At 64.6% G+C, this 112,851-nt stretch carries 98 protein-coding genes and 6 pseudogenes (2 of these 104 only partly in view); 40 read left to right on the forward strand and 64 right to left on the reverse strand.

What is annotated here, in order from left to right:
* From ACSQ9A_RS34415 to ACSQ9A_RS34430, 4 genes and pseudogenes are all read left to right on the forward strand, one after another.
* Positions 1-1,419 carry the 3' end of a BTAD domain-containing putative transcriptional regulator gene (locus ACSQ9A_RS34415; RefSeq protein ID WP_436307249.1) on the forward strand. It extends 2,397 nt beyond the left edge of the window, so the window shows 1,419 of its 3,816 coding nt (coding positions 2,398-3,816); the start codon falls outside the window, past its left edge; the stop codon is at positions 1,417-1,419.
* Between the two features lie 142 nt (positions 1,420-1,561).
* A pseudogene (locus ACSQ9A_RS34420) lies at positions 1,562-1,711 on the forward strand (IS30 family transposase); the annotation flags it as partial.
* A gap of 352 nt (positions 1,712-2,063) precedes the next feature.
* Positions 2,064-2,711: a DUF4272 domain-containing protein gene (locus ACSQ9A_RS34425; RefSeq protein WP_436307250.1), complete on the forward strand. Its 648-nt coding sequence runs from the start codon at positions 2,064-2,066 to the stop codon at positions 2,709-2,711.
* Between the two features lie 65 nt (positions 2,712-2,776).
* A complete protein-coding gene (locus ACSQ9A_RS34430) occupies positions 2,777-3,199 on the forward strand; it encodes a hypothetical protein (protein ID WP_436307251.1) in 423 nt (140 codons plus the stop codon).
* A gap of 300 nt (positions 3,200-3,499) precedes the next feature.
* Here ACSQ9A_RS34430 and ACSQ9A_RS34435 read toward each other — a convergent pair whose 3' ends face one another.
* Complete coding sequence (locus ACSQ9A_RS34435; protein WP_436290834.1) at positions 3,500-3,826, reverse strand: hypothetical protein; 327 nt, start codon at positions 3,824-3,826, stop codon at positions 3,500-3,502.
* A 126-nt stretch (positions 3,827-3,952) separates the two neighbouring features.
* On the opposite strand from ACSQ9A_RS34435, the gene ACSQ9A_RS34440 reads away from it, so the two are divergent.
* On the forward strand, positions 3,953-5,719 hold the full coding sequence (locus ACSQ9A_RS34440) for a winged helix-turn-helix domain-containing tetratricopeptide repeat protein (protein WP_436307252.1): 1,767 nt from the start codon (positions 3,953-3,955) through the stop codon (positions 5,717-5,719).
* A gap of 622 nt (positions 5,720-6,341) precedes the next feature.
* Here the strand turns inward: ACSQ9A_RS34440 and ACSQ9A_RS34445 are convergent.
* The 4 genes from ACSQ9A_RS34445 to ACSQ9A_RS34460 all read right to left on the reverse strand — a co-directional run bounded on the left by ACSQ9A_RS34445 (position 6,342) and on the right by ACSQ9A_RS34460 (position 10,762).
* Complete coding sequence (locus ACSQ9A_RS34445; protein ID WP_436307253.1) at positions 6,342-6,683, reverse strand: hypothetical protein; 342 nt, start codon at positions 6,681-6,683, stop codon at positions 6,342-6,344.
* 1,264 nt (positions 6,684-7,947) lie between these two features.
* Entirely contained in the window at positions 7,948-8,622 is a 675-nt protein-coding gene (locus ACSQ9A_RS34450) for an RraA family protein (RefSeq protein ID WP_436307254.1), read from the reverse strand.
* 46 nt (positions 8,623-8,668) lie between these two features.
* Entirely contained in the window at positions 8,669-9,877 is a 1,209-nt protein-coding gene (locus tag ACSQ9A_RS34455; protein WP_436307255.1) for an alpha-hydroxy acid oxidase, read from the reverse strand.
* A gap of 84 nt (positions 9,878-9,961) precedes the next feature.
* Positions 9,962-10,762 (reverse strand): IclR family transcriptional regulator, encoded by an 801-nt coding sequence (locus ACSQ9A_RS34460; RefSeq protein WP_436293121.1) that lies wholly within the window; start codon positions 10,760-10,762, stop codon positions 9,962-9,964.
* 122 nt (positions 10,763-10,884) lie between these two features.
* On the opposite strand from ACSQ9A_RS34460, the gene ACSQ9A_RS34465 reads away from it, so the two are divergent.
* The gene (locus ACSQ9A_RS34465; protein ID WP_436307256.1) at positions 10,885-11,856 is read left to right on the forward strand and encodes a Bug family tripartite tricarboxylate transporter substrate binding protein; all 972 of its coding nucleotides are present in this window, start codon (positions 10,885-10,887) and stop codon (positions 11,854-11,856) included.
* A gap of 547 nt (positions 11,857-12,403) precedes the next feature.
* Here the strand turns inward: ACSQ9A_RS34465 and ACSQ9A_RS34470 are convergent.
* The 3 genes from ACSQ9A_RS34470 to ACSQ9A_RS34480 all read right to left on the reverse strand — a co-directional run bounded on the left by ACSQ9A_RS34470 (position 12,404) and on the right by ACSQ9A_RS34480 (position 15,457).
* Positions 12,404-13,474, reverse strand: coding sequence for a hypothetical protein (locus tag ACSQ9A_RS34470; protein WP_436307257.1), 1,071 nt, complete (start codon positions 13,472-13,474; stop codon positions 12,404-12,406).
* Positions 13,475-14,415: 941 nt separating this feature from the next.
* The gene (locus ACSQ9A_RS34475) at positions 14,416-14,844 is read right to left on the reverse strand and encodes a VOC family protein (protein WP_436307757.1); all 429 of its coding nucleotides are present in this window, start codon (positions 14,842-14,844) and stop codon (positions 14,416-14,418) included.
* Between the two features lie 127 nt (positions 14,845-14,971).
* The gene (locus ACSQ9A_RS34480) at positions 14,972-15,457 is read right to left on the reverse strand and encodes a hypothetical protein (RefSeq protein ID WP_436307258.1); all 486 of its coding nucleotides are present in this window, start codon (positions 15,455-15,457) and stop codon (positions 14,972-14,974) included.
* A gap of 356 nt (positions 15,458-15,813) precedes the next feature.
* Between ACSQ9A_RS34480 and ACSQ9A_RS34485 the strand changes: the two genes are divergently transcribed.
* Positions 15,814-16,299 carry a hypothetical protein gene (locus tag ACSQ9A_RS34485; RefSeq protein ID WP_436307259.1) on the forward strand — a complete coding sequence of 162 codons (486 nt, stop codon included), beginning with the start codon at positions 15,814-15,816 and terminating at the stop codon, positions 16,297-16,299.
* A 181-nt stretch (positions 16,300-16,480) separates the two neighbouring features.
* Positions 16,481-17,506, forward strand: a complete 1,026-nt coding sequence (locus ACSQ9A_RS34490) for a lysyl oxidase family protein (RefSeq protein WP_436307260.1) — start codon at positions 16,481-16,483, stop codon at positions 17,504-17,506.
* A gap of 62 nt (positions 17,507-17,568) precedes the next feature.
* Here ACSQ9A_RS34490 and ACSQ9A_RS34495 read toward each other — a convergent pair whose 3' ends face one another.
* Complete coding sequence (locus ACSQ9A_RS34495; RefSeq protein ID WP_436307261.1) at positions 17,569-18,051, reverse strand: response regulator transcription factor; 483 nt, start codon at positions 18,049-18,051, stop codon at positions 17,569-17,571.
* 1,140 nt (positions 18,052-19,191) lie between these two features.
* On the opposite strand from ACSQ9A_RS34495, the gene ACSQ9A_RS34500 reads away from it, so the two are divergent.
* From ACSQ9A_RS34500 to ACSQ9A_RS34510, 3 genes and pseudogenes are all read left to right on the forward strand, one after another.
* Entirely contained in the window at positions 19,192-20,163 is a 972-nt protein-coding gene (locus ACSQ9A_RS34500) for a JmjC domain-containing protein (protein WP_436307758.1), read from the forward strand.
* Positions 20,164-20,231: 68 nt separating this feature from the next.
* A pseudogene (locus tag ACSQ9A_RS34505) lies at positions 20,232-20,558 on the forward strand (IS21 family transposase); the annotation flags it as partial.
* Positions 20,559-20,728: 170 nt separating this feature from the next.
* The gene (locus tag ACSQ9A_RS34510; protein WP_436307262.1) at positions 20,729-21,568 is read left to right on the forward strand and encodes a phosphate ABC transporter substrate-binding protein; all 840 of its coding nucleotides are present in this window, start codon (positions 20,729-20,731) and stop codon (positions 21,566-21,568) included.
* Between the two features lie 138 nt (positions 21,569-21,706).
* Here the strand turns inward: ACSQ9A_RS34510 and ACSQ9A_RS34515 are convergent, their stop codons facing one another.
* From ACSQ9A_RS34515 to ACSQ9A_RS34555, 9 genes are all read right to left on the reverse strand, one after another.
* Positions 21,707-21,919, reverse strand: coding sequence for a helix-turn-helix domain-containing protein (locus ACSQ9A_RS34515; protein WP_436307263.1), 213 nt, complete (start codon positions 21,917-21,919; stop codon positions 21,707-21,709).
* Positions 21,920-21,994: 75 nt separating this feature from the next.
* Positions 21,995-22,759: an IS21-like element helper ATPase IstB gene (gene istB / locus ACSQ9A_RS34520; RefSeq protein ID WP_436303544.1), complete on the reverse strand. Its 765-nt coding sequence runs from the start codon at positions 22,757-22,759 to the stop codon at positions 21,995-21,997.
* Positions 22,756-24,363, reverse strand: a complete 1,608-nt coding sequence (gene istA / locus ACSQ9A_RS34525; protein WP_436303543.1) for an IS21 family transposase — start codon at positions 24,361-24,363, stop codon at positions 22,756-22,758. The genes istB and istA overlap by 4 nt, the downstream gene beginning before the upstream one ends.
* A 668-nt stretch (positions 24,364-25,031) precedes the next feature.
* Positions 25,032-25,547 carry a cupredoxin domain-containing protein gene (locus ACSQ9A_RS34530; RefSeq protein WP_436307264.1) on the reverse strand — a complete coding sequence of 172 codons (516 nt, stop codon included), beginning with the start codon at positions 25,545-25,547 and terminating at the stop codon, positions 25,032-25,034.
* Positions 25,548-25,685: 138 nt separating this feature from the next.
* Positions 25,686-26,375, reverse strand: a complete 690-nt coding sequence (locus ACSQ9A_RS34535; RefSeq protein ID WP_436307265.1) for an amino acid ABC transporter permease — start codon at positions 26,373-26,375, stop codon at positions 25,686-25,688.
* Complete coding sequence (locus ACSQ9A_RS34540) at positions 26,375-27,112, reverse strand: amino acid ABC transporter permease (protein ID WP_436307266.1); 738 nt, start codon at positions 27,110-27,112, stop codon at positions 26,375-26,377. Before ACSQ9A_RS34540 ends, ACSQ9A_RS34535 begins: the two co-directional genes overlap by 1 nt.
* Before the next feature lie 37 nt (positions 27,113-27,149).
* The gene (locus ACSQ9A_RS34545) at positions 27,150-28,037 is read right to left on the reverse strand and encodes a transporter substrate-binding domain-containing protein (RefSeq protein ID WP_436307759.1); all 888 of its coding nucleotides are present in this window, start codon (positions 28,035-28,037) and stop codon (positions 27,150-27,152) included.
* A 37-nt stretch (positions 28,038-28,074) separates the two neighbouring features.
* Positions 28,075-29,229: a trans-sulfuration enzyme family protein gene (locus ACSQ9A_RS34550; protein WP_436307267.1), complete on the reverse strand. Its 1,155-nt coding sequence runs from the start codon at positions 29,227-29,229 to the stop codon at positions 28,075-28,077.
* Between the two features lie 105 nt (positions 29,230-29,334).
* Positions 29,335-29,787 carry a hypothetical protein gene (locus tag ACSQ9A_RS34555; RefSeq protein WP_093110930.1) on the reverse strand — a complete coding sequence of 151 codons (453 nt, stop codon included), beginning with the start codon at positions 29,785-29,787 and terminating at the stop codon, positions 29,335-29,337.
* 97 nt (positions 29,788-29,884) lie between these two features.
* On the opposite strand from ACSQ9A_RS34555, the gene ACSQ9A_RS34560 reads away from it, so the two are divergent.
* Entirely contained in the window at positions 29,885-30,823 is a 939-nt protein-coding gene (locus tag ACSQ9A_RS34560; RefSeq protein WP_093110928.1) for a LysR substrate-binding domain-containing protein, read from the forward strand.
* A gap of 283 nt (positions 30,824-31,106) precedes the next feature.
* On the opposite strand, the gene ACSQ9A_RS34565 is transcribed toward ACSQ9A_RS34560, so the two are convergent.
* Together ACSQ9A_RS34565 and ACSQ9A_RS34570 are read right to left on the reverse strand one after the other, a co-directional pair.
* Positions 31,107-32,291, reverse strand: a complete 1,185-nt coding sequence (locus ACSQ9A_RS34565) for an acetyl-CoA C-acyltransferase (RefSeq protein WP_436307268.1) — start codon at positions 32,289-32,291, stop codon at positions 31,107-31,109.
* A gap of 414 nt (positions 32,292-32,705) precedes the next feature.
* Positions 32,706-33,269 (reverse strand): TetR/AcrR family transcriptional regulator, encoded by a 564-nt coding sequence (locus tag ACSQ9A_RS34570; RefSeq protein ID WP_436307269.1) that lies wholly within the window; start codon positions 33,267-33,269, stop codon positions 32,706-32,708.
* A gap of 190 nt (positions 33,270-33,459) precedes the next feature.
* On the opposite strand from ACSQ9A_RS34570, the gene ACSQ9A_RS34575 reads away from it, so the two are divergent.
* From ACSQ9A_RS34575 to ACSQ9A_RS34585, 3 genes and pseudogenes are all read left to right on the forward strand, one after another.
* Positions 33,460-33,963, forward strand: a complete 504-nt coding sequence (locus ACSQ9A_RS34575) for a DinB family protein (protein ID WP_436307270.1) — start codon at positions 33,460-33,462, stop codon at positions 33,961-33,963.
* Positions 33,964-34,332: 369 nt separating this feature from the next.
* Positions 34,333-34,864: pseudogene (locus ACSQ9A_RS34580) on the forward strand (AAA family ATPase).
* Complete coding sequence (locus ACSQ9A_RS34585) at positions 34,861-36,363, forward strand: acyl-CoA thioesterase/bile acid-CoA:amino acid N-acyltransferase family protein (protein WP_436307271.1); 1,503 nt, start codon at positions 34,861-34,863, stop codon at positions 36,361-36,363. The pseudogene ACSQ9A_RS34580 and the gene ACSQ9A_RS34585 overlap by 4 nt, the downstream one beginning before the upstream one ends.
* A 45-nt stretch (positions 36,364-36,408) precedes the next feature.
* Here the strand turns inward: ACSQ9A_RS34585 and ACSQ9A_RS34590 are convergent, their stop codons facing one another.
* Positions 36,409-37,356, reverse strand: a complete 948-nt coding sequence (locus ACSQ9A_RS34590) for a LysR family transcriptional regulator (protein ID WP_436307272.1) — start codon at positions 37,354-37,356, stop codon at positions 36,409-36,411.
* A gap of 154 nt (positions 37,357-37,510) precedes the next feature.
* On the opposite strand from ACSQ9A_RS34590, the gene ACSQ9A_RS34595 reads away from it, so the two are divergent.
* The 9 genes and pseudogenes from ACSQ9A_RS34595 (at position 37,511) to ACSQ9A_RS34635 (ending at position 48,237) form a co-directional block, all read left to right on the forward strand.
* On the forward strand, positions 37,511-38,362 hold the full coding sequence (locus tag ACSQ9A_RS34595) for a fumarylacetoacetate hydrolase family protein (RefSeq protein WP_436307273.1): 852 nt from the start codon (positions 37,511-37,513) through the stop codon (positions 38,360-38,362).
* A gap of 15 nt (positions 38,363-38,377) precedes the next feature.
* Positions 38,378-40,462, forward strand: a complete 2,085-nt coding sequence (locus ACSQ9A_RS34600; RefSeq protein WP_436307274.1) for a hydantoinase/oxoprolinase family protein — start codon at positions 38,378-38,380, stop codon at positions 40,460-40,462.
* Positions 40,459-42,252, forward strand: a complete 1,794-nt coding sequence (locus tag ACSQ9A_RS34605; RefSeq protein ID WP_436307275.1) for a hydantoinase B/oxoprolinase family protein — start codon at positions 40,459-40,461, stop codon at positions 42,250-42,252. The genes ACSQ9A_RS34600 and ACSQ9A_RS34605 overlap by 4 nt, the downstream gene beginning before the upstream one ends.
* Before the next feature lie 8 nt (positions 42,253-42,260).
* On the forward strand, positions 42,261-42,635 hold the full coding sequence (locus tag ACSQ9A_RS34610) for a hypothetical protein (protein ID WP_436307276.1): 375 nt from the start codon (positions 42,261-42,263) through the stop codon (positions 42,633-42,635).
* Complete coding sequence (locus ACSQ9A_RS34615) at positions 42,632-43,741, forward strand: CobW family GTP-binding protein (protein ID WP_436307277.1); 1,110 nt, start codon at positions 42,632-42,634, stop codon at positions 43,739-43,741. The genes ACSQ9A_RS34610 and ACSQ9A_RS34615 overlap by 4 nt, the downstream gene beginning before the upstream one ends.
* Complete coding sequence (locus ACSQ9A_RS34620) at positions 43,738-44,703, forward strand: Bug family tripartite tricarboxylate transporter substrate binding protein (protein WP_436307278.1); 966 nt, start codon at positions 43,738-43,740, stop codon at positions 44,701-44,703. Before ACSQ9A_RS34615 ends, ACSQ9A_RS34620 begins: the two co-directional genes overlap by 4 nt.
* Before the next feature lie 41 nt (positions 44,704-44,744).
* Complete coding sequence (locus ACSQ9A_RS34625) at positions 44,745-46,025, forward strand: porin (RefSeq protein WP_436307279.1); 1,281 nt, start codon at positions 44,745-44,747, stop codon at positions 46,023-46,025.
* Positions 46,026-46,159: 134 nt separating this feature from the next.
* Positions 46,160-46,523 (forward strand): annotated as a pseudogene (locus ACSQ9A_RS34630) (IS256 family transposase); the annotation flags it as partial.
* 562 nt (positions 46,524-47,085) lie between these two features.
* A complete protein-coding gene (locus ACSQ9A_RS34635) occupies positions 47,086-48,237 on the forward strand; it encodes a fatty acid desaturase (protein ID WP_436307280.1) in 1,152 nt (383 codons plus the stop codon).
* 418 nt (positions 48,238-48,655) lie between these two features.
* Here ACSQ9A_RS34635 and ACSQ9A_RS34640 read toward each other — a convergent pair whose 3' ends face one another.
* The 3 genes and pseudogenes from ACSQ9A_RS34640 to ACSQ9A_RS34650 form a co-directional block, all read right to left on the reverse strand.
* Complete coding sequence (locus ACSQ9A_RS34640) at positions 48,656-48,874, reverse strand: hypothetical protein (protein WP_436307281.1); 219 nt, start codon at positions 48,872-48,874, stop codon at positions 48,656-48,658.
* A 247-nt stretch (positions 48,875-49,121) separates the two neighbouring features.
* On the reverse strand, positions 49,122-49,268 hold the full coding sequence (locus ACSQ9A_RS34645) for a hypothetical protein (protein ID WP_436307282.1): 147 nt from the start codon (positions 49,266-49,268) through the stop codon (positions 49,122-49,124).
* A gap of 30 nt (positions 49,269-49,298) precedes the next feature.
* Positions 49,299-50,517 (reverse strand): annotated as a pseudogene (locus ACSQ9A_RS34650) (IS110 family transposase).
* 530 nt (positions 50,518-51,047) lie between these two features.
* On the opposite strand from ACSQ9A_RS34650, the gene ACSQ9A_RS34655 reads away from it, so the two are divergent.
* Together ACSQ9A_RS34655 and ACSQ9A_RS34660 are read left to right on the forward strand one after the other, a co-directional pair.
* Positions 51,048-51,755 carry an alpha/beta hydrolase gene (locus ACSQ9A_RS34655; RefSeq protein WP_436307283.1) on the forward strand — a complete coding sequence of 236 codons (708 nt, stop codon included), beginning with the start codon at positions 51,048-51,050 and terminating at the stop codon, positions 51,753-51,755.
* 100 nt (positions 51,756-51,855) lie between these two features.
* Complete coding sequence (locus ACSQ9A_RS34660; RefSeq protein WP_436307284.1) at positions 51,856-52,338, forward strand: MarR family winged helix-turn-helix transcriptional regulator; 483 nt, start codon at positions 51,856-51,858, stop codon at positions 52,336-52,338.
* Between the two features lie 143 nt (positions 52,339-52,481).
* Here ACSQ9A_RS34660 and ACSQ9A_RS34665 read toward each other — a convergent pair whose 3' ends face one another.
* Entirely contained in the window at positions 52,482-53,636 is a 1,155-nt protein-coding gene (locus tag ACSQ9A_RS34665) for an ABC transporter substrate-binding protein (protein ID WP_436307285.1), read from the reverse strand.
* Positions 53,637-53,874: 238 nt separating this feature from the next.
* On the opposite strand from ACSQ9A_RS34665, the gene ACSQ9A_RS34670 reads away from it, so the two are divergent.
* A complete protein-coding gene (locus tag ACSQ9A_RS34670) occupies positions 53,875-55,269 on the forward strand; it encodes an esterase-like activity of phytase family protein (RefSeq protein WP_436307286.1) in 1,395 nt (464 codons plus the stop codon).
* Positions 55,270-55,573: 304 nt separating this feature from the next.
* Here the strand turns inward: ACSQ9A_RS34670 and ACSQ9A_RS34675 are convergent, their stop codons facing one another.
* From ACSQ9A_RS34675 to ACSQ9A_RS34700, 6 genes are all read right to left on the reverse strand, one after another.
* Positions 55,574-56,524, reverse strand: coding sequence for a HupE/UreJ family protein (locus tag ACSQ9A_RS34675; protein WP_436307287.1), 951 nt, complete (start codon positions 56,522-56,524; stop codon positions 55,574-55,576).
* Positions 56,521-57,381, reverse strand: coding sequence for a peptidyl-prolyl cis-trans isomerase (locus tag ACSQ9A_RS34680; RefSeq protein ID WP_436307288.1), 861 nt, complete (start codon positions 57,379-57,381; stop codon positions 56,521-56,523). Before ACSQ9A_RS34680 ends, ACSQ9A_RS34675 begins: the two co-directional genes overlap by 4 nt.
* Before the next feature lie 107 nt (positions 57,382-57,488).
* Positions 57,489-59,696, reverse strand: coding sequence for a hypothetical protein (locus tag ACSQ9A_RS34685; RefSeq protein WP_436307289.1), 2,208 nt, complete (start codon positions 59,694-59,696; stop codon positions 57,489-57,491).
* A 60-nt stretch (positions 59,697-59,756) separates the two neighbouring features.
* Positions 59,757-60,203: a copper chaperone PCu(A)C gene (locus tag ACSQ9A_RS34690; RefSeq protein ID WP_436307290.1), complete on the reverse strand. Its 447-nt coding sequence runs from the start codon at positions 60,201-60,203 to the stop codon at positions 59,757-59,759.
* Positions 60,204-60,340: 137 nt separating this feature from the next.
* Complete coding sequence (locus tag ACSQ9A_RS34695; RefSeq protein WP_436307291.1) at positions 60,341-62,956, reverse strand: fused MFS/spermidine synthase; 2,616 nt, start codon at positions 62,954-62,956, stop codon at positions 60,341-60,343.
* A gap of 47 nt (positions 62,957-63,003) precedes the next feature.
* Positions 63,004-63,627, reverse strand: coding sequence for a TIGR02466 family protein (locus ACSQ9A_RS34700; RefSeq protein ID WP_436307292.1), 624 nt, complete (start codon positions 63,625-63,627; stop codon positions 63,004-63,006).
* Positions 63,628-63,726: 99 nt separating this feature from the next.
* Here ACSQ9A_RS34700 and ACSQ9A_RS34705 point away from each other — a divergent pair, with 99 nt between their 5' ends.
* Positions 63,727-64,092 carry a hypothetical protein gene (locus ACSQ9A_RS34705; RefSeq protein WP_436307293.1) on the forward strand — a complete coding sequence of 122 codons (366 nt, stop codon included), beginning with the start codon at positions 63,727-63,729 and terminating at the stop codon, positions 64,090-64,092.
* A 186-nt stretch (positions 64,093-64,278) separates the two neighbouring features.
* Here the strand turns inward: ACSQ9A_RS34705 and ACSQ9A_RS34710 are convergent, their stop codons facing one another.
* Both ACSQ9A_RS34710 and ACSQ9A_RS34715 read right to left on the reverse strand, forming a co-directional pair.
* Positions 64,279-65,181, reverse strand: coding sequence for a hypothetical protein (locus tag ACSQ9A_RS34710; RefSeq protein ID WP_436307294.1), 903 nt, complete (start codon positions 65,179-65,181; stop codon positions 64,279-64,281).
* Positions 65,182-65,396: 215 nt separating this feature from the next.
* Entirely contained in the window at positions 65,397-66,524 is a 1,128-nt protein-coding gene (locus ACSQ9A_RS34715) for an AlbA family DNA-binding domain-containing protein (RefSeq protein ID WP_436307295.1), read from the reverse strand.
* A gap of 239 nt (positions 66,525-66,763) precedes the next feature.
* Between ACSQ9A_RS34715 and ACSQ9A_RS34720 the strand changes: the two are divergent.
* Positions 66,764-66,871, forward strand: a pseudogene (locus ACSQ9A_RS34720) (FAD-dependent oxidoreductase); the annotation flags it as partial.
* 651 nt (positions 66,872-67,522) lie between these two features.
* Here the strand turns inward: ACSQ9A_RS34720 and ACSQ9A_RS34725 are convergent.
* The 11 genes from ACSQ9A_RS34725 to ACSQ9A_RS34775 form a co-directional block, all read right to left on the reverse strand.
* Entirely contained in the window at positions 67,523-68,617 is a 1,095-nt protein-coding gene (locus ACSQ9A_RS34725) for an SMP-30/gluconolactonase/LRE family protein (protein ID WP_436307296.1), read from the reverse strand.
* 59 nt (positions 68,618-68,676) lie between these two features.
* Positions 68,677-69,837, reverse strand: coding sequence for an acyl-CoA dehydrogenase family protein (locus tag ACSQ9A_RS34730; protein ID WP_436307297.1), 1,161 nt, complete (start codon positions 69,835-69,837; stop codon positions 68,677-68,679).
* Positions 69,834-71,642, reverse strand: a complete 1,809-nt coding sequence (locus ACSQ9A_RS34735) for an acyclic terpene utilization AtuA family protein (RefSeq protein ID WP_436307298.1) — start codon at positions 71,640-71,642, stop codon at positions 69,834-69,836. Before ACSQ9A_RS34735 ends, ACSQ9A_RS34730 begins: the two co-directional genes overlap by 4 nt.
* The gene (locus ACSQ9A_RS34740; RefSeq protein ID WP_436307299.1) at positions 71,627-72,391 is read right to left on the reverse strand and encodes an enoyl-CoA hydratase-related protein; all 765 of its coding nucleotides are present in this window, start codon (positions 72,389-72,391) and stop codon (positions 71,627-71,629) included. The genes ACSQ9A_RS34735 and ACSQ9A_RS34740 overlap by 16 nt, the downstream gene beginning before the upstream one ends.
* A complete protein-coding gene (locus ACSQ9A_RS34745; RefSeq protein ID WP_436307300.1) occupies positions 72,388-73,635 on the reverse strand; it encodes a CaiB/BaiF CoA transferase family protein in 1,248 nt (415 codons plus the stop codon). The genes ACSQ9A_RS34740 and ACSQ9A_RS34745 overlap by 4 nt, the downstream gene beginning before the upstream one ends.
* 23 nt (positions 73,636-73,658) lie before the next feature.
* The gene (locus ACSQ9A_RS34750) at positions 73,659-74,213 is read right to left on the reverse strand and encodes a 2,4'-dihydroxyacetophenone dioxygenase family protein (RefSeq protein ID WP_436307301.1); all 555 of its coding nucleotides are present in this window, start codon (positions 74,211-74,213) and stop codon (positions 73,659-73,661) included.
* A 10-nt stretch (positions 74,214-74,223) separates the two neighbouring features.
* Positions 74,224-74,967, reverse strand: coding sequence for a cupin domain-containing protein (locus ACSQ9A_RS34755; protein ID WP_436307302.1), 744 nt, complete (start codon positions 74,965-74,967; stop codon positions 74,224-74,226).
* The gene (locus ACSQ9A_RS34760; RefSeq protein ID WP_436307303.1) at positions 74,964-75,920 is read right to left on the reverse strand and encodes a Bug family tripartite tricarboxylate transporter substrate binding protein; all 957 of its coding nucleotides are present in this window, start codon (positions 75,918-75,920) and stop codon (positions 74,964-74,966) included. The genes ACSQ9A_RS34755 and ACSQ9A_RS34760 overlap by 4 nt, the downstream gene beginning before the upstream one ends.
* A 90-nt stretch (positions 75,921-76,010) precedes the next feature.
* Complete coding sequence (locus ACSQ9A_RS34765) at positions 76,011-76,835, reverse strand: GntR family transcriptional regulator (RefSeq protein ID WP_436307304.1); 825 nt, start codon at positions 76,833-76,835, stop codon at positions 76,011-76,013.
* 104 nt (positions 76,836-76,939) lie between these two features.
* A complete protein-coding gene (locus ACSQ9A_RS34770; protein WP_436307305.1) occupies positions 76,940-77,656 on the reverse strand; it encodes a TetR/AcrR family transcriptional regulator in 717 nt (238 codons plus the stop codon).
* Positions 77,657-77,700: 44 nt separating this feature from the next.
* Entirely contained in the window at positions 77,701-79,677 is a 1,977-nt protein-coding gene (locus ACSQ9A_RS34775) for an acyl-CoA synthetase (protein WP_436307306.1), read from the reverse strand.
* A 198-nt stretch (positions 79,678-79,875) separates the two neighbouring features.
* Here ACSQ9A_RS34775 and ACSQ9A_RS34780 point away from each other — a divergent pair, with 198 nt between their 5' ends.
* The 3 genes from ACSQ9A_RS34780 to ACSQ9A_RS34790 are packed head-to-tail and all read left to right on the forward strand — an operon-like array spanning position 79,876 to position 83,079.
* Positions 79,876-80,979: a VOC family protein gene (locus ACSQ9A_RS34780; protein ID WP_436307307.1), complete on the forward strand. Its 1,104-nt coding sequence runs from the start codon at positions 79,876-79,878 to the stop codon at positions 80,977-80,979.
* A 28-nt stretch (positions 80,980-81,007) separates the two neighbouring features.
* Entirely contained in the window at positions 81,008-82,048 is a 1,041-nt protein-coding gene (locus ACSQ9A_RS34785) for a fumarylacetoacetate hydrolase family protein (RefSeq protein ID WP_436307308.1), read from the forward strand.
* Positions 82,045-83,079 (forward strand): alcohol dehydrogenase catalytic domain-containing protein, encoded by a 1,035-nt coding sequence (locus ACSQ9A_RS34790; protein ID WP_436307309.1) that lies wholly within the window; start codon positions 82,045-82,047, stop codon positions 83,077-83,079. Before ACSQ9A_RS34785 ends, ACSQ9A_RS34790 begins: the two co-directional genes overlap by 4 nt.
* 149 nt (positions 83,080-83,228) lie before the next feature.
* Here the strand turns inward: ACSQ9A_RS34790 and ACSQ9A_RS34795 are convergent, their stop codons facing one another.
* Positions 83,229-83,441, reverse strand: a complete 213-nt coding sequence (locus ACSQ9A_RS34795) for a winged helix-turn-helix domain-containing protein (RefSeq protein WP_436307310.1) — start codon at positions 83,439-83,441, stop codon at positions 83,229-83,231.
* An 82-nt stretch (positions 83,442-83,523) separates the two neighbouring features.
* Here ACSQ9A_RS34795 and ACSQ9A_RS34800 point away from each other — a divergent pair, with 82 nt between their 5' ends.
* Genes ACSQ9A_RS34800 through ACSQ9A_RS34825 form a run of 6 tightly spaced genes read left to right on the forward strand, consistent with a single transcriptional unit; the run spans position 83,524 to position 91,482 of the window.
* Entirely contained in the window at positions 83,524-83,727 is a 204-nt protein-coding gene (locus ACSQ9A_RS34800) for a hypothetical protein (RefSeq protein ID WP_436307311.1), read from the forward strand.
* Positions 83,728-83,744: 17 nt separating this feature from the next.
* Positions 83,745-84,833, forward strand: a complete 1,089-nt coding sequence (locus ACSQ9A_RS34805) for an efflux RND transporter periplasmic adaptor subunit (protein ID WP_436307312.1) — start codon at positions 83,745-83,747, stop codon at positions 84,831-84,833.
* Positions 84,830-87,907, forward strand: a complete 3,078-nt coding sequence (locus tag ACSQ9A_RS34810) for an efflux RND transporter permease subunit (RefSeq protein ID WP_436307313.1) — start codon at positions 84,830-84,832, stop codon at positions 87,905-87,907. Before ACSQ9A_RS34805 ends, ACSQ9A_RS34810 begins: the two co-directional genes overlap by 4 nt.
* 2 nt (positions 87,908-87,909) lie before the next feature.
* Positions 87,910-89,268 carry a TolC family outer membrane protein gene (locus tag ACSQ9A_RS34815; RefSeq protein ID WP_436307314.1) on the forward strand — a complete coding sequence of 453 codons (1,359 nt, stop codon included), beginning with the start codon at positions 87,910-87,912 and terminating at the stop codon, positions 89,266-89,268.
* A 46-nt stretch (positions 89,269-89,314) separates the two neighbouring features.
* Positions 89,315-90,730 (forward strand): patatin-like phospholipase family protein, encoded by a 1,416-nt coding sequence (locus tag ACSQ9A_RS34820; protein WP_436307315.1) that lies wholly within the window; start codon positions 89,315-89,317, stop codon positions 90,728-90,730.
* A 29-nt stretch (positions 90,731-90,759) separates the two neighbouring features.
* Entirely contained in the window at positions 90,760-91,482 is a 723-nt protein-coding gene (locus ACSQ9A_RS34825) for an MgtC/SapB family protein (RefSeq protein WP_436307316.1), read from the forward strand.
* A 20-nt stretch (positions 91,483-91,502) separates the two neighbouring features.
* Here ACSQ9A_RS34825 and ACSQ9A_RS34830 read toward each other — a convergent pair whose 3' ends face one another.
* Together ACSQ9A_RS34830 and ACSQ9A_RS34835 are read right to left on the reverse strand one after the other, a co-directional pair.
* Positions 91,503-91,727 carry a hypothetical protein gene (locus ACSQ9A_RS34830; RefSeq protein WP_436307317.1) on the reverse strand — a complete coding sequence of 75 codons (225 nt, stop codon included), beginning with the start codon at positions 91,725-91,727 and terminating at the stop codon, positions 91,503-91,505.
* Entirely contained in the window at positions 91,724-92,185 is a 462-nt protein-coding gene (locus tag ACSQ9A_RS34835) for a response regulator (protein WP_436307318.1), read from the reverse strand. The genes ACSQ9A_RS34830 and ACSQ9A_RS34835 overlap by 4 nt, the downstream gene beginning before the upstream one ends.
* A 363-nt stretch (positions 92,186-92,548) precedes the next feature.
* On the opposite strand from ACSQ9A_RS34835, the gene ACSQ9A_RS34840 reads away from it, so the two are divergent.
* Both ACSQ9A_RS34840 and ACSQ9A_RS34845 read left to right on the forward strand, forming a co-directional pair.
* Positions 92,549-95,416, forward strand: coding sequence for an AAA family ATPase (locus tag ACSQ9A_RS34840; RefSeq protein WP_436307319.1), 2,868 nt, complete (start codon positions 92,549-92,551; stop codon positions 95,414-95,416).
* A gap of 251 nt (positions 95,417-95,667) precedes the next feature.
* Positions 95,668-95,880, forward strand: coding sequence for a hypothetical protein (locus ACSQ9A_RS34845; protein WP_436307320.1), 213 nt, complete (start codon positions 95,668-95,670; stop codon positions 95,878-95,880).
* A 314-nt stretch (positions 95,881-96,194) separates the two neighbouring features.
* On the opposite strand, the gene ACSQ9A_RS34850 is transcribed toward ACSQ9A_RS34845, so the two are convergent.
* The 17 genes from ACSQ9A_RS34850 to ACSQ9A_RS34930 all read right to left on the reverse strand — a co-directional run.
* The gene (locus tag ACSQ9A_RS34850) at positions 96,195-96,824 is read right to left on the reverse strand and encodes an EthD domain-containing protein (protein WP_436307321.1); all 630 of its coding nucleotides are present in this window, start codon (positions 96,822-96,824) and stop codon (positions 96,195-96,197) included.
* A 28-nt stretch (positions 96,825-96,852) separates the two neighbouring features.
* Positions 96,853-97,548 (reverse strand): EthD family reductase, encoded by a 696-nt coding sequence (locus ACSQ9A_RS34855; protein WP_436295130.1) that lies wholly within the window; start codon positions 97,546-97,548, stop codon positions 96,853-96,855.
* A 5-nt stretch (positions 97,549-97,553) separates the two neighbouring features.
* On the reverse strand, positions 97,554-98,735 hold the full coding sequence (locus ACSQ9A_RS34860; protein ID WP_436307322.1) for an NADH:flavin oxidoreductase/NADH oxidase: 1,182 nt from the start codon (positions 98,733-98,735) through the stop codon (positions 97,554-97,556).
* A gap of 15 nt (positions 98,736-98,750) precedes the next feature.
* Positions 98,751-99,671, reverse strand: a complete 921-nt coding sequence (locus ACSQ9A_RS34865) for a DMT family transporter (protein ID WP_436307323.1) — start codon at positions 99,669-99,671, stop codon at positions 98,751-98,753.
* Positions 99,672-99,674: 3 nt separating this feature from the next.
* Positions 99,675-100,859, reverse strand: coding sequence for an MFS transporter (locus tag ACSQ9A_RS34870; RefSeq protein ID WP_436307324.1), 1,185 nt, complete (start codon positions 100,857-100,859; stop codon positions 99,675-99,677).
* 29 nt (positions 100,860-100,888) lie between these two features.
* Positions 100,889-101,530 carry a 3-oxoacid CoA-transferase subunit B gene (locus tag ACSQ9A_RS34875; protein WP_436307325.1) on the reverse strand — a complete coding sequence of 214 codons (642 nt, stop codon included), beginning with the start codon at positions 101,528-101,530 and terminating at the stop codon, positions 100,889-100,891.
* Positions 101,527-102,186 carry a CoA transferase subunit A gene (locus ACSQ9A_RS34880; protein WP_436307326.1) on the reverse strand — a complete coding sequence of 220 codons (660 nt, stop codon included), beginning with the start codon at positions 102,184-102,186 and terminating at the stop codon, positions 101,527-101,529. Before ACSQ9A_RS34880 ends, ACSQ9A_RS34875 begins: the two co-directional genes overlap by 4 nt.
* Positions 102,183-103,457, reverse strand: coding sequence for a fumarylacetoacetase (fahA, locus tag ACSQ9A_RS34885; RefSeq protein ID WP_436307327.1), 1,275 nt, complete (start codon positions 103,455-103,457; stop codon positions 102,183-102,185). Before fahA ends, ACSQ9A_RS34880 begins: the two co-directional genes overlap by 4 nt.
* The gene (gene hmgA, locus ACSQ9A_RS34890) at positions 103,454-104,767 is read right to left on the reverse strand and encodes a homogentisate 1,2-dioxygenase (protein WP_436307328.1); all 1,314 of its coding nucleotides are present in this window, start codon (positions 104,765-104,767) and stop codon (positions 103,454-103,456) included. The genes fahA and hmgA overlap by 4 nt, the downstream gene beginning before the upstream one ends.
* Positions 104,764-104,994 (reverse strand): DUF2783 domain-containing protein, encoded by a 231-nt coding sequence (locus ACSQ9A_RS34895; RefSeq protein ID WP_436295138.1) that lies wholly within the window; start codon positions 104,992-104,994, stop codon positions 104,764-104,766. Before ACSQ9A_RS34895 ends, hmgA begins: the two co-directional genes overlap by 4 nt.
* Positions 104,995-105,006: 12 nt before the next feature.
* Positions 105,007-106,665 (reverse strand): FAD-dependent oxidoreductase, encoded by a 1,659-nt coding sequence (locus ACSQ9A_RS34900; protein WP_436307329.1) that lies wholly within the window; start codon positions 106,663-106,665, stop codon positions 105,007-105,009.
* A gap of 37 nt (positions 106,666-106,702) precedes the next feature.
* Positions 106,703-107,662, reverse strand: a complete 960-nt coding sequence (locus ACSQ9A_RS34905) for an MBL fold metallo-hydrolase (protein ID WP_436307330.1) — start codon at positions 107,660-107,662, stop codon at positions 106,703-106,705.
* A gap of 32 nt (positions 107,663-107,694) precedes the next feature.
* A complete protein-coding gene (locus ACSQ9A_RS34910; RefSeq protein WP_436307331.1) occupies positions 107,695-108,405 on the reverse strand; it encodes an ABC transporter ATP-binding protein in 711 nt (236 codons plus the stop codon).
* 15 nt (positions 108,406-108,420) lie between these two features.
* Entirely contained in the window at positions 108,421-110,199 is a 1,779-nt protein-coding gene (locus ACSQ9A_RS34915; protein ID WP_436307332.1) for a branched-chain amino acid ABC transporter ATP-binding protein/permease, read from the reverse strand.
* Complete coding sequence (locus ACSQ9A_RS34920) at positions 110,196-111,119, reverse strand: branched-chain amino acid ABC transporter permease (RefSeq protein ID WP_436307333.1); 924 nt, start codon at positions 111,117-111,119, stop codon at positions 110,196-110,198. The genes ACSQ9A_RS34915 and ACSQ9A_RS34920 overlap by 4 nt, the downstream gene beginning before the upstream one ends.
* Positions 111,120-111,177: 58 nt before the next feature.
* On the reverse strand, positions 111,178-112,374 hold the full coding sequence (locus tag ACSQ9A_RS34925; RefSeq protein WP_436307334.1) for an ABC transporter substrate-binding protein: 1,197 nt from the start codon (positions 112,372-112,374) through the stop codon (positions 111,178-111,180).
* 62 nt (positions 112,375-112,436) lie between these two features.
* On the reverse strand, positions 112,437-112,851 hold the 3' portion of the coding sequence (locus ACSQ9A_RS34930; RefSeq protein ID WP_436307335.1) for an SDR family NAD(P)-dependent oxidoreductase. The gene runs 362 nt beyond the window's last position; only the last 415 of its 777 coding nucleotides appear in the window; the start codon falls outside the window, past its right edge; it ends in the stop codon at positions 112,437-112,439.

Here is a 112,851-nt window from a genome sequence, read left to right on the forward strand (position 1 = left end):
GCCTATCAATCGCAGACCCGGGCCGATCGGCAGGCGACTCATCGTCAGATCGCGCAGGTCCTGCAAAGCAATTTCCCCGACAGCGTCACGGCCCAGCCGGAACTCCTGGCACAGCACCTGTCCTCCGCCGGAGAAATTCGGCAGTCCGTCGAATACTGGATCAAGGCAGGGCAACGAGCGATCTCCGGCTCGGCCAACCAGGAAGCGATCGCACATTTCAATCGCGGGCTGCGATCGCTGATGACGCTGCCCGCGGCGCCAGAAAGGGATCAGACCGAATTCTCGATCCTCGTCGGCCTCTGCCCTGCGCTGCACGCGACGCATGGCTACGGGTCCGAGGATGCCACCCGGGTCACTGCGCGAATTTCTGCCTTGCGCGGGCTGGTGGCGGACAGTCCGGAATTTTTTCTGGCGGAATGGACGCGCTTGAGAAACACCGTTGCGACCATCGGTCCCCGCGGCGTACCGCAAGCCGCCTTGCGGCTCTTGGACCTGGCGCGCGATGACCCGATCGGAAAACAAGCGGCACACTATGTGGCCGCCGTTGCATCTTTCTGGCTGGGTGAGTTCGAAGCCTCGAGCACGCACGCCGCGAACGCTATTGCACTCCATCGTCCGGACCAACACCACCTGATGCTGGAATTGTTCGGCGAGGACCTGTCCGTATCGTTTGCCGGGCATTTGTCATGGGCGCTTTTTTTTCTCGGTTTCGCGGATCAGGCGCGCGAGGTGTGTGAGCGGATGCTCGAGCAAGCACGAGCGATGGATCATCCAAAGACGCTTGCGATGGCGCTTCTCTTCGCGACCATGTTGCATCGCTGGTTGAACAAGCACACGGAGACCCTGAGCTTGTCGGCCGAGACCATTGCCCTCACGCGACAACATGGCATGTCGCATTGGATGGCGACGGGTGAAGCGCTGCACGGCAGGGCCCAGATCATGCATGAAGGCAGGCGGGACCTCTCCGAACTCAAATCGCTCGTTGTCCGTTTGAGCGCGGCGGCGCCTTCGTACTCGGCGCAGCGTTTGTCCGACATGGCTGAGGTTCATATGCACTTGAAGCTGTACGACGAGGCGCTCGGCTTGCTTGCGCAGGCGAAGGCGGATGAGAAAAGCACGGGGAGTTGCCAGTTTGCGGCCGAGCGTCATCGCCTCGAGGGGGTGTGCCTGCTGGCTCTTTCACCGCCCGATACCATGGCCGCCGAAGCTTCTTTCGACCAGGCGCTTACCATCAGCCGTCGGCAAGGGGCGAAAACGCTGGAACTGCGGGCTGCCATGAGCATGGCGCAGCTGTGGCGGCAGCAGGGCAAAAAGGAGCAAGCGCGCCGCATGCTGGCGAAAGTTCACGATCGGTTCACCGAGGGTTTCGATACCCCGGATCTTGTGGAAGCGGCGAACCTATTGCGTGCCCCGATTTAAATATGACCCCGTCAGGTTTCGAGTTCGATTACAGCGCTGACTTGCCATTCATCGAAGCGTACAACGCGCGGAAGTCTGACGATGCGCGCACTCGCTTGCGCACGGAGATTCCGTCTATGCCCTACGAGGGCGCATTGGCGCGACCATCTACCGCAGTCTCTTCATTCAAGCCCGCGGCGCCCTGAAGAAGGAACTGCTGCAGCATCTGAGGCGCAGGCGAGGCATGCGCCGCTCGCGCCATCACACGCAGAAGACAGACATCCACGGGAGAATCATTGACGCGGTGTCGATTTGCCGGCCGTGATGAGGGCAGAGGGCGACCAACAGAACGCCCGAGAGTGGCTTCCGAAGCGCGTGCGCACTGACCGCACGGCGGTCAACAATTGGCCAGGACCGGACCTTCCGGCATCCCTTCCACCTCACACAAAACTGGAGCATCTTCATGGCTGGTCCCGGCATGAGCAAAGAGCGGTATGAGGCCATGCCCAAGGCCCAACGGTGGGCGTACTGGACGCTCATCGTCGTCGTCGGGAGCTTCATCGCGTACATGTGGTTCCTGCACTAGCCGACGGGCAGAATGCGGCCAACAGCGGACGCTTGAGCCCCGGCCAGAATTCGCCCTGAAGCAGACATAGGACGTCGAGATGCACGAGATTGATTGCGAACTCATCAAGCGGGAGAACGAGGCATTGATTCGCGCGTACGGCGGCGAAATATGCGACTGGCTGCCAACTCCCGACCAAGATACCCCAGCACGAGATGCTCAAGCCGCTGCGCGTCGCGCTCTGGTCCTGAATGCGATGCTGCAGATTGCGTTCAAGGCGCCCATCTCCGTCGTCAGGCAGTGGATTGATAGCAATGGCTTGGACGGGGAGCTATCAAGTTCTGAGCGAGCTATTCTCGAAAAGGACGACGGCGACCTCACCGAGCAGGACCGCACCAACCTCTACTGGTACATCGAGGCGCTATGGGCGCTCGCGTGGGCAGCCGGAAAAGTCGAGGACCTTGCCTTCAACAAGCCTGTCGGTCGTGAACTTGCGTCGCTTATGCCGAATCTGCGAGAGAACGAGAGTGGCGAAGCCTTCATGAGTCGAGCGAAGCTTCGGCCTCGGCTGGAATTGTTCAGGATGACCGACCTCTACTACAGGCTCCATTGGTGGACGAGGACGGCCCAGTTGCATGCGGAACCATCAGGCGACGTGAGCTTGGACATCGTGATGGAGCGACGCAAAGCTCTCGAATGGCTATTGAACGACAACGGAAGCTGGGATGACGTGGAGCTCAGCACCTAGAGGCGGATGCCCGCCAGAAGCCGACGCTCTAGGCGCACATCCATTGACCAACTTAGCCCGCCTACATGAAGACGCCCCACATCATCAACGAATGGCTCGTTGAAAAGGTCGAGCAACATCCATGGGCGAGCGTGCATGAGAGGCGCACCGTCGCTCACGAATGGCGAAGGCAGCTCGGCGGACGGAGCATGAGCGCCGCGTTGACCGCTGCCATCACACCTGCTGATGACTTTTCCATCTCCGTCCGCGCGGATGGAATCCTTGATGAATACGTGGCAGCCGCGAAGAACGGCGTACTGACGACTCTGCTCGCGCAGAGCTACGTATCGGTTCTCGGATGCAACATCGAGCTCTCTGGCTTTCGCGATGACGGCCAAGACTCTTCGTATGCTGCATTTTTCATGGTTGCCAAGGAGGCGACCGAACGGCTGCTCGGGGTTGTCCCGGGCTTTGAACACAATATCGCTTGGGGTGGCCGACAGCCGTAGACGGCCAGAAGCAGCCGGTCGCCAGCGACGGCAATGTAGCAACGCAAAGATGGCCTCGGATCGCTGACACTGGCCAGCTCCGCCCGCGCATGCGCGGGCAAAAGGAACTTCAATCGCCCTCCGCAAATCCCGAGACCGGCCGGGTGCCTGGGATACCTCGATCTGGGGCGTCTCGACCGCTGCGCGGCGCTCGGTTGACCTAGCCTGGTGCGTTCTCAGGCCGCACTATCGGTCTTGAACTCGGGGTCGGCTCTGCCGAAGCGGTGACGGCGCAGTGCGGGCGCGGCCGGCCCTCCTGCTTCAAGGCGTGGCGATGCGTTCGCCGCGCGCCTCGGCGACGCGTTCGGCGTGCCACCAGGCGAGCAGACGCTTGAAGTCGCCGCCGAAGCCGACCCTGAGCAGCTCTTCGTAGATGACCGAGCAGTTCGCCGCTTCGCCCATGTCGAGCAGGCGCTCGGTCGCGGCCCGGTCGCAGCGCAGGTAGGCCGCCTTCAGGCTGCGCACTTCGCGGTCGACGGCCGCGTGGGTGCCGTTGGGCGGCTGCGCGCGCGGGTTCGAAGCAAGGGTCGCGAGCAGAAGCGAGGCAGCGATGGTGGCTGCGATGGACAGAGTACGATGGTGGGTCATGGGGCCTCCGATGGCGGGTGAGGGTGCCGCTGCCATTGCGCTCCACAGCTCGCGCGCCGTCATGAAGGAACCGGCGCGCGTGGTGAAAAAGGCTGAAAATTCCTCCCTACAGGCCGGGGAGACCAGATGCAGGTTCGAGCCGCCAACCGGTTGCGCTTCGAAGAGTTCGATCTCGACGTCGGCTGCCGCACGCTGCGCCGGGCCGGTCGGAGGCTCGACCTTCGCCCGCGCAGCTTCGACGTGCTGGTCTACCTCGCCGAGGCCGCAGGCCGGCCGGTGGGCAAGGACGAGATCCTGGCCGCCGTCTGGCCCGATGTCGTTGTCGGCGAGGAGTCGCTGACGCGCTGTGTCTCCGACATCCGGCAGGTTCTCGGCGAGCACGGGCAGCACATTATTAAGACGCTGCCACGGCGCGGGTATCTCTTCGCGGCTCCGGTCGAGCCTGTGCCGGCCTCACGCGCCGTCGATGCGGGGCCGGCCACACCCGCTGGCGAAGCGGCAGTGCCGTCCTCGTCGGCTCGGGCGGCGATTGGCACGGTCGCGGGTGAGGCCGCCGCGCCGGTGAGGCGAGGCGCTGCTGCCGTCGCGCTCTGGAGCGGCCTCGCGGCTGCCATCGTCGCTGTGGCAGCGTTGGCTTGGTGGTGGCAGCAGCGCAGCGCACCGGTGGTGCCACCCGCACCACCTCGCCTGTCGATCGTCGTGCTACCCCTTGCAAGTGATGGCGGCGACCCGGCGCAGGACCGGCTGGCCGCCGTGCTCACCGACGAGATCACGGTCGACCTGTCGCGCATCCCCGAGAGCTTCGTGATCGCACGGGCGACCGCGGACAGCTACCGCGGCCGCAGCGTCGACGCGCGTCGCGTGGGCCGCGAGCTCGGCGTGCGCTATGTACTCGACGGCGGACTGGTGCGCCTGGGCGACACGGTGCGACTGACCCTGCAGCTCGTCGACGGCGAGAGCGGGCGCGCCCTGTGGGCAGACCGTATCGATGGCGAGCTACCCGACCTTCCTGCGCTGTACCGCCGAGTCACCGGGACGGTGGCGAGGTCGCTGGACCTGACGCTGCAGGAGGTGGAAACCGCACGTGCTCGAGCGCGGCCCGGTGCCGACTCGCAGGAGCTGTTGCTGCAGGCGCGGTGGCTGCTGCAGTTCAACCGGACTACGCCGGACTCCCTGCAGCAGGCGCGCCGGCTGCTCGAGCAGGTGAGCGCGCGCGACCCGGGGTCGGGGCTCGCCTTCGCGCTGCTAGCACAGACCTATAACTACGACGTGTCGCAGCGCTGGCTGAGCCTGCGCGGCGCGACGCGCGAGCAGTGGCTTCAACAGGCCGACAGACTCTCGGCGCAGGCCTTCCAACTGGATCCCGCCGATGCACGCGTCGTCGGCGTGCGCGGTACGACGCTCGCGCTGGCCGGCCGCTCCGAGCAGGCGGTGGAGTTGCTCGGGCGCCAGATCGGGCTCAATCGCAACGATGCAAGCGCCTGGTTCTGGCTCGGTTATGCCCGTTGCACGCTCGGCCGGCAGGATGAAGCGATCGCCGCCCTCGAGCAGGCACGGCGGCTCAGCCCGCGCGATCCGAATCTCAACGGCATCTTCGTCGTCACCGCGGCGGCGCATCTGTACCTGGGCCGCGACCGCGAGGCGCTCGAATGGGCGCGGCGCTCGGTGCTCGAGCGGCCGCAGCACGCGGTGGCTCATTCGTGGGTCGCCGCGGCGGCAGCGAACTTGGGCGAGACGGAAACCGCGCGCGCGGCGCTGGCGGAGTTCAGACGGCGGCTGCCCTCCTACACGATTTCGTCGTTCCGCGACGAGCGGCTGTGCGCGAACGACCTCTGCCGCGCCCAGCGCGAGCGTTACTACGCGGGGCTGGAGAAGGCTGGGCTGCCCGAATAGGTTGATTCCGCGCTGCGGGCCTTCTTCGGGTGGCTGCGCATGGGTCAGAGCGGCTGAGCGAGCGGCGGACTTGTGGCGACGAGCTCAAGACTACGGAAGTCGCTGATGGGTCGACAAGAGCAGTTCGTGTCTTCAGCCAGCTGGCGCGAGAGCTGTCATCAACTTTGAGGATGCCGATTCCTCACGTTGGTTGTATGCGCGATCGGCCAGAACCTGCCGTTGAATCGAGGAGCCTGAGGTTTCAGCTCCGGTGGCAAGGGCCTTTCTTCTCAAGAGGTTAACTGGCAGCTTGACGCCTTCTGCGTCAACTGCCCCGACCCCGTGTCCGCGCTGGACCTCGTTCTCGAAGCACCTGCGGGCTCGGTGCCAGCGCAGGTCGTTGACCAAGCGCCGGCGATGCCTGCTCGGGCAGTTGACGGGTGGTCTCACGAAGAGCTTGCGCCAGCGCATCCCCTGCGCCTTTTGAGGCTAGACGATTAGCGCCGGAGCGTCAGCTTTGGAGAAATCTGTACAGCCGGTATGGGCCCAAGGACTAAACCGCTCGCGCGGTAGCCCGCCGCGGCGTCGGCGGCGGGCTACCGCGCGAGCGGTTTAGTCCATTGGCCGCATTCTGCCAGTCGCGTCATGCGTTGCTCGGCTGGGCGAACGTCTTTGGCTCGGAACCATTCCTGTCGCGGTAGGCGGAGATGGCCTCTTCAGCTCGAACGAGTTCGCCAGCAGCCATCCTTTGCACGAAGGGCACGAGCCAGCCGGCGTCTGCGCTCACGAAGTGCTGGGCCCATGATGGGCCGAGAGCTTCGGCGGCGGTGAGGAACGCAGCCGCCGCCCCGTGTCCGACTCCCTCCGCGACTCCAACCGGATGTGGCGTTGCCTCGAACGCTAATGAAACCTCATAGGGCCACTGGAAATCCCCAGACGTTGGAAGCGGCTTGGTCGATGAGGCGAGGACGTAGTAGAGAGCCATGTCTTCATTTGTAGCGTATTGGAGGGTACTGCTGGATGTCTGGTCCTGGCCGATTGTTGCTCGCGGCGTGGTCAGTGCGCACGCGCTTCGGATGCCGTGCGAAAACGTCCGCTTCCGGACGTCATTCGTCCATCTGCATAGCAGAACTGTTCTCAGGGGGCTAGGTGCCATACCGCGTCGATGGCGCCTGGAGCACCCTGGTCCGGGTACAGTGTCCACCATGAGGCAAGCCAGCATAGATGCCAGCGACCAGCAAGCAATCGCCGCTAGTTCGGACAGGCTGAACTTCGCCCCGTTGGTTTTTGCGGCAATAGGACCGCCAATTGGGCTCTTCATTGTGATTGCAGGGGAAAGTAGAGTTAATCTCGCAGTTCTGTTCTTTGCCCTCATCGCTTCGTATGGCATCGGTGTAATGCCGGCTCTGGCTTCAGGCTGTCTTCACTCTTTGCTCGGATTTCTCTGTCTTCGGGTACTCGGGGTGAGCCGCATTGGCCTCCTTCTCGGGAGCGCGCTGGGGGCCGTCAGCGGACTAGCGAGCATGATGGCGTGGAGCCTTCTGAAGTTTGGCAGCCTACTCCCTCAGTCGAACGGCCTTACACAACTGCTTCTTGTCGGAACGGGAGCAGGAGCTGTATGCGGCGCCGTGGTTTCCTTATGGAGCAATGCCTCCGCGGCTGCGCAAAAATCCGAGGAGGAAGCGCGCGAGTTCGCCAAGCTCTCTCCGGATGGTGACTTGATTGGCCCTCACGGTCGCTGCCCCAACTGCGAGGCTCTAGTTGCGTTGGATGCTCTCGCATGCCCGCGCTGCCATGCGGAGTTTGGTGAGAATGCTGTGTGGCGACCGACTCCGCTTGTGCGATAGAACGTCGGGTCCGGGGCCCGGGGCGACTGTAGCCAAGACGGCAGCGCTTACAGGGCGGAGCCGGAGGAAACTGGAGGGTGGCAACGAACGTCCGGTTGTGGCCGATAACGGCTGTCGACCAATCCTAGCGGTACGGCGGCACGCAATCCCGCGCGCGGTGGGCATCCGTCGTTGGCCGCAGGTTCCGCGGCTCCAACTGGTCGACGCATCGAGCCGACGTGTGTGGTCGGCAATCACTGCTGGCGACGTTGGTCAAGGCCAAGCTTAATGACGCACAGGGCCAACTCGATGCTGAAAGTCACCGGAATTAGCCTTGGTACTGACCCCGTACGCGCTCTGGCTAGGCGTTGTTGTACATGCTGGCAGGTTGCGACCCGCCCCTGGGAGTTTGCGAGTCCACTCTCAATCCTTCAGCATTCCGGCGGCACGCAAGGCGGCGGGCAGCCACTTCGATTCGGTTTTGCCGGCGTGGATGTCTTTTAGGCGCTTGGCCTCGTCGGCCATCTTCCCGGCAGCCAGGTCCATCATGGCCGGCGCCTTGGCCCGCTCGATCACCACGACGCCGTCGGCATCGCCCACTATTAGATCGCCCGGGTTCACCACGCAGCCGCCAGCCGATATGGGGTGGTTAATGCGGCCCGGCACTAGCTTGGTGGGGCCGGCGGGATTGAAGCCTACGCTCCACACTGGCATACCCAGCTCCAGCAATTCCAGCCGGTCACGTATGGCGCCGTCCACCACGACGCCGGTCAGGCCAATCTTCTTGCAGACGCTCAGCATCAGCATTCCCATGAGCGCGGCTGTCTGGTCGCCCTTGCCGTCCACCACCAGGACATCGCCCGGCCGGGCTAGCGCCATGGCGGCATGGATGGCCAGGTTGTCGCCCGGGCGCACCTCTACCGTAACCGCGGGACCGGCGCAGGACATGCGTGCGTCCACTGCCGCCACGCGGCCATGCAGCGTCCCGCGGCGGCCCGCTACGTCGGCCAAAATAGCGGCCTGGAAAGTCGCGGCCCGTGCTACTACGTCGGGAGCGACGCGAGTGATTTCGCGGACGATGTCGGGGAGCGTGGTCATGTCGGTTCTTTTGTATAAAGCAGAAGACGAGAAAGGAAAGAAGAACCTATACCTGCACCAGTCGTGCGGGCCCCAGGTCGTTTAGACGGTTCACGCCCAGCAGTGCCATGTCACGGTGCACCTCGTCGCGCAGCAGCGTGATGGCATGGGCCACCCCGGCGCGGCCCGCCAGCGCCGCGGCATAGGCCATGGGTCGGCCCACGAACACGTGATCTGCCCCCAGCGCAAGGGCCTTCAGCACATCGGTGCCGCGGCGCACACCGCTGTCCAGCATCAGCGCCATGCCGCCTTTGGCGCGGGCCGCCTCGGGCAGGGCCAGCAGGGGCGGCATAGTTCCGTCCAGCTGGCGGCCGCCGTGGTTGGAAAGAATCACCCCATCAGCCCCGGCCTGCTCAGCGCGCCGCACATCGTCGGCCGCGCTCAGGCCCTTCACCACCAGCTTGCCGGGCCAAGACCTGCGTATCAGCGCCAGGTGCTCCCACGAGAGGTGGTCGCGCAGGCCGAACTGCCGCACCACGCCGCTGGAGATGATGGGCACACCCCGCTGCGCGCTGGCGTTCTCGAAGTGCGGCATGCCCCGCTGAAGCAGTGTCTTCGCCAGCGTGCCTATCAGCCAGCGTGGGCGCGTCAGCCCGTCCCACGCCAGGCGCACGCTGGGCCGCAGGGGGGTGGAGAAACCCACGCGCACATTGTTCTCGCGATTGGCCAGCGTGGCGGTATCCACTGTCACTACCAGAGTCTTGAAGCCCGCGGCCTTCACCCGCTCGAGCAGGCCCTCGATATGCGCCGGATCGCCCGGTATGTAGGCCTGGAACCAGCCGCATGTGGGCGCCGCTTGCGCCACCTCCTCCATGCGCGTCAGCGACGCGCCGCTCAACACATACGGTATGCCGGCAGCCTCCGCAGCCTCCGCCATGACCACGTCTCCTTTGAAGGCAAACAGCGCGCACAGCCCCATGGGCGCGATGCCGAAAGGCGCTTGGTATTCCATACCCATCAACCGGGTGCGCTGCTGCCGGTCCGACACGTTCACCAGCACGTTGGTGCGAAACATCCAGCGGCGGAAGGCGGCCAGGTTGGCATCCAGACTCACGTTGTCCTCTACCCCGCCCGAGAGGTAGCCGAACAGCGGGCGCGGCAGGCGGCTTCGGGCCGCAGGCTCCAGATCGCCCAGGCTGAGGATGGGCCGCAGGCTGGCCGGCAAGTGGCGCCGGGCATTGGGGGCGGGCCCAGACTGCTGTCTTGGTGAGTTCATGGCTCGCATTGGACAACCCGCCGCGCCCGCACCTCAATCCGTTACGTCTAGCGAAACGCAGGCCGGGGTGTGGGAAGGCTCCGCTCAGGGGTGCCAGGAAGCCCGAAGCGCGGTCGCCGGCATGGCGCCCAGCGCCTCTCCCAGCATTCGCGCGGCCATAAGGGTCGGAGCCGCGTAGCGCCGCAGGCGTGGCGCCGTCATACGCTCCATTGGGCCCGAGCTGCTGACAGAGCCCAGCACTGCCCCGTGCCGCCCCCGCACTGCCACCGACACGCTGGCGATGCTGGAGCGTCCCTCCCCCCGCGTCAGGTGGAAGCCCTGGCGGCGTATGCCCTCGTACAGGTCCCCCGGTTCCCCCAGTGCCGCAAGGATCACCCGGCCCGCTGAGCCTCGGTCCAGCGGAAAAACCTCGCCGGTGCGGATGTGGTGCTGTATTCCCTTCGGCCCCTCGCAGCGCATCAGGCAACTGCGCAGGTTGCCCTCGAAAATGAAGAAGGAGGCCGTCTCTCCCGTGAGCGCACTCAGCTGTCGCAGCATCGGCTCTATCGCCGAATCCAGATCGAACTGCGCCTGGTAGCGCGAACCTATCCAGCCTGCTGCCGGGCCCAGGCGCCAGGCCCCGTCCTCGCGCCACACCAGGAAGCGTGCGGTAGCCAGGCTGCGCGCGAGCCGCAGCGTTGTAGGCTTGTGCATGCCGGTGCGGCGCGCCAGCTCGTTCAGCGGCAAGTACACCTCGTCCCCATCGAAGGCCGTGAGGATGGACATCGCCCGCACCACTGCCTTCACCGTCTCCTGCCCGGGCACGGACACGGGTTTGTCCAGCAGCAATTGCTTGAGCAGGGCCGCCGTGCGCACAGGTACTTCCTGGGTTTTCTTGCTTGGCATATCGATCTCCACGCTGCGGGCTATGGTAGCAAGCTTGCCAATCTGTTACGCCATACGAAACGCATTGTCGGATGCGGAGCCCCTCTACATGATGCGGCTTTCAGCCACCAAAGATCTTTGCCATGACTCGCAACCTGCCACGTCGCACCTTCCTCACTTCGGCTGCAGCCCTCGCAGCGTTTGGTGCGCGGGCACAGGGGGCCTACCCCAACCGGCCGATCCGCATGGTCATCCCGTTTGCCGCGGGTGGCGCCACCGACGTGCTGGGCCGCGACCTTGCCCAGGCCATGACGGCCACGCTCGGCCAGTCCTTCGTGGTGGAAAACATGGGCGGAGGCGCCGGCGTGCCCGCCCTCAACACGGTGGCACGCTCGCCCGCCGATGGGTACACCACGTTCTTCTGTGCGTCGGGCAATATCACCGCGCAGCCTTTATTGGCCAAGAACCGCGTGGACATCCTCAGCCAATTGACGCCCGTCGGGATGGTCGCCACTGCGCCGCACGTGCTGGTGGTCAGCGCCAAGCTGCCGGTGCACACGGTGGGTGAACTCGTGGCCTATGCAAAGTCGCACCCTGGCACTCTGAACTTCGGCTCGGCGGGCGTGGGCGGCCTTGCCCACCTGGGAACCGAACTGTTCGCCCGCGCGGCCGGCATCAGCATCACCCACGTGCCCTACAAGGGCGCGGCCCAGGCCATGACTGATCTCGTTTCAGGCCAGGTGCAAGGGATGTTCGGCACCATGCCTTCGTTCACCGGCATGATCGAGAAAGGCGCTATACGCGCCTTGGGCATTACCGCCCCCAGCGGCGCCACGCCCTTGAAAAATCTGCCACTGATTGCCAGGACAGTGCCCGGTTTCCAGTACAGCAGCTGGAACGGAATCTTTGTGCCCGTCGGCACACCGGCACCGCTCATCGAGCAACTCTACATCGCCATGGCCAAGGCCTCAACCGACAAGGGCTTGGCGAAGCGGTTTGATGATCAGGGCGTAGACATCGCCTTGGCCAACTCGGCCCAGCTCGCCGCCGCCGTGCACAAGGAAATCGCCGTGTGGGACAAGGTGATCCGCGACGCGAAGATCGAACTGAACTAGTTGGTGAAACGAAAGGTCAACTGGAGTGACTTTTCCGCACCCTATGGGCTGACGTCAGGTTGGGGTGACACGCCGCCTACGCTAAAGCTGCGCGGGCTCCGACTGATGTCCGTCCGCTTCTGGCCGAACTACGACCTCGGACGTGGGAGCGTGATGAGTGCGAGGATGCCATCGCGGAACTCGCAGTTCACCCACGAACAGCTGGCCTATGGGGCGAACCCCGAAAAGCGAAAGAACAACCGGTTGATGAGACTTTGCACAAACCACCATTGGCCTACCAGCAAGCCTGTGATTACTCCTGCCATAGGCCAGACCTTCCTGCCGGTCTGAAAGAGAAGTCGCGCCGCGAGCAAAACACTCGCGACCCCCAGCAAAGACAGGTACGTGTAGTACGAACTGGTACTCCAAAGAGTCTTAGAAGCCAGGATGGTGAGGCAAGACGCACAGGCGAACGGCCGCCAAAGTTTGACTTGTTGAAAGGTCATAGAGCTGATTCTCGAGGCTGGGGCGAACTTCCGCTAGTGGCCGAATGGAGCCGGTCAAACCATCAACTTCTTCCCAGCAGATCGCGGCAGCCGAGGTCCTCGACGGCTAGGTGAACACGCTCGAAATTGTTCCACCAGATCACCGATGGAATCCCGTTCGCATGCTGCCAGACAGGCGTCGCGATCAGCCAGAGCACGGACAGCCGATAGTCGTCCTGCAAAGCGCGCCGGTCATAGCCCTGCACGCCGCACACCGTCAATTCTTCATGGAAGCTGTCCAGCAGATGCGTCTCGAAGCGCTTCCGCAAATCGGGATACCACTGCAGGGCCATCATGCATGCCAAGTCATCCGATCCCATGTCGACGCGCCAGGCATCCCAGTCAAACAATCTGCAGCCATCCTTTGCGCCATCGCGCGGCAGGAAGCAGTTCCAGGCATGCGCGTCGCCCTGGACGATTGTCATGTGGCGATGAGTTTGGTAGCGTGCGGCCAAGCGCGGCGCGGCTTCGAACAAGTGCTCGTAAAGCGCACGTCGATCATCGGAAAGCCGATCGCCCATTTCCTCGGCAAAGCGCGCAAACTGCGCCATCAGATTCTTCGTCGCTTCGTCGGCAGCGCTAGCATCCTGCCAGGAGCCGACCGTCACGCCGAGTCGCGAGTCGTCCCACCACGCCGCTTGGGATCGAGCTCGCGTGCGGACGATGGCCTCGCATTGCGCAAAGGTGGGAGGCAAGGGCCAGCGCGTCGCAACGGCGTGCGAGTCCGTGAGGTCTTCAAGCAATATATGCCAGGTGCCCGTGCCTTCATCCCATTGGGCGTCGAAGCAGCGCGGCGCGATGCCCACGGGCATCACGGGCACGAGGTCCCGGTAAAACGCGACCTCGTGCCGGCCACCAAGCCATGGTCCGCCGGGGCGGTCCTTCAAGCCGGCTTTCAAAATGAGCGTTGCCGGCGCACCGGCTGCCGCGCTCGCATAAACGAGGCGCAACCTGAAGATGTGTGAAAGCACGGTCGCGAACGATGCCTCGATCGACACGTCTGTCACACGACCCCCGTCGAGTGCCCCTGACTTGAGAAGCGCCTCGGTGAGGTATGCAGGCTCGGCGGCTCTCGGCGGTAAAGGATTCGTCATGCCGAATTGTGATCTGCGCCAGTACGGTTATGCCATCTTAGGCATCCGGCTGCACGCACCCGTTCCATGTCTTCGCTCCTTCTTCCATTGGGCGTCGGGATTGGATGTCTGGTGCTGGCCGATTCGCGCCGCTCGTCAAGCTCACAGCGAGCCAAAGGCAGTCAACCGAGGCCAAGTCCGAAGGTGCAAACCTGTTCAAGGTTCGTCACGGGCGGCATGGCCCGCTTTGCGCGGAGAGGTCCGCATGATGGACCGGCCAGGGGATTCACCTCGCATGATGCCGACCAAGAGCAGCACAAATGAAGCTAGCCAGAACCAGACCCCTGGCAAGGTAAAAAGGTCGGGCACCAGCGCCCGATAGCTGGGGGTTCCAACAATCGAAAAACAAGCAATCAGGTTGATGAGAAGTGCGACTGCGATTGGGGCGGGCGTTGGCGCTTTGGAGTGAGGTCGACCTGCTCGCGCCAACCTTCCAACTTGAAGCAGGAAGACGACGTTCGTGAACGAGGATAGAACAAAGATGGTTGGCGCAAGCAGCCAAGCCCAGGGTGAGATGAACTGAAGCGCAACCTCGACGCCGATGACTGTTCTCGACTCTGCTTGGAGCGTCGGAAGGAAAAGGCTCAGTAGCCATATGGCGGCAGCCAACCGTGAGCAATACGGGCGCGCCGGTCGCGCGTCTCCCCGTCCATGCTGCGCGTCCTCATGTGCTGACGCTGCTCCGATGACTGTGGATTCGCTGACTGAGCTATGTGGCGAATCTGGCATGAGGCGTGTCCAAAATGAAGGGCCACCACGAAGGTCTGGTATTGGCCGGTCACGGCTGTTCGCCGCCCCAAGCTATGTTGCGGTCGAACAAGCGGGCTGGTCGGTCGCAGGGCAGTAGTTCGCGCCGCAGGATCCGCCTTTGCACTTGCATAGCCCGCGTGCCATGCGCAGGATCAGAACGTTACCTTGACCGAGGGCGCGCTACGCCGGGCCTCGCCGTGGAACACGGCCTCGATGTTGTTGCCGTCGGGGTCGAGCACGAAGCAGGCGTAGTAGCCGGGGTGATACTGCCGCTCGCCGGGTGCTCCGTTGTCCGTGCCGCCATGCGCGAGCGCGGCCTTGTAGAACGCATCGACCATCGCTTTGTCCTGGGACTGGAAAGCCAGGTGGTGGCGCCCGGTCAACTGGCCCTGAGCGGCTTTGCTGTCGGCGGTCGACACGAAAAGCTCATCGGCCCAGAAATAGTCCTCGCCAGCACCACCCATCGGAATCTTCAGCACCTCGAAGACAGCCTTGTAGAAAGCTTGACTCGCGGCAAGATCGCTCACCACGAGCTGGATGTGATCGATCAGGCGCCCGCGGTGCAACTCCTGTGTTTCCATGCATACGCTCCTTTGACTTTGCGCCAGTTTGCACGCGGCGTGTCCGGCGGGCGTGAGAACGTCGAGACGTTTCACGTAGGACCCCCATGGTGAATGTCGGCCCCTGGCCGACTGTAGCCGCTCTCGGTCACCCTTCGATGTTGGGTACGAAGTAGGTGACGACGCGAGTTTGCCCGTCGTCCGAGTAGGAAACATGGAGCTTTCGCCCGTCCAACTGCCATCGGTCTGTCAAGACTGACCCGTCGAGCCATCGCGACCATTCGGGCTCGCCCAGCCGACGTCTCAATGATGAAGGGCGGTCAGAAAAGTCTAGGCCGCCAGGTAGCTCATGGCCGTACTGTGAATAGCCGTCCACTCCTTCCGCATAGAAGAAGATGCCGGTAAAGAAGAGAGCCCCGGTTCCGATGGCCTGCTCGCCCTTGCCCAAGAGCATGGCTTCGTCGGTAAACACAAATGAGACACCGGCGGAAGGGCGCTCCACGTAGGCAATGTAGTCACCGTCTGGCAGTGACCCCTCTTCGGATGGCTCGATGCTCAGTTCCCGCAACGCTTCCAGCAAAGGGACGGAATTCAAGGTGCTTCCGAAGTTCGGCATCAAGCTAGCGACGTTCATTTGGGGTGGGCGCCGGTGGTCATTGGGGGCGTGTCGGATGGGGTGAACTGGAAGGCGACCTCAGAGGTTCGGCTTTGGCCGACAGCTCCAGTTCGGGGTCCGGGTTCGAAGGTCCGCTCCTGCTGCAGCCGGATCTGACAGTGTCGAAGGAAGCTTTGGCGAGTCAGTCAGGCTGAGGCGCCCGGCGTGGCCTGCCCCAACTTCATCTGGCAGCGACGAACTTTCAGATGCTGACAGCCATCGCCCGGGGTTGCACGCTGTTCCCCTTTCGTGGAATGGCGCCTAGTACTAAAAGCTGACATCGTGACGATGCCAACTGCAGATTCGCATACAGGATCTGCTGAGGGCGACCTTTGGTGACCACGCGTGACAGCCGCACCAGCTGTCGATTGTTCCGTCATGGCGTCATCGTCCCGCTCAGGCGCGGCAAATCGAAGGTGGCCGAGATGACGGAAGTCCACGAGGAGACAAGCATGAAGAAGCGGTATTGGCTGAGGCCGGTCGTAGTGGCTCTGGGTGTTTACGCCGGAACGGCCCTGGCTGCGCAACTCGAAAACCTGAGCGGGCAGTCTTGCGGGGACTCCACGGGCACCTGGCACTTCGTCAACAACCAGACGGGAGGCGCCGGCGCCGGCACGCTCAGCGCGACCTGGTCATCGGGGAATTCCTGCAGCGTCAGTCCCTCGAAGGTGCTCCAGAGCACCCAGCATTTCAACTGCACGGGTGCTGGCACGCTGCTCAGTGCCTCGACGAACCTGCCTGGCAGGCTGGTGCTGTCCGACTTCAGCTGCGAGACCAAAGAGCCGCCCCCGTGCGACCCGAAGAAGGAGATCTGCAAGTAGCCGATTTCGATCTCGCGCGCGCTCGGAGGGAGGGGGAAATCCCTCCGATTCGCGCGGTTGCCCGCCATCCGCGCCGCACGCTGCGTCGGAGACTGGCGTGTCGAGTGCATGACGAATGGCTCGACTTGCGGGTCCGAGCCCCAACGAAGACTTGTCTCTCATAACCTGGAAAGCCGCGCCGATGAGCACGAACCCTTCCCACTTTCGGTCGGTCGCCTTTGGCTCGCTGGCGGCTTGTGTTGTGGCGCTTGCCAGCAGCGCGATGGCTCAGACGGTGGTTGACCGGCCGCCCAACCTGAAACCTCTGCCCGCTTCGAGCCTCTCGCTCGTAGCCGACGCGTCCGCTAGCTCCATTTTGCGCTTCAGCACGACGAGTTGGAACAACGGAACCGGGCCGCTTCAACTCGAGGCAGGATCCGTCGACACAGGGTCGGGTAAGCAGCAAGTGTTTCAGCGCGTCTTCCTGAGCGATGGCACATCGTTTCTCCGTCTCGCAGGCTACTTCGAGTGGCACCCCGCCCACAGCCACTTCCACTTCGACGACTATGCGCTGTACACGCTGCAACCCGTCAACGCTCCGGGCGGCTCAGTGCGAACCGGAAGCAAGATGACCTTCTGCGTGATGGACACCACCAAGATGGACACGACGTTGCCCGGGGCGCCCGGGCAAGCGGTTTACAACACCTGCGGCCGGTCTATTCAAGGCATGTCCGTCGGCTGGGGCGACACCTACGGAAGCCATCTCGCCGGTCAAGAGATCGACTTCACGGACAACGCGGATGGCATCTATCAGCTGAAGATCGAGATCGATCCGAAGAAGGTCATCATCGAATCCGAAGAGAACGACAACGTCTCCTGTGTTCTCTTGGATATCAAGAAGCCGAGCACGGCCACCGTGCTGGACAGCAGCGGAAGCTGTTCAACGGCGGTGTCGATCACTCCGAACACGGCACAGGCCGGAACGTCCGTTCAGGTCACCATCACGGGCTATGGATTCAGCGACGGCATGACGGTGACCTTCGAGGGCGGCAATGGTCCGCGACCGATCGCGAGCAATGTCCGCTTGGCCAGCGATACCTCGACGCTCGACATGATCACCGCCACGGTGACGGTGCCGTTCAAGAAACGTGGTGGCCGCAACCCGGTATGGGATGTTCGTGTCGGTCCGGGTGGAGTGCTGCCCAAGGCATTTACTGTGACGGAATAAGGAATGGCAACAAGAGGTGCGCAGGACGGATCTGCGCACGAGGCGTCCCGGTCATTGCATCCTCAGTTGCAGCTCGAGGCCGCGGGATGCGGACGCAGCGCTACCAGGGCGCGTCGGCGCACCCCGAGCTTGCGAAACACGCTTTGCAAGTGCTTCTTGACCGTGTCTTCCATGACCCCCAGCTGGTTGGCGATTTCCTTGTTGGTGCACCCGCAGCGCAGCAGGTCGACGATCTGTTGCTCGCGGTGCGTGAGCGTGGTGCTGCTGCGTGCCGAATGGATTGGCTTGGCTGCGACGATGCAGGGGGAGGCCGACAGCAGGTCCGCAATTGCGTTCGCCAGCGCGCGTATCGTTTGAATGGACTCACCATCCAGGCGGTCTAGCATGGCCTTGTCGAGCAGCAGGACAGCTGGCGACTTCTGCTCAATGCTGTAGCCCAGGCGCGCTGGGTCAGTGAGCGACTCGGCGTGCAATTCGATTCCCGGCTCGTGCATCAGCCTCGCCATCTTTGCCAGAAGCAACGCTTGGCGGTCTGACGCGATCATGACCGTGATTGGACGCGGCAACTGAGGCGTGCTGCTTTCTCTCCGTTCATCGTGCCCCTCTCTCGGTAAAAGCATGCCAGTCCTTCAAAATGTTCAGTGGTTCCTTCGTTCGTCGCAAAACCTCGACCCCGATGAACACGCGGGATCCATATCATGGAGACGAGGCTACGCCGCAAGTCCCCGTCGCTCCATAGGCGCTTTGTCATGAAGGCGCATGGGTGCTGTGTACTAGCGCCATTGAAGGCATCAAGGGGCGAGTTCGAGCGCGACCCGAGGTAGCGGCCCCTCGAGTGCGGAAGCAACCCGCAAGAGCTACACGTGGTCCCGGGTCGACATGTGGCCGAGACCGTGAGTTGAGGATGCGGCTGCGAAGGGCCACAGCGATCGAGGGCGACGGTCCGCGCTTACCCACCGGTTGCACGTGTTCCTCTTTTGTGGAATGGCGCCCAAAACCAAAAACTGACATCGTGACGATACCAACTGCAGCAAGGACGCCGTCGTGGTGCTTAGACAACGTGGAGCCCGCCTAGCGCTTGCAGGTATTTGCCTGGTAGCCCTGTCGGCAACCGCGGGTGCACCGCTGTTCGCAGCCGAAGCTCAAAAGCCGTCCTCCGTCGACGTCGTCCCGATCGAACAATCAGTCGGCGTCGATCTCCAGGCCGACGAGTCTGGCTTGGTAAGCCGTGGCGGCGCGCTCTACAGCCCGTTCAGCACCGCTTTTGACACGGCCGCGTCAACACCTCACGCCTACGCCACGTCGACAAGACAGAACGCGGACGACAGATCGCCCGACCTCGTGACGACGGCGGTCACCGCCCTCGTTGCTGTTGGGTTCCTCGTCGTTCTTGTTCGCGTCCTCATTGCGAGTTAGGGGCGCCTACGTCTTGACTCAAAGGCAAACGTCTGCAGATGAGCGGTTGCACGCAACGGTGGCGCGGCGAATCGTGATGGGCAGTACCGTGCTCGACCACGAGCGAAGGAAGCTGACCCACGCAAGGAAGGGCCGGCACGGATGAAGCCATCGCGATTGACGAGGCGTCCGGGCGAGACGAGGCCCCGACCTTCAAACACCCAGGGTATCGCGGACCTGTTGCGGGCACCATCAACTTGTACGACACAACAGTAAGTGCGTTCGTGGACATGAACAACAGCAACAGCAGTTTGAGTGGGGAGCAGACCAAGAGTTGCCGCGTGTGGACGGACGACTCCGATCGCTTTTCTGTGAACAAGATCGCGGCGTTGCGTCACAATTTCCACGAACACCCGCTCTTTCAAGTGGCTGAACTCGCACAGCTGGCAAAGGAGCTCGTCCCCTTCAAAAAGTGCCGGTTCATCCGGCCAGGCATCTCGCAGGCTTCCAGTTTCACGCACGACAGCGAGCATCCTGACGGCCGTGGCATCGACGAAGTGTTTCGACACAGCGAGGAGCCTGGCTCTTGGGTCGCCCTCTACAACATCGAGGTCATTCCTCGCTACGCGGACTTGCTCGCAAGCATCGTCGACACCATGCGGCCCTATGTCGAGCGCGAGCAGCCTGGCATCTTCAATGTCAATGGCTTCGTATTCATTTCGGCGCCGCCTTCGGTGACCCCTTTCCACATCGACCGCGAGAACAATTTCTGGCTTCAGTTGCATGGCCGCAAGACCATGAACGTATGGGACCACACGGATCGGGTCGTGGTGCCGGCCGAAGCCGTGGAGGATTTCATCGTCGGCCATTCGCTGAGAAAAGTCCGCTTCAAGGAAGAGTTTCGCCAGCGCAGCCACCAGTTCGAGACCCAGCCGGGCGACGGCGTCTATTTCCCGAGCACCTCACCGCACATGACAAGTTCCGGCCCTGGCTGGGCGCGGCCTGGGGACGGCGTCTCGATCTCGATCGGAGTTACCTTCTACACCTCGGTGACGCGCAGGATGGCGTGTGTCCATCAGGTCAACAGGCTCATGCGGAAGATGCAGATGTCACCCGCATTCCCTGGCGAATCGGCCGCCGCGGACGCGCTCAAGGCGCCAGTGGGCATGTTCGTTGGCATGGCCCGTTCTTCGCTGTCACGGATGATCGCCCCGTTGCGCGGCGTCAAGCTCCAAGCAAAGGCGCCGCCAGACTCCTTCTAGGATCGGCTTCGGCAAGGCGGTGTCGAGCTCAACCATCAGCGCCCAGTTGGCGGTGAAGCGTGAAAACCGACTGGAGCGAGGACTGGGCCGTGATCGCCGGCGAGCGCACCAAGCTACAGGTGGCGCACTTCAAGCTCGGCCGCAGCCGCGCGTTCGTCGTGCGTGCCTACCCGCTGCAGACCCACGAGATGCTGTTCGATGTGCACAACCGCGCCTTCGAGGTGCTCGGCGGCGTGCCCCGGCGCGGCATCCACGACAACATGAAGACGGCCGTGGACCGTGTGCGTCGCGGCAAGGAGCGCGACGTCAACGCGCGTTTCAGCGCCCTCGTGAGCCACTACCTGTTCGAGGCCGAGTTCTGCAACCCGGCTTCAGGCTGGGAGAAGAGCCAGGTCGCTCCAAAGCCACACCACCTTCTCCGATCCCCCCGCTACCTTCGCAGTTCGCTGCGGAGCGGGCAAGGTGTGACAATGGCTCTGAACCCGCTCGGTCGAGCGAGCAGCTCGCGTCAAGCCGTGTGCTCACATTCATGTTGAATGCGGTTCACACCGAACCGGAGAAGATCATGTCAACCATCGGATCTGTGTTGTGGTCCAAGGCACTTGCCTTGGCCATAGTTGTTCCGCTTGCACTCGTGCTGCTGCCGGCGCGGGCGCAGGAAAAGATCATTCTTGATGGTTCGACTGGAATGCTCCCGCTCGCGAAGGCCCTTGCGAGCGCTTACCGCCAGCAGGTCCCAGACGCGCAGATCGAAGTCGGGATAGGGCTCGGCACAGGCGCACGTCTCAAAGCGCTGGCAGAAGGGAAGATTCAGATTGCCCTCGCTAGCCACGGCATCAAGCCCGAGGATGTGCGCGCGGGCGATCTGAGAGTCTTTGAGGCCGCAAAGGGCGCGGTTGTCTTCGCAGTCAACGAGACTGTCCCGATCGCCAACGTCAGCGAGATCCAAGCCTGCGAAGTCTATGGCGGCAAGATCGACAATTGGCGTCCTTTGGGTGGCAGCGATAGTCTCGTCGCAGTGCTGACGCGCCCCCCAGCAGAAGTGGACCCTGAAGTGATTCGAGCAAAGATCGATTGCTTCAAGGACCTGAAGGAGGTTGCGACAGCAAAGGTGATGCCTCGCGGAGGCGACATGGCGAAGGCACTTGCGGAGACTCCACACGCGCTGGGCATGACCAGCATGACCGTAGTGGAACAAAGCGGGGGCAAGGTCAAAGCCCTTTCACTCAATGGCGTGGCACCGACGATCGCAAACGTGAAGAGCGGCCGCTATTTTCTGACCCGCGATTTTCTGTTTGTCGTCAAGGGCGAGCCAGTTGGCTCGACGAGGAAGTTCCTCGACTTCTTGCTCAGCCCGGACGGAGATCGCGTCATCCTCGCCAACGGTGCCGTCCCTTTGCGTTAAAGGCAAGCAAGCGCTGACAACTGGGCCAGCTTCAAACACTGAACAGGAGGGCGCTTGACGGGCTGACGGCATTGTCGACGTAGCGAAATGTCGGCTTGTGGCCGGCGACGGACATCAGCCATCGTTTATCGACAAGACTCAAACGGATGCGAGCCGATCCACCGTATCAGGGAAGCGCTGGACAAGACGGATCAAAAGTGCAGCCTGCGCATTCGGCCTGGCGCGGCCCTGTTCCCAGTTCTCCAGCGTCCTCGGATTGGTTCGCAAGTAGCGGGCGAATACACGACGGGACAAATGGAGGCTCTCGCGCAGGGCGATCAACTCGCTCGCCGGGATCGCTGGCGCCGGCATGTCCTGAACCCCCGATGGCCACCCCAAACTGCTCCACTTATGGCCGGTCAAACTGCTCCAGGCAGGACGGTCGGATTATGACGATTCGGGTGTGATGGCGATGCGCGCGGCGGCCTCCTTCAGACGGTAGCTCTTGCCCTCGAACTCCAGCATTGCGCAGCGGTGCATGAGCCGGTCCAGGATGGTGGTGGCCATGGTGGCGTCGGCGAGGTACTTGCCCCAGTCCTGCACCACCCGGTTGGAGGTGATGACGATGGCGCGGCGCAGCTTGTAGCGCTGGTGCACGATGGCCTGCAGCAGTTCGGCGCTCACGTCGGCAATGCGCCGGGCCAGGAACATGTCATCAAGGACCAACAGGTCTGGCTCGATCCAGCCCTTGAGCTGTTCGGCCTGTTCCGCCGTGCTGGCCAGCCCGTAGCGGGCGAACTCGGAGTCGGCCTCCACGTAGCGCACGTCATAGCCCTGCAACGTGGCCTGGTAGGCCACCGCCTTGGCCACGTGGCTCTTTCCGGTGCCGGGCTTGCCGACGATCAATGCGTTGGCCCCCTCGCCGATGAACTTCAGGGTGTGCAGCTCGAAGCAGGCGTTGCGCGGCAGCTTGGGATTGAAGCGCCAGTCGAAGTCCGCCAGCGTCAGGCGCTCGGCCAGGCCTGAGCGCTTGAAGCGGCGCTCCATCAATCGTGAGCGGCGCCGGTCGAGCTCGTCTTGCAGCATGGCGGCCAACGTCTCCAGGAAGGGCTGCTGGGCGGCCTGGGCCTGCATCACGCGGGTGGACAGGGTGTCGGCGATGCCGGACAGGCGCAGCTCGCGCAGGGCGCGTTCGATCTCGGTCATGTTCATGGCTGGGCGATCTCAGTGGGGTGGGAGGTTGTGCCGCCCGAGGTGGCGGTGGCGGCGTGGGCGAACAGATCGCCGTATTCGTCGGCGCTGCGAATGAGCTCGTGCTGCTGGGTGAGCGTTGACGCCGACTGTGTCGGCGTGCCGGCCTGCAGGGCGGCCAGCGCGTCGGCCACCAGCCGCTCGGTGAGTGCCTTGACGTGGCGGTAGCTGTGTACGCCTTGCTCCATGGCGGCAGCGCAGGCCGCGTCGATGAAGTGATTGGGGTAGCGCTTGGCCAGATTGACGATGCCCCAGAGCTTGCGCTGGCCCACGCGCCCCTCGATGGCGAACAGCATCTGGCACAGCCGAGAGGCCTGCGGCCCGATGGCTCGGGCCTGGGCCAGGATGAAGCGCGTCTCGCGAGAGGGGTTGAACACCCGCTCGGCCATGGGCAACACCACGGTGCCGGGGCGATCAACCCGGGCGTGGGTGCGCAGCAAGGCCTGGGTGCGCAGCTCGCGGATCTCGATGCGCCGCTCGAACAGCCGCACCAGCACCTTGGTGCCAATCGGGGCCGGGCGCGCGGCGTAGCTGCTGTGGTCGATGCGCACGCAGCTGTCGTCGCAGACCGTGCGCTGCACCTCGGTGAAGTACTGCATGCGCGTGGCTGGCAGCGGCTGCAGGTGGGCGCGCTCCTCCTCGAACATGGCCTGCACCTGACGCCGCTCGGCGCCGTGGATGCGCGAGGCGGCCCACTTGGACTCCCAGTGTTCCAGGAAGGCGTTCTGCTCTTCGATGGTCTCGAAGCGCCGCCCCTTGAGCGCGGTGGACTGGGTATGTTGGATCGCGTTCTCGACCGTCCCCTTGCGATTCGGATCCCGGACCCGAGCCGGGTCGGCCACCACCTCGTAGTGGGCCAGTGTGGCGGCGTAGACCGGATTGAGCGCAGGCTCGTACAGGTCGGGCTTCAAGACGCCCTCCTTCAAATTGTCCAGCACGACGTAGTGGGTCGACCCGCCAAAGTAGGCCCAGGCCTGCTCGTGCAACTCAGCCCAGACTTGCTGGCTGGACTTCCAGATCACGCGGCGGAAGCTGCGCCGCGAGTAGCGCAGCGTGGCCACGAACAGGCGGGGTTTGCGCCAGCGCTCGGTGCTCGGCACCCGGGTGGGGGCGCCTTCACCGTAGTCGACCTGCATCTCCTCGCCGGGCGCAAAGCTCAGACGATCGAACTGCTCGGGCTCCTTGTGGCGAAGCTGGGCGCAGAAGCGCTTGACGGAGTTGTAGGCGCCGTCAAAGCCATGTTGGTCGACCAGGTCCTGGTAGATGGCCGTGGCGTTGCGGCCCAGGCGCAACTGGGCGTCGATGAAAGCGCGGTGGGGTTCGCACTTGGAGGTGGCCAGCGGCGGCGCTACCGACCTGGAAGTCGGTGGCCAGGGTGGAGCAGTTTGACCACCGGAGTCGGTGGCCACCCCGGGGCAGTTTGCCGGATCGGCGGCGAAGCGCTGCTGATACGCCCGGATGGTGTGGCGCGAGATGCCGGTGATTCGCGCGATCTCGCGCTGGGTGGCGCCGCCCTTGAGCAGCGTCCAGATGGTGGTTTGCAGATGTGGCTTCAAGACGTTCACTCCGTTGTTCCCCTCGCTCAGAGGGGGTGGAAAGTAACGTCCTGCCTGTCGAGCTTCGCGGCGCCCGACGCACCGTGTTCAATGCGTCAGATCACCGTGGCCAGGGTGGAGCAGTTTGGGTGGCCATAAGTGGGGCACTTTGGGTGGCCGCCGGGGGAACTTCATGCGTGCGCAGCGTGCGCTTGCCGCCGCGATGCTCTGCGAGGGCCTCGAAGCCCTCAGAAATCTCGGCAAGAGGTTTCGCTTCGTCATTTTCTGGACTCCAGTTCGCGTTTCAGCATGCTCTTGAGCGCCTTCTTTTCGTCGGGCCTCAAGTCGGTCGCCTCATCCTTTGTCATAGAGGGTGAACAGCCAGAATTGCGAGCCGCCATCCCACCAGTAGTAGATGACCCGCAGGCCGCCGCTCTTTCCCTTGCCCCGCCGGGCATCGCCGTGTCGCAGCTTGCGCAGACCACCAGTGCCTTCGATAACGTCCCCCGCTTCCGGGTTCTGAAGACGTTCCGTCTGGACGCATCAGCGCCGGGAGATCGTTGGACCACATCGGTGAGTCGCGTGCCGCTCTGTGAGCGGGGCATGCCCAGTCGCAGAACAAGTCGAGCTCGGCCGTCGGCCAGGCCCTCGTCGCGACGTCGTCGCATTTTTCGAGAGGTCTAACGTGAGGGCAAAGCTTAGGGCGGACTCGGTTTGGCACTGGAGGAAGCCACAACCTTGACCTTACCGACCATGCCGGCTTCATAGTGGTCCGCCACGAGGCAGGCGAAGTCGAAATCGCCGGCCCGGTTGAAGGTCCAGACGATCTCGCCCGTCTTGCCGGGAGCAACGTGTGCCATATAGGGCTCGTCGTGCGCCATGCTGGGAAACTTCACCATGAGCGCTGCGTGCTCGTCGAGTTCCTTTTTCGTACCCAAGACGAACTCGTGCATCAACTTCCCATCGTTCTTGATGGAAATCCTGACCGTCTCGCCCTGCTTCACCTGGATGCGGTCAGGGGTGAAATGCATGTCGTCCGTCATCTTGAATGTCAGAGTTCGCTTCGCCGCTCGAGCGTCTCCCGCGATTCCCCAATCCTTCTGCTCCTTTCTGATCGGACCGGACGGCTCGCTGTGGTCTTCATCACCATGCGCAAATGCAACGCCAGAGAGCGCCAGCGTGCTGGCCAGCATCAATGCCTTGATCGATTTCATGTGGTTCCTTGGGTTGAAACAGTGCAGCGAACTTAGGCCATCAATTCAATGCTGCGAGATTTTGGAGAGGAAGTCCTGCAGCACCGGAAACTAGCCGTACCACTTCGAGACGTCGTTGATTTCGATCATGAAGTTCATTCAAAGCGCCGGCGCGGCCTTGCGCCGTTGCAGCCAGGTAACCCACCAGGCACCTGCCGTGCACAGTGCCAAGTAGACGACGGCAACGAGGATATAGACCTCGACAACGCGCCCGTCGCGCTGTCCCACCTTGGTCGCCGCCCCGAGAAAGTCGTTCAGGCTGATCACGTAGACGAGCGAGGTGTCCTTGAGCAGGGCAATGGTCTGATTGATCAGCGAGGGCGTCATGTTGCGAAACGCCTGGGGCAGGATGACGTGGCGCAAGGTCTGCCAGGGCGTCATGCCCAGCGACTGGGCCGCCTGCATCTGCCCCGCGCGGACGCTGCCGATGCCAGCGCGGATGATCTCGCAGTAGTAAGCGGACTCCGCGAGTACGAACGCCACCAGCGCCGCATAGATCGGTCCAACAGTAAGGTTTGGATCGCCTGTGGCGATTCTGAGCACCACGGGCATCAGGAAGTAGATCCACAGGATCGTGAGAATGAGCGGAATCGAGCGGAACAGGTTCACATAGCCGGTAACGGCGGTCGCGATCGGACGCGGCGCGAAAATGCGGGTGATTGCCAGCAGGGTTCCGACGCCGATGCCCGCTGCCATGGCGACCACCACGAGGAAGGCGGTCATCTGCAGGCCCTGCATCAAGTACGGCCAGGCGCGTTGCAAGGACGCCCAGTCGAAGTCGTAACCCATCAGGCGCCTCCCAGTAGGCCCGGCACGCGCACCCGAATCTCGATACGGCGCATCAGCACGATCACGCCGTAAGTGATCGCCATGTAGATGACCGTCGCGGCGATGAAGGCCTCGAAAGGATGGGCGCTGAACTCACTGAGCTGGCGCGTCTGCCCGGTCAACTCCATAAGCCCGATGGTGAGCGCCACGGCCGAGTTCTTGAACACGTTCAGAAAGTCCGAGGTCAGCGGCGGGATGACGATGCGCAGTGCCTGCGGCAGGATCACATGCCGGTAGGCTGCTGTGGTCCCCAGCCCGAGCGCCATGGCCGCTTGCTTCTGGCTTGGTGGCACCGATTCGATGCCTGCGCGCAGCTGCTCGGCCGCCTTCGCGGCCGTGTAGAGCGTCAGTCCGACCAGTACCGTGAGGAACTGGTTGGTCGTCGGATTCATCTGCTTGACCGCATTGCCCCATTCGATGGGCAACAGTTCCGGCACGACGAAGTACCAGAGAAACAGCTGGACCAGCAGTGGCGTGTTGCGGAAGCAGTGGATGTACACCGTGGACAGGTAGCGCGCGGGACGATTGGGCAGCGTCCTCGCCACGCCGGCGGCCAGGCCGAGACCTAGCGCAAGCGTCCAGGCCATCAACGACAGGAGCACCGTCCACAACAATCCACGCACAAGCATCAGGCCGTACAGGCCCTCCCCGGTGACCGAGGGCTTGAAGAAGATCAGCCAATCCCAGGCGTAGTGCATCGTGTGAGGCAGTTCATGAGATTTCGTCGCCGGGCGATCACAACGGCTGGTCGTTCGGGTTGCGAATGAGTTGCTGCATCTCCGGCGACATCGGGAAGTTGACGGTGACGCTTCCCTTGACGGCGATCGGCCTAAGGAAGTATTTGTCGTACAGCGACGTGAACTCTCCCGAGCGCATCATCCCCACGATCACGTTGTCGACGAGCTTCTTGAAGGCGACATCGCCCTTTCGCAGCATGCAGCCATAGGCCTCCTTCTGTTGGGGCACGCCCACCACTTCCCAGTCCGCCGGATTCCTGGCGCGAGCGATGTTGCTGAAGAGAATGATGTCGTCCTGCGTGGCCGCCACTGCCCGTCCGGTTTCAACCGTCAGGAAGTTCTCGTTGATGTCCTTGGCCAGGATGATGTTGATGCCCCACTTGTTCTGCTCGTTGAGGCGGCGCAGCATGCGCTCGGCGGTTGTTCCTGCGCTGACGACGACATTCTTGCCGACGAGATCGGACCAGTGTTTGATGCCGGAGTTCTTGCGCACGAGCAGGCGCGCTCCGACGACGAAGAAGGTGGTCGAGAACGAAACCTGGTTCTGTCGCTCGACGTTGTTGGTGGTGGAACTGCACTCCAGGTCGACAGTCTGGTTGGCCACCAGAGGAATGCGCGTCTGCGGAGTGACCTCCAGGGTCTTGACCTCCAGCCTCGCGAGTTTCAGATCTTTCTTCACCTGCTCGACCACGCGCTGCGAGATGTCCCAGGCGAAGCCCGTCTGCTTGTTGTTGTCGTCCAGGTAATTGAACGGAATGGATGCACCGCGAGTCGCCACAGTGATGGTTCCGGTGTCCTTGATTTTCTTGAGCGTGCCATCCAGCGACTGCGCGGCCACGCCAGCGCACAGCGCGAGGCCGGCCGCGGCAATAAGGGTTTTGATCATCGGCTTGAAAGTCATCGCGGGCTCCAAATGTCTTGGACTAACGTTTGAAACTGGTTTCGAAGGCGTTCAGGGCGCCCAGCAGCTCGTCGAGCAGCTCGTGCGGATCCTGCAAGCCGACGGACAGGCGAATCACCGGGCCGCGCACGTCACTGAAATTGCGTTCGGCCAGCTCTTCCGCCGGGTAGAAGGCCGCGATGCTGCGCACGCCACCCCAGCTCGCGCCGATGGAGAATAGTTTCAGCTCCCGGAATAGCGTGCGGTAGGCCTCATAAGGCGAGTCCACAAGCTGCAGCGACATCAGGCATCCCGACAACTTGAAATCACGGGCCCACGTGGCATGGTCCGGTGCGCCGGGCAAAGCAGGAAAGAGCATCTGGCGGACCAATGGGTGCGCCGAGAGCCGGGCAGCGATCATTTGCGCGCTGGCTGCCTGGCGCTCCATCCGCACCTGCATCGTGTCCAATCCGCGCGACACGAGGAAACAGTCCTCCGCGCTGACGGCCAGTCCCATCAGCGATTGAAGACCTCGCAGGGATCGGTACAGGCGCTCGTCGTTGGTGGCGACGCTACCCATCAGCACGTCCGAATGGCCACCCATGTATTTGGTGCAAGCGTGGATGCACAGGTCCACATCGTGCGCCAGTGCAGAGAAGCCCAGCGGACTCGCCCAGGTGTTGTCGATGGCCGTCACCACACCGTGGGCACGGGCGATGGCGGTAATGGCCGGGACGTCTTCCAGCTCCATCGTCACCGTCCCTGGCGACTCCAGCCAGATGAGCCGCGTTGTCGGTCGGATCAGCCGTTCGATGTCCGCGCCGATGCGCGGCCTGTAGAACTCGACCTCGACGCCGAGCGCTTGCAGCCGCTCAACGGCGAACGATTTGGCGAGGCCGTAAGCGGCGTCGGTCATCAGAAGGTGATCGCCCTTTTTGAGCAGAGCCAGAAGCGTGCTGCAGATGGCCGCCTGCCCTGAAGGGAAGACGACGCAATGCGCGGCGCCGTCCAGCTCGGCGATGCGCGCCTCGAGTGCGCGCTGCGTTGGCGTACCGGTGGTCCCGTAGCTGAAGCCGTCCGGCATGCGGCTGCGCCGGTGCACGAAATCGTCGAGCGAATCGAAGACGACCGTCGAGGCGCGCCACACCGGCGGGACCAGACTGGCAAACGCGTCGTTGGTTGGAGTTTGTGAGTTCACGATGGAAGGTTGGTCAGTTCCACAGATGCAGGATTTGCGCCCTGCTCTGAAGTTGGCTTGCAGGCGATGACGTCGTTCTTGCCACGGCGGGCAGTGCTGCTGAGCTCATTTGCCAGGCGCGGATTCGATGAGCTGCAAGGCTTGCTTCATCTGCTCGACGGCCATGTTTTCCAGATCGGTGTACACCCGCATCTCGATCGCCAACCGGGCGAAGATCTCCTTCGCTGCGGCGACCTTGGTGGCGTCATTCGTCTTGGGATTGGCCAGCGCGGCTTCCAGGCGTTTGAACTCGCTGGTCAGAAAGGCGGGTTGTTCCCCCAGCGTGCGCAGGCCCGCGTTGGTCATCGAGCGGATGCGCAACACCATCTTCACGTCCGACTGCTCCATCTCTCCTTGCGCGCGCTCTAGTGCGAGCTTCGCGGCGAGGGCCGGTTCGCTGTCGAGCTTCTTGGTCGCTGCGATGCTGTTGAACTTGGCGATGTCGGACGAAAAGTCGTGCGCCCAGGCGGGCACGGCAAGAGCCAGGGCAGTCACTGCCAGGATGGTCTGAAGTTTCATGGCGCTTCTCCAAGGGGGTGGCTGAAGCTACCGACTCTATGGCCGTGGTGATAATCTGAATCACGCCTGAAATTCTCTCTCCATAAGTCGTTGTTATATGTTGCTCCGGGAAATCGAGGTGTTCCGCTCCGTGATGTCGGTAGGGTCTGCCAGCAAGGCCGCCGCGCTCATGGGTGTCACGCAGCCCGCCGTCAGCCAGTCGTTGCGCAGGCTCGAGGAAGCCGCCGGCTTTGCCCTGTTCCGCCGGCTTCGAGGCCGCCTGCATGCGACGCCCGAAGCCCAGGCGTTGTTGCTCGAGGTCGAGCGCGTTTTCGTCGGCCTGGACAGCATCGAGCACCGCATGCGCAGCCTGAAGCGTTTCGGGGTGAACACCCTGCGCGTCGCGGTCTATCCGGCATTCGGACTGACCTTTGTCCCGCGAGTGCTATCCCGGCTTGTCGCCGAGCGACGGGACTCCGAAGCCCGGCCTCAGATCTCGCTGCAGGTGCTCAGTTCGCGAGAGGTGCACGAGGCCGTTCTGGGGCGCCAGGTCGACTTCGGGTTGATGGCCGATGAGATGCCGACGACGGGCCTGGAACATTCCGAGTTCGCACGCTTTCCCGGCGTTGTGGTGATGCACGCGAAGCACCGCTTGGTCAACGTCAAGACCATCCAGCCGCGCCAGCTCGCGGAAGAGCCGTTCCTCGCGCTCAACCCCGAGGACGCCTCGCGACGGCGCCTGGAGCGCGCGCTGGCGGATTGCGATGTCGGCCTGAGCGTGGTTGTCGAAACCCCGTACGCGGCGAGCGTTTGCGAAATGGCCATGCGTGGGCTGGGCATCGGCGTCGTCAATCCGATCACTGCCCTCGAGTACGCCCAGCGGGGGCTGGTCATCCGCCCCCTGTCGCTTGACGTGTCTTTCGCCGGACTGCTGGTGCTGCCACCGGGGCAACCCCTGTCGAGCGTTGCGCTGCGCGTCCTGCAACTCATGAGAATCCAACTCGCGGAAGATCAGAAGGCACTGTCCGTCTTCTTGAAACCAGGCTCAAAGCGATAGCTCGCTTGTCCACAACAGGCTTGCTGCGCTTGCACCGGCGGGCACTTCACCGATCCGAACGAGCAGTAGACGCAACAATCTCGACGCTGTTGCCGGCTGGAGCCCGCCTGGGATGCGGCATCGCTTGCTTGTCAGCAACCCCGCTCGGCTGTTCGGCTTTTAAGCGAGATGCGAGGAAAGCATTGGAAAGCTGGTGCCGAAGAGCACCTTGCGTTCGCGTCCGTGCCCTCACCGAGCCCGGACGCCCCTCCAGAAACCAAAAACACGTTGCCTCGAATTTCCATCAGATGATCTCCAGCGCCACAGCCGTGCCCTCGCCGCCGCCGATGCACAGTGTCGCGACGCCGCGCTTCTTGCCTTTCTGCTGCAGCGCATGGATCAGCGTGACCATGATGCGCGCGCCGCTGGCGCCGATCGGGTGGCCCAGCGCGCAGGCGCCGCCGTGCACGTTGACGATGTGGTGCGAGACGTCGAGCTCGTGCATCAGCGCCATCGGCACCACGGCGAAGGCTTCGTTGACTTCCCACAGGTCGACGTCCTTCACGCCCCAGCCGGTCTTCTTGAACAGCTTGGACACGGCGCCCACGGGCGCGGTCGAGAACCATTCGGGCTGCTGAGCGTGGGTGGCATGGCCGACGAGGCGCGCGATCGGCCTGGCGCCGAGCTTCTTGGCGGTGCTCTCGGTCATCATCACCAGCGCGGCGGCGCCGTCGTTGATCGACGAGCTCGAGGCCGCGGTGATGGTGCCGCCCTCTTTCTTGAAGGCCGGCTTGAGCTGCGGGATCTTGTCGAGCTTGACCTTGCCCGGGCCCTCGTCGATCTCGATCACGGTGTCGCCGCCGCGACCCTTGACCGTGACCGGCGCTATCTCGGCCTTGAAGGCGCCCGAGGTGGTGGCGGCCTTGGCGCGCTCCACGCTGGCGATCGCGAAGGCGTCCTGCTGCTCGCGCGTGAACTTGTACTTGGCCGCGCAGTCCTCGCCGAAGGTGCCCATCGAGCGGCCGGGCTGGTAGGCGTCCTCCAGGCCGTCGAGCATCATGTGGTCGAAGATACGGTCGTGGCCCATGCGGTAGCCGCCACGGCCCTTGAGCATGAGGTAGGGCGCGTTGGTCATGCTCTCCATGCCGCCCGCGACCATGACTTCGTGCGTGCCCGCGAGCAGCAGGTCGTGCGCGAGCATCGCGGCCTTCATGGCCGAGCCGCACATCTTGCTGAGCGTGACGGCCCCTGCGCTGTCGGGCAGGCCGCCCTTGTAGGCCGCCTGGCGCGCTGGCGCCTGGCCCTGGCCGGCCATCAGGCAATTGCCGAACAGCACCTCGCCGACCGCCTCGGACGCGATGCCCGCGCGCTCGACGGCCGCCTTGATGGCGACGCCGCCCAGGTCGTGCGCGGCGAGCGAAGAAAAGTCGCCCTGGAAGCCGCCCATGGGGGTGCGGGCGGCGCCGACGATGACAATGGATTCGGTCATAGGATCTCCTTAGATGGGTAACGAAAGACCGGACGACTACCGTGCGGGCAAGCGGATCGCGCCGTCAAGGCGGATCACCTCGCCGTTGAGCATGTCGATCGCGGCGCCCATACCGGCATCAACGGCCTCCTCTTCGATTGCAAACTGTTCGCCCTTTAGTGCTTCAGCTCCAACTCAGCGCCGCCGGCGGGCCTTGGACACTGCGCGAGCAGATATCCAGCCGAGGCGCACGGAGATCCCCTTGGCTTCGTGTTCTTGCTTCGAAGGCCAAATGCCGGCTTCGCAGCGTAAGCAGACGCTTGAGAAAGTTGGACCTGCCGTCCGCTCACCGTCGCTGTGCGGACCCTCACACGAGCGATCTCAATGGATGGGCTTTTGGCGATCTACGCGGACCACACGGAGATGGTTTCCGCGCTAGCCTTTCAGATAGCCGGTCACGAGGCGCGCCGCCTCGTCGATGAGCGCTTCCATCCGATCGTCGGTTAGCACTTTGGAATGGCGCAGCACCGCGTTGTGCGTCAACGCCTCGATCGTGGTGACACATACAAATGATGCGAGCTCCAGGTCATCGACACCGAGTTCGTCCCGAGCTCCATCGAGATAGGCCCTGAACAGACTGAAATTTTCACGACTGAAGGTTTCCAGCTTCTCGAGCTTTCCCACGCGCGGGATCTGCTCGGCGAGCACTCGATGCAGTTGGGGATCGAGACGGTGCGCTTCTACCGCGACAGCGACGAATTTGCGCATTGCCTTGTCCAGCGGCTGGGTCGAGACCTGCGTCAACTCGCTCCGCACCGTTTGCATGATCTGCTGTTGGTGGCGCTCGATCACGGCGGCGACGAGTGCCTCCTTGCTGGGGAAATATTGATAGAGCGAACCGATGCTCACCCCCGCAACTTCCGCGATGCGGTTGGTGCTGGCCTTGTCGAAGCCGTCCTTAACCAAAATGCGAGCGGTTGCCTCAATCAGGTTGTCCACAGTCGCGCGCGATCGCTCCTGAGTGGCGATTTTCCTGGGCCTAGTGACTGGTTTTTGCGCCATTTTTTGATGCCGTCAATGCGAGTAGCAAAAGCGAATGATCGCTCATATTCTGAGCACACGCGGATAGGCGACGCAACTTCTTGCATGCAAGACCTGTCGCGCGCAACCCCCTCAGGAGACCCATGACATGGACGACACATTGCACCACCTCTTCAGATACAAAGCTTGGGCGAACGACCAGCTATTGACGGCGCTGGCCCGGCTTGGGGACAACTCCCCAATCACCGCGTTGGCCATCAAGGCTTTGAGCCACACATACGTGGTCGACCGCATATTCGCCGCACACATTAGGCGAGAAGCTCACGCGTACACATCGGCCAACTTAAGCGAGATGCCAACGCTGGAAGATCTATCCGCTGATCTCAGAAGAAGCGATCAGGAATACATCGACTATGTATCGACGCTCGATCTTGCCCAATTGGCCGAACGAATCGATTTCGCGTTCACTGACGGCGCAGTGGGGCGTATGTCCCGCGAGGAAATGCTCATGCATGTTGTCACGCACGGAACAGGTCATCGTGGACAGGTCAGCGCAGTGATGCTGCTCAATTCCGTTCCGCCTGCCAAGGATGGATTTACCACTTATCTACACGAGGCGGAGGCGTTGACGAGAAGGCGGGCTCTTGCTTGAACGCCGTTGGATGGCGCTGTCGAGCTATTGAATGGCACGACAAGGCGTCCGACGCAGAACTCGGCGCAGCGGTGATGGCGGCCTTGCTTGCCAGCGAGTGATGCCTTCGCCAGCAACCGCCTAAAAGCGGAAGTACAAACCGAACCTCTGGCGGGACCTTCGGTGCATGGGCATCCGCCGTGAACGGTTTGCTTAGACCTCTGGAACTCGCTATCCTTGCTCCCCATGGCTTGCTCGCACGTCGCGTCGATTATTCGCACCATCCGAAGGATGGTGGGTTAGCGCGCGGCCTGAGTAGCCAAAGCAACCCGCCCCACGAGGCGGTTTTTTTCTGTCTCCTGGGGCTCCTCAGTGCTACTGGAGATTGGAATGCTCGAAATCGAATCTGCGCAGACTGCCGCCACCCTTTCCCTGCCAGGGGTCCTGCACATGGTCTGCGGGAAAATTGGTTCCGGAAAGTCGACGCTCACCAAGCGCCTTGCAGCGCAGCCGAAGACGGTTCTCATCAGCGAGGACGACTGGCTCGCACGTCTTTACCCGAACGAGATTCACGCCCTCGCGGATTACGTTCGCTGTGCCGGCAGATTGCGTGAAGCGATGGCCGGCCACATGGAGGCACTGCTCGCGGCCGGCACGTCGGTCGTGCTCGATTTCCCCTCGAACACCGTCACGACAAGAGGATGGGGCCGCGCCGTTTTCGAGAAGGCCGGGGCAGCCCATCGCATGCATTGCCTGGATGTTCCCGACGAAGTTTGCAAGGCGCGCCTGCGTGCTCGCAACCTCTCGGGAGAACATCCGTTCGAAAACGACGGATGCGGAATTCGACCAAATCACCAGTCATTTCGTCGCGCCAACGGCGGAGGAAGGCTACAACGTCGTGCGCTATGAGAGCGGCCCATGAAGTTCGACACGCTGCCCCAAACCTGTCTCGTCGATGAGACCCTTGCAATTCGCGTTCTCGAGCTTCAGCCTGGCGCGCGAATCACCCTGAAGCTGTGGAGTAGCTTCAACAATGTCGTTCTCTTGTCGAGCGCAACCTTCGCGGCCGATTCAAACGGTGTTGTGGACCTTAGCGGCCAGGCTCCCGTTTCGGGCTCGTACCAAGGCATTGATGCGATGGGCCTTTTCTGGTCTCGTGCGCCAGCTCACGGAGATGTTGCCGAGGGCTTCAAGGGAATGACCAAAGACCCATTCACCGCAACCCTCGCGGCCGAGGGGGACGATGGCGCACCACCCATCTCTCAGCGCATCAAGCGCGTCTTCGCCGGTCCCGGAGTTGTGTCGCGTGAGGTCCGAGACGGAGGGTTTTTCGGCAAGATGTTTGAGCCCGACCAACCCGGACCGCATCGAGCAGTGCTCGTGGTTGGAGGTTCCAGCGGCGGATTGGCTTGGTCCCAGGAAATGGCAGCCCTGCTGGCGTCTCACGGGTATGCGGCTCTCGCGCTGGCGTATTTCGCCGTGGAAGGCTTGCCGCCAACACTCGACCGCATTCCGCTCGAGTACTTCGGCACGGCGCTGGAATGGCTATCAGCGCAGACGACCGTCGCGGCGAACAAGATAGGCGTTGTGGGAGTTTCGCGAGGCGGAGAGTTGGCGTTGCTGCTCGGTGCGACCTACCCTGAGATTCGTGCAGTGGTCGCCTATGTACCGAGCGGCATCCTGTGGCCGGCGTTCCCTGAGAGTGGGCACGGTGCCTGGACACTGGGCGGGCGAGAAATTCCTTACGCCAAGACGCTTACCCATGAGGAGTGGAACAAGGAGCTGGCCGCTGGAAGCGCACGAGAGGGCAGCTTCGACTGGCATTTTCTTCCGTTGAAAGATGCCGCGTACGCAAGCAAGGTTTCCATCCAAGTAGAGAAAATCAATGGGCCGGTCCTCATGATTACCGGCATCGACGACAGACTTTGGCCATCGACCGAACTTACGGAGTTCGCTGTAGAGCGCTTCAAGCAGCACGGCTTCCGCCACCGTGTGGAACATCTAGCCTACGCGGGCGCGGGACACAGCATTGCTTGGCCCAATGGCCCGACAACGATGCTCAAGGCAAAGCATGCAGTATCGGGAGATGAAATGGACATGGGTGGGACGCCGGAAGGGACAGCACGTGCGCGACAGGATTCCTGGCCAAGAATGCTCGCGTTTTCGCGTTTTTGCGCGCCGCGCTCGTTGACGACTAGGATTTCTTCAAGCCGACCGGAGGGCTACAGTCGGCCAACAGCAGACATCGACTCACCTCTATTAGCACGCCCTGCGCTGCTCAACTGCGCGGGACGAGTTGTTCATCGACTGTTGCCTGACTGCGGGCCACGGCTCGCCTCCCTCGCGGCTATCCCTGCCATTGCCCCTCTCCGCCTAGCGCGACGTCCTGCGTCGGCGTACTCCTTGTTGCGCGCTGCATGAGCGTGTCGTGCGCCAGGCCTGAACCTGTTGGGCGGCGCCCGCTAGTCAGGCACGGGCGTGCCCCGATTCGTCATCGCCTGTGGGCTCAGTGAGTTGGCCTCCCCATGCGTTGACCAACTGTTGAATGATCTCGGCGACCATCCTGGACGCAGGCGAAAGCTTTCCCTGTTTGGGGAACGCCAGGGTCACGTGGCGAAAGAGATCGGGCTTGACCAGTTTGCTAGCTTGAAGACGGCCCCGTTGGAGTTCCTCGGCAATCGAGTACGGGCCCATCATCGAATAGAGCCCTGCCGTGTGCGCCACGAGTTCCTTCTGCATCGTCAACGAATCAACTTCGGCGACAGGCATCAGAGTGAACCCCAAGCTCCGAGCTGCTTCGTCAAGCGCGTTGCGCCAGTGGCTGGGGCGTCGAGGTAGCACGAGGCGCAGACCAGACAGGCGCGAGAAGTTGACCGTGGGTTCTTTCGTGAGCTCGTCGCCCGGCGCAGCGATCAAATAGGTATGCGCAACGCTCAGCAGCTTTTCTTCGTGACCGCTCGGGCGATTGAATCGAAAGAGGATCGCCATGTCGACGGCGCCGCTGTCGAGCATGGTGTTGAGTTCGGTGCCCTGCGCCTCGGCGATATTGAGGCGGATGCCTGGGTGCTCGACCTGCAGGCGTCCGAAAAGTCGAGTCATCAGCGGATGCGCTGCAGATGGGATGACACCCAGGCGAACCTCGCCAAGCAGCTTGCCCGATTCCTCGCGAAGTTCCTGTGCCAAACGGTCTGTCTCCAGCAGCCAGGAACGTAGCCGCACCGCCGCGCGCTCGCCCAACTCGGTCGGCTCAACTCCCCTGCCCGTTCGCCGAAAAAGTGGGCCGCCGAAACCCGCTTCGAAGTCACTGATCTGGCGGCTGATGTGCGACTGCACCGTCTGGCGGCGGGCCGCAACCTTGCTCAGGCTGCCAGCCTCCAGCACCTCCAAGAAGAGCTTGACAGTTGCGACGTTCATAGGGATTACCCGCGCGAGCCATGCCGAATCTGGCAAGTCTGATTGCTCTGAATTCTATCTATGCGGAGAACTCCTGGATTTCTACATTCGCTGTACCCGCTGGGAACTGCTCATTTCGAGCAACCACCGCAGTGATGAATCCAAGGAGACCCATTTGAAACTCGCCAGCTTCATGAACGCCGGGCAGGCCACCTACGGCGTGGTTCAGGAAGATCGCTACCAACTGCCACCGGCCGATTTCCTCAGCCGCCATCCCGACCTGGTGTCGGTGCTGCAGGCCGATGCCTTGCTCGAACTCGAGCGGGCCGTGGCGGCCAGTGGTAACTCCGTGCAGGCGAGCGCGGTGCGCGCGCTACCGGCGATCCCCAACCCACCCAAGCTGATCTGCGTGGGCCTGAACTACAAGACCCACGTGGCCGAGACCAAGCGCGGGGACAGCGAATACCCGTCGCTGTTCATCCGCTTCAACGACACGCTGGCGGCGCATGAAGACACGGTGCTGCGCCCTGCCTTTTCCGAGCGCTTCGACTGGGAAGGCGAACTGGCCTTCGTGATCGGCAAGGGCGGCCGCCACATCCCGAAGGCGCAGGCCTTCGAGCACATCGCGGGCTATGCCTGCCTGAACGACATCAGCGTACGCGACTGGCAGCGCCACACGCACCAGTTCACGCCGGGCAAGAACTTCCCGGGCACCGCCCCGTTCGGCCCGTACCTGGTGACCCGCGACGAGGTGCCGGACGTCACCAAGCTGACGCTGGAGACGCGCGTCAATGGCAACGTGATGCAGCACGCGAGCATCGACGACCTGATCTTCAACATCCCCGTCCTGGTCGAGTACATCTCGCGCTTCACGCCGCTGTCGCCCGGGGACGTCATCGCCACCGGAACACCCGGCGGCGTCGGCGACCGCCGCGAGCCACCGCTGTACATGAAGGAAGGCGATGTGGTCGAGGTGGAGATCACCGGCCTCGGCATCCTGCGCAACCGCATCGGAACGGCAGCCTGAGCGCCGCGACACACCATGGCAACCCAATCCACCCCCCATCTGCGAATTGCGGTCGACATCGGCGGCACCTTCACCGACATGGCCGCCTTCGACGAGGCCACCGGCAAGCTGTTGTTCGGCAAGGCGCTTTCGACACACGGCCAACTCGTCAATGGCATCCAGGCCACGCTGGACAGCGCCGACATCGATGTGCGCAACGGCCAGCTGTTCCTGCACGGCTCCACCATCGCCATCAACACGCTGCTGGAGCGCAACGGCGCCAACACGGCGCTGCTGATCACGGAAGGCTTTCGCGACATCTACGAGATCGGCCGCGTCAACCGCCCGGATGCCTACAACCTGTTCTTCAACAAGCACCAGCCGCTGGTCAAGCGATCGCTGCGCTTCGAAGTGGCCGAGCGCCTGCGGGCCGACGGCAGCTTGCACAAGCCGCTGGACGAGGGCTCGGTGCGCGAGCTGGCCCGCGAGCTGAAGGGGCAGAACATCGAGGCGGTGGCGGTGTTGCTGCTGCACTCGTATCGCAATCCGGCGCACGAGCAGCGCGTCAAGCGGATCCTGCAGGAAGAGCTGCCGGGCGCTTTCGTTTCCGCTTCGCACGAGCTTTCGCAGGAATACCGCGAGTTCGAGCGCGTCTCCACCGTCGTGGCCAACGCCTACGTCGGGCCCCGTGTCTCCGAATACCTCGGTCAACTCGAGACTCACCTTGCCGACAAGGGCTTCGGCGGCGACTTCTACGTCGTGCAGTCGACCGGTGGCCTGTTTCCGATCGAGCATGCGCGCGTCGGCTGCGTTCGCATGCTGGAGTCTGGCCCCGCGGCCGGCGTGATCGGTGCGCAGGCCATCTGTGCGCAACTCGGCATGGGCGATGCGATCGCCTTCGACATGGGCGGCACGACGGCCAAGGCGGGCGTGATCAGCGAGGGCCGGCCGCTCACGACGGGCTCGGCGCTCATCGGCGGCTACGAGCGCGCGCTGCCGATCCAGATTCCGATGATGGACATCCACGAGGTCGGCACCGGCGGTGGTTCGATCGCCCGCGTGGAGACGGGCAACGCGCTGCGTGTGGGGCCACAAAGCGCCGGCTCCATCCCGGGCCCGGTGGCCTATGGACGCGGCGGCAAGGAGCCGACCGTGACCGACGCCAACCTCGTGCTGGGCCGGCTCGACGCCGACAACTTCCTCGGCGGCGAACTCAAGCTCGACCTGGAAGGCTGCAGGCGCCAGATGACCGAGCGCGTGGCCGGCCCGCTGGGCCTGGACCCGACCGAAGCAGCCGACGGCATCCTGCGCATCGCGGTGACGCAGATGTCGCACGCAGTGAAGGCGGTGACCACCGAACGTGGCCTGGACGCCGGCAGCTTCACCATGGTGGTGTACGGCGGCGCCGGCCCGCTGCATGCCTCGGCGATCGCACGCGAGATCGGCATCCGCAAAGTGCTGATTCCGTACGCGCCGGGCTACTTCTCGGCCTACGGGATGCTGTTCTCCGACTTGCGCTATGACTACGTGCGCTCGGTATTCCGCAAGCTCAACGACGTCTCCTTCGAGGAAATTGAATCGGCCTACAAGACGATGGAAGACGAGGGTCGCGCTGCGCTGGCGCAGTCCGGCGTGAAGGCGGACGGCGTTGTGATCGAGCGTGCGGCTGACATGCGCTACGTGGGCCAAGAGCACGCGGTGACGGTCGACCTTCCGATAGCGTTCTTCGAGGGCAAGGACCGTTCGGCGATCAAGCAGCAATTCGACGAACTGCATAAGGTGCGCTACGGCACTTCGGCACCGAAAGAACCGGCTGACCTGGTGAGCCTGCGCGTCACCGTGCTCGGCATCATGAAGAAGCCGCCCAAGCACCGCGTGGACGAGGGTTCATCCAAGCCCGAGAAGGCGGCAGTGCGCGCGGTCAAGCCGGTGTACTTCCGCTCCGGCGGCTGGGCCGACACGCCCGTCTACAAGCGCGACCGGCTTCGCTCGGGCAACGTTGTCAGCGGCCCGGCGCTGATCGAGGAGCACGCCTCCACCACCGTGATGCAACCAGGCGATGAGATGCGCGTGGACGAACTCGGCAACCTTCAAATTTCCATCGGGAGCGACCGGTCATGAGCACCCCCCAAACCCAAGTGGCCGCGGTTGACCCGGTCACCGTCGAGATCATCCGCAACGGCCTGTACGCCGTGACGGAGGAGATGAAGACCAACCTCACGCGCACCGCCTACAACCTGATCATCTACGAGGCACTGGACTTCACCGTCGGGCTCTTCACCAAGGAGGGCGACACGGTCTCGATCGGCCTGGGCCTGCCGATGTTCATCCGGGGCATGTCCGAGACAGTGAAGGCGAAGATCAGGCACTTCGGCTACGAGAACATCCTGCCGGGCGACATCCTGGTCACCAACGACGCCTATACCACCGGCAGCCATCTGAACCACTTCACGTTCACGATGCCGGTGTTCCACGAGGGCAAGCTGGAAGGCTTCACCTGCTGCATGGCGCACTGGCTCGACGTGGGCGGCACGCTCGGCAACGTCACCACCGACATCTTCAGCGAGGGGATCCAGATCCCCATCATGAAGTACCAGCGCGAAGGCGTGGTCAACCAGGACCTGATCGACATCATCGCGATGAACGTGCGGCTGGCCGAGCGTGCGCTGGGCGACCTGCGCGCGCAGATCACGGCCATCACCACCGGCGAGCGCCGCTACGTGGAGCTTCTGCAGCGCTATGGCGCGGGTGCGGTGAACGGCTCGATCCGCCAGATCATGGATTCCTCGGAAGCTGTTGCGCGCAAGAACACCCTGTCGATTCCCGATGGCGTGTACGAGGCCGAATCCTTCATGGACGACGACGGTCTTGAGATCGGCAAGCGCATCCCCATCCGCGTCAAGGTGACCGTCTCAGGCGACGAGATGACGGTGGATTTGTCGGACGTCAGCAAGCAGGTTCGCGGCTTCTACAACTCGGGCTTCACGACCGGCATCGCCTGCGCGCAGGTGGCTTACAAGTGTTTGACCACGCCGACCGACTACCCGGTCAACGACGGAAGCTTCCGCTCGCTGAAGGTGATCATGCCCATGGGCACGGTGATCAGTGCCGAGCGGCCGTACCCGATGCGGGTGTGGATGACCTTCCCGATGACGGTGATCGACACCATCTTCAAGGCGCTGGCGCCTGCCATCCCGGATCGCTCGATCGCAGGCCACCACGCCGATCTGGTGTTCCCCAACATCCACGGCATATCTCCAGAGGACGGGCGTCTCTTTATCGTCGGCATCGGGCCGCTGGGAGGAGGTTGGGGCGCCAAGTCGAGGGAAGACGGCGTTTCGGTCACGGTCTGCATCAACGACGGCGACACCCACAACAGCCCCACCGAGCAGCTCGAGGCCAAGTATCCGGTGCTGGTCGAGAAGTACCAGATCCGGCAGGACAGTGCCGGCGCCGGTCAGTACCGCGGCGGGCTGGGCGCGGAGATGGTGGTGCAGGCGCTGTCGCCTTTCACCGTCACCACCCGCATCGATCGCGTCCACTGCAAGCCTTGGGGACTGGAAGGCGGTGGAGACGCCATGGGTAACGGCCTGGCCGTGCGTCACAAGGGTGAGTGGAAGACCGACCATCTGAACGCAAAGATCTTCAACGTGCGGCTGGAACGCGGCGACGCCTACAAGATGCTGTCGGGCGGCGGTGGCGGTTTCGGCGATCCGCTGGAACGCGAACTGGAACTGGTCGCAGAGGATGTGCGCGAGGGCTACGTGAGCAGCGAGGTGGCACGTCAGGTCTATCGCGTTGCGCTGGACTCCAAGGGCCAGGTCGACCAAGAAGCCACGCGCACGCTCCGGAAGGCGCCGAAGGCCCCGCGCAACGGCACCTCGCTCGACGTCGCCTGGGACGGGCAGTGAGCCTCGTCATGGCCGATGACGTGTCGCAGCGCGCCTCCAGGCTCTCACGCCTGTGGAGCGAGCTTGCGATGCGTCACGTCGCACTCGGGTCCAGCTGCGGCTGCGGCGCCGGCGGCGTGAGCCTCCAGCTGGTCGACTTTGAACTGGACATCGTGGACTACCTCGAGGATCAAGGCCTTCGCTCGGGTGTTTCCGAAGTGGAGGAATTCTTCCGGGCCCGTCCGACGTCTCAAGCCACCGGTCTCCCGCTTCAGACGCTCCTGGAAGATCTTGAACGCGACGAACTTCCGGGCCAAGCGAGCGAATGGTTGCTGGCAAGGCTGGAGCGAACCTTGAACTCTTTCGCTGAGCTTCACGGCCGGCGACAGCAGGGTGAGTCATGACCGGCCACTTCTCCTCGTTGCTGGGAGTTGACCAGCCCGGGCATGCGCGCGTGCCTGTGACGGTGCTGACCGGATTCCTTGGCAGCGGAAAGACGACGCTTCTCAACGAGCTGCTGCGCGAACCTGATCTGCACGGCACCGCAGTCATCGTCAACGAGTTTGGTGAAGTTGGAATCGACCACGACCTTATCGCCAACACGACGGAAGACACCATATTGTTGGCCAACGGCTGCATGTGTTGTGCGGTGCGCGGCGATCTCATCGGGGCGCTGGTGCGTCTCGGCGAACGCGGCGCATCAGATGGCTCAGCACTGCGCCATGTATTGATCGAGACAAGCGGTCTCGCCGACCCTGCGCCCATCCTCCGAACCGTGATGGGAGAGCCCGCCGTCAAGGATCGCTTCACATTGGCCGGCGTGTGCTGCACCGTCGACGCTGTTCTGGCGCCTGGCACGCTCGATCGATATTCCGAGGCCGTCAAGCAGGTCGCCATGGCCGATCACCTTTTTCTCACGAAAGCCGACCTGCTGGGCGAACCGATCTCGCAGCAGCTGTTGGACCTCGTGAGGAGCTTGAATCCCACAGGCGCAGTGCATCAGGAGCGCGGAGAGTACGTGGCAGTGCTGCGGCAGACGATGCAGACACCCGCTAGCGACGCACGGTCCTTCTCAGCGGAAAGTGGATCCTTCTACAGGCCGGTGCCAACCCCTGGCGATGCGGGCGATCCATCGGCCCACTCGGGCGGAATTACTTCGTTCGTGATCGTTCGCGACGATCCGTTGCCGCGAGACGGCTTCTTTGCCTGGCTCGACATGGTGATCGCGATGCGGGGCGAAGACCTGCTGCGCGTGAAAGGAATCGTCAACCTGCAGGAGCAGCCGGAGCAGCCGCTTGTGTTCCACGGCGTACAGCACCTGTACCAGCCACCCGAGTCATTGCCGGCCTGGCCAAGTGCGGACAGACGCACCCGGATTGTGTTCATCACCCGAGGCGTCGACGCAGAGTCGATGGACGAGTCGCTGCGCGTTTTCGAGCGACGACGACGCCCGAGACCGCCCGCGGCCTCTTCACCGGACACCTCATCTGAATCAACGGAGACTCCATGAAATCAATGAAAGCATTGGTCGCGTGCGCGATGCTCGCGGTCGCACCCGCATGGGCGCAGACTGCGAAATTCCCTGACCGCTTGATCCGCATCGTCGTTCCTTTCGCTGCCGGAGGCGGTGTAGACAACATCGCGCGCCTGCTGGCCAACCAGCTACACACGCAGCTCGGGGTGTCGGTGATTGTGGAAAACCGTGCCGGCGCGAACGGCGCGCTGGGCGGGAAGGCTGTCCAGACCGCAAACGCTGACGGCTATACGCTGCTGTTCTCCGCAGCCACGCACGTGCTGGCCAAGGAGGTCGTCGCCACGCCGCCTTACGACCCGCAAACGGACTTCTCCCCGATTGCACGCGTTGCCGAGGCGCCGCTGATGCTCGTCATCGCGCCCCAGCTCGAGCCTCGGAAGCTCACCGACGTGCTGGCTGCGGCGAGGAAGGAGCCGGACAAGTGGACGGCAGCCATTCCGGCTGCGGGTGCACCAAGTCACCTGGCCACGCTGCTTCTGGCCAAACAGGGAAACGTCAAGTTCACCTATGTTCCTTACAAGGGCACACAACCAGCGTTGGTGGACGTAGGGGGCGGACACGTGCAGCTCTTGATGGACTCGATGATCTCTGTGCTGCCGCTGGCCAAGGCAGGTCGCGTCCGACCCATCGCAATCACTTCAACCAAGCGCAGCCCTCTAGCGCCCGACGTTCCGACAGTGCAGGAGAGCGGGCTGCCGGGCTTCACATACGGGTCGTGGTACGGCGTGTGGGCGCCCAAGGGAACCCCCGCCGATCGGGTCCAGTTGCTCAACAGTGCCATCAACGCCGCCATGACTGAGTTGGGCAAGTCGGGCGCGCTGGCAAGCCTTGGCGTCGAGCCTGTGACTCAGGACGTCGACCAGTTCAAACGCTATGTCGCTGGTTTCGTGTCCCAAAGCGCTGAACTCCTCAAGAGTGCAGGCTTCAAGCCAGAGTGAAGACAGACGTACGCAACGCTTCATTTATCGAGATCAGAACCATGAACAGAAACATCATCGCGGCGGCAAGCATGCTGTCTTGCGTCACCGCGGCCACAGCCCAGTCGTCCGTCACGCTCTTCGGAGTCGTGGATGTCGGCGTTAGCTACTACAGCGCCAAGAGCGAGTTCTACAACAACACTGCCTCGCCCGTCATCCCACTGCCGAGCGTCACCCGAAGCCAGACGGCCTTGTCCAACAGCGGGACATCGAACAGCCGTCTGGGCTTTCGCGGCACAGAGGATCTTGGCGGTGGACTGGCCGCTGGCTTCTGGCTGGAAGCCGGCACTACGCCGGACAGCGGAGCTACCGGGGTTGCAAGTTTCAATCGACGGTCGACCGTCAGCTTGTCCGGACCCTTCGGTGAGGTTCGGTTGGGCCGCGACTTCACGCCGACCTTCTGGAACGACTCAGTGTTCAGCCCGTTCAGCACGATCGGCGTCGGCGCCAATGTCGTGTCGAGCGTCGGGACGAACTTGCAGGTGGTGAGAGGCCCTGGTTCCCCCGTAGCCGCTTCCGACAACTATCTTCGCACCAGCAACAGCATCGGCTACTTTCTTCCGCCCAACCTGGGCGGGCTGTATGGTCAACTGCAGTACGCCCTGCACGAGAGCGTTTCGCAGAGCAATGTGCCGGGAAGCCCTAGCCACAGGGGACGCTATTTCGGTGGCCGGTTGGGCTACGCGGCCGGGCCGCTCGATGTTGCCTTGGCTTACGGAGAGAGCACAGCAGCGGACGCCACGGGCCTGAATGCCGCTGGATTTCCCACTGGCGTCAACTTGGATGAGAAGATCAAGACCATCAATCTTGGCGCCTCCTACGATTTTGGAGTCGTGAAGGTTTTCGGTGAAGTCTCGCAAGTCACGGATCGGGCGTTGTCAACGGCGCCGGCGCCGGTGCTTGGTTCCGTCACGCTGCGTGATTCAGACAAGTACAAGGGCGGCCTTCTGGGCATCACCGTACCCGTCGGTCCGGGGCTTATCAAGGCAGCGTACTCCCGCGTCAAGTTCGACAACGACCTGGGCCCACTGGCGACCCCGCTGACACCGCGGCGCGACGCATCGGTCAACAAGCTTGCCGTCGGGTTCGACTACAACCTTTCCAAGCGCACGGCGCTCTACGCGACGGTTGCCCGGATTCGGATCAAGGACGGCCAGAACAATCCGGCGATCATGGGGGCGGTGACGGGCGGTGTGACGTATCTGTCTACAGGCGCAGGAGCGTCAGGATTGGCGCCGCGCAGTTCCACTGGATATGACTTTGGTATCCGTCACGCGTTTTGACGTGGCGAACTGATCTGATGGAGGACTGCTTCATCTCCTAGTAGCTTGAGCCTGTCCGGAATTTTGTGTGCGAGGCATAGCATGACGACCAGGAGCATGTATGCCAAGCAGGAAGACGACGAAGGCGGCAGTGGCCGCTGCGGCCGATGTACCCGGTGATCTTCTTCGACGCGCTTCGGGTGAAGATCCGCGAGGATGCGGTGGTGCGCACCAAGGCCATCTACGTTGCCCCGGGGTGTGCTGCCCGACGGCACGCGCGACATCCTGGGGCTGTGGATCGAGAACACGGAGGGCGCCAAGTTCTGGCTGAAGGTGTTCAACGACCTGAGGACACGCGGCGTGAGCGACATCCTGATCGCCGTCACCGATGGCCTCAAGGGCATCGGCGAGGCGCTCGGCGCGGTGTTCCCGGCCACCACGCTGCAGACGTGCATCGTGCACCTGATCCGCAACAGCCTGGACTACGCGAGTTGGAAGGACCGCAAGCTGCTTGCTGCACTGGCCGAAGAGGGCAGGCGTTGGGGAGCGTACTGCTACTCGGCGAGACAGCCATCGGCGCAAGGACTGCGGCGCTGCCGAGGCGTTGCTCTCCGCCTGATCACATGGCTCCGCATTCTGCCGCTCACGGGATTGAAAGGAGAGGCGGCCAGTCCCGATGGCAGCGCATCACACTCCGCTCCTCTCGCCTTCAGGCACGCGTAAAGGCGACACCCGTTGCCGCTTCCACGAAACCTGGTCACATGCAGCGACTCTCGCGGGCGGGGCCCATGAGCGGCCCGCAGAAAGTCTGCCTGCGCCCAACCTCGTGCCTTGGGCGTCGGTCTTCGATCCCTTCCTGCAGGAGGGGGCAAGTTTCCTCGTGCGACTGATCCCGGAAACGGCGAAGGCTGCCACTGGCCTCCGGCGACGGCGACGCATGCCCAGGGCCGCAGGTTGAACCAAAACGGCCTGCCGTGCAACCTAACTGGCGCACCGTGTCAAGCCTCATGTCGAAGGGAAGTCTTCGGACCAGGCACGTCCCGATGCGTCCACGTCACTCCGTCGAACCTTCCACCCTTCCATGACCCGCACCATGTCCGACCATCGCACCGACCCGCGCGCCCTCATGGCGCTTCGACTGCCGCGCGCCATGCAGCCGCTCCTCACTTGGCTGACCGGCCGCCCCGCGCCCAGCGAGTGCGCCCGCGTACGCGCCCCGTGGACCTTCCTGCTCGAGGCGCTCGCATGGACTGTGCTCGGGCAGCTGGTCGGCACCGTCGGCTTCGCGACGCATGGCCTGATATCGGCCGCACTGATCGCGCTTTCGCTGGTATTGACGACTGCTGGCGTCAGCCTGTTCCAGATCGCCGTGTTCCACCGATGCGCGCACGCTCAGCTCTTCGCCGTCCGCCGGCGCAACCGGGATGTCGGCCGGCTGGTCTCCGCGCTTCTGCTTTTCAAGCACTTCGATCGCTACCAGCAAGAGCACATGAGTCACCACAGCGTCCGCACGCTCCTCACCGAGGGCGACGAGTTCACCGACTTCGTGCTCGGCTTGTGCCGGCTCGAGCCGGGGATGCCCAAGCGGCAGCTTTGGCGCTGCGTGCTGACGAGCCTGGCGTCGCCACGCTTCCACACCCGCTTTCTGGTACATCGGGCGCGGATGTCTTGGATGTCGGGTGACCGCCTGCATGACACGGTCGGCATCACCAGTTGGGCGCTTGGTGCGGCCGGCTGCGCGGCGGCCGGGTGGCTGATACCGTTCTTCGTGCTCTGGGTGCTGCCGCTCACGTTGCTGCTGCAGTTGGTCACGGTCGGCCGCATCCTCATCGAGCACCGCTTTCCCGATCCGTCGCACAGCGGCGATAGGGACAAGGTGTTTCAGTGTCGCGTCACGCTTGGCGTGTTTCCTGGCTCCGCACCGCCGGCGCACGACGCCGCCACGCTACGTGGTCTCGTGGCGTGGGCCAGCTGGTGGGCCGACATGCTTACCGTCCAGCTGCTGGTGCGCGTCGTTGTGCTGGTCGCGGACACGCCGTGCCACGACTTCCATCACCGCCGCCCCTCTTCGCCGCGCTGGACCGAATACGCGCACGCGAGGCAGGACGACCTCGACGCCGGTTGCCCAGGCTATCCAATCAACTATGGCGAGACGTGGGGACTGATCCGTGCGATCGACGAAAACTTGGCGGCGTTGTCGAGCCTGCCGCGCGACGCGAGCGCTGGACGATGAGCGGCGCCGGACCAAGCCGCGGCCGGCAGCTCGTGCAGCGTGCTGTGGTCGCCGTTTCGGTTGTCGCTCCTCTTGGCTCAATGTTCGCTTATGGCGTCACAAACGAAGTACCGCTTGTGGCCGCCAGTTCCACTTCACCGGCCGCGGTCGAAGGTCAGCTTCGCTGCATACCTGTCGTTCGGCGCCCGACGTCGACGGACCGCAACGGGCCCCAACCGGCGGTTGCGAGCTAACCGGCGGCGGCTCGTGATCCCCTCGCGCGGCCCCCGGCAAAAGCGGCATCGCGCCCCGAAAACTGAGACAGCCGCCTGCATCGAGGAACCGCCCTTGACGGGCCGAGCGCCGAAGCATCCTCTACCAGCGCCGACTGACTGTCAGCCCAAGCATGAGGCTTCAGGGTTACGCCAGTATTGAGGGACTAGAGCGGCGCGCCGCGGGTGGCTCGCTCTTGCACGCGCCAGGACAATTGCTGTCCGATCGGCCTCGCGAGGATCGGCGGGTTCGACCGCTTTGTCCGGTCTGCGCCCTCCATCTCCTGTAGCTGGCTGACGACTTCTTTGCAGAGATCGTCGTCCCGCCCGTACTTGGCCTGCAGCTTCGTGGCAAGGACTTCAAGGCTTTGCGAATAGCGGCTCATGAGTGCGGTCTCCTCAGTTTCGCCAGCCTACAAGGTTTTGGAAGTAGACAAAGCGGCATCGGGCAACCAGCTGTAAGGGCAGCACCAAGAGCGCGGGTAGCCGGATCGCCGCCGCACTCGCAGCGCCATGAACAGAACAGTTGCTAACCAAATCGCAGCGCCCGACGCATTCTGCGTCCGATCGGCTCTGGATCTTCGTCTTCGCCGATCAGCCTCGGCCCGATCATGCGATCGGCGACCAGGCTCTTCAGGGGGCAACCCCACCGTCGAGCGCGTCCTCCCAACTGTCGAATACCTCCGCGCTGCCGAAGAGCACCGTGAAACCAGTGGGATCGTCAATGCTCTCGATCAGGAGCCAGTGGAAGACGCCGTACTCCGATTCCTCCACGGTCACGGCGATCGTTCTGAAATGAAACTGTCTCGCTTAAGCCGGAGTGACCTGCACGGCGTAGCCGATCTGTTGAAGTCTTCGGATCAGACGGTTGGCGGTTTTGTGGGCGTCGGCGCGGTCGAAGTGGGCGGCGCCCAGGTCGTGCCATTCGGTGCCGTCGCGCAGCATGTGCCAAGCGGCGGTGAGCATCGAGGCGGCCACGGCGATGATGGCCTTCTTGGCGCCGCGGCGAGCGCGCAGGCGGTGGAACTGCGCTTGCAGGTAGCCGCCCTTGACCCTCACGGCGGACCATGCGGCCTGCACCAGCGTGGTCTTGAGCCATTTGCCGCCGCGGCGCAATCGGGTGGAGCGGCGCTTGCCGGCGCTCTCGTCGTTGCGCGGGCACAGGCAGGCCCAGGACAGGAGATGGCCGGGCGTGGCGAAGCGCGACATGTCGATGCCGATCTCGGCCACGATCACATGGGCGCTGACCGCGCTCAGGCCCGGCATGGTGCTCAGGAGCCTGGCGGCCTGTCGAAACGGCTCGAGCCCCAGGCCCACCTCCTTTTCGATGTCGGCGATGGCCTGGTCCAGCGCGTCGATGTGGCCCAGGTGCAGCTTGAGCATGAAGCGGTGGTGCGCGCTGACGCGCCCGCGCAGCGCTTCGAGCAGCTCGGCGCGGCTGGCCTTGACGCGGGTGGCAATGCACGAGGCCAGGCGTTCGGGCTCGGTCTGGCCGTCGATGAGGGCCTGCAGCACCGCGCGCCCGGCCCAGGATGTCGCTGAGCACGACGCTGAGCTTGAGATTGGCGTCTTCGAGCACCTTCTCGATGCGCTGCGCGTGGGCGCTCCTCTCGCGCACGAACTGCTTGCGCGTGCGCGTGAGGGTGCGCAACTCCTGCACGGCCACCGGCGGCACGAAGCTGGCGCGGATCAGGCCGTGGGCCAGCAGGTCCGCCAGCCACATCGCGTCGTTGACGTCGGTCTTGCGCCCGGGCACGTTCTTCACGTGCGCGGCGTTGGCCAGCACCAGCTCGAAGTGGCCCTCGAGCACGTGCCACACCGGCTTCCAGTACACGCCGGTGGCCTCCATGCCCACGTGCTCGACGCCCAAGGAATCGAGCCAGTCGGTCAGGGCCAACAGGCCCGAGGTGGTCGTGGCGAAGGTGCGCACTTCCTGCAACGGCGGTGCGTCGCCGGCGATGCCCACGCACGCCACCACCGTCTGCTTGTGCACGTCCAGGCCCGCGCAGCGCGGATAGATGACTTCCATGATCGCCTCCAATGCGCGGCGACATCGGCGTGCGGCCCACGTCATCGAAGTCTGAAATGCGTGCTCAGGGGCGCAAGGCCCGAGGCGACAGTACGGGGTGCTCGTGGGGCCGCGGGTCCAACTCATATACGGGTTCGAGGCACCAAGTACAAACCGACCTCTTTGCCGGACGCCGCCAATCAATTACAGCAAAGTTTCATGCGTCGCGGGTCACGCGATAGCGTGATGGAAAACTGAGATGTTCGGTCATGGACAAGAACCCTGCGCTGCAGCCCGCTTGGCCTTCCATAAGTCTAGACCGCGCACATGACAACTTCCGCCGCGAGCGCGAGTTGTAAGCGCAGCAACGCTCAATCGGGCAATTGCCGCAGTTCATCGTGCGACTGACGCTCAGGGGTTGCCAGCACAAGCGCTCGGTCGAAACGATGGGTTACATTTATTGATTTGCGCGCTAATCATTAGCGCGCTACATTAATCCCCGTGGCGGATCCACACAACCACTTCAACTTATCCATCTAGGAGAACTCATCATGAATGCCATCGCATTGAGCATCGTTCTGGTCCACGGCGGTTTCGTCGACGGTTCCGGCTGGCAAGGTGTCTACGACGTCCTGAAGAAGGACGGCTACAACGTCACCGTTGTCCAAAATCCCACCACCTCGCTGGCCGACGACGTCGCCGTGACCCAGCGCGCGATCGCTGCCCAGAAGGGTCCGGTCCTTCTGGTCGGCCATTCCTACGGCGGCGTGGTCATCACCGAGGCTGGCAATGACCCCAAGGTCAAGGGCCTGGTCTACGTCGCCGCGTTTGCCCCGGACAAGGGCGAATCGGTTGCTTCGCTGATCAAGGATCCGCCGCCCGGTGCACCGGTGCCGCCCATCCTGCCGCCGCAAGACGGCTTCCTGTTCCTCGACCGGGCCAAGTTCGCTGCGTCCTTCGCGGCCGACGTTGGCGAGAAGCAAGCCCGCTTCATGGCTGCATCCCAAGTGCCTTGGGGGGTGCAAGCACTGACCGGCACGATCACGGAAGCGTCGTGGAAATCCAAGCCGAGCTGGTACTTGGTGGCGAAGGACGACAAGATGATTCCCCCTCCCGCGCAACGGCAGATGTCGCAGCGCGCCGGATCCAGCGTGACCGAGGTGCCGGGCAGCCATGCGGTGTACGTGTCCCGTCCCAAAGCGGTCGCCGAGATCATCGAGAAGGCGGCCCGCGAGATCGCGGCGAAGCAGCCCAGCTGAGTATTGCGGCTGACCCAGGGGTGCCCGTCCGCCGGTTGCGGACGGGCGCCTCGGCACGCGGCATTTGATAACCTCCAAGGTCCAGAACGTAGAGACGGGCATGGCTGAACGATCAAAGAAGAAGGCTCAGGATGCAAGCCAGGGCAAGTTCCCGACCTTGGACCAGAAGCTGTGCTTTGCCATCTACGCGAGTTCGCTGGCGATGCTGCAGAGCTACAAACCCCTGCTTGCCGAACTCGGCATCACCTACCCCCAGTATCTTGTCATGCTCGTCCTCTGGGAGCAGGACGGCGTCTCTATCAAGCGCCTCTCCGAGCGGTTGGGTCTCGATTCGGGCTCGGTGACACCCCTGGTCAAGCGCTTGGAGGAAGCATCATTCTTGACACGCCGGCGTGATCCCCAGGACGAACGCAATCTTGTCGTCGAGCTGACAGCTGCAGGGCGGCAGTTGCAGGAGAAGGCAGAGCAGGCCAGCAGCCAGTTCGTGAACGCTTGCAGCTTGAGCCAGTCAGAGGGCGGAGACTTGCGCGAAAGGCTGGCAGTGCTGACAAGAACCCTTCGCGCAGAAGACTCCAAGCGGTAGCGGCTGCTCGGGCCGACCGAGCAAAGCCTCGGTCGCAAGACCGTGACGCTGTTCGCTCAATCCTCAACTTGCGAGGCCCAGAATGAAGAGGCGAACTGCAGCAAACTCTTGCCCCGATGGTCCTGCTCCCCAGCGCTCCCGATTCAACCGACAAAGCTGCCGTTGGCGTTCAGGAGCGTCTGGCGCACGAAGCTGCTGGCGCGGCCCTTGTCTGCGGACTCGAAGCGCCAGCCATCGAGATCGATCGCGCGCCGCCGCTGGAACTCGGCTAGCACCCGTGCCCGCGTGGGGTTCTGCCCCGCGCCCGCCAGCACCGCGGCCGCATAGCGGCCCGCCAGGTAGCCTGCCAGGCTCACTGGCGTCGGTGCCTCGTCGAACAGGCGCTGCAACGCATCGCGATACGCGCGCACCACCGGCACCTTGCTGGAATTCGGATCGGGAACGACCTGCGTGAAGATGATGGGCACCGACTTGCCGGGATTCAACTGGAGGAAGGTGTTGGTGTCCACATCCGACAGACATATCACGTAGCGCTGCATGGCGCGTTGGGCGAGGCCGCGGGTGAACAAGGCCAGATCGATGGCGCCGCCCATGAACAACAGAAAGATCGGGGTGTCGGGCGGAAGCTTCGACGCGAAGATCGCAAGGTCCTGGCCGGCTGGGACGGTCAATGCGCGCGTCCTGACCTGCAGACGAGCGGTGATCGCATTGGTGCCCGTCTGCAAGGCCGCGGCGTGTCTGGGACTCGAATAGATCACGCCGAGGTCGGATATGCCCATCGAGGCCAAGTTCTTCAGCACGTAGCGGATCTGATCTTCGCGCGAGGCGAAAAGACCGAACAGGCGCGGGTCGCCATCGAACTGCGAATCGGCGAGCCACGGTGCCACGTGCGCGATGTCCAGCTTGGCCTGCGCTGCCTCTCCAAGGCTCGCGAGCGCCAAGCCTTCGCCGACGGTGCCGAGCAGGGCGAGCTGGGCAGGGTCATCTTTCAGCGCCTGAATTGCCTTGCGAACAGCACTGGGCGTGCCGTCGGTCTCGACGGTCGAGAGCTGCAACGCCAGGCCGCTCGTCTTCTTCAGATCGGCGAAGGCCAGCCGGATGCCGGCCGCGTAGTCGCGCGAGATCTCCTGTTGGTCGGGCGACACATCCAACAACTGCGTGAGCCGCAACGCTGCACCCTCGGATGCGCGCGGTTGCGCGAGGGACGTCGTGGCCGGTGAGGCCAGCAGTGCAAGGCTCGCCGCGCCGGCAGCGGCGAGCACGACTTGGCGCCGTCGAGCGGAATGGAAAGGGTTCATGGCGGGGCATTCTAGAAGTCCGATTTGTCATCCTGACCTGTGCGCGCCATGCCCGCGAGCAGTGCGTCACGTTCTGCGGTCGTTCTTTGACGCGGGAGCTATGGCGCGGGCGCGCGGCGCGCGCTCGAGATCGCCGCAGCCGGCCAGCACAGCCTGCTAAGCGTCACACGCATGTCAACGGCTTGACACGACACATGGCCAGCATCGCGCGCATTCCATTACTCGACCGAGGAATGACATGCGTTCGATCCCATCCGTCGTGCGGCACGCCCTCACGCCGCTCACCGCGTCCTTGCTGCTGACCGCCGGTGCCGCTCATGCGCAGATGCTGATCGGCTGGGCCCAGATGCCGGCCGCCACCTTCGCCGACGGCCCGACGTCCGGGCAGTTCACCGCGCCCAACACCTACGGCACGAACGTGCCGCCGTACGTCGGCAAGCAGCCCGTTCAGGGCTTTTCGGGCGTGCTCGACGGGCCGCGCAAGGACGTGTTCCAGTTCCTGGTCGACAACGGCTTCGGCTCGCAGGCGAGCTCGGCCGACGCGCTGCTGCGCAGTTATGCGCTGCACATCCTCTGGCGCACGCCCAAGGGCGGCCGCGGCACGATCGAGCCGGCCGACCTGGACAGCGGCAAGGCCCGCCCATGGTTCGACGCGCGCACGCGACTGCAGTTGAACGATGCGCACCGCAAGCTGACGGTCCCGATCCAGGCCGACTACGCGAACTACTACAACAATCCGGCCAACGCGCCGGTCGACCGCGGCATCCGTGCCGGCCGCCTGCTCACCGGCGCCGACTTCGACGTCGAGTCGTTCCGCCGCGACCGCCAGGGCAACTACTGGTTCGGCGACGAGTTCGGCCCGTACCTGATCAAGACCGACGCGAACGGCACCGTGCTGCGCAGCGAGATCCCGCTGCCGGGCGTCTACGCGCCGCAGCACAAGGACGTGATCGCAGGCAAGGTGACGGCAAACCTGCCGAGCTCGGGCGGCTTCGAAGGCATGGCGATCAACAAGAGCGAGACCAAGCTCTACACGCTGCTCGAAGGCCTGGTGGCTGGCGACCCCGCAAAGACGCGCCGCATCAACGAATTCGATCTCGCGAAAGAACACTACACCGGTCGCAGCTACGTCTATCCGCTCGATCTGAACGGCACCAACATCGGCGACATGGTCGCGGTCGATGATCGCCGCTTCATCGTGCTCGAGCGCAACGGCAGCACGGCCACCTCGCCGAATCCGGCCCCATTCAAGAAGGTGTTCCTGATCGACCTGCAGGGCGTGCCTGAAGGCGGCACGGTGCGCAAGACCGAGCTCGTCGACCTGATGAACCTCGCCGATCCGTTCGACCTGAACGCCGACGGCCAGAGGATCTTCACGTTCCCGTACACGACGATCGAGGACGTGCTGGTGCTTGGCCCCCGCACGCTACTTGTCGTCAATGACAACAACTTCCCGTATGGCGGCGGACGCGAGCTGGCGTCCGACAACACCGAGTTCCTGAAGATCCGTCTGCCGTTCTCGCTGACGAACGACGACGATGATCACGATCACCACGGCCAAAACGATCATGATCAGGGCCACGGCCGCGATCGCGACCATCGCGGAGGAAGCTACGACTGGGACGACGACTGAGCACAACCGCGCGGCGCGCCGTCAGTGCGTCGCGACTACGAGGCTTCGCCGAAGAAGCCATTTGCGAAGTAGGCCGCGAAGACGTCGTCTCCGGTCGTGGCGCATGCCGCTCCCGCTACGGATGAAGCCAATGAAGACGAAGGCCGCAGGACAACCGCAGCGCAACGGCGCCGGTCGGCGCTTGAGCCCTTGTGGGCTAAGCGGTCTAAGTGCACGAGACTTGAGTAGCGGTTTGGCGGACGTTGGACGGGCGCACCGCTAGGGATCGCCAAGGATGAGATCACATGAATGAACCCGTGAAGACTCAGCCAAGAATGGCCAGGATGCGCTCGCACGACCAATACGCCGCCATGGTGCCGATGGCGTAAAGGGTGGCCACCCGTGCGTGTTGGATGACGGGCATCTGCCGCACGGCACGGTACGCCAGCCATGCTACCGCGACGGTCATCAACTGGCCGAGCTCAACACCGACATTGAAGGTGAGCAGAGCTATCCACAGGTAGTTCTCGGGCAGCCCGATTTCCTTCAGGGCGCCGGCAAACCCGAGCCCATGGACCAGGCCGAAGAGGAAGGCCACGAGGGCGGGCCACTGCCGTGCCAGCGTGAAGCGCTGGCGAAGCGCCTCGCCGGCTACCAGCATGATCGAGAGCGCGATCGTGGCTTCCACCGGAGGCGGCCGCAGTGTCAGCAGGCCAAGCGCGCTGCTCGCCAACGTCAGGCTGTGCGCGGCCGTGAACGCCGTGATAGTGAGGATCAGGCGCCGGTTGAATCCGACCAGGAACAGCAGGCCGATCACGAACATCAGGTGATCCCAGCCCGTCAGGATGTGCTCGATGCCGAGTACTGTATAGGCCGATGCGATCTCTCCGACGCCACGCCTGTCGTCAGCGGAGCCGTAGAGGTGGACTGTCGGCTGGCCCGCGGTCAGCGTGTAGACGCGCGATTGGCCGTCGAGCCACAAGATCCTGACCATGGCTGCCGAGTAGCGCCTTCCGACGCCTTCGACGGACAGCGCCCCCGTCATTCCGGCGTTCCCACAGCTCACCGTATTCGCATCTCCGCGGCATCCGTCGGGCCACACCGGCGCGAGATCCTGGCCGGCCGGAAGATTGCCGCTCGCAGTCCATTGCCAGAGGAACTCGCCGCGCGAAAGCTCGCGGACTTCCATCTCGGCCATGCTCATCTCGTGGGCGCCGGCGCAGGCAGCCAGCAACACCAGTGCCGTCGAAAGCAGTTTTCTCAGCAGGCCCCTCACTTGGTGTCGCCTTCGATCTTGACCGCGTATTTCTTGCCCATTGCGCGGACCGCGGCTGTTCGCTGATCCGCCAGGGTGGCATCGGTCCAGTCCTGCAACACCACGCCTCGCAGGGCTTCGAAATCGGCAGCCTTCGGCGGCGTGATGGAATCCAGCCGGATCGCCCGCAGGCCATCGCGGGTGGGCAGCGCTCGCCATGCGCCAGGCGGCGCCTGTTCGAGCGCCTTGGCGAAATCGGCCCCGTAGCTCTGGACCAGGTTGTCGCGCGGCCGGCCCTTGAACACCCGCAGCCCTGCCTTGGCATCGCCGGGCGTTCCGTTGTTCAAGGCCTCGGCGAAGGCACGTACCGCCGGCTCCGAGGCGTCTGCGGAAACCACCGCTTCCTGGAAGTCGAAGCGCTGGGGCTCGTCATACCTGCTGCGCTTGGACTCGAACCAACGCCGCAACAGTTCGTCGTCGAACGGCGGCAGCTTGACGCTGGCGTCGACCATGCTCAACGCCTTGAAGATCACCCGCTCCCGGATGGCCGTGTCGCCCTGATCGACCTGCAATGCAAGCCCTTCGCGGTAGAGCACCTCGTTGTCGATCCAGCGCTCGCGCAGGACCTTCAGTTCGTCCGCATCGGGCTCGCGCCCGCGCGACGCAGCAAACAGCTTCCTGGCTTCCGCATCGATTTCGGCGCCCACGACGATGGTGCGCGGGTCGTGCTTGCGGCTCACGATGAAATGATCGACGCCGAACAGCAGGCAGCCCAGCAGAGCAAAGTGCAGCAGGGGTTCGCGCAGCCACCGTTGCAGGAAAGGCTCGCCTTCAGGCACCGTGGGTTGAGCATCGGGACGGAGCAAAGGAGTGGACATTCTTCGATTGAACTTCGAGACGAGGTGGCGGACGCTTCGTCCACCTCCATGAAAACAGGCGCCGGCAGAACCGCCGGCGCCTGGACCTGCCGTGAATCGCAGGAGCCTTACCGGACTCCGGCGACCATCGTCGAACCCTTGACCTCGATGTAGATCGGGTTGCTGTAGAACCAGAGATCAGACCAGGCGGCGACGTCGTAGCTCACATACTTCTGCCCATTTCTCACCCCCAGGTGGGCTGGGCAATCCGTGTGGTTGCAGGGGATCGCTAGGTTGGCCAGGCCGCTCGCGTTCGTCGCGAGATCGGCCAGCGGATTGCCGTTGGCATCGGTTTCGTTCGGCACGCTGGGCGGCAGGTTGGTGCCGCGCAGACGGATGTACTGCGAGGCGTTGACCGGCGCGGGCAGACGGAAGCTCATCCTCCGGTACTCGCCGCCCACGACTTTCCAGCTCGTGTCGTTGAAGGTCTTGATGACCGAAGCGGTCGTGTTCTTGGCGGCCGCCGGAACGTTCGCCATGCTGGGATTGACCAGCCAGTCGCGCGGCCACTCGCCCGCGTAGCTGGTCGGATCATTCGGGTTCTTGTAGCCCGTGACCATGCCGCGGATGACATCGATGTGATCCAGCACCGGCTGGTTCAGCGGCTGCTTCAGGCCAACCTGCGCCAGCGACGGATTCGGAAACGAATACGGCGAGTAGTTGAAGCCAGAGGGGTCGCGCACCACGATGGACACGATGATTTCCGCACCGGGGCGCACCACCAGCTTTTCGCCCATCGTGGCGCATTCCTCGTGATCGACGTCGGTGTTCTTCAAGGCAGCAGCGAGTGCGATCGCCTCCACCACCCCATTGCCCACGGCATCGAGAGCAGGCGTGGACTTGCCGCGCGGGTAGGACGCGCATGCGACGAATGCGAGCCGATCGATCAACTGGCCGCTGGCGGTGAAGCTGTTGCCGCTGCGAAGGCCGTTCACGATGGACTGGGGCGTCAGGTCAACCTTGCCGCCGCGGCCCTTGTCCTTGCCGTCGTCGCGGACCATCACGAAGTCGCGCTGGTACTCGCCGGGGAAGAAGTCCTGGGTGGACTTGCGATCGTCAGGTCCGAAGATGCCGCGGTTGTGCCAATCGGAGCTGGCAAAGAACCAGAAATTGCGCCCCTCGCCCAGCAGCGCGTCCCACACGCCACCGACCTGTGCGCCGTAGACGCCCGTGCCGCCGTAGGTCGTTCCGCCCACGGAGTCGACCAGCACGCCGCCGATGTTGTTGCGTTTCGGCGAATATTCGCCGCGGTCGGAGGAGGCGCCATGGCCGGGCTGGGTTTCGAATCCGAACGCGGTCTTAGGCGCCGCGTTGTTGAAGTTGCGCAGGTGCTCGATGTTGTAGCCGTTGTTGCCGTTCGGATTGAAGGGGCCGGCCCGCTCCAGGTGGGCGGGGACGTAGTAGCTGCCCAGCGGATGGTTCTCGGCCATCCACTTGACGGCCTCGACCGTCTTCATGTGGCCCCGGACTCCGGTGCCAGCGCCGGTGGCAGGAATGAGCTTCTGCGCCGTCGCGTTCCAGCTCGGGTCCGCGGCGTTCAAGCTGCCGGTGACCGAGCAGTTCCAGTTGTTGCCGGTGGCGTTGCCGACGGCAAGATTGCCCCGGCTGGTGTCGGTGTCGTTGCGGTCGAAGCAGTACTCCCATTGGGCCATGGCGGTGGCATTGCCCAGCGGCGTGTACCCTGGCGTTGTGGGCAGTTTCGTGCCCTTCGCCGACGCCGGCATCTGGCCCGTGATGACGGAAGTGGAGGAATGCTCATGGCCGGCCACCACCGACTCGACGCCGATGAAAAGCGGCAGCTCCTTGAGGCGCGCCAGGTACTCCAGCAACGGGTACTGATACTCCTGGATCGACTGCCAGCGCCACATGTTGCCATTGCCGCCGACGCCGCCGTTCAGGCCCTTGAGGTTCGCGGCACCGATGGTGTTGGTCCATGTGGTGGTCGGCGGCACGCCCGTGTAGGGATAGGCGGGCGTGCCGAGACTCTCGTCCTCGGCCAAGGTGCAGTTGCGGTTGCCGCTGCCGCCGTGGCCCGCCTGCACGAACCAGTCGAGTCCCCAAGGCGTGTCGACGGTGTCCGTGGACTTCTTGACCAGCTTCTGCATCGAGATCGCACCGTCCGAGCAGGTGGTGTGGTTGTGGAAGTCGCCCGTGACGTAGGTGCCGGACTTCTTGTCGCGCGCCGTGGCAATGCTGGGTGCGGCGATCAGCGCGGTGGCGCCGATCGCCGCCACGGCAGCGATGGCGATCTGATTTTTTGTGATTCCGATTCTCATCGAGGTGCTCCAGGTGGGGGGTTGTGTGAGGCCGTTCTGCGGAGTGACGTATTGCGCAGATCAGCGGAACTTCGTGTACTCGACGGTGAGTTGAGTCGGAATAGGTCCGGTCTTCTCGAATAAGAGCGTCATCGGATACTGCCGTCCGACCTCGAGGGGGAGCTTGAGGCCGGTCAGGCGCAGATGCACGCCGGCTTCGCTCAGCTCGGGTGTCTGACCTTCCTGGATGAGAAAGTCGACGGCCTGTCCTTCACCCTTTCCGCCCAGTTCGGCGCCTTCGGCCAATTCCGTCGTCGCACCGATGAGCCGATCGCTTTGAACGACGTCCTTGAACCCCATGCAGACAACGGCCGAATTCGCGCCATGCGCCGAGGCCCGGGTCCAGGGGTGGATGATCGTGAGGTTGTCGCTATAGAACTCGCAAGCGTGCGCCGATGGAAGGAGCAGCGAGCCGATCAGTGCGAAGCCGGCGTTGAGGACACCGCGGCGGTGAATGATGTGACCCATGGGTTCGGACTCCTACTGCAGCTCGGCGTCGACTCGGGGCTTGGCCGGAACGTTGAAGATGACCCGAACCCTAGGGAGCCACCATGACATCCTCACGACAGCGACGCGGGGCAAGGACCCGGGAAAGGCAGGCCGCGTCACGGTGTCTTGGCGCGAAGCTCGGCCGATGCCTGCGCTGCCTCCGGCCGGGCCGGTTGTACCTGCTGAAGCTCGGTGAGGAGCGAAAGAGCCCCCGCAGAGTCGGTGCGTGCCAATGCGACGGCCATGTGCAGCAACGGGTCGTATGCCGGGCGGAAATCGGGACTCGTGCGCAACGCTGCCAGCAGAGGCTCGCGCACCTGCGACAACATGCGCCGAACATCGTTGGAGGGCCGCACTCCCCGTCCCGCTTCGAGAAATCGGTCCCGCGCCACCCAGTACGCGGCCAGGCGTTGCGACCAGGCGGCATCCGAGCCGCCGCTCACCAGGTCATGTGGCTCGAGCGCCAGCTCGTGCAGCAGGGCGAAGAGCCTGTCCTGCGGCAACGAATCCGGCGCGTAGGTGATGCGAGGGGCCCGATAGCTGACGATGGGGCGGTCGTCGGTGTTGGCCGGCGCGTTTCCTGCGAAGCGGGTCAAGGCTGAAGGACCGGCCACGAATCCGCCCAAGAGACCGAACTCGTCCGCGATGCCGAAGTCGGCCAGGCGCTGCGGCAGCCTTGTAGTGGCGAGGCGTTCCGTCAGCTGTGCGCGATCGAAACCTTCCCCGTCCCCACCGGCGATGAGTCCGAGCACAGGTGTCTCGAGGCTGTTGGTGGCGAGCGTCGCCCATCCATGCGGATTCACCGCAAGGAAGGCCTGCACAATGCTGCGCAGGGAATCGAGGTCGAGCTGATGCAGCGGGAGCCATTGGCAGAACACGCCGTGCGCCGTGAGGAGCTTGCGCACCGCCCCAAAATGCTCGACCGTGTACAGGGACCCGGTGCCGCTGCGCGCCGGATGGTAGTTGTCGGCAACGATCACGTCGTAGCGCTCCGGGGCGGTTCTCGCGAAACGACGTGCATCGGCTGCCATCACCCGAAGACGATCTTCGGGCGAACCGCTTTCGAGAGAGCCGGTGAAGTGCGCGGAGGCGGCAATGACTTCCGGCAGCAGTTCCACCGCGTCGACCTGCAGCGTCGGATCCCTCGCCGCGGCGGTCGCCGTCACGCCCGTGCCCAAGCCGAGGAACAAGGCGCGCTTGGGCGCCGGATGCAGGAGCAGCGGGAGCAGTGCCTGCCGTGCATCGGCGTGCAAGGTCGCACTGCTTCCTTCCTGCTGACGATTGTTGATCCGCAGTCGGGCGACGCCGGCTGCGTCTTCCACAACGCTGACCGCCGCGGCGACGCCCTCGCGGTAGGTGATGACGCGGCCACCTTCGGGCAGGTCGATGAAGGCCAGCGCCGGCGCGAACGCAGCGACAGCGAGCGCTGCCCCAGCGGGTACCCAGAAGGCGAGCGTCGGCAACATCCGTGGCAAGGCCAGCGCCAGGTAGGCCGCGGCGACCAGCAAGAGTGCGACCTTCGGCCCCAGCGCCGGCACGAGCACCACGCCGAACAGCAGGGGTGCGGCTGCAGCGCCCAGGGTATTGAAGCCCAAGGCACGGCCAAAGCTGTGATGACCGGATTGCGCCTCGATGCAGAGATGGCTGAACAGTGCTCCCATCACGATCGTGGGCGGCAGGAATGCGATGAGCGCCAATGCGGCCTCGGCCGAGAGCGCGGAAGCCATGCCTGCGCCAAGCCCCGCGGTCACGAGATTCCTGACGTCCTCGGCCGCCCACAGCGTTCCGGTGCCGAGCAGGCAAGCCGCTGCTTGCAGGCACAGCAGGCGGGCGCGAATCGCTGGACTGCCGGCTTCCGCGAAACGGCGCTGATAGGCAGCGGCACCCAGCGCCGTGCCCACCAGGTACACCGCCAGCAGCATCGCGAAGGTATAGACAGTGTCCTCGGCCACTTGGCTGAGCACACGGACGACAAGCACCTCATAGCCGATTCCCAGCAAGCCCGTGATCGAGAGCAGCACCAGGGCGCGGTGCTCCCGCCGGCGGACGGAAGACTCTGACGTGGCGGCGACGGCAACGATCTCGTTCGACCAGAGGCCGAGTGCCGCAGCGGCACAGAGCACATTCAGCATCGCACACACGCCGGCGGTGCGCGCGAGGCCAAAATCCGGCACGAGCCAGAAGGCGGCGACGAGCACGCCGAGCACCGCGCCAAGGGTGTTGCATGCGTAGAGCCCGGCGATGCGGTCTCCCGTGCGGCCGAGCTGCGCCATCACGCGCTCCATGGCCGGCAGCGTCGCGCCCATCGCGGCGGTTGCGGGCAGCAGCACGAGGAAGGTCCCGAAGAACGCCACCGCCCACTCCCATGAGGGCGCCGGTTGAGCGCCAGTGAGGTCGAGCAGCGCATGGCTGACCGGGGCCAGCAGGAGCGCCAGCAAGACGCTCCAAACTGCCATCGTTGCTTCGCACGCCGCATACCAGCGCCCGGGACGGCTGCTGCGATGGATCCGGGGACCGAAGACCAGCGCGCCCACGGCCAGGCCACCGAAGAAGGCAGCGATGACGGCCAGGATGGCGGCCGACTCGTGGCCCAGCCACAACGCGCATTGCTGCGTCCAGACGATTTGATAGCCGAGCCCGGCGAAGCCGGACGCCACCATCAGGCCGTAAGCGGCCCGACGGCGGGTGCCATGTGAATGGACGCGATGCTGGCTGAGCGGGACGGCAGACAAGCGGCCAGCCTACCCTTGCAGTTTGTCAGTTCAACGACAGCAGATGCTCAGCCACCGAAGGTGATCTTGTAGCCCCAGGAATCCAGCCGGGCGGGAATTGCATTGAACGACATCGTGATGCGCTGCTCGCCGGGATTGGGCGGCACCGCGTGCATGAGGTAGCTGGGAAACAGCACGAGGTCGCCGGGCTGTGGCGCCGGGCTGACCCACTTGTCCGCGCTGTACGGTCCGGGCGTCGTCCGGTTGTGATCGTTCCTGAAGGCGAAGTCCGAACCGCCGGGTGATTTCATGAAGACGGTCTGTGCGTCCGGATGGGTCGCGGTCAGATACACCACGCCGGAGACAAAGCTGTTCGCATGGTTGTGCATGGCCTGGCGGCCACCGGTGTTCAGCACGTTCACCCACATCTCCTTGACCGACCACCCGATCCGCTCTCCGAACAGGAGCGCACCGAAATCGACAAGCTTGGGCATGATCAGGTTCGCGCACTCGACCAGCAGCGGGCTGTCTCCGGGCTGGAGCATCTCGGTATGCGACAGGTTGGCCGAGGAGTTGTTGGAGCGCACGGCCGCTGCGGCGAAGTGCCGGACCAGGCCGTTCACCAGGTCGGGGCCGAGTGCCGCCGGCACACGCATGAACGGGGTGGGAAAGAGCCCAATGATTTCATCCATGCCATGAATTCTCGCTGCCGCATTTGACATTGCGATGCCCGGTTCATCGGTCTGTCACAGGGACAGCACACCATGCGATGTGCACTTACCCGCCCCTCCATGCACTTCATCCTTCAAAAAATTCTCGCAGGCGCGGTCTTGCTCGCGCTCGCTGCGATTCCCGCCGCTCATGCGGAGGTCGATTTCAACACGCTCGAGATTCCGAGGGAGATCGCATCCGCTCTGCCGGACGAAGGATCGTCCTCGATCCGGCAGGGCGTGAGCACCGTCGAGGCCGGGCGCGACAGCAGTCTCGGTGGGGCGATTTTCAACCCCTTCACGCAACCGGCAGCGCTGCCTCCCCCTGGGCCCGTTGCCGCTGCGCGTCCTCCGGCTACGCCCGAGCCCGGCTCGACGGTGACCTTGACGCTGATCGTGAGCGCTGCCGGCGCAGCGCTGGTGGGCTTGCTACTGCGTCGCCTTTAGGCGCCGAGTCGCCGAAGCTCATGAGCGCTCATCCGTACCACCTGCGCACGCCTTAGGTCGACGCGGCCGACCACATGACTGGTCGTCCACACTCCGCATGTCTCTAACGCAGCGGAAGCAGCCTTTCGTAGCGCGACGGCCTACGACTCAGATGGGCCAAAAGCGAAAGCTGCTCCTCTTGCCTGCCTAGGCGCGCGGAACACACTGCGAGCCCGACGCAATCAGTTCGCCATCGCACTCGCAGCCCTTCGCGGACTTGGGCGTCTTGCCATCAACGAGAGCGCCTCTCGAGTTCGGTGGACAGATCAGTTGCTGCCGAACGCTGTTCTGGAACATGTCGAATCCGCCACGGCCGTCGGCATGTTGCCCCACGCAGTGGACATTTCCGTATTCATCGGGGGGCTCAGACTGCTTGTATATCTCCGGCGGATCGAGGTCCTTCAGGAGTTGGAGGCATGCCGTGCGATGGTCGGGGTACTCCTTCCTCTTGTAGAGGATCCCGAATCTGCCATCGACGAGCTGTGTCGCCTGGACAACGTGGCGAGCCGTCGCCGAAACTGCGCCGCGGCCTTCTCTTTGATACACGAGACGAAGCTCGCTGCCTGCAAGATCCCCCACCACGATCTCACGCACTCGATCCCCGCTGTCGAACGAGAGCCTGAGCGACTTGCCGCTGCGCTTGCCTTCGAGGATCGGGAAGATTCTGGGCCGCATTTCCTCGTTCCCGCTGAACTGAACAAAGCCCACAAGTTGGTCGGCCGTCGGCTCCTGGAGGTGCAGCCGCATGAACTCTTGGCCGAAGGACGGGTAGAAGGCTGCCGCGTGCGACTTCCACTCGCCGGCGACGCTCTTGCTGGTGAGAGAAGAAAGCGCGTCGGTCAGCTTCCGGGTCGAATCTGTGAGGCTCGCGAGGGCGCCAATGCCGAGGCAGGCAATGATGACAACTGCGGCCACCCTGTTGTTCTTGATTCGATCAAGCAGCCGATCAACTAACGTGCGGCCATCTGATGGCTTAGGGGTCCGAACCTTTGGCATGGCAAAGTCCTCCGAGCTGGCGGGCGGCAGCTTCCGTTTGGTCGTGGCGAGCACCCGAAGGGTGATTTGTATCTCGGGCATCAGCCGCAGGCAATCGGCTCGATAAGTACATAAGAGCGCCAAGCTGCCTTGTGTTCATGTACCCGTCCTCCTTGAGGATCGCTTGCTAGATCCAAACCTTGCCGCCTGCACGAACGCGAAGGTAAGCCCTGACGAGGGACTAACCCGACTCAGACTGATATCGTGCCAGCACGGCCTGGTCGTACATCTCATCGAGTCCGTCGACATCGAGCGACGTCGATTCCCCCGTCGTTTCCAATACGCGCTCTGACACTTGAGGCGCGGCGAGTTCCCCGGCGAGGATACGGAAGTGCAGCCGTAGCTTTCCAGGGCAAGATGGCAAGGGTGTCGGACGACCGACCCTCTTCGCCAGGTAGCAGAGAGCCGAATCGAACATGACAGATTGGGTGGACGCCGCCTTCGTCGACAACAAGGCGGGCCTCCCACCGGTCGAGCATTTCAGGCAAGCTACGCAGGCCCGCCATGGAACTCCATTGGCTGCTCGGCTCGTCCGGCAAATCCGCGCCAGCCAGCATCTGGAAAGACTGTCCGTCAAGCGGCTCCACCGAAACCTCCAACTTGGCGTTCGACAACGACGTCTCTGAGCGGTTCTTCAGTACGAGCTTCATTTCGATGAGAGCCGCGTTCACGCGAGCGTATTCCGCATACTCCCGCCAGAAGTCCCTGTTGTCGTGCCACATGTGAGCGCGAACCGAAATCTCAAACGGACCCAACCTCTCGGGTGGACTTTCGAAGTCGGGCAGCTTCTCAGGGAAGTTCAAGTACTTCAGCGCGACGGTTTCAGGCAGAACCTCGTTGTCCGGCGTAAGCACGGAAAGGGCCAACAGCACCTGCCCACGTCCGGAATCAGCCAAGGCCATGGCTGCAACTTCCGTGGGCTCGGCCTCCTCCGTGCTGCTCCCGCGGCGCACGTACGCAACGTTGCTCTTCAACTTGCCGTAGGGATTCGCAATGAAGAAGGGACGCTTTTGCTTGGGAAGCGTGATGACTCCGACGGTCTTGCCTTCGTACAGGTGCTCCTCGTAGCGGAACGTCAACTTCGGCTTCACTTTGCTGTTGACGAACTGTTGCAGCCTGGAGTCGATGCTCTCTGAGATGCCCACTACTTCTGCCAGGTGGGGTCGGTTGTCCTTGAGTCCGAGCAAGATGTAGCCTGTCCCCTCACGCCACGCGTTTGCCATGGCCAGGATGGCCTTCAGCATCTCCGACTTCTCAAAATCGTTCCCGCCCGCGAAGCGGTACTGCTCACCCTTGAAGTCTAGGTCGGTGCCCTCGCTTCTGTAGCGGAGCGCGTCCAGCAGTTCGTTGTTCACCATTTCAGCCTCCTGGACACGGCTCGTACGGGTTCCGGTTAGAGCACTTGGTGCCCCACGATGAAGAATACTGGACGGCCGTGACGAACGTCCAGTTCTGGCCGGAAGCGAGAGTACGAAACCGTGCCAGAAAGCCGACTTCCGCCGGGACCCCGAGGGCGCGGCATCCAGCTTCATCCGAAGACTCGTCCTCATCGCCGTGAACTTCGTGCGCGATCTCGCCGAGCGCATAGATCGCAGCGATGTGGCCCGGACTTGAGCAAACGGTTCTTCCCGCCAACAGCTTCATTGTCGCGACCAAGCCGCTCAGCGGCGTTGCCGCTTCTTCCATCCTGCCAGGCGGTGAAACGTGAGCGTCAAAGACATTCACGAAATGCGCACAGCGATCGCGAGCCTGAGCCTGCAGCCCCTTTCCATCACATACATGGTGGGCTCTGCCGATCACCGCTCGCTGTCGCGTGAGCTGCTGATCACCAACTTCTAGCCATTAACAGCGGCGGTGCGCTACCGGCCTGCCGGGTGCCGTGTTGGCTCGAGGTTAAAAACTCCCGACTACCGGACTAGGCCGACGCCCCTGCTGGAGCTTGTCAGCAGTGTCTTCGATCTCACGGATCGTAGAGGCGACATGCTCGCTAACGACAGCCAGGAACATTGGCATCGCTTGCAACGCCGCAATTCGCAAACCCCGTGAAGCTTTGAGGAGTGGAGCCGGGGCCCCGGCGGCGTACTGATTCTGAAGAGGACAGCTCATGTCGCCTTCATAGAACCCGTCGACTAGGCGCATTGCCTTCACAGCAAGGCACCACCTGCCTTCGACGCGAGCAAGCCCGAGCACTTGAACTACACGGGAACTGGTTTCGTGCGGTCCGAGCTTTCCTTCAGAGTCGGCACTTTCCACGGGCTCTGAATGCCAGACCTCTAAGCCAATGTTCAGCGCGGTTAGGCGTTTCTGTGGTGTTCTCGAGGGTGCTCGTGCATCGCGCCCCAGCAGCTCGTTCACGTCAGCGCAATCCCGGACCGCGCTCCGGTATCCGCTTCTTGATCTTCGAGATCGTGTGGGCCTCCACCTGGCGAGCCCACGGTCCATCGATGGTCCGCAGATTCCGTCCCACGAGATGCCCCAGGCCAAGCTCGTCGGCAAGCTGCGAAATAGCCGTCTCGACATCGAGCGACAGGTTGGTGACAAGCACGTCGTCACCGTGGAATACGAGGCTGTTCGACCAGAGAAAGCCGACCGGTGCACCGTTGCGATCGATTCCTCCGAAGTCCCCCAGCTTGGCAACGACGCGGCCCTGCGTGGGCTCGAGCACGAGGATCTCGTTCGACTGGTTGCACGCGATCCAGAGGTTGTCGTGCTCGTCGATGAGCAGACCGTCGGGCCCGCCGCCGATCCGGTTGACGAACACTTCAGGCGTGCCGGGCTCGAGCGTCGAGCCGTTCACCGGTATCTTGACAATGGTGTCGTTCGCCGTATTGGCGACGAACAAGGCCGTCTTCTTGTTGTTGAACGCCAGACCGTTCGCGCCGATGGTCGGCGGAATCCTCGTCGGCTTGAGCAGTGCGCTGCTGACCCATGCCGACGCTTCGCCACCGTCGGGTCCGACTTTCCAGATGATGCCCTGATGGGCGTCGGTCACGTACACGTTGCCGGCGCCGTCGAAGGTCATCCCGTCGAGGCCGGGCTGCTTGCCCGTGACCGTCATGAACACGGATGAGGCACCCGACATGTGATCGACGCTCAGGACCTTCCCGGCCCCGTAATCGACCACGAGCAACTTGCCCGTCTGTGGATGGAAGGCGACGTCGAGCAACAACCTGCCCGAGCCCTTGATGCCGACACTGCGCAGATGCTTGCCCTGCGGGTCGAACACAAGGAGCGTTCCCTCGCTCGTCCTGGGCTTGTTCGCCGCCACCGTGACGACATAGACGTTGCCCTCGCGGTCGGTGGTGATCCCCTCCGGGTGCGCCTCCCCCTGGGGCAGCGTGGCGAATGTCTCGACCTTGCCACGCTCCCACGCATTGGCGGCGAGCGGTGTCGCGAGCAACACCAGCCATATCAGCATCGGCAAGACCAGCAGTGCCTTGGCTTTGTTCATTCTCATGTCTCCTAAGTTGATGGATCGTCCCGATGGATCCGGTGGGTGATGTCCGCCGCTCAATACGACTTCGGCAGTCCGAGCGCCTGCTCGGCCACGTAGCAAAGCGCGAGCTCCTGCGTCACCGGAGCGAGCAGGGAGAGCACGCTTTCGCGCAGCCCGCGCTCGACGTGATACTCCTTCGCGAAGCCGAACCCACCGTGCGTGCGGACAGCTCGCAACGCCGTCTCATAGCCGGCCTCCGCGGCGAGATACTTGGCCGCAGTGGCCTCGACCCCGCACGGCTTGCCGGCGTCGTAGAGCGCAGCGGCCTTCCACATCAGCAGCTCGGCGGATTGCAGCCGCATCCAGCATTCCGCGAGCGGATGCTGAATCGCCTGGTTCTTGCCGATCGCCCGGCCGAAGACGACGCGTTCCTTTGCATAGGCCGTGGCCCGCTCGAGCGCCGTTTCGCCCGCGCCGAGCGCTGATGCCGCCACGAGGATCCGCTCGGGGTTCAGCCCGTGGAGCAAGTACTTGAAGCCCTTGCCTTCCTCGCCGATGCGATCCTCGGCGGGAATCTCCAGCCCGTCGATGAACAGTTCGTTCGAGTCCACGGCCTTGCGCGCCATCTTCTCGATTTCGCAGACGCGCACGTGCGAGCGATCGAGGTCCGTGTAGAACAGCGTCACGCCGTCCATCGGGCGTGCGCAGTCCTCGATGGGCGTGGTGCGCGCCACGAGCAGGATCTTGTTGGCGTGCTGCGCGGTCGAGGTCCAGACCTTCTGGCCGTTGACGATGTAGCGGTCGCCGTCGCGGCGGGCGAAGGTCTGCACGCGCGTGGTGTCGGATCCGACATTGGGCTCGGTCACGCCGAAGCAGGCGCGATCGGTTCCGTCGATCAGCGGCGGCAGCATGCGCCGCTTCTGCTCATCGGTGCCGAACACGACCACCGGCTGTGGGCCGAACAGGTTCAGGTGCACCGACGACACGGCTGCCGAGCCGAGCGTACCGATGGTGCGCATCACCATCGCGGCCGCCGAGATTCCGAGTCCGGCGCCGCCGTGTTCGCGGGGCATCGTCACGCCGAACCAGCCGCCGCGGGCGATGGCCTCGCAGAACTCGTTCGGCCAGCGCCCGTCGCGGTCGCGGTCGAGCCAGTAGCCGGGGCCGAATCCGGCGCAGAGGTCCTCGACGGCGTCGCGGATCGCGAGCTGGTCTCCGGAAAAGTCGAAGTTCATGCCGGGAGTTGCTGCAGCAAGGTTTCAGGGACCTGAACCGGCATGTCGAGCAGCATCTGCGCCATGCCTTTTCCGAGCGAATCATTGCGCAGCGATGCCATGCCGCCGCCGCCGAGCGCCTGCTCGCACACCAGGTTGATGGCATGGATTCCGGGCAGCTCGTAACGCTGGACCTGCCCCTGCACCAGATGGCCGAGGTACGCCTTCACACGCTCGGTCGTCACCTGCTCGTGCAGCACGGGCACCAGTGCCGGATGGCGCGCGATCAGGCCGATGTTGGACGTGTCGCCCTTGTCGCCACTGCGCCCGAGCGCGATCTTCACGAGCGGCAAGGTCTTGCGCGGACCTGCGGGAAGCGCGAGTGCTGCGCTCGCAAGCGGATCTGGCGCGACCTGGGGCCGTGGTGGCGGCGACGCCACCATGGTGGTCGTGCCGTCTATCGTCACGGTGGGCGTGACCTGCTCTTTGGGAATGAGCCAGGCGACCTGCCGCAACACCGGCGACACCGAGGGACGGCCGCCCGTACCGGTGGTACCCGGCGACCATGATGTGCCGGGAGCGGCGAACTCGCGGCTGAACATCTCCAGTGCGCGCCGTTCCGCATGCGTGACGGTCAGGCGCAGCACCACTTCGCGCGTCGGCAGTGTCCGCGCATGCGGGCCGTAAGCGGACTCGGTGCCCAGCAGCTCGATCCTCGTGGCAAGGAAGTGCTCGAACCCGTGCTCGCGCAGCAGCCGCCGTCCGCGCTCGAGCAGCGCCTCGCCGGTTCGCTTCGCCTTGCCGGGGGCATCGATCCCCACGATGGTGAGCTGCCCCGACACCTTGAAACCCGCGTGTGCGGTGGCGCTGACCTTGTACGTGTTCGTTGGCGGTCGGCCGCGTGCGCCCGTCACACGGACACGATGCTGCCCCACCTGCTCCAGGTGCACCGCACGGAAGTCGCACGTGACGTCCGGCAGGAGGTAGTTGGCGGGATCGCCGATCTCGTAAAGAAGCTGCTCGCCAAGCGTCCCCGGCGTGACGAGCCCGCCCGTGCCCGGCGGCTTGGTGACGACGAAGCCGCCGTCTTCGCGGCACTCGACGATCGGATACCCGATGTCGGCCCAATCCGGCACGCGCTCCCAATCCGTGTGCAAGCCGCCGGTGGCCTGGCAGCCGCATTCGATGATGTGGCCAGCGAGGCTGCCCGCGGCAAGACGGTCGAAGACGTCGGACGTCCAGGCGAATTCGTGCATCAACACCCCGAGGGTGACCGCGCTGTCGACGCAGCGCCCGGTGATCACGATGTCGGCTCCCGATTCGAGCGCGCGTGCGATCGGCAGTGCGCCCAAGTAGGCGTTCGCCGTGACGAGGCGCTTCGGCAATGGTTCGCCATTGGACATGTCGACAGCACCCTCGTGGCGCATCGCCTCAGCGAACGGGAGCACGTCATCGCCTTCCACGACCGCGACGCGCACTTGCACGCCGAGTTCATTGGCCAATGCCTGCACCGCCGCGGCGCAGCCCTTTGGGTTCACGCCGCCCGCGTTGCTGACGATTCGGATACGCTGCTCGACGGCCTGCTTCAGCACCGAGCGCAGCGCCACCGTCACGAAGTCCGTGGCGTAGCCTTCCTCCGGCTTCTTCATGCGCGCGCCTGCGAGGATCGACATCGTCAGCTCTGCCAGATAGTCGAACACGAGGTAGTCGATGCCGCCGTGGCGCACCAGTTGCTCCGGGCCCAGGCGGCTGTCGCCCCAGAAGCCCGAGGCGCCGCCGATGCGCACGAGCTTGCCCGAACCCGCGGCGTTCACTTGCCGGTCCATTGCGGCCTCCTCTTCTCCTTGAATGCCGCGATGCCCTCACGCGCATCCTGCGTCATCGCCAGCAGCCCGATTTGCCCTTCTCCGAACGCCATCGCCTCCTCGAAGGACATGGACCGCATCGCCTTCATCGCATACAGGCCGCGCCGCAGCGCTGTGGGCGAGTTGGCTTGCAGGCGGGTGAGCAGCCGCTCGAGCGCGGCGTCGAGGTCGTCCGCCACCTCGTTGACGAGGCCGATCTCGCGGGCTCGCGCGGCGTCGATCGGGTCGCCGGTCAGGCACAGCTGCGCGAGGCAGCGCTGGGGGACCTGCGACTGCAGAACGGCCAGCACTTGCATCGGGAACACGCCGACCTTGGCCTCCGGCAGCCCAAAGATCGCGTGCGGCGCCGCGAGGGCGAGATCGCACATCGCGAGCAGCCCCATGCCGCCGGCCATGCAGGCGCCGTTGACCCGCGCGACGAGCGGCACGGCCAGCGTGCGCGCCGTACGCAGGAGGTCCGCATAAGCGATGGTGGGTGTCGCGCAATCAAACTCGAAGGCATTGGCGCCCAGATCGGCGCCGGCGCAGAACGCCTCCTCGCCCGCGCCGGTGAGCACCACGGCACGAACCGTCGGGTCGGCCTTCACGCGATGCAGGGCATCCTGCAACGCGGCGATCACTTCTGCATTGAGCGCATTTCGGCGCTCAGGACGGTCGATGGTCAGCACCAGCCGGCCGTCTTGCCGGCTTTCCTTGACGAATGTCGTCATGCCTCGACTCCCATTTCGCTTGCTGCCGTCGCCACTTGCGTCGCGCCGGTCTCGACCATCTCTCGAATCTGCTGCGGCGAGTAGCCGGCCTCGGCCAGCACCTGCGCGCTGTGCTCGCCGACGAGCGGCGGCGGTCGCAGCGGCGGCAGCGGCGTCTGCGGCCACTCGCTCGGCACCGCCATGGTCCGCAGGGTGCCCTCGGTCGGATGCTCGTACTGCTGGAAGAACCCGATGTCCTGCAGGTGCGGATCGTCGATCAGCGACTCGAAGGTATGCGCCGGCAGCACCGGGATGCCGAGCGGCTCCAGCAGCCCGCGCCATTCCTGCGTGGTCTTCGTGCTGAGCTTGTCGGCGAGGATCTCGTAGAGCGCTTCGACATGCTGCGTGCGCGATTCGCCGTCGGCGAAGCGCGGGTCGCTCTCGAACCATTCGGCCTCGCCGACCGTGCGCATGAAGGCCTTCCACTGCTCGTCGGTGTAGACGACGAGGCACACCAGGCCGTTCTTCGTGGCGTACGGCCGCCGCTGCGGGTTGAGCAGCCGCGGATAGCCGAAGCCGCCGCGCGGCGGGACGAACGTGTGGCCGTAGAGATGGTCGCCCAGCATCATCTGCGCGGTCGTTTCGAACATCGGCACGTCGACGGCCTGCCCTTGGCCCGTTCGTTCGCGCGCGAGCAGCGCCGCGCAGATCACGCCGAAGGCGTACAGGCCCGTCGCGCGATCCGAGAGGTTGAGCGGGGCGTAGCGCGGCACGTCCGATCCCGCTCGCAGGCTGGCCTCGGGAATCGCGACGGCCGCCTGGATCAGGTCGTCGAAGGCACGCAACGCCGCATAGCGGCCGCGCTGGCTGAAGCCGAAGGTGCCGACATAGACGATGCGCGGGTTTACCTGCCGCACCGCTTCGTAATCCAGCCCGAGGCGCTTCATCGCCTGCGGCCGCACGTTGTAGACCAGCGCGTCGGCTGTCTGCGCGAGCTTCAGTGCCGCTTCCTTGCCTTCAGTGCGCTTCAGGTCCAGCACGATGCTGCGTTTGTTGCGGTTCAGGTTGAGGAACAACGGGCCGGCGCCCGCGCGCCCGCCGGGGCCGGTGGCGCGCAGCATGTCGCCGCCGGGAGGCTCCACCTTGATCACATCGGCACCGAGGTCCGCCAGCATCTGGGTCGCCGAAGGACCCATGACGACTTCGGTGATGTCGATGATGCGCAGGCCTGCGAGAGGCCCGGCTTGGCTCGAGTCGTTTTTCATTCGGCCCGTGCTCCTCTTTGCGGTCAGGAACCGTTCACGTCGGCGCCGTGTCCGCGGATGTAGCCGACCGAGCCGAGCTTGCGCGCCGCCGCCGCGGTTTCGGTCAGGTGCTGGATCAGGACCGCGTCAGTGAGCGAGTGGAACGTGCCGTCGTCGTTGAAGCTGACCTGCGCGCCTTCGAGCCAGGCGATGACCACCGTGTCCTCGGTGTTGTCCTCCGGGCAATAGAAGGTGTGCACCGAGCCGACCGGCTCGTACAGGTACGAGCCCGCCGTCTGTGGCTGGTCGGGATACTCGCGGTAGCACCAGCGACCCGAGAGCGTGTACACCTGCGCCGGACCGGTGTGGTAGTGCAGCGGCAGGGCGCAACCGGGGGCACAAATGGCCATGAAGACCCACTCTCCGCGCTCCGCGTCCAGGCGCAGCGGCTTGATGTGGATGCCGGGGACACCGAGGATGTCCTTGAACAGCGGGATCTGCTCGATGTTGACGGTCAGCAGCCTGTCCTGCGGCATCGCAGGCAGCGGCAGCGGGGCGCCGGTGGTCGTGGTGAGTTGGGTGGGCAGTCGTGCGGTCATGGGGTTCCTTTCAGAGTGAATGCGAGGACGGGAGCCGTCCCTTGATGAAGAAGCCGGACGCCCGCCGGCCCGTCGGGCAGCGCAGGGCCACGCCGGCCCCGCTTGGGATAAACAGGAAGTCGCCGGGTGCGAGATGGAAATCCTGCTCGCCGGCGCGCGCATCGATGTGTCCGTCTTCGAGGTAGATCACCTGCTCGGCGTCCGGCCTCGGGGCGCACGACAGCGCACCGCCGTCGGCCATGTGCAGGACCTCGATCTCGACCCACTGCGCGCCGACGGAGTCGCGGTCGATGAGGGCACCGGTGGCTGCAATGGCGTCGCCCGCGGCCAGCACGCGGACTTTGCCGCGCGGCGAGACTGCGGGGTCGGTTTCGGTGATCGTTTGCGCCGGGTTCTCGCCGTACGGCGGCGCATAGACGACCAGCACCCGCCCGGGCTGGTCGCTGGTCACGCGAAACGAATGGAACGCGCCTGCCGGCACGTAGCTCCAGGTTCCGGCTCCCATCACTTCCACGCGGCCCTCGGCTTGCGACTCGCCGGTGCCTTCGATCATGTAGGCGCATTGCTCCAGGTGCGGATGCGCGTGCGGCTTCGCGCCGTGCGACTTCACGATCGTGCCGATCAGCACTTCGAGCGCTGTCGCGCCGACGGTCTCGGGGCAGATCACGCGCACGTTGGAGGTGCCGGTGTGGTTGGCCGGCGCATAGGCGGCCACGTCGGCTGCCCTCACCATGGTGGGGTTGGTTTGCTTCATTCCGGTTGAATTCCTGCGGTCTTGGCGGCGGCGGCCCACTTGGCCATTTCCGACTTCACGAACGCGCGCAGCTCGTCGGGCGTCGATCCGCGGCTGCGGCCGCCGGTGTTGGAGAACTCCTGACGCACCGCGGGATCGGCGAGCGCGGCGCGCAATAGCTCGCTCAGCTTCGCGACGGTGTCCTTCGGCGTCTTCGCGGGAACGAAGACCGCCGACCACACCGTCATCTCGAAGTCCTTCAAGCCGGCTTCCTTCAAGGTGGGGACGTCGCGCAGCAGCAGCTCGCGATCGGCGCTCGAGGTGGCCAGCGCGCGCAGCTTGCCGCTCATCACGAGCGGCAGCGCCGGGCCGATGTCGCAGAACATGAAGTCGACCTGCCCACCCATGAGGTCGGTCAGGGCCTGTGGCGTCCCCTTGTAGGGCACTGCCAGCAGATCGGCTCCGATGGCCGTCTTGAGCAGCTCGCCCGCGATGCGGCTGGAGGAGTTGCCGGCGCCGAAGTGCAGCCGCTTGCCGCCGGCGCGCAGCCGCGCGAGAAAGGCGCCGATGTCCTGATAGGAGCTGGCTGCCGGCACGAGCAGCAGCAATCCGGCGCTGCCGACCGTGCTGACCGGCTCGAAGTCCTTCACAGGGTCGTAGGGCAGCTTCTTGAACATCGCCGGGTTGGCGGCGTGCGTGGTGTTGGTCGTCAGGAGCAGGGTGTGCCCGTCCGGCGCCGCAGCGGCCGCCGCCTGTGCCGCAATGAACCCCGAGGCGCCCGGGCGGTTGTCGACGATGACGGGTTGCCCCGTCTTGGCGGTGAGCCATTGGCCGAGCACGCGCGCCCCCGCGTCTGTGCCGCTGCCGGCCGGAAACGGAACCATGATCTTGAGCGGCTTGGCCGGGTATGCCTCGGGGGCCGCCGTCGCAGTCAGCGCAAGCAGGCCGGCTATCAGAAGGAAGAGGATCCGCACTCTATTCGCCTAAACGTCTAATGTTAGTAGTTTAGAGGGAAGAAAGGATCCGACCATGCGGGTTTACCCGCTGCTTCGACCGAAGGCTCTTTAGCCCGGTCTTCGCTCGGCGATCGCCCGCGGCTGCGGTTCCGTGATTCCGGGCGCGGACTTCAATGCGGAGATGGGGATGTCGATCTCGGAGACGTAGCGGTCGCCCCGATACCAGGTAACGCCGGCGTACAGCACGTTGCCCTTGCCGTCGACCAGGCGCCGCGACATCTTGGCGACGGGCGAAGCGAACGGGATCTTCAGCATGTCGCACAAGGGAAAGTCCGCGGGCATCACGGTCATGCGTTGTCGCACCCGTCTGCAGCGTGGGCCGAGTTCATCGAGCACCGCGGCGAGCAACTTCCTCTTCTTGGCGGTGTCCCTGGGCAGCGCTTCGAAGACCGACGTCGGCACATAGATCTCGGCGTAGCAGAACGGCTCACCGGAATAGGTGTGCAGCTTGCGGACGCACACGTTTTCGCTGGCCGCCCTATCGTCCGGCCCAAGCAGCTCCTGCGGGACGGCGGTGGGCCGTCGCACTTCGAGAATCTCGAAGGCGAGCGCCTGCGGCACGGCGAACGGATCGTTGATCGCCAGCGCAAGCTCGCCCACCTCGGCGGGCAGTGCTGCCACATGCGTCCCGACACCGCGCTGGCTGCGGATGAGCCCTTCCCTGGACAGCATCTCGTACGCCTGCCGGACGGAGACGACGGCGACACCCAGGTCGTCGGCCAGTTGCGTCATCGGGGGCAGCTGCGCGCCGAGCGGGTATTCGCCCTTCGCGATGCGGTGCCTCAGCAGCGAAGCCAAGCGCTGATATTGGGCAACACCGCGCTCGGCCGGAAGCTCCTGCCGCTCGCTTGCGATGAGTCGATCTTCCATCATGCTAAATGCCTAAGTTTGCAATTATGCACATGCATGCGGCGGCGACACGCCGCAAGCGTCCCTCGTGGAGGAAGCAACGGCATTCGAAACTTGGCGCCCCTCAGCTACCTCGTCGTGGCCGGTTTGCGTGCGGGTGCTTCGCGTCGCACCCCGCGTACAGCAGTCCTGGGCCAGAGCAGCCCGCTCTCCAGGGGTTCCGGCACCGGCAACTCCATTGTTGCGATGCGAACGGCGTCCTTCCCTTCGACGCCCAGGGCTCGCAGCGCGCTGGCGACCGCCTGTTGTGCGAAATCCTTCGGCGAGCGCATGGGCAGCATCGCGTGCACGCTCCCCAGGACCGTCATGGAAACGATGTTCGTTGCCAGGCGCATGGGCATATCGACGAAGCGCTGTTGCCGCATGCCTTGTTCGAGATCGCGCTTGACGAAATCGAGCAGCACGCGGCCGCTGCGCATCTCTGGCCATCCCAGTCGGACAAGGAACCCGGCCACTTCGCGGTTCGTCATGGCAAGGCGGATGATCAGCCTCATGCCGGTGGAAACCCGTTGCGCCGGATCGTCGAAGCGCACCACAGCAGGTTCCGCCATGCGGATGAGGTCGTTCATCACCTCCAGAGCCAACGCGTCAAAGAGCGTGTTCGGGGCGTCGAAGTACTTGTAGAAGGTTCCCCGGGAGACCTCGGCCGCCTGGATGACGTCGTCGATGGAAGTCGCCGCCGGCCCCTTCTTGGCGACGAGCTGAATGGCGCTTTCGAACAGGCGCCGGCGCATCCTCTCGCGCCGTTCCGCGGCAACCCGGGTCCGGTGGTCTTCTTTCTGCATGCGCGGATTCTGCCTTGGGGCGGGTGCGGAAAGGCCAGCCTGGGTCAGGCGGGTTCCTGCCTGAATGTGTAGTGCGCGAGCCGCTGGCAAAGGGCATCCCCGTTGCCGGCCGCGGACCACCGCACAACGATGCCGCGTGCCGCGTCACGTACGACCTCGCATGCGCGCAGACTCACGCCCGCCGCTCGCGCTTCCTCATTCACCACCGCCGCGATCTCGCGATCGACCAGTGCCGGCTTGAAGATCTTGCCGACCGGCGTGGTCGGAAGCGCCGGCAGGATCCGTACCTGCTTCGGCCACGCGGCGCGTTCTGCGATCCTGCGTTCCGCCCAATCCATCAGTTCCTCCGGCAAGGCCGATGCGCCGGGGCGCAGCTGTACGTACACCACGGGAACCTCTCCGGCATGGACATCGGGACGCCCGATCGCCGCCGCCAGGGCGACGGCGGGATGTTCGTGCATCGGTTCCTCGATCAACTTGGGATCAATGTTGTGGCCGCCCCGGATGATCAGCTCCTTGCTGCGGCCGGTGAGCCAGAAGTACCCCTCACGATCCAAGCGCCCCATATCCCCGGTGTTCAACCAACGGCGGGTCGCATGGCCGCGTTCGACTGGGATGTCGATCCACAGGTCCTCGTTATGGGCGGCGTTCAGGTAGCCGAGGAACAGGTTGGGACCGGAGATCGCAAGCGTACCCGCTTCGTCGACCGCTGCCTCGCGGATGTAGCGCCCTTCCCCGTCCAGCACCACCACCTTCACTTCCTGCCATGGCACGCGGATCCCGATCGCGCCGGCCTTGGCGGTGCCCCCCGGCGGGTTGATCGTGGAGACGCAGCCCCCTTCGGTGAGGCCGTAGCCTTCCAGGATCTTGACGCCCGTCTCGTCCTGAAAGCGCTTGATCAGTTCGAAGGGCATGGGGGCGGCGCCGCAGAGGCCGAACTGCAGCGAGGACAGATCGTGCCCGTGCGGCGGAACCTGCATCAGGGCCGAGTAGACGGTGGGGACACCCGAGAAGGAACACAAGCGGAAGTACTCCGCGATGCGCCAGAACAGCGGGATCAATCCCGGCGCGCGGTAGCCCGAAGGCGTCCCGAGCACCACGTGGCGACCCAGCGCCCATGGCATCAATCCAGTGCCGATCTGCGCGTTCACGTGGGAGAGCGGCAGGCCGCAGAACAGCGGGCCTGAAAGGCCACTGTCGCCAAACATGGCGGCGAGCTGCATTGCGTTCGCGGCTTCGGTGCGGTGCGTCCGGACGGCGATCTTCGGCAGTCCGGTCGTTCCGCCCGTGCAGAAGTAGGAAGCCACGTCGTCCAGGCACGGCGGCTCGAATTCCAGGCTTTTGCCCTCGACCTTGCGCAGCTCGTCATGGAGATCGAGGACCGGCAGTCGCTCGAGCTGTCCCTGCTGGGCGCCTCCCGCTTGGGAGTGTGGCGGTGCCGCCGCACGCGAGTAGCGCCGCGGGGAGACCGTCAGAACCGCCTGCAGCCCGGGCACTTGCTGCGCGACCGCGGCCACTTTCTCCCAGAGGTCGGACCCGGGGGTGGGCTCCAGCGTCACGAGCAGCTTGGGGCGTACCGCGATCATCAGCTCGCGCAGCATGCCCGGCTCGAGCAGCGGGTTCATCGCGAAGACTGAGCCGGCGGCTTCGCCGCCCCAGATGATCCAGTGCGTCTCTGGAAGATTGGGGAGGGCGAACGCCACGACGTCTGTGCGACCGAGGCCCAACCGGCGCAGGAGATTGGCCGTCTGGGTGATGCGGGCAAACCATTCGCCGTGCGTCCAGGTGAATGGATGAGCGTAGTCGGTCGGCTCGAGAAAAAAGGAGACGGCCGGCGCGTCCGGCGCTCGCCGCGCGCCGCCTCCCAGCAGCTCATACGTACTGTGGACTTCGGCCAGGGGATCGGAGACAGCGTCTTCGAGCCGATGCACGTCGTCCAGCGATCCGATTCCGGACGATGGCACGAGCCGCTCCGGCAACTCGAAGGACGCGGGCGGGACGGCATGCGGATCGTGGTTCATCGGTGGACTCGGCAGTGAGGGCTAGGGAAAATAACAATTCTGTCATAATGACATATAAGTCATTATCACATCAGTTCGTCGCCTGTCCAACCTGTGAAACCCATGCACCCCCTTCGCAACGTCGCTACCGCCTCAGAAGCTGGTAGCCGTTCACAAGTACCCATGCGAGGTTCCACTTCCCTACGGCAGACGGAAGCCATGCCGGACAGCCGCCTGCCTTCCACCATTCAACGCCTGTCTCGCCCCCCCGCGGTCGGCCGCGCCATCTCGCTGGCCTTCCTGCGCTGGCAGAAGAGGTCGCTGGCGAAGACCGAGCGGTTCTGGCGCGACTTTGGGCTGACGATCGCGCATTCAGGGCCCGAGTGCATCGTCGCCCGCGGAACAGCGGGTACGCCATGTGTGACGGTGGCCGAGCCAGGATCGGCCAACCGATTCATCGGCGCTGCGTTCCAGATGTCAGCCGATACGGATTTGCGCGTGTACGAGCGCGAGTTCGCCGGCACCTGGCTGCGCCCCGACCAGCTTCCGGTGAAAGCGCGCGGGATCGAGATCCTGGATCCCTCCGGCCGTCCGGTGTGGCTCCTCCAGGGGCTGCCATCCGTGCCGACGCTGCCGAACCGCGACCCTGTCGGCGCGATGACCAACTCCGCGGTCCATGCACCCCGCATCAACGCCACCGTGCGCACGCCGATCGAACCCGCCCGCGTCGTGCGGCTGGGGCATCTCGTCTTGCAAACGGTGGACTTCGCAGGGATGGCGCAGTGGTACATGCGCGTACTGGGGCTGATCCCGAGCGACGTGCAGTACCTCGCCGACGGCAGTCCGGCGCTGGCCTTCATGCGCCTCGACCTGGGTTCGCAACCCGCGGACCATCACACGCTCGTCCTCGTCGGCGCCATCGAGGACCGGTATGAGCACAGCGCCTACGAGGTGATCGACCTCGACGCGCTCGGACAGGGCCAGCAGGTTCTGCGCGCCGGAGGTTGGCGGCACCTGTGGGGCATCGGCCGGCATCTCCTGGGAAGCCAGCTCTTCGACTACTGGCGCGACCCGGACGGAATCGAGTACGAGCACTACACCGACAGTGATCTCTTCACCGCGGACTCTGAGACCTGCTACTCGCCGCTCGACTTCGGCGGGATCTGGGCCTGGGGGCCGGACGCCCCGCCCTCGATGAAGCCCGGCAAGAACCTCCGCACGGCGCTGCGCGTGCTGCGGCTCGTGCTCGAAAAGCGCATCAGCGTGCAGCGCCTGAAGCTGCTTGCCCAAGCCATGGACGCGCCCGCGCGCCCCTGGTCCTGACTCCACCAACTCCAACTGGAATCCCAACATGCCACGCATCCTGCTTCGCTGTGACGACGGCACGCGCACCTTCTGGGCCGTGCAGTTCGGCTCCCGCCTCGCCCCCCTGGACATCGCTGCCGCCACCACGGGCGAGCTCCTGTCCCGCCATTGGGCGGCCCTCTGGGAGGTCAGGGCGGACCAAGCCACCGTGCCGCTCGCCGAGGTCCGCGTGCTGGCGCCCGTGACGACCAACCAGCAGTTCCTCTGCCAAGGCGTGAACTACCGCAGCCACGTAGAGGAATCCGGGCTGAAGGCGAGCGACTTTCCGTTCAACACGCTCTTTACGAAGGCAAGCTCCTGCATCACGCCCGCCGATGCCCCGGTCGTTCGTCCGGCGAACGTGCACCTGCTCGACTACGAGATCGAGCTGGGCCTGGTGCTGCGGCACGACATCCCGGCGGGCACCGTCGTCGCGCCGGATCGGCTGCATGAATGGCTGGCCGGCGTCACGATCGTCAATGACCTGTCGGCACGGGACGTGCAGCTGCCCCAAGGACAGTTCTACAAGGGCAAGAGCTTCCGCGGCTTCGGGCCGGTCGGCCCGGGCATCGTGCTGCTGAACGCCGACGAGTGGAAGCGCTGGCCGCAGCTGCGCATGCGGCTTGCGGTAAACGGACAGCCGCGCCAGGATGGATATTGCGGCGAGATGATCCACCAGCCAGCCGCGACGCTGAGCGAACTCGCCTCGGTCATGGACGTGCAGGCCGGTGACCTGATCGCCACCGGCACGCCCGCCGGCTGTGCGGCCCGGGCACCTGGGAAGTTCGCCCTCTTCGTGATGCGGCATTTCCTCGGCGAGGCCGGCAAGTGGCGCGCCTTCATCGCGAAGGGGCGCAGCAACCCGATGTACCTGCGCCCCGGTGACCGCCTCAGTGCGACCATCCGCACCGACGACGGCGCCATCGACCTGGGTGAGCAGACCACGGCGATTGCGGCGCACCGATCGGACGCGATGGGACCCTCGGTCGCGCTCGCATCGCGAGCGCGCAGCGTTGTCGAACACGAGCTTCAAGGAGCGAAAGCATGAAGCAGGCGCGATCACTTGTCTGCCTCACGCCCGAAGACCCGCCGCGGCTGTCCGTGCGCGACATGCCGCTGCGCCCGCCGGGACGCGGCGAGCTCGTCGTCGAGCAGCTCGCCTCTGCCATCAATCCCATCGACGTAAAGCGCGCCGGTGGCTACGGGCGGCGGCTGCTCTCGTTGCGCGGTGCCGGACATTTCCCGCTGGTGCTGGGCAACGACGTGGTCGGGATCGTCCGCGACCATGGTCCCGACGTGTCGACACCGCCGCTCGGCGCCATGGTCGTCGGCATCTCTCCTACAGGTCGCTACGGAGCGCATGCATCGCACGTGGTCATTCCCGCCCGCCATGTACGTCCGGTGCCGCCGGGCACCGACCTGATGGAATTGGCTGCACTCCCGTATTGCTTCACGACCATGTGGATCGCGCTGCGCGCGGCGGGGCTCAGGCCGGTCACGGCTGCCGGTCGCAAGGTGCTCGTGAATGGAGCTTCGGGTGCGCTGGGCCGCATGGCACTTCACGTGCTGCGCACATGGGGTGCGCTCACTACCGCCGTCGCGAGCGCTGCCCACTTGCCGGCCTGCAAGGAACTGGGCGCAGACGAGCTGGTGCCGCGGGGCAACGGGGCGTTGGGCCAGCTGCCTTCGGACTTCGCTGCAGTGCTGAATTTCGGCAGCTGGGCGGATGACGCGCAACTTTCCGCCCGGCTTGCTGACCATGCGTTCGGCCACAGCACCACCGTGCATCCGCTGCTCGCCAACTTCGACAGTCACGGCTGGCTTGGCGGGGCACGTCACAGCTACAGCACGCGGCGGGCTTCCCGGGCCCAAGTGGCGGCGCGCAGCACGTCTGCGCGATATGCCTGGGTGCTGTTCCAGCCGGACGAGGAGGCGCTGGAGGCGCTCCTCGCTGCATTCGCGGCGGGACTGCGCCTGCCGGTCGGCTGGACCGGCACACCCGATGACGCTGCGTCCGGTTTTGAACGCGTGCGCGCCGGCGCGCAGGGGCGGTCCGTGCTGGTGTTCCCTCCACCCTGAACGGTCAGCACCACGCTTGCGCCACCCTCCCGCAGCACAACTCATCCAGCGCTTCGAGCACGAGCATGAAGGCTCGGCGCCGCGCCTTGCCGCAGTCTGGATGAAGCGGCGTCCCCCGATCGTCTGCCGCAACTGGCTCACGACGTTCTTCAAGGCCGCTTCGTTGATGTGCCGGTGGCCCACACCGTATTCAGGACCGCGTCCTTCGTCACCAGTTGTCCGGGCTGGCGCAGCAGAGCGTAGAGAACCTGGAAAGCCCGCGGCGTGAGTTCGAGGGCCGCACCGTCACGCTCCAGCAGCGCCTCGGCCTCCTCCAGCCGGTGCGGGCCGAAGCGGGCCTGAAGGGGTGTTGTCTGGTTCATGGATGGATTCGCAACCTCGATCGATACCGAACCGGGACCGTAACGAGACGACTTCAGGGCGCCGCGATTTCAAACTGCTGCCATGACCCTGAACCCGCACCCGACCTATCCCTCCGCTGGCGCGTATGTCCTCCGGATGCACCGCGACGCGAGGCCCGAATCCGGCCAGCTGGTCGGCCGCGCCGAGCACGTAGCAAGTGGCGACAGCACCGACTTTGCCACCGCGCAGGAACTGCTCGCCTGGCTGATTCAGCACGCCGCCGGAACTCGCCGAGCACTGCCATGACAACAAGGAGAGCATTGATGAACGTTCGATGGGCCATCGCACCGCTGGCGACCGCCACCCTGCTGGCCGCCTGCACGGGCGAGCCCGCCAAACCCCACGAGGAGGTGCGGCCTGTCCGCGCCGTCGTCGCGGGCCACAACACCGGTTCGGTGGGGTCCGCCTATTCCGGCGCGATCGCGGCGCGTTACGAAAGCCAGCTGGGATTCCGCACGGCCGGCAAGGTCGTCGCGCGCCTGGTCGACGTCGGAGCCTTCGTCAAGCGCGGGCAGCCCCTGCTGCGCCTCGACCCGCAGCAGGAGGCGCTGCAAGTCGCTTCCGCCAGCGCCGACGTCGACGCGGCCAGGAGCCGCGTCGCGCAAGCGCGCACCGAGCTGCAGCGCACCGAGCAACTGCTCGCGCGCCAGTTCGCCTCGCGCGCCGAACTAGACCAGCAGAAGCTCGCGCTCGACCAGGCCGAGGCCCAGCTGCGCTCGGCCCAGGCGCAGCGCGAGATCCACGCCAACCAGCGCGGCTTCACGGTGCTCACCGCGGACCGCGATGGCGTCGTCACGGCGATCGCCGCGGAGACGGGGCAGGTGGTCGGTGCCGGACAGTCGGTGGTGACCGTTGCCGCGGAGGGCGAACGCGAAGTGGCGATCAGCATCCCGGAGGGACGCGTTGACGAGCTGCGCAAGGCGCGATTGCTGCAGGTCTCGGTCTGGGCGCACCCGGGCAGGCACTGGACGGGCGTGCTGCGCGAACTGGCGCCCGCCACCGACAGCGTGACGCGCACCTACTCCGCCCGCATCACGATCCAGGACCCCGACCGCGAGCTCCTGCGCCTGGGCATGACGGCTTCTGTCGTTACGCCCAATGTGGACGGCACGAGCGCGATACGCCTGCCCCTGACAGCCGTAGTCGACGCCGAAGGGCGCCGCCACGTGTGGGTGGTGGATCCCGAGACGTCGCGCGTGGCGGCGCGGGAGGTGGTGCTGGGCAGCGCCCAGGACGACAGCGTGCTCGTCGCCTCCGGGCTGCAGGGCGGCGAAACCGTGGTGACGGCCGGCGTTCACATGCTGCAGGCCGGGCAGCGCGTGAAGCTGCCTGCCGCAGGAGACGCGCGATGAAGGGCGTCAACCTTTCCGAGTGGGCCCTGAAGCACCCGCAGATGATCGCCTTCCTGCTCCTGCTGCTGACGATCACAGGCGTTCTGGCCTACCGCAGCCTGGGCCAGAAAGAGGACCCCGAGTTCACCATCAAGACGATGGTGGTGCAGGCGTACTGGCCGGGAAGCTCCGCAGAGCAGATGGCGGACCAGGTTACCGACAAGATCGAGAAGAAGCTGCAGGAGGTGGCCGAGATCGACTACACGGCGACCTATGTGCGGCCCGGGGAAACCCAGATCAAGGTCAACCTGCGAGACGCGACTGCACCTGCCGCGGTTCCCGACGTCTGGTACCAGGTGCGCAAGAAGGTCGGCGACATCCGCGCCACCTTGCCGGCAGGCGTGCAGGGCCCGTTCTTCAACGACGAGTTCGGCGACACCTTCGGCAATCTGTACGCCCTCACGGGCGACGGATTCGGCAATCGCGAACTGCGCGAGTTCGCCGACGCGGCGCGCAACGAGTTCCTGCGCGTGCCGGACGTGAACAAGGTGGATCTCGTGGGCAAGCAGGACGAGAAGATCTACGTGGAGGCCTCGACCGCCAAGCTGGCATCCCTGGGGATCGATCCGGCGCTCATCGCCTCGACCCTCGCCCAGACGAACGCCGTCGCGGCCGCCGGCACGGTGCAGTCGAGCGCCGAGCAGGTGCGGCTCACGGTGAGCGGCGAGTTCGACTCGATCGAAGGTATCCGCAGCATCGGCATACACGCGGGCAACCGCACCTTCCGCCTGGGCGACATCGCGGAGGTGCGACGCGGCCTCGTCGATCCGCCGGTGACCAAGATGCGCTTTAACGGGACCGAAGCCATGGGTCTGGCGGTCAGCATGCGCAAGGGCGGCGATGTCATCCGCCTTGGCACGGAGCTGGACGAGACGGTGAAGCGCGTGCAGGCGAACCTGCCCGTTGGCGTCCAGATTCATGCCGTGAGCGACCAGCCGCGGGTGGTGGAGCAATCCGTGCACGAGTTCAAGACGAGCCTCGCCGAGGCGGTGGTCATCGTGCTGGCGGTCAGCTTCCTCTCGCTGGGCTTTCGCACCGGCCTGGTGGTGGCACTGTGCATCCCGCTCGTGCTCGCGCTAACTTTCCTGGCGATGTACCTGTTCGGCATCGACCTGCAGCGGATCTCGCTCGGCGCGCTGATCATCGCGCTCGGTCTGCTGGTGGACGACGCGATCATCGCCGTCGAGATGATGGCGCTGAAGCTGGAGCAGGGGTGGGACAAGTTTCGTGCCGCCACCTACGCCTACACCGCGACAGCGTTTCCCATGCTGACCGGCACGCTGATCACCGCCGCCGGCTTCCTGCCGGTCGGCTTTGCGCGGTCCGGCACGGGCGAGTACGTGGTGTCGCTGTTCCAGGTGGTCGGCATCTCGCTGGTGCTGTCGTGGATCGTCGCGGTGCTGTTCACCCCCTACATAGGATTCAAGCTGCTGAAGGAGCACCCGCACGCCGCGCACGACGAGGAGGCGGTCTACCAGCGCGGCTTCTACGTGCGCTTCCGCCGCTTCGTGGATGCGTGTCTGGTCCACCGGCGCTGGGTCATCGGCATCACCTTTGCGCTGTTCGCGGGATCCCTCCTGCTGTTCAAGCTGGTTCCGCAGCAGTTCTTTCCGGCCTCCGACCGGCCGGAGTTGATGGTGGATCTCTGGATGCCGCAGGCGTCCACGTTCGAGGCGAGCGCGGGCGAGGTGCGCGAGGTCGAGGCCATGCTGCGCAAGGACCCGGACGTGGTCGCGGTCACCAGCTACGTGGGCACCGGCAGCCCGCGCTTCTACCTGCCGCTGGACGTGCAGACGCCCAACCTGAACCTCGGCGAGCTGATGGTGATGACCAAGGGCGGCGAGGCGCGGGAGCGCGTGCGGGCGAGCCTGCAGCGCATCTTCGACCACGAGCTGCCGAACGTGCGCGGCCGGGTGAACCGTCTGGAGAATGGGCCGCCCGTGGGCTATCCGGTCCAGTTCCGCGTCTTCGGCGGCGATGACCAACGCGTGCGGGAGATCGCCGGCCAGGTCGCCGACCTCATGCGCACCAACCCGCACGTGCGGCACGTCAACCAGGACTGGGGCGAGCGGACCAAACGGGTGCAAGTGGACGTCGACCAGGACAAGGCGCGCGCGCTCGGCATCAGCTCGTGGCAGATCAAGGCGGCGCTCGAGGGTTCCCTGACCGGCACGCCCATCACGCAGTTCCGTGAGGGAGACCAGGACATCGACGTCGTCTCCCGCCTGGTCGCAGCGGAGCGCACCGACCTGAACAATCTGAAGGACGCGAAGATCTACCTGCGCGAAGGGAAATTCGTGCCCGTCTCGCAGGTGGCGCGCCTGACGATGACCAGCGAGGAGAGCCAGCTGTGGCGCCGCAACCGGGTGCCGACGCTGACCGTGCGCGCCGACCTCTCCGGGGCGGAAGCGCCCGACGTGACGCGGGCGCTGCTCCCTGGCATCGAGGCACTCGCCAAGCAGCTTCCCCTCGGCTACGGCATCGAGGTGGGCGGTGCCTACGAGTCCAGCGCAAAGGCCGAGAAGTCCATTCTCGCCGTCATGCCGGTGACGATCATCGTGGTCCTCCTGCTCCTGATGGTCCAGCTGCACGACATGAAGAAGATGGGGCTGGTTCTGCTCACGGCGCCGCTGGGGCTGATCGGGGTGAGCGCCATCCTGGCCGCCTTCCGCATTCCCTTCGGCTTCGTGGCGATGCTGGGCGTGATTGCCCTGGCCGGGATGATCATCCGCAACTCCGTGATCCTGGTGGTCCAGATCGACCAGGGACTTGCGGCCGGCGCCCCGCTGTGGACCGCCATCGTGGAGTCTGCAGTTCAGCGGCTGCGTCCCATCGTGCTGACCGCATTGGCAGCGATCCTTGCCATGGTGCCGCTGACGCGCTCGGTCTTCTGGGGCCCGATGGCCTGGGCCATCATGGGCGGACTGGCAGTCGCCACGCTGCTGACGCTCTTCTTCCTTCCGGCGCTGTACGCCGCCTGCTACCGGGCCGAACGGCCGCAACCCCCCTGCGCCGAACCGGCGACAAGAGCCTAGCCATGAATGTGTTCAACCCGAGCGCCCGCTGGGCGCTGCTGGCCGCCCTCGGCCTGTTTTCCGCCGCGGCGCATGCCGTCGACCTGGTCACCGCATACGAGGCCGCGCTGCGCCACGACCCCGCGAAGCTCGGCGCCGACCAGGCGCGTGTCGCGGGCCGCGAGCTGGCCGTGCAGGGCGATGCCTTGCTGCGCCCGCGGATCAGCCTGGAGGCGGGAGTGAACCGCATCCACGATCACTCGTCCGGCAACATCCCTCCCGCGCTGGCGTCCTTCCTGTCCTCGTCGGGAAAAGGCACGGTACGACAAGCCGGCGTGGTGCTCACGCAGCCCTTGTACGACGCGAACGTGAGCGCGCAGAAAAAGCAGCTTCACCTGCAGTCGGACCTCGCGGAGGCGCAGTTCGACCACGCCAGCCAGGACCTCGTCCAGCGTGTGTCGGAAGCCTACTTCGGCGTGCTCTTGGCGGAGGACGCCTTGCGCGTCGCGCAGGCCGAGAAGGCTGCGTTGGGGCTGCAGCGGGACCGCGCCCAGGCGCGATCCGACGTGGGGCGCGGCAAGATCACGGACTTGCGGGAAGCGCAGGCGCGTTACGACCAGGTCGTGACGAAGGAAATCTCCGCGCGCAGCACCCTGGATCTGCGCCGCGCCGAGTTCCGCGAGACCACCGGCTTGCCCGCCGAAAGCCTGGCCGGACTCGCGGCCGACTTCGTCCCCAGCGCGCCGGTTCCGAGCGGCCTCGACGCATGGCAGGGGCGCGGCGAGGACCACAGCACCCTTGTGCGCGCGAAGCGCTCCCAGCTGGAGATCGCCACGGCCGAAATCGGCAAGTACGGACTCGCCGGGCGTCCGACATTGAATCTGGTGGCCAGCTATTCGGGCACGGGGCAGAGCGGCAATCTCTCGCCGCTGCAGAGCATGGATCGCCGCAGCACGGGCAGTGTGGGCCTCCAGTTCAGCGTGCCGTTGTACGCGGGTGGAGGCATCGACTCCCGCGAGCGTGAGTCCATCGCGAAACAAGGCCAGGCCGAGCAGGAATTGGCCGCGGCGCGGCGAGAGGTCCGCCTCCGCGTGCAGGACGCGTTCCTCGCGGTGACAACGGGCGTGTCCCGCGTGGCATCCCTCACGGAGTCGCTGGAATCCGCCCGCACGGCACTCGAGGCAACCACGCTCGGGCGCGACGTGGGCACGCGGACGGAGCCCGACGTGCTCGATGCGCAGCAGCGCGTGTTCGAAGCCGAGCTCGCATTGGCGCAGGCGCGCTACGACTACCTGCTCGGGCGTGTCCGTCTCTCCGCGGCGGCCGGCGAACTCAATCAGTCCGACGTGCGCAACCTCAATGGCTTGCTTGCGTCGCGTTGAAAGGAGCCGCGCCACGCAGCCGCGTGCCGTCATCGCCAGGACCGTCGTGCGCCTGGCCAGCGCCTGCATGGCGAGCGCGCTGCTGCTGGCTTGCTCGACGACCCGTCCCTGGATCAACGAGCCTGGGCGCAACGTCGCGCCGGCTCCCCTGCCCCTCATGCTGCACGAGGAGCCGCAGCAGGACGCGCCCGTGCGGGAGCGTCCGATCGTCGCCGCTGTCGCCCTGTCCGGCGGCGGTGCCCGGGCAGCAGCGTTCGGCCTGGGTGTGTTGGCAGAGCTCAAGGCCACGCGCTTCGAGATCGGCGGGAGGGAGACGACCTTGCTCGACGAGGTCGGCCTGGTCAGCGGAGTTTCGGGCGGCAGCATCCTCGCCGGCTACTACGCGGCCTTCGGCGACGAGGTCTTCACACGGTTCAAAAAGGACTTCCTGCTGGTGAACTTCCAGAACGCCCTTCTGCGCCAGGCCGTTGCCCCCTCCACGCTCTATCGCCTCACCTCGCCGTGGTGGGGCCGCGGCAATGTGCTGCAGGAACGGCTGGACGCCGTCTTCCGCAACGTGACTTACGGGCAGCTGCGGACGCGGCGGCCCTGGCCCCGCCTGCTGGTCACCGCGACCGACCTGACCACGGGCGCGCCCTTCGAGTTCACCTCCGAACAGTTCGCGCTGATCTGCTCGGATCTGGATTCCCTGCCCTTGTCTTTCGCGGTGGCGGCATCCTCTTCGGTTCCGCTCCTCCTGAGTCCCATGACGCTGCGCAACCATGCCGGCAGCTGCGCCCGCCCGGAGCAGAAGCAATTGCTGGACAACGCGGATCAGAACCTGTCGGCCCGCATGCTGCATCTCATCGCGCAGAGCTATAGCGACGCCAGGGCCCGCCCCTACCTCCACCTCGTCGACGGCGGCCTCGCCGACAACCTCGGCGTGCGCGGCCTGGTCGACCACACCGTCGCGGGTGGTTCGCTGAGGGAGAGCTTCCGCCACCTGCCGCCCGGCTCCGTCCACAAGATCGTGCTCGTGAGCGTGAACTCCGAGCGCGATATCGGCGAGCGGATCGACGACACGGACCGTGTGCCAGGCACGGGCCAGATCCTGACGGCGCTGGTGTTCGGGGCCGGAAGCCGCTACACGAAGGAGACGATCGAGATCGTGCAGGACTCGGTCCGCCGCGCGCAGGCCGAGCTGGCCGCGGAGCGCGGCCGCGACGGGAGTCCCTTCGCCGCCGATGCGGAACTGCACGTGATCAATGTCAGCCTGCATGACGCGCCCGATCCCGCGCTGCGCCGCGCGTTGCTGCACGTTCCCACCTCCTTCGAGATCCTGCCGGTCCAGGCCCGCCAGCTGATCGCCGGGGGGCGTAGTGCCTTGCGCGAATCCCAGCAGTTCCAGCGACTGCGGCACAGCCTGGGGGCTCCCGGGAAAGCCGCGGGCCTTGCCGTGAGCGATGCCGACGAACTGCAGTGAGCACCCCCTCCATGCCTTCCCTTCCCCCCATGGAGCTCTATTGGAGCGGCAGCTTCCTGGCTGCCAATGCGTTCATCGGCTTGAACCTGCTCGGCGCGCTCATGCTCGGCATGCTGGTGGGCTACGAGCGCTCCTACAACGGTCGCGCCGCCGGGATGCGCACCTATGGCCTCGTGTGCATGGCCTCGACGGCGCTCACCATCTTCGTGGGCTTCGCACCGTTCTGGTACGGTGGCGCGGCGTCGCAGGTGACGCCCGACGCGACGCGTGTCGTCCAGGGCGTGGTCACGGGAGTCGGTTTTTTATGCGCGGGCGTCATCGTCAAGGACGGCCTGAACGTCAGCGGACTCACGACGGCAGCCTCCATCTGGGCTGCCTCTGCGATCGGGGTTCTTCTGGGCGTGGGACTCTATGCGGCAGCCTTGCTGCTTTCGGTGCTGTGCATGCTGTCCATGTCGGTCGTCCACCGGATCGAGCTGAAGCTGCCAGGCCGCTCTATCTTCGACGTCTCCCTCAGCTTCCGGCCGGACGCCGCTCCGGAGCTCGAGGAAGTCACCGAGGTCGCGCTGGCTCATGGGTACCGCGTGATGCGCGGCAGTTTCAGCGTCATCTACAGCGACAACGTGCCCGTATGGCGGTTCTGCGTCGTTTCGCTGGACCGCTCGCGGTCCACGTCACCCGCGCAGATGGCCCAAGGCTTGGCACGCTCCGGCGATGTTCTGCGGTTCAGCATCGTTCCCTTAAAGAACTGAGTGCTGCTTCCTTCCTCCATTCATTTTCTCGGCGTCGCGATGGCCGCATGCTGGGCCACTGAAGGCGGCGCCAGCTCGCGGCCCACCATGGCTCGCGCGTAGAAGTAGTTGTTGCGCGCGCGCTCGCTCAGTCCATCGAGGTGCACCTCCCCTCGAGCGTTGCAGGGAAACGCAAAACCGGGGCGGCTGTGGAACAGCGAGCGGAAGCACAGCTCGTAGTGCGAAGTTGGCGCCTGGTTCATCATTTCCTGGTCCCTTCGTCGGAAGACTCGTCGCTGCGCGGGCGGAAACCTTCGTCGTTGGCAGAACGGGCAAGCGCGGCTGCGGCGGATCGGATGCTTTCGTCGAGCGTTTGCGGATTGAATGGCTTTTCGAGGTAGGTAAATGCATCGGCGCGCAGCGCGAGGGGGCCGACGGCGGTGCCGGACAAGGCAGAAACCACGAGCACCTTCATGCGCGGCGCGATCGCGATCAGCCGCGGAAGGATCTCCAACCCGCTGCGTCCGGGCATGTCGGCATCCAACACCAGGACGTCGATGTCGGCGCCCTGCACGAGTTCCAGCGCCTCTTCAGCGCTTGCCGCGCCGCCGGCGAAGTCGTAGTCAGGAAAGGAGGAAATGAAGCGTCTCAGGCCGGAGCGGACGAAGAGGTGGTCGTCGGCGACGGCTACGCGGAGCGCGCGGGAGGGGCGGGTGCAGGTCATGTTCGGGTCAGTTCTTCACACGGAGAGAGTCGTGGGGTGCAGTACGTGTTGAGCGACGAGAGCAGGTCATGAAGCATTCCTTGTGGGGCTTGTTAGCCGCTGACAGAAAGGTAAGCTCCAGCCCTCCCGAAGTCGTCTTGGTTCGGTCCCGGTTCGGTCCTTTTTGCTCGCGCCCGGCGCAATTCCTCACTCCTGGGCCGGGTCAGGGCGTGGTCTGCTCGCCGAGGCCGATGCAGCCGTCGTCGGTGCGGATCGTCGCGCTGATGCGGTCGCCAGGGCGCAGGTGCATGGGGTTGTTTCACGGCCGTCTCACGGGCACCGCAGCGGTCTATCGTTGATGCCCGCACTGGCACAATCGCTCGCATGGAGCAGGTACAGCCGTTGCGACTTCGGTTCGGAGACTTCCGCATCGACGAGGCGGAGGCTCTGCTGTGCCGCGACGGCGAAACCGTCGAGGTGCCCCCGCGCGCCTTCCAGGTGCTGTGCGAGCTGGCGCGTCGCCCTGGCCAGCTGGTAGCCAAGGACGCCCTGCTCGATGCCGTGTGGGGCCACCGGCACATCAACGAATCCGCCTTGAAAAACGTGGTGAACCAGCTGCGCCAAGCGCTGGGCGATGACGCACGCGAGTCGCGCTACATCCAGACGGCGCCGCGGCGTGGGTATCGGTTCATCGCGACGGTTGCGGAGGACACCGCTGCCCCCCTCGTCGTCCAGCACCAGCCTGCCAGTTCGGCGCCGACCTCGCTCGTCGGCCGCGACACGGCACTCGCGCGGCTGCAGGCCAGCCTCGACGCCGCGCGCGGCATGCAGCGCCAGCTGGTCTTCGTCCTCGGCGAAGCAGGCGCCGGCAAGAGTGCGCTCATCGACCTCTTCGCTGCGAACTGCGGAGCGAGGCTGGCGTTCGGGCAGTGCATCGAACACTACGGCAGCGGGGAACCCTACATGCCCGTGCTCGAAGCGCTCAACGCGCTGTGCCGGGCAGAAGGCGGCGAAGCCGTCGCCCGCACCATGCGCGAGGTGGCGCCCAGCTGGCTGCTCCAACTGCCCTGGCTCCTAAGTGAGGAGGACCGCCGCAGGCTCCAGCAGGAAGTGGGCGGCGCGGCCCAGGACCGCATGCTGCGCGAGTTCGGCGAGCTCATCGACCGCGTGACGCGTGATGGGCCCGTGATCCTCGTGCTCGAAGACCTGCACTGGAGCGATCACGCCACCGTGCAGCTGCTCGGCTACCTCGCGCACCGGCGCGGACCGGCGGCGCTGATGGTGTTGGGGGCGTTCCGCCCGACGGAACTGGTGCTGGAGGATCATCCACTCGCCGCGCTGCGCCAGCAGCTGCGCACGCGCCGACTGAGCCTTGAGGTGGATCTGGAGTCCCTTTCCGAAGCAGAGATCGGTGCTTACCTCACCGCGCGTTTCGGCGATGCGCCTCCCGAAAGTTTCGTGCACTCGCTGCACGCGCACACGGCGGGGCTTCCGCTGTTCGTGGTCAACGTGGTGGATGAACTGGTGGACGCAGGCACGCTGAGGCGCGATGCGGGCGGCTGGCATGTGCCCGTGGCAGGGACCCTCACCGTGCCCAGCAACGTGCTGGGGCTGATCGATGCGCAGATCGCGCGGCTGCCGGCGGAGTACCGCCGCGTGCTCGGTGCGGCAAGCCTCTGCGGCGTGGAATTCCTGCACGTACCGCTGGCGGAAGTACTGGACATGCCGGTCGACGCGCTCCAGGAACTGCTGGACGACGCGACGCGGCGCGTGGGATGGCTGAGGGCGACGGGCGCCAAGCCGCTCGCCGACGGCCGGATCGCCTCACGCTATGCCTTCGGCCACACGATGTACAGGCAGGTGCTGCATGGTGGCGTGGCGCCCGCGCTCAAGCTGCAGTGGCACCGACAGTGGGCGGCCGCGCTTGGTTCCGCCTACGGCGCGGCAGCGGCCGACATGGCTGCGGAACTCGCGTTGCACTACGAGCGGGGTCGGCTTGCGCAGGCCGCCGCGGAACAGCTTGCGATCGTGTCCGCGCGCGCACTCGAACGCGGTGCCGCGCACGAAGCGCTGGCAGCCGCGCAGAGGGCCCTCGTCCTCGGGGATGGGCAGCTCGCCACCGCCCTGGAGCTCGAGTTGCGCGTGCTGGAAGGCGTCGCGCTGACGCGCGTGCACGTGGTCGCCGACCCGAGGGTGGCGGCGGCATTCAGTCGCGCCATAGCCCTGCGCGCGGAGGAACAGCCGGCCTGGCGGCGCGCACTTCAAGGCGCCTGGTGGGTGCACTTCTCGCGAGGGGAGCTCGACGAGGCCCGCGCGCTGGCCGACCAGATGAAGGCGCTCGCCGCTGACGGCGATGCTGGGTTGCTGCTGGCCGCGCTTACCGCCTTGGGCTTCGTGCAGATGCTGAGAGGCGACGTGGCGGGAGCGCGCACCGAGTTCGAGGCGGCACAGGAACTGTATTCGCGGGAGGGGCTGCGCCTGGCCCCGTCTCAGTTCGTGCAGGATCCTGGCGTCGAAGTCGCGAGCGGTCTGGGCTTGGTCTGCTGGCTGGCGGGGGAGCCGCAGCGCGCGCGCGAGTTGGTACAGCAGGCCGCTTCGCGGGCGGCTTCCAACGGGCATGCACTGAGCGAGATGACCGCCTTATCCGCGCAGGCCATCGTGCATGCGCTCGCGCGCGAGTTCGATGCCGTCTATGAAATCACCGAGCGCCTGTACGCGGTGATCCGGAAACACGGGCTGCCGACGGGCCGCAGCGACTTCGCCTGGCTGCACGGCCGCGCCCTGGTGGCGCGCGGCCAGGTGGACGAAGGGCTGCGCGAGATGCGCGAAGCGGCACACAGCGCCGATGAACTCGGCATGCGCTTCGGGCTGTGCGGGTATCACCATCACCATGTGCAGGCCTGCCTGGAGGCGGGACAGGTCGTCGCGGCGCGCGTGTCCGCCGACGAGGGCATAGCACTGGCGCGGCGGCTCGGCGGTCACATGGTGCTGCCCGGCTTGCTGACGCAAAGGGCGGAACTGCTGGCCGCCGATGGAGAGGAGGCGCTGGCGAACGATGCCATCCTTGATGCGATAGAGACGGCTCGCGGGAACGGCTCCGCCTTCTTCGAACTGCTGGCGCTGGCCGCGGCGCAGCGGCTTCGCGCCCGGGCTGCGGACCCCGGCCGGCTGCACGAGCTGCTCGCGCTCTATCAAGGCGATCCTTCGCCCCGGATCGCAGAGATCCGGGGCCTCGCGTCAGGGGTCCCCTGAAGGAACGGCCCGGCCCAGCGGCGCGACGGCGCAATTGGTCACTGGGTCTGCGCCTTCGTACCACCTCCGGCGACGAACTCTGTCCTGCAGCAGATCGAAGTTGCTGCGGCCAAGGTCGTCCAGCACGCACACTTCACCGTCGCAGATGTGCGGGCCGCCCTTAGTGCTCGCCAGGCTCCTGGCCACCTCGGGGAACCAGGCTGTGCAGTCGGCCCTGACGAGGCCAGTTGAACAGCGCCAGTTGGACTACCATGGCCATGCGCGTCCGGATCACCGGGCGTTTGCACTACCCAAGTGGGTCAGCCGATGACCAGCCGAACAGCACCACCGGCACGCGTTTGACTGCAGGCAGGCAAGCCGGCACCTTCGGGTGCCGTTTGCTTTTTGCGTGGCGCATCCGTCAAAGGGAAGCTGCCGGCTACTCGCGCGTGACGACTTCGGGCGTCGCCGAAGAGTGGTGGTGAGCTGATCAGCCGTTGGCCGTTCTTCCACTCGCGGACGTATGTGTGCCGGGCATGCAAGCTTGTACCGTGGACGTTCTCGACTGCTTCGGAGCGAGGCGTACTTCCGCTCACGGCCAGCGGACCTTCGCCGGGCAGCATGGCCGATCGTCCGCTTGCGCCCGGATTGCTGACCATGCAGCCGTATTCCCAGGGCGCTATCGCACTATCGAATTGAGCAGTTCGCGTCAGGCCACCGGGCGCAATTCGCGGCGCAGGATGTTGTCGGCGGTCGACTTGAGAAATGCCGCGGCCGGCCTCGCGCCGGCTCAGAGGGACTACCTGATGTGAAGTTGATCGATGAGATAGGCGACTCCGTCACTCGTATGCGTCTCGACGACGCGGCGCAGCTCGGACGAAGGCTCGAACGCCTCATGGGCCCCCGCGACGCTGTCGAGCCAGACGCAGATGAAGCCGGTCGGGGGATACGGCTCCGCCCACAGTCGCTCGCGACGAGCCGTGGAGACCGTCCAGTTCAACGCGATCTTGTTCCCAGTGGCTGCCGCCGCTCGTCGCAGTTCGCGCCAGAGCGTGTCACGAGTCTTCGCCTGCGCATGAAACGGGATGAGGACTTTGACAGACTGTTCGGCGGGCTCATCTCCGTCGGTCTCGACCACGCACAAGGTCCAGCCCTTCAGAAAGATCGGCTCGTCGGCAGGTATGTATTTCTGACCGACCGCGGACGCTTGGGCCAGGCGCATAGCGTCCGGATCAGAAAAGAAAAGTTCCACGATCCCGTCCACGTTGAAAGCAGGCTCGCCGTCGCTCGCCCACAGCACTTTGTCCACGCGGTTATGGGTGTACTTGGTGATGCCCTCCATGCCGAGCGCGAGCTTGGCATGGGGACCCGCCCAGTACGCCCTGAAGTCGCACGTAGCCGTCCCTTCCTTCTTAGCAAGGAGCGTCATCCTCTTCATCATTCCGGGCCTTTCGGAGCTACAAAACTTGTCGCTCGGCTACTACGAAAGCCGTGATCTCGGTCAAGAACGTCTTTGCGTGTGCCATCGTCACTTTCCCGGCTTCGGAGCCGAACGCTGCTTCCAGCGTCGCGGCATCCTCGAACCAAAGCTCGACGATGCCGTCGATCGGACAATCGTCGTAGCCACATGATTGCCCCTTCACCAATTCACGGGCGATCACGACGTTCTGCCTGTAGGCGCTGACGCCTGGCATCTTGCGGACCAGGTCGCCGTGGACCTTCCACTCGCGTCGAAAGTCCTCCTCGCTGAGATCAGGACGGCGCTTCAAGATCGACATGCGCTTCAGTAACCGAGCGCGCGATTGCGGCTCCGGTAACTCGATGACCACACGCTGCTCGGCGGTCACGATGTGCAGTCCGCCGAGGAAATAGTTTTCGTCTGCGATGAGGGCCGCAGCGAGCTCACTGTCGTTGAACGCGTGGTTCGCCTTGCCGACGTCATCGAACCACAGCTGCGAGAAGCCATCAAAGTCCCACGGTCCGCGCGGGAAATCAATGCCCCGCTGCAAGCGCTCGGTCACCGGGTTTTGCCAGTACCCCCGCAAGCCGGGCGCTCTCTTGGCGAGCTCTCCATGGTGGCCACGCCAGTATTCGCTGAATTCTTCCGTCGACCAATCGGACTTCTTGCGGATCAGGCCCATTCTTACGTTCATGTCTTTCACTCCTGGTTGGTCGGTTCAATGAGTTCGGCTGCAGCCTGTGCACGGGCACGTGCGAGGCCCGGAGCGCGTTTTGCAAGCCAGACACCGTGCCGGACTGGCCAGCGCTTGTATGCGGGGTCGACCCCCAAGGTGATGGCGGCGTGATGCGGCCAGTACGGATCGAAGAGAGCTTCGCGACCCAGGGCGATCAGGTCGGCTTTCCCGTCGGCTAGCACCTCTTCTGCCTGGTGCGCATCGACGATCATTCCAACGGCTTGCGTCTTGATCTGCGCCTCCTGGCGAATACGCTCCGAGAACGGCACCTGAAATCCGAGTCCTCGCGGGACCGGCAGCGCGCGCGTTTCTTCTGTCAATCCACCGGACGAGCAATCAATGACGTCGACGCCGCAGCGTGCTAGTTCGCGCGACAGGACGATTGAATCCTCAAGACTCCACCCGTCCACGCTGCCGTCTACCGCCGACAGCCGGCAGAACAGGGGCTTGCCGGCTGGCCAGGCCGCACGAACCTTGCGCGCGATCTCGAGGGCCAGACGCATGCGCCCTTCGAGGCTGCGGCCCCATTCGTCGTCGCGGTGGTTCGAGTTGGGCGACAAGAAGCTTGCGACCAGATAGCCATGGCCGAAATGGAGCTCCACCACATCGAAGCCGGCCTGAACGGCCCGCAAGGTCGCATCCACGAAGGACTGCACCACGTCTGCGATGCCGCTGGCGTCCAACGCAACCGGCGCCGACCATCCGGGTCCTGCAGGTAACGCACTCGGCCCGAGGCGTTGCCAGGGCTGCGGATCCGACGCGAGGCGATGTTCGGACAGCGCCGCGCCCCCTTCCCACAGCGGCTGGCTGCCCGACTTGCGTCCCGCATGAGCCAACTGAACGCCGATTGCGCCACCGTTGGAATGGACGAAATCAACCACCTGCTTCAACGGTTCGATCTGGCTGTCTTCCCAAAGGCCCAGATCCGCCGTACCGATGCGGCCTCGAGGATCGACGGCGGTACTTTCGGTGAGGATCAGCCCAGCACCGCCGAGGGCGAATTTCCCAATGTGGACCATGTGCCATGGCGTGGCGCGCCCGGATTCGGCCGCATGCTGGCACATTGGCGAAATGACGATCCGATTGTTCAGGACCAACTCGCGTAGCTGAATTGGCTGGAAAAGGAGTGGTTCACTGGTGGTCATACGAAAGCCTGTCAGTTAGGGGGCGACGACCGGGACGGTCGCGGGTTGCCGAGTACCCAGATAGGTGCCGCCCATCACGGCAAGAAAACCGAAGAGATGCCAGAGGTTCAGCCGCTCACCAAGCAACATGGCTGCGAAGCTGACGCCGAAGACTGGAACCCAGTACAAGAAGACGGCAGTACGAGCTACGCCGATACGCGCAATGGCGCGGTTCCAGACGAGGTTGGACAGCGCGGTCGCCATGACACCCGAGAACAGGATGAACGCCCAAGGGCGCCAGCCTGGAAAGAGCCCATCGAATCCAATCGCGGGCGACTCTAGGGTGGCGTGGACCGCCAGAAGGAACGAGCCAACCACATAGATCGCCCAGCTGATGGTCAAGGGGTGGAGTTGCTTGGCCAGGCGCTGGACGATGGCGCCACCCGCGGCAAAGCTGACCACGGCGGCCACCAACATCAAGTCTCCCGCGCCAGCGCTCGAAAGACCGGCTCCCGGATGACTCAATACCACTGCCGCCACTCCCGCGAAACCGAGAAGGACGCCCACCAGGCGCATCAATGTCAGACGCTCCCGGAAGGCGACCGCTGCGAGCAATGCGGATACCAGCGGGCTCAGCGCCATGATGAGCGCGCCATTGGTGGCCGTGGATCGCAGCAAGCCCTCCGCAAAAAGAATCTGATTGAGATACACCATCAGAATCGCGCAGACCACGATCGGCACGCTTTGCCGCCACGACAACAAGGGGAGTCCGCAGCGCTTCCACAGCACGATCAGGCTCAAAGCGGCGCATGCCACGAGCATTCGGAGCGCGGCCACTGTGATCGGATCGAAGACCCCTGTCAGGACCTTCACTGCGGCCACGTTCAGACCCCAGATGGCCATCGCCCCGATCAAGGTCGCCTGCACGGCGGCTGGACTTACTTGGCCATCAGACATGGATCAGGCCCCCTGCAGTTGGCGGTTGCGCTGCCGGATCAAGGACGCGAACACACCTCCGAGCAGCAGGAGGCCGATAGCTGACGATGCAAAGACCAAGGTCGACGAGAAGGTGTCGACCACCCACGCGGCGAGCAGGACTCCAAGGGACTGCCCAAAGAACAAGACGCAAGCGAACAGTGAAACTGCCGTACCGCGCAGGGCCGGGGCCATTTGGGTCGCATGGGTCTGAAGGGTGTTGTGCAAGGCATAGAAACCAAACCCGGCAAGCATGCAGGCGGGAAGCGTCCACTGCCAGGATGGCGCAGATGCGATCGTTGCGAACGCGATGCCCAGGCAGACACCTCCAGTTGTCGCCAGGCCGGTTTCGCCGAATCGCCGCAGCAACACGCGGGCGCAGCGGCTGTAAAGAAGGCCGCCGGCGCCGTAGAGCGCGACGATGGCCCCTGCCGTTGGCATCGTCAGGTTGAACGTGGCGTGCAGATGTGAGGGAATGAAGGCAAGCGCGCTGAATGCCAACGCCCCTTCAATGCAAGTGACGAGCAACACAGTCCTTGCCCACGGCCGGGCGAGCACATCCAGAAGTCGACGACGCACGCTTCCCATGTCTCCCGGCGCCGGTAACGTGAGGCCGTGAGCACGCCGGGCAAGCACCGCTCCGCTGATCAGGAAGACCACCGCGAGCATGACGAACGCCGCTCGCCAGCTCAACATCTCAGCGATGAGGCCGCCCAGCCACTGCCCGCAGATCATTCCAAAAACGGTCGCGCCGAGCAATTTGGCCAGCACTTCCTGGCGCCCTTCATACGCGACGCTGTCGCCGATCAGCGCCATCGTCAAGGGAATGATTCCAGCGGCTGCAACTCCCGACAGAATGCGACTGACAACCAGCCAGTCCAAGGTCGGCGAGAAAACTGCTGCGGTGCTTCCGATCGTGCAAGCCAGCGTGGCAAAGCCGATGACGCGCACCTTGCCGAAGCGATCCCCGAGCGGCCCATAGAACAGCTGGAGAACGCCGTAGGCCAATGCGAATCCGGAAATTGTCCCCGCAGCCTGGCCCGTCGTCGCCGAGAATTCCGCTGCCAACGACGGAAGCATGGCGTCGCAGATCCGCATTGAAGCCATGCTTGCGAATGCGCATATGCCGAGTAGCCAGAGCGTTCGGGTATCAAGGGAGCGGATGCTCATGGTTGCATCGCTTGGTACGGCGCTCACTGTCATGCCACCAGACCTGGTGCAAGGATCAGGCTCGCTTCCGTCGCCTCGATCACCTCACGAATTGACACTCCAGGGGCGATCTCTTGCAGGACGAGCCCATTCTCGGTCGGTCGAATCACTGCGAGTTCTGTGACGACCAGGTCGACGCGGCGCACCGAAGTGATTGGAAGGCTGCAGCGCGGAACGATCTTGGAACCATTCTTCGACCGATGTGTCATCGCTACGATGACCCGGCGGGCCCCTGTCACCAAGTCCATCGCGCCGCCCATGCCGGGAATCATGGAACCAGGCACCATCCAGTTCGCCAGCTGTCCAAGTTCATCAACCTCGAGACCACCGAGCACCGTCACATCAAGGTGACCGCCCCGGATCATTCCAAAGGAAAAGGCGGAGTCGAACGCGCACGCACCGGGCAAGGCACCGACGGGGCGTCCCCCTGCGTCTGTGAGGTTGATGTCTTCGAATCCCTCTCCGGGCAACGGGCTCATGCCAATGATGCCGTTCTCGGAATGGAAGAAGACGTGAAGCGTCGGGGGCAGGTACTGGGCAACTAGTGTTGGCAGGCCGATGCCGAGGTTGACGCGGTCGCCATCTTTGAGCTCGCGCGCGACCCGTCGGGCAATCACTTCCTTGTCGTTCATGAGGCGCGCTCCTTACCCACCAGGACATGGACGAGCACGCCAGGCGTGATCACCGCATCCGGTGCGATCATTCCGACAGGCACGATGCTTTCTGCTTCGGCAATCGTCGTAGTGGCCGCCAAGGCCATGAGCGGATTGAAGTTGCGTGCCGTGAGCGTGTACTCAAGGTTGCCGTAGTAGTCCGCCCGCTTCGCGCTGATCAGGGAGAAATCAGCCTTTAAGGCTGTCTCGAGCAGGTAGCTTCGGCCGTCGACCTCGAGGGTGCGCTTGCCCTCGGCGACCAATGTTCCGACACCTGTGGGCGTCAGGATGCCGCCAAGTCCGAAGCCACCGGCGCGGATCCTTTCCGCCAAGGTCCCCTGAGGCACGAGCTCAACCTGCAAAGAGCCGTCCAGCATGAGCCGCTGCGTCACGGCATTGGTCCCGATGTGGCTGGCGATGACCTTGCGGACGAGGCCAGCATCTATCAGCCTACCAACACCAACCCCGGGCCGCGCGGTGTCGTTGCTGATCAGGGTGAGTCCACCACGCCGCTGCCGAATCAGCTCGTCGATGAGTCGCGGTGGGCAGCCCACACCCATGAACCCGCCCACCATCAGCGAGGCCCCGTCCGGGATCATCGCGATGGCCTGCTCAAGCGGGACGGCTTTTTTCATCTTGCTTCGACGATGCCGACCACTTCGCCCAGACCAATGCGAGCTGCGCCTTCGCGCTCGCACCACCCACGCATGATCAATGCGTCACCGTCCTCCAGGAAGCTGCGCTGCTCGCCGTTGGGAAGCGTGATCGGCTGCTTGCCGCCGCTGGTGAGTTCCATCAGCGAGCCGGCTTCGCTGGCCTCCGGGCCGGACAGGGTGCCTGAGCCCAGCAGGTCGCCCGGCTGCAGGTTGCAGCCGTTCACGGTGTGGTGAGCGATCAACTGGGCCGGCGTCCAGTAGGCGGCGCGGGTGGTATTGGTCCGAGAGAGCCGAACAAGCTCGTCACCAGCTTCGCGCATCCTCGCGGTCTGTAGCAAGACCTCCAACTCGATCGAGAACGCGCCCTTTGCGCGGTTTGTCTCCGAGTCCAGGTAGGGCAGCGGTTGTGGATCCTCCGCCGGGCGTTCGAAGGCCACGCGAAACGGCGCCAGCGCCTCGGTTGTGACCAGCCAGGGCGAGACAGTGCTGGCGAAGTTCTTCGAGAGGAACGGGCCAAGAGGCTGGTACTCCCAGCCCTGGATGTCGCGCGCCGACCAATCATTGAAGAGCGTCACGCCGAACAGGTGCGCCTCGGCCGCATCCATGCCGATGGACTCCCCCTGCGCATTTCCTTGGGAGACGAACCAGCCGAGCTCGAGCTCGTAGTCCAGTCGCTTCGAGGGGCCGAGGCTCGGCGCGCTGGCGTCCGGTGCCTTGGTCTGTCCCTGCGGTCGCTTGAAGCGCTGGCCGCTGACGCCGATCGACGAGGCGCGGCCATGGTAGCCGATGGGCACCCATTTGTAGTTCGGAAGCAGCGGGTTGTCCGGCCGGAACTGTTTGCCGACGGTGGTCGCGTGGTGAACGCTGGTGTAGAAGTCGGTGTAGTCGCCGATGCGGCAAGGCACCGTCATCTCGACGGCCGACTGGGCGAAGAGGAAGTGGCCCCACTCGGCGGTCTGCGTGTTGCCTTCGGCCAGGCCGGCGGAGATCGCGGCACGCAGCGCCTGGCGCTCCGTCGGGCTCTTCGCCATCAACACGTTCATGTCGTCCGTATGGACGAGGCCGGTCGCCTTCAAGTCGAGCACCTGATCGCCGATCGCAACCCCGATGCGAAAGGCCTCGCCGCTGCCGGCAGGCCGGAAGCGGCCGAACGGAAGGTTCTGGATCGGAAAATCGCAGCCAGCCTCGTTGGCCGAAGCGACCCAGCTGCGCAGCTTCGGATCGTGGGTGGCGTTCAGTTCGTTGTTCATGGCTTGAATTGGTCCTTGAGGCCGGCCCAGCAGTCGGCATAGTCGGTGTCCAGCGCCGAGCTCTGCAGCGCCCAGGCCGTGGGAATGAAGCGGAAGCGGCTCTCGAACATGAAGGCCAGCGTGTTGTCCAGCTTCTGCGGCTTGAGATCGGCACGGCTCGCCTTCTCGAAGGCTTCCTCGTCGGGGCCGTGCGGCACCATCGCGTTGTGCAGGCTGGCGCCGCCGGGTTTGAAGCCGCCGGGCTTGGCGTCGTACTCGCCGTAGACCAGGCCCATGAACTCGCTCATGAGGTTGCGGTGGTACCAGGGCGGACGGAAGGTGTTCTCCATCACCAGCCAGCGCGGCGGGAAGATCACGAAGTCGCAGTTGGCGGTGCCGGGCGTGTCCGAGGGCGAGGTGAGCACGGTGAAGATCGACGGGTCCGGATGGTCGAAGCTGATCGAGCCGATGGTCATGAAGTTGGCGGTGTCGTACTTCACCGGCGCGAGGTTGCCGTGCCAGGCGACGACGTTGAAGGGCGACTGCCTGGTGGGCGCCTTCCAGAAACGTCCGCCGAACTTCTTCACCAGCTCGTAGCCACCGGCCTCGCTTTCGAAAGCAGCCACCGGCGCCTGAAAGTCGCGCGCATTGGCCAGGCCGTTGGAGCCGATCGGGCCCAGCTCGGGCAGGCGGAACTGGGCGCCGTAGTTCTCGCAGACGTAGCCGCGCGAGGGACCCTGATCCGAATCCGGCACGGCGATCTTGAACACCACGCCGCGCGGCAGGAGCGCAATTTCGCCGGGCTTGACCTCGAGCACGCCCATCTCAGTGGTGATCACCAGCCGGCCTTGCTGCGGCACCAGCAGCATCTCGCCGTCGGCATTGACAAAGGCGCGGCGCTCCATCGAACGGCTCGCGAGGTAAACGTGCGCAGCGACGCCGCTGTGCGCCTCGGCGTCGCCGTTGGCGGCCAAGGTATGGATGCCGTCGATGAAATCGACATCGGCGTTGTCGAGCGGAAGCGGATGCCAGCGCATCGGCTCGGGCGCGAGCGCGATATCGCGGTCGGCGCCGGTCTGCCAGTGCGGCTGCGCATAGGCCTGGTAGCGGCCGGAGACCACCGAGGGCTGGCGCCGGTACATCCAGCTGCGCCGGTTCTCGTGGCGCGGCGCGGTGAAGGCAGTGCCCGAGATCAGCTCGGGGTAGAGGTCGAAGGGCGCGCGCTGCGGGCTGTTGCGGCCCTGCGGCAGGGCGCCGGCCACGGCCTCGCTCGCGTATTCGTTGCCGAAGCCGCTCTGGTAGCGGCGCTCGGCGGTGGATGCGTTCGTCATGGTGTGCTCTTGCTTTCGTTGGATCGGGCAGCGACCGCGAGCGCGCGCCGCAGAACAACCAGCGAGCCGATGTGGTTGGCCAGCACCAGCACGAGTCGCGCATTGAACGCGTGGCTTTCCTCGTTCGACAGGCCTTCGTGCGCCTCGAGCAGCGCTTCGTAGAAGTCGTCGGGCGCGTCTAGGTTGGGGGCAGTGATCAAGACTTGCGGTGGCGTCGCTTGCGGCATGGCGGTTCTCCTTCAGGCTCTGGCGAGGGCGCGCGCCAACGCAGCGCGGATGGCGAACGAGGACGGCGCGCGCCAGCGAGCGCAGACGTGCTGGTCGGGCCGCAGCAGGTAGACGGTGCCGGGCTGCGCGTCGTAGCGTTGCGCGGCCAGCGCATTCGCCTCGGCGAGCGGCACGCGCAGCACGCGCAGCGAGGCGTCGGCCTCCGCGACGGCGCGGGCGCTGCGTTCCGCCGGCTCGCCCTCGCCGAACACCAGCGCGGTGAACGCGGTGCCGCCAAGTTCGCGCAGCAGCCAGCCGCTGCGCCCGCCGGCCAGGGTGACGGGCGCGTCCGCGGCTACGGCGCCGGGCACCATGCGGCCGCTGAACGCATCCGCATCGGGCGTGTTGAGCGGCGAGCCGTGCAGCGTGGCCGGGACAGAGAGCCGGCCGCTGTTCACCAGCGCGCGTGCGAAGTCATGGCGCTTGGCCAGCTCCAGCACCGCATCGCGGAACAGTCGGCTCACCTCGCTCTTGGGCGTGATGAAGTCGGTGGCGCGGGTCGAGTTGCGGATGTTCTCGTCGGCCGCGTACTCGCGCTCGGTGGCGTAGCTGTCGAGCAGCGCGTCGGGTGCGTCGCCGCGCAGCACGGCCGCCAGCTTCCACGCCAGGTTCTCGGCGTCCTGCACGCCCGAGTTCGCGCCTCGTGCGCCGAAGGGCGAGACGCCGTGGGCCGAATCGCCGGCAAACAGCACGCGGCCATGCCGAAAACGGTCCATGCGCAGGCAGGCGAAGGTGTAGACACTGGCCCACTCGAGCTCGAACTGGGCGTCTTCGCCGAGCAGCGCCCTGACGCGAGGGATGATGTTCTCGGGCTTTCTCTCTTCCTCGGGGTCGGCGTCCCATCCGAGTTGGAAGTCGATGCGCCAGACGTTGTCGGGCTGCATGTGCAGCAGCACGCTCTGGTTGGGGTGGAACTCGGGGTCGAACCAGAACCACCGCTCCGCCGGCCGGTCGAGCTTCATCTTCACGTCGGCGATGAGAAACCGATCCTTGAAGATGCGGCCCTTGCTCTCCTTGCCGATCAGCTCGCGCACGGAGGAACGCGAGCCGTCGCAGGCGGCGACATAGTCGGCGGCCAACTGGTAGCTGCCATCGGGCGTCTCGATCATCAGCAACGCGTGCTCGTCGTGCTGCGCCACACCGATGACCTTGTTGTTCCAGCGGATGTCGATCAGCGGCAGCTGCGCCGCGCGTTCGGCGAGGTAGCCTTCGACGTAGTACTGCTGCAGGTTGATGAAGGCCGGCCGCTCATGCCCCTCTTCGGGCAGCAGGTCGAATTCATAGATCTGCTCGTTGCGAAAAAACACGCGCCCGAGATTCCACGACACGCCCTTGCCGACCATGCGCTCGCCGCAGCCGAGCCGGTCGAATACTTCGAGCGAGCGCTTGGCGAAGCAGATGGCGCGCGAGCCGGTCGAGAGGCGGTTATCGTTGTCGAGCAGCACGACGGGAACGTTCTGCTGCGCCAGGTCGATGGCCAGCGCCAACCCGACCGGGCCGGCCCCGACCACCACGACCGGGTGGCGCGCAGGCGCGGCAGCCGACTGGTCGGCGTGGCGAACGTAGTCGAAGGCGAGCTTCTGATAGTCGAGCGGTTCCCCGCCGACCGACGCGAGGTCGTTCAGCTTCATGGTGTCTTGGCTCCTTGTCGGGACGCGCGGCGGCCAGTCAGCCTTCCAGCGTCTTCCACATCTCGACGTCCCGCTCAGCAGTCCATATGCGCGGATCGGTGTACTTCGTGGCCTCGTCGTAGCAGCGAGTCACGTCGAATGGCATGCAGTGGTCAAAGATCACCCAGTGGCCGTACTTGGGCTTGAGCGCGGCGAAGGTGTCCTTGTAGACCGCGTTCAGGTCCTTGCCGGCGGCTACGCCCTGCTGCACGTTGGCGTACACATCGGAAATGAAGTCCCGCGTCTCGCTCAGGCCCTTGGCCACGTCATCGGGCGTCGTCAGTGCCGCGCCACGACCGGGCACCAGGGCCTTGGGGTTCAGCGCAGCCAGGTTGTTCAAGGTCTGCGGCCAGTCCTTGAAGTAGGCATCTCCGGCGTAGGGAGTCGCACCGAACTCGACCAGGTCGCCCGACAGCAGCGCCTGCTCTTGCGGTAGCCAGACCACAGTGTCGCCCTTGGTGTGGCCGCGCCCGAGCTGCAGCAGGTGCACCTCGAGCTTGCCGAGCCACAGCGTCATCTTGCCGGTGAAGGTCATGGTCGGCCAGGTCATGCCCGGTGGCACCGTCTCGACGTTGCTGAAAAGTCGCGGGAAGCGTCCGATCTCACTGGCCTTGTCCTGCTCGCCGCGCTCGACGATCAGGTCGTACGTGTCCTGGCTGGCAATGATCTGCTCCGGCTTGTAGGCACTGGCGCCGAGCACGCGCACCGCGTGGTAGTGCGTCAGCACGACGTACTTGATCGGCTTGTCGGTCACTTCACGAATGCGGCGCACCACGTCGGCCGCCATAGCCGGCGTGGCCTGGGTGTCGGCAACCAGCACGCAGTCGTCGCCGATGATGATCCCCGTGTTCGGGTCGCCTTCGGCCGTGTACGCCCAAGCGTGCTCGGAGATCTGGCTGAAGGTGACTTTCTTCTCTTCCAGGTCGGCCTGGCTCGCGAACTTTTTGGTTTCGGTCATGGGGTACTCCTTTGTATGTGCGGATGAATGGGTCAGTGCGAGCCGAGATAGGCCGCCTTGACCTTGGGATCGTTGAGGAGTGCGCGACCTGTGCCCTCCAAGGTGATGTGTCCTGTTTCGAGCACGTAGGCCCGGTCGGCCACGCCCAGCGCCTGCTTGGCCATTTGCTCGACCAGCAGGATGGTCAGTCCCGATTCGCGCAGTTGTCGAATGGCGTTGAAGATGTCCTTGATGATCAATGGCGCCAAGCCGAGTGAGGGTTCATCCAGCAGCAGCAAGCGCGGCTCGCTCATCAAGGCGCGTGCGATCGCCAGCATCTGCTGCTCACCGCCGGACAAGGTCCCGGACAGCTGGTCTTGGCGCTCCCGCAGCCGCGGGAATCGCTTGAATTCCCGCTCGATGGCGGCTGCGGTCGCTGCGGGGTCATTCTTTCGCGAATAGGCACCGAGCATCAGGTTCTCGCGCACCGTCTGATCGGCAAATACGCCGCGGCCTTCCGGGGACATCGCGACCCCAAGGCCCACACGTTGATGCGATGCAACGTTCGTGATGTCCTTGCCATCGAGCAGGATTCGACCTTCGGTGACGGGCTCCAACCCGCAGATGCTCTTGAGCAAGGTGCTTTTCCCGGCTCCATTGGCGCCAATGATGGTCACCACTTCGCTCTTGCGCACTTCAATGCTCACGCCCTTGACGGCCTGAATCGCACCGTAGGCAACCTTGACTGATTCGAGTTTCAGCATATTTGACTTTCCGGTTCAGGCTGCGGCGAGCGCTTCTTCGGGCTCGTCGACGCCGAGATAGGCTTCGACAACACGGGGGTTGGCCTGCACCTCGGCGGGCTTGCCCTCGGCGATCTTGATGCCGTAGTCGAGCACGATGACGTGGTCCGAGATCGACATGACGAGATCCATGTGATGCTCGACCATCAAAATGCTCACACCGCACTTGCCGATGCGAAGCAGCAGCTGACCCAGCTCGCCTGTCTCCTGCGGGTTGAGACCCGCAGCAGGCTCGTCAAGCAGAAGGAGTTGCGGCTCAGTCGCCAGTGCCCGTGCAAGTTCGACACGGCGTTGCAGGCCGTAGGGCAGGCTACCCGCCGGGTGATGCGCCAGATGCAGCAGGCCCACCAAATCCAGGAGCTGCAGGGCGCGGGCCCGCGTTGCGGCCTCTTGCTTCATCGCGCTCGGCAGGTGAAGTAGCGACGCGAAGAAGCCGTTCGTCATACGGCTATGACGGCCGAGCATGACATTGTCGAGCACCGACAGTTCAGCGAAGAGACGCAGGTTCTGAAAGGTGCGCCCCATGCCCATGCAGCAGATCGAGTGCACCGGTTGACCGGAGACCTCCTTGCCAAGGAACTGGATCGAACCTTCGGTCGGATCGATCAGGCCGGTGAGCATGTTGATCATCGTGCTCTTGCCGGCCCCGTTCGGCCCGATCAGCGCGTGGATATGCCCCCGCTGCAAACGGAACGAGACGTTCTGAGCTGGCTTCACGCCGCCGAAGTTCTTGGTAACTCCCTGCACCACCAGCAACTCGCCTTGGCCTTCAGGACCGATGCGCGTGGGAGCCGCGGCCACCTTCGATGCTTCGGGCGCCGCGGTCGAACGTCTGAACCACTTGGAGAACAAGCCGGTCACGCCACCAGGCATGACATAGAGCGCAAACAGCAGCAGGAAGCCGTACAGGAAGTGCTGAGCCGAGGGCCAGCGCGCCAACGCAGCATCGACCGCCGTCAGGATCACCGTGCCGACCAACGGCCCGTACTGGGACCCGGCTCCGCCGAACAGCACCAGCAGCAGGATGAAGATCGACAGGTGGAAGGTGATGAAGTCGGAGTTGATGTACTGGTTTTGCTGCGCGACCAGCGCGCCAGCTATGCCACAGGTGACAGCCGCAACGACGAATGCGATGACCTTGGCGCGATAGACGCGAACGCCCACCGAGGATGATGCGATCTCGTCGGCCTGCAGCGAGAGCAGCGCGCGACCGAATCGACCGTGCAGAAGATTGCGCAACAAGAGATGGGTCAAGGCGCACAGTCCGATGCCGAGCCAGACCCATTGCTGCGACGTCAATGGCTGCCCGTTCCAGGTCAAGGCCTTGATCCCGTAGATCCCTTGCGCGCCGCCGAACACATCGGTCCATTCGCCTACGAGCTTTTCCACAACGATGCCGAACGCCAGCGTCACCATGGCAAGGTACGGCCCCTTGACTCGCAGCGATGGCAGAGCGATCAGGACGCCACAAACCGCAGAGATACCGGCGGCAATCACAAGCGCAAACCATGGGTTCATTTCGGTACGGGTCGTCAGCAGTGCAACCGCGTAGGCTCCTGCGGCGAAGAGACCCGCCTGGCCGAGCGATTTCTGCCCTGCATAACCGACCAACACGTTCATGCCGGCGGCGCAGAGGTAGTAGACGCACATCATGAAGACGATGCGCAGGTAGTAGTCGTTCCCGAAGAGGGAGGTGGCGCCGACGAGCGCAGCGGCGACGAGGACGACGCCCAAGAGATGTTGACTGCGCTTCATACCTTCTCCACCAGCTTCTTGCCGAACAGTCCGGTGGGACGGAACGCGAGGACCAGGATCACGAGACCGAAGACAGCGACCTCGCGCCACTGCGCCTGCCACAGGTTCACCAGCGACTCGAAGACACCGAGAACGAATCCGCCAATGACGCAGCCTCGCGGATTGCTCAGGCCGCCGATCATGGCGCCGGAGAAGCCTTTGAGGCCGACCGTCAGGCCCATGAAGAGCGAGGCTTGCGCGATCGGCGCGAGAAGAAAGCCGGAGAGGCCGGCGAGTGCCGAACTGATCACGAAGGCGCCGATCATCACTGCGTTGGTGTTGATGCCCATGAGGCTGGCTACGTTGCCATTTGCCGCCACCGCGCGCATGGCCTTGCCCACCATCGTGCGATTCATGACGAAATCGAAGCCGATCATGATGACGACAGCGACGGCCAGCGTCAGAAGTTCCTGCGGACGGACGCCGATACCGAGCAGTCGGATCACCGTGTCGCCCACCGGTCCGGGCACCACCACGGGCTTCGGTCCCCAGATGGCCAAGCCAATGCTCTGCAGGATGACTCCAAAGCCCAGGGTGCTCATGACCCAGGCCATGCCTGGTCGTCCAGCAAAGGGCCGCACACCAATCACGTAGAGGAGCCATCCGAGAAGGCCCATGACACCGAGCGCCGCCGCAAGAGCCAGGAGTTGAGCGCCGGCGCCGGGAAGTGCCTGGCCGAACGTGGTCGAGGTCACAGGAAGACCCAGGACCAGGAAGAGCGCGCTCATGCCGATGAATGCACCGGCCGACACGAACTCCCCGTGAGAGAAATTCAGTGTCTTGGTCGTCGTGAAGGTGATGCTGAAACCCAGTGCGACCAACGCGTAGGCACCGCCCACGGCCAAGCCGCTGAGAATCGCTTGTAAGAGCGCCTCAACCATAGTTGCCTCCGAGATGATTGCCCGGACCGCGGGATGCGGCCCGGATACGCGTTTCGCGTTACTGCTTGAAGTCCGCGCCTGCCAATGCGCCGACGATCGGGTCGGTATAGGGCAGCAGCTTGCCGTCCTTCCAGCGAATCCACACCAAATCCTTGGCGGTCAGCGCTTCGTGGTTGGTCTTGCTGAACGGCTTGTCGTAAGTTTTGAGAACGCCCTGGACCGGGGCCTTCAGGTCCTCCAGTGCGACGCGAACGGCCGATCCATCAAAGCTGTTGGCTTGCTTCGCGGCGGCGGCATAGAGCAGGACCGAGTCGTAGCCGTGCAGCGCGAAGGAGAAGGAGCCCGGCGCCTTGAGCTTGGGGCCGACGCGATCGAACAGTTTCTGCTGGGCAGGTGTGCGCGTCTCGCTGACCGTGCGCATGAAGATCGGCTTTTCAGCAAGCGTCTTGCCCGCGGCGTCGTAGAACGTGATGTTGTCGGCCGCCCACGAGGTCAGTACCAGCGGGAAGTAGTTGATCTTCTCCATGCTGCGAACCAGCTGCGCGATGGGAGTACCCTGTGCCCACACCACCACGGTGTCGACGCCGGCAGACTTCATCTTGCTCAGCTGGGAGGTCATGTCCGTATCGCCGACACCGAAACGCTCGGTTGCGGCGATCTTGATGTTCTGGAGCTTGGCAATCTCCTCCATGTCCTTCAGGCCGCCCTGGCCGTAGCCCGTGGTCTCAGCCATCAAGCCGACGACCTTCGCCTTTTCCGTGTTCTTCTTGACATATGCCATAAGGGCGGCGACCTGCTCGCGGTCCACCATCGAGACGCGGAACATATAGTTGTCTGCGCCCGGGCTCATGGGCTTGGTGATGTCAGTGCCCGAACCCACGTTGCCGATGACCGGAATCTTTTTCTGGTTGGCGATGTGCTTCCAGGCCATCGCATTGCCGGAATTGGTCGGGCCGAACACGGCGGCAACCTTTTCGTTGTCGACTAGCTCGCTCATGTTCTGGATCGACTTCGGGGGTGCTGAAGTGTCATCGCGAGTGACGAGCGCCAGCTTTTTGCCGAGGACGCCACCCGCCGCATTGATGTCGGCAATCGCCGCCTCCATGCCGAGCACTGCCGCCTGGCCGCTTTGCGCGGAGGGAGAGGCTGACAGATCTCCGTTGTAGCCCAACTTGACGTCTTGAGCGCTTGCGGCTGTGGCAGCAACAAGGCTCGCGGCAAGAGCGGCTCGCTTCAGGAACTTGGGAATGCTCATAGCTGTCTCCGGTTATTCGAACTCGGTGAGTTCAGGGTTGCGATCAAAAATGAGGTGGAAAATCAGGAAGCGAGGAAGCCGCCGTCAACGGGAAGGGTCACGCCCGTCACATAGGTGGCCATGCTCGATGCCAGGAACACCACGGGGCCAACCAGCTCTTCGGGCTGCCCGACGCGCGCCATCGGCGTGCGCAACATGAACTTGTCGAGGCGCTCCGGCGCCTCCCGCGTGTACGACGTCATGGGCGTCTCGATGACGCCAGGCGCAATGGCGTTGACACGGATACCGTCCTTCGCCAACTCAACGGCGAGCGCTTGCGTCATGAGCTTGACCGCGCCCTTAGACGGGGAGTAACCCACGACATTGGGAATTCCGGTGCTCGAGGCGATGGACCCGACGTTGATGATCACGCCCTTGGTTTCCCTCAGCGCATCCAACCACGCATGCGTTGGAAGGAAGGTACCCATCACGTTCACC

The organism is Variovorax sp. LjRoot290, assembly GCF_964253985.1.
Classification (GTDB): Bacteria; Pseudomonadota; Gammaproteobacteria; order Burkholderiales; family Burkholderiaceae_C; genus Variovorax.

Excerpts from the sequence above, each read along its gene's own strand:
- ACSQ9A_RS34590 (WP_436307272.1), bottom strand. The coding sequence starts at position 37,356 with ATGAACGTCGCAACTGTCAAGCTCTTCTTGGAGGTGCTGGAGGCTGGC.
- ACSQ9A_RS34800 (WP_436307311.1), top strand. The coding sequence starts at position 83,524 with ATGACCCTGAACCCGCACCCGACCTATCCCTCCGCTGGCGCGTATGTC.
- ACSQ9A_RS34845 (WP_436307320.1), top strand. The coding sequence starts at position 95,668 with ATGGCCATGCGCGTCCGGATCACCGGGCGTTTGCACTACCCAAGTGGG.
- ACSQ9A_RS34835 (WP_436307318.1), bottom strand. The coding sequence starts at position 92,185 with ATGACCTGCACCCGCCCCTCCCGCGCGCTCCGCGTAGCCGTCGCCGAC.
- ACSQ9A_RS34565 (WP_436307268.1), bottom strand. The coding sequence starts at position 32,291 with ATGACCGAATCCATTGTCATCGTCGGCGCCGCCCGCACCCCCATGGGC.
- ACSQ9A_RS34495 (WP_436307261.1), bottom strand. The coding sequence starts at position 18,051 with ATGATCGCGTCAGACCGCCAAGCGTTGCTTCTGGCAAAGATGGCGAGG.
- ACSQ9A_RS34585 (WP_436307271.1), top strand. The coding sequence starts at position 34,861 with ATGAAGTTCGACACGCTGCCCCAAACCTGTCTCGTCGATGAGACCCTT.
- ACSQ9A_RS34560 (WP_093110928.1), top strand. The coding sequence starts at position 29,885 with ATGTTGCTCCGGGAAATCGAGGTGTTCCGCTCCGTGATGTCGGTAGGG.
- ACSQ9A_RS34490 (WP_436307260.1), top strand. The coding sequence starts at position 16,481 with ATGAGCACGAACCCTTCCCACTTTCGGTCGGTCGCCTTTGGCTCGCTG.
- ACSQ9A_RS34610 (WP_436307276.1), top strand. The coding sequence starts at position 42,261 with ATGGCCGATGACGTGTCGCAGCGCGCCTCCAGGCTCTCACGCCTGTGG.
- ACSQ9A_RS34460 (WP_436293121.1), bottom strand. The coding sequence starts at position 10,762 with ATGCCAAGCAAGAAAACCCAGGAAGTACCTGTGCGCACGGCGGCCCTG.
- ACSQ9A_RS34605 (WP_436307275.1), top strand. The coding sequence starts at position 40,459 with ATGAGCACCCCCCAAACCCAAGTGGCCGCGGTTGACCCGGTCACCGTC.
- ACSQ9A_RS34670 (WP_436307286.1), top strand. The coding sequence starts at position 53,875 with ATGCGTTCGATCCCATCCGTCGTGCGGCACGCCCTCACGCCGCTCACC.
- ACSQ9A_RS34730 (WP_436307297.1), bottom strand. The coding sequence starts at position 69,837 with ATGAACTTCGACTTTTCCGGAGACCAGCTCGCGATCCGCGACGCCGTC.
- ACSQ9A_RS34750 (WP_436307301.1), bottom strand. The coding sequence starts at position 74,213 with ATGACCGCACGACTGCCCACCCAACTCACCACGACCACCGGCGCCCCG.
- ACSQ9A_RS34440 (WP_436307252.1), top strand. The coding sequence starts at position 3,953 with ATGCAGGTTCGAGCCGCCAACCGGTTGCGCTTCGAAGAGTTCGATCTC.
- ACSQ9A_RS34700 (WP_436307292.1), bottom strand. The coding sequence starts at position 63,627 with ATGGATGAAATCATTGGGCTCTTTCCCACCCCGTTCATGCGTGTGCCG.
- ACSQ9A_RS34510 (WP_436307262.1), top strand. The coding sequence starts at position 20,729 with ATGTCAACCATCGGATCTGTGTTGTGGTCCAAGGCACTTGCCTTGGCC.
- ACSQ9A_RS34470 (WP_436307257.1), bottom strand. The coding sequence starts at position 13,474 with ATGACGAATCCTTTACCGCCGAGAGCCGCCGAGCCTGCATACCTCACC.
- ACSQ9A_RS34860 (WP_436307322.1), bottom strand. The coding sequence starts at position 98,735 with ATGACCACCAGTGAACCACTCCTTTTCCAGCCAATTCAGCTACGCGAG.
- ACSQ9A_RS34755 (WP_436307302.1), bottom strand. The coding sequence starts at position 74,967 with ATGAAGCAAACCAACCCCACCATGGTGAGGGCAGCCGACGTGGCCGCC.
- ACSQ9A_RS34685 (WP_436307289.1), bottom strand. The coding sequence starts at position 59,696 with ATGAGAATCGGAATCACAAAAAATCAGATCGCCATCGCTGCCGTGGCG.
- ACSQ9A_RS34830 (WP_436307317.1), bottom strand. The coding sequence starts at position 91,727 with ATGATGAACCAGGCGCCAACTTCGCACTACGAGCTGTGCTTCCGCTCG.
- ACSQ9A_RS34905 (WP_436307330.1), bottom strand. The coding sequence starts at position 107,662 with ATGACCGAAACCAAAAAGTTCGCGAGCCAGGCCGACCTGGAAGAGAAG.
- ACSQ9A_RS34425 (WP_436307250.1), top strand. The coding sequence starts at position 2,064 with ATGCACGAGATTGATTGCGAACTCATCAAGCGGGAGAACGAGGCATTG.
- ACSQ9A_RS34515 (WP_436307263.1), bottom strand. The coding sequence starts at position 21,919 with ATGCCGGCGCCAGCGATCCCGGCGAGCGAGTTGATCGCCCTGCGCGAG.
- istB (WP_436303544.1), bottom strand. The coding sequence starts at position 22,759 with ATGAACATGACCGAGATCGAACGCGCCCTGCGCGAGCTGCGCCTGTCC.
- ACSQ9A_RS34445 (WP_436307253.1), bottom strand. The coding sequence starts at position 6,683 with ATGGCTCTCTACTACGTCCTCGCCTCATCGACCAAGCCGCTTCCAACG.
- ACSQ9A_RS34530 (WP_436307264.1), bottom strand. The coding sequence starts at position 25,547 with ATGAAATCGATCAAGGCATTGATGCTGGCCAGCACGCTGGCGCTCTCT.
- ACSQ9A_RS34535 (WP_436307265.1), bottom strand. The coding sequence starts at position 26,375 with ATGGGTTACGACTTCGACTGGGCGTCCTTGCAACGCGCCTGGCCGTAC.
- ACSQ9A_RS34870 (WP_436307324.1), bottom strand. The coding sequence starts at position 100,859 with ATGAGCATCCGCTCCCTTGATACCCGAACGCTCTGGCTACTCGGCATA.
- ACSQ9A_RS34745 (WP_436307300.1), bottom strand. The coding sequence starts at position 73,635 with ATGAAAAACGACTCGAGCCAAGCCGGGCCTCTCGCAGGCCTGCGCATC.
- ACSQ9A_RS34435 (WP_436290834.1), bottom strand. The coding sequence starts at position 3,826 with ATGACCCACCATCGTACTCTGTCCATCGCAGCCACCATCGCTGCCTCG.
- ACSQ9A_RS34825 (WP_436307316.1), top strand. The coding sequence starts at position 90,760 with ATGGAGCTCTATTGGAGCGGCAGCTTCCTGGCTGCCAATGCGTTCATC.
- ACSQ9A_RS34805 (WP_436307312.1), top strand. The coding sequence starts at position 83,745 with ATGAACGTTCGATGGGCCATCGCACCGCTGGCGACCGCCACCCTGCTG.
- ACSQ9A_RS34875 (WP_436307325.1), bottom strand. The coding sequence starts at position 101,530 with ATGAACGACAAGGAAGTGATTGCCCGACGGGTCGCGCGCGAGCTCAAA.
- ACSQ9A_RS34920 (WP_436307333.1), bottom strand. The coding sequence starts at position 111,119 with ATGGTTGAGGCGCTCTTACAAGCGATTCTCAGCGGCTTGGCCGTGGGC.
- ACSQ9A_RS34790 (WP_436307309.1), top strand. The coding sequence starts at position 82,045 with ATGAAGCAGGCGCGATCACTTGTCTGCCTCACGCCCGAAGACCCGCCG.
- ACSQ9A_RS34500 (WP_436307758.1), top strand. The coding sequence starts at position 19,192 with ATGAACAACAGCAACAGCAGTTTGAGTGGGGAGCAGACCAAGAGTTGC.
- ACSQ9A_RS34635 (WP_436307280.1), top strand. The coding sequence starts at position 47,086 with ATGACCCGCACCATGTCCGACCATCGCACCGACCCGCGCGCCCTCATG.
- ACSQ9A_RS34615 (WP_436307277.1), top strand. The coding sequence starts at position 42,632 with ATGACCGGCCACTTCTCCTCGTTGCTGGGAGTTGACCAGCCCGGGCAT.
- ACSQ9A_RS34740 (WP_436307299.1), bottom strand. The coding sequence starts at position 72,391 with ATGACGACATTCGTCAAGGAAAGCCGGCAAGACGGCCGGCTGGTGCTG.
- ACSQ9A_RS34810 (WP_436307313.1), top strand. The coding sequence starts at position 84,830 with ATGAAGGGCGTCAACCTTTCCGAGTGGGCCCTGAAGCACCCGCAGATG.
- ACSQ9A_RS34900 (WP_436307329.1), bottom strand. The coding sequence starts at position 106,665 with ATGAAGCTGAACGACCTCGCGTCGGTCGGCGGGGAACCGCTCGACTAT.
- ACSQ9A_RS34625 (WP_436307279.1), top strand. The coding sequence starts at position 44,745 with ATGAACAGAAACATCATCGCGGCGGCAAGCATGCTGTCTTGCGTCACC.
- ACSQ9A_RS34880 (WP_436307326.1), bottom strand. The coding sequence starts at position 102,186 with ATGAAAAAAGCCGTCCCGCTTGAGCAGGCCATCGCGATGATCCCGGAC.
- ACSQ9A_RS34555 (WP_093110930.1), bottom strand. The coding sequence starts at position 29,787 with ATGAAACTTCAGACCATCCTGGCAGTGACTGCCCTGGCTCTTGCCGTG.
- ACSQ9A_RS34770 (WP_436307305.1), bottom strand. The coding sequence starts at position 77,656 with ATGCAGAAAGAAGACCACCGGACCCGGGTTGCCGCGGAACGGCGCGAG.
- ACSQ9A_RS34785 (WP_436307308.1), top strand. The coding sequence starts at position 81,008 with ATGCCACGCATCCTGCTTCGCTGTGACGACGGCACGCGCACCTTCTGG.
- ACSQ9A_RS34715 (WP_436307295.1), bottom strand. The coding sequence starts at position 66,524 with ATGGTGAACAACGAACTGCTGGACGCGCTCCGCTACAGAAGCGAGGGC.
- ACSQ9A_RS34865 (WP_436307323.1), bottom strand. The coding sequence starts at position 99,671 with ATGTCTGATGGCCAAGTAAGTCCAGCCGCCGTGCAGGCGACCTTGATC.
- ACSQ9A_RS34855 (WP_436295130.1), bottom strand. The coding sequence starts at position 97,548 with ATGAACGTAAGAATGGGCCTGATCCGCAAGAAGTCCGATTGGTCGACG.
- ACSQ9A_RS34430 (WP_436307251.1), top strand. The coding sequence starts at position 2,777 with ATGAAGACGCCCCACATCATCAACGAATGGCTCGTTGAAAAGGTCGAG.
- ACSQ9A_RS34475 (WP_436307757.1), bottom strand. The coding sequence starts at position 14,844 with ATGGAAACACAGGAGTTGCACCGCGGGCGCCTGATCGATCACATCCAG.
- ACSQ9A_RS34895 (WP_436295138.1), bottom strand. The coding sequence starts at position 104,994 with ATGCCGCAAGCGACGCCACCGCAAGTCTTGATCACTGCCCCCAACCTA.
- ACSQ9A_RS34655 (WP_436307283.1), top strand. The coding sequence starts at position 51,048 with ATGAATGCCATCGCATTGAGCATCGTTCTGGTCCACGGCGGTTTCGTC.
- ACSQ9A_RS34575 (WP_436307270.1), top strand. The coding sequence starts at position 33,460 with ATGGACGACACATTGCACCACCTCTTCAGATACAAAGCTTGGGCGAAC.
- ACSQ9A_RS34540 (WP_436307266.1), bottom strand. The coding sequence starts at position 27,112 with ATGCACTACGCCTGGGATTGGCTGATCTTCTTCAAGCCCTCGGTCACC.
- ACSQ9A_RS34795 (WP_436307310.1), bottom strand. The coding sequence starts at position 83,441 with ATGAACCAGACAACACCCCTTCAGGCCCGCTTCGGCCCGCACCGGCTG.
- ACSQ9A_RS34850 (WP_436307321.1), bottom strand. The coding sequence starts at position 96,824 with ATGACGCTCCTTGCTAAGAAGGAAGGGACGGCTACGTGCGACTTCAGG.
- ACSQ9A_RS34680 (WP_436307288.1), bottom strand. The coding sequence starts at position 57,381 with ATGTCCACTCCTTTGCTCCGTCCCGATGCTCAACCCACGGTGCCTGAA.
- ACSQ9A_RS34545 (WP_436307759.1), bottom strand. The coding sequence starts at position 28,037 with ATGATCAAAACCCTTATTGCCGCGGCCGGCCTCGCGCTGTGCGCTGGC.
- ACSQ9A_RS34735 (WP_436307298.1), bottom strand. The coding sequence starts at position 71,642 with ATGGACCGGCAAGTGAACGCCGCGGGTTCGGGCAAGCTCGTGCGCATC.
- ACSQ9A_RS34690 (WP_436307290.1), bottom strand. The coding sequence starts at position 60,203 with ATGGGTCACATCATTCACCGCCGCGGTGTCCTCAACGCCGGCTTCGCA.
- ACSQ9A_RS34705 (WP_436307293.1), top strand. The coding sequence starts at position 63,727 with ATGCACTTCATCCTTCAAAAAATTCTCGCAGGCGCGGTCTTGCTCGCG.
- ACSQ9A_RS34640 (WP_436307281.1), bottom strand. The coding sequence starts at position 48,874 with ATGAGCCGCTATTCGCAAAGCCTTGAAGTCCTTGCCACGAAGCTGCAG.
- ACSQ9A_RS34780 (WP_436307307.1), top strand. The coding sequence starts at position 79,876 with ATGCCGGACAGCCGCCTGCCTTCCACCATTCAACGCCTGTCTCGCCCC.
- ACSQ9A_RS34910 (WP_436307331.1), bottom strand. The coding sequence starts at position 108,405 with ATGCTGAAACTCGAATCAGTCAAGGTTGCCTACGGTGCGATTCAGGCC.
- ACSQ9A_RS34620 (WP_436307278.1), top strand. The coding sequence starts at position 43,738 with ATGAAATCAATGAAAGCATTGGTCGCGTGCGCGATGCTCGCGGTCGCA.
- ACSQ9A_RS34775 (WP_436307306.1), bottom strand. The coding sequence starts at position 79,677 with ATGAACCACGATCCGCATGCCGTCCCGCCCGCGTCCTTCGAGTTGCCG.
- ACSQ9A_RS34925 (WP_436307334.1), bottom strand. The coding sequence starts at position 112,374 with ATGAGCATTCCCAAGTTCCTGAAGCGAGCCGCTCTTGCCGCGAGCCTT.
- ACSQ9A_RS34915 (WP_436307332.1), bottom strand. The coding sequence starts at position 110,199 with ATGAAGCGCAGTCAACATCTCTTGGGCGTCGTCCTCGTCGCCGCTGCG.
- ACSQ9A_RS34815 (WP_436307314.1), top strand. The coding sequence starts at position 87,910 with ATGAATGTGTTCAACCCGAGCGCCCGCTGGGCGCTGCTGGCCGCCCTC.
- ACSQ9A_RS34725 (WP_436307296.1), bottom strand. The coding sequence starts at position 68,617 with ATGAACAAAGCCAAGGCACTGCTGGTCTTGCCGATGCTGATATGGCTG.
- ACSQ9A_RS34455 (WP_436307255.1), bottom strand. The coding sequence starts at position 9,877 with ATGAACTCACCAAGACAGCAGTCTGGGCCCGCCCCCAATGCCCGGCGC.
- ACSQ9A_RS34840 (WP_436307319.1), top strand. The coding sequence starts at position 92,549 with ATGGAGCAGGTACAGCCGTTGCGACTTCGGTTCGGAGACTTCCGCATC.
- ACSQ9A_RS34450 (WP_436307254.1), bottom strand. The coding sequence starts at position 8,622 with ATGACCACGCTCCCCGACATCGTCCGCGAAATCACTCGCGTCGCTCCC.
- fahA (WP_436307327.1), bottom strand. The coding sequence starts at position 103,457 with ATGAACAACGAACTGAACGCCACCCACGATCCGAAGCTGCGCAGCTGG.
- ACSQ9A_RS34600 (WP_436307274.1), top strand. The coding sequence starts at position 38,378 with ATGGCAACCCAATCCACCCCCCATCTGCGAATTGCGGTCGACATCGGC.
- ACSQ9A_RS34480 (WP_436307258.1), bottom strand. The coding sequence starts at position 15,457 with ATGAACGTCGCTAGCTTGATGCCGAACTTCGGAAGCACCTTGAATTCC.
- ACSQ9A_RS34660 (WP_436307284.1), top strand. The coding sequence starts at position 51,856 with ATGGCTGAACGATCAAAGAAGAAGGCTCAGGATGCAAGCCAGGGCAAG.
- hmgA (WP_436307328.1), bottom strand. The coding sequence starts at position 104,767 with ATGACGAACGCATCCACCGCCGAGCGCCGCTACCAGAGCGGCTTCGGC.
- ACSQ9A_RS34765 (WP_436307304.1), bottom strand. The coding sequence starts at position 76,835 with ATGATGGAAGATCGACTCATCGCAAGCGAGCGGCAGGAGCTTCCGGCC.
- ACSQ9A_RS34465 (WP_436307256.1), top strand. The coding sequence starts at position 10,885 with ATGACTCGCAACCTGCCACGTCGCACCTTCCTCACTTCGGCTGCAGCC.
- ACSQ9A_RS34665 (WP_436307285.1), bottom strand. The coding sequence starts at position 53,636 with ATGAACCCTTTCCATTCCGCTCGACGGCGCCAAGTCGTGCTCGCCGCT.